Below are 111,044 nucleotides of genomic sequence, written 5' to 3'. Positions count from 1 at the left end.
TATACCTAAAATTACAGAGTACTAAAACCCGATGCAGCTGCTAATTGCATGACACCGTGTATCATTTATACCTAAAATTACAGAGTACTAAAACCTCTAGCTATAATTATAGCTTATTTTTATGATTATTATAACCAAATTTAATGTTAGACATTTTTAAAATCTCGCACAATTTCTACTAAAATAATTTAGCAGCGCTTGATAAATCGATTAATTTACAAGTCAATTGACCAAGCGCTAGAGCCTTTTCCTATAATAAGCTCTTAGATTTATTTATTAAACTTCAAATCATACATTTTTATATATTTCGCTACAGCAATCGGTAGATTGTCATAATGGATATCCAATACAAAATCTTGTTTTGCATGTTTAAGGTATTTTACGACAACATAGATATCTATTGGTTCGAAGACAATGATATCAGCTAAATTATAATTTGAAATCTTCGGTGTTAATTCAATGACCTCTTGATATAATTTAATAATTTTTTCTAAGCTACGTTTAATCTCAAGTTTTTCAAAATTAAGTGGCGCATCCCATACTAAATGATTAATAAAATCTACTGTCAATAATTGCTTTTCATTTCTAATATAATTCATATGCGCTAAATCATGAGCTATAAAATGTTTCGATCCTGTTAATACAATTATTGGAACCCCTAAGTCTTCTAAAATATTCCTAAATCGAATTTGTTCTTTCGGACTTAAATTAGATTCGGGATAGCAATAAATCAATAATGCTTTATTATTAGATTGATAACTTAACTCTTCAACAATTAAAGGTATGAGTGACTCTAATCTTACAATTAAGCGACTATATTCGTGATCTAAATCATACGCAAACTCTATATTTTTAATAAAGGATTTTGTATCAAATCTCTTTGTTTTTAAAGGTAAATCATTTTTAACAAGGTTTAACAAATCTTCTAATAAAACATTAATAGAGTTTAAATAGCTGTCTAATTCGTATTGTTCTGACAAAAGTCGATTGAGCTTTTTAGTTATTATTGCGTTAGCAGCCAAAGTATGTTCCTTATCTATTGCTTCGTGACTTAACATGTAGCATTGATAAAGATTAGATGGCAATTGTTCTTGATTAATTCTGTCATAAATGCTTGTTTCATCCTTATTTGAATGACGCTTTTGAAAATAGTCACATATGATATTTAATATATCTTCTTCCTTAGTCTCAAATTCATTATATATTGAAGTGTACATCCCAATGTTCATTTCAGTCTTTGGGATAAGCGTACTTTTTATCTCCCAAATCATATTGTTCATTATAATTATCCTTTAAAATATTATTGTTCGATTATCACCGAGTAAAGCTATATTTTGATCTTCCTTACCTAACAAAATTTGCATTTTTTCATATTGTTTCTCGGTTATAATTAAAGATCTTACATGACCGTCTTGAGGTAAGAATTGTTTTATTTGTAAAACTGAAAAATCTGCAGCATCTTTATTGGCAACACTTTTAATATAAATTGAATATTGCATCATCAAAAAACCATTTTCAAGTAACCTTTTTCTAAATTTACTATAAATTCGCCTCTGTTTTTTCGTCTCAACTGGTAAGTCAAACATAATCATTACTCTCATAAACCTATAGCTCATAGAAAGTAAATTGCTTAATATCTGGAAATTTAAGCAATTGTTTTTGACCTTCTCTAAAATAATCAATGATAGACTGAATCATGATTTCAATAGCGCGTATAACTGTTTGCATCTTACCGTCTATAAGCACCCTCGCATGTAACAAATTCACAAGCTTTAATCTATATGCTTTTGTCAAAAAATCTTCTGGCGGATGTTTGAGTAAAAATAAATCTACTAAAGGTCTAAAGGGTTCAATAAAGTCTGATGCGAGATTAAAATGATTTCTACCACCTATATGGTGAATACCTAACGCGGGAATGAGCCCTTTTGCTACGATAGTTCTTGCAATAGCTGCATTCAGAATCGTGTATCCATAATTAAGAACTGCATTCTCTAATGAATTGTCATCATCACGTTTAAAATCTTCAAAAAAGCTATTAAAATAATATTTTGCAGCTTGTCCTTCAATATTGTGTTCATCTTTTAATTGAACGACATCTCTCAATTCTTGCATTTTACGAATCCTAGCCTCATTTCCTACGATTAGTCAAGTCTTTATGTTTAAAATAAGCATTACTAAATTAGCCCGTTCAATTTAATTTTTTTGAATAAGGTGTTATGATGTATATGATTATATGGTTACATTAGTGTGGTGCTTTTTGATAATCATATAATTGATTGTTAGTAATAAGATAATGAATGGTTTTTAACAAACGATTCACACTAGCTATGACTGCAGTCTTATGAGGTTTCTCATTTGGCTGCTTTCTTAATTTGTAGTAATAGTCTGCAACATGATTTTTATAACGATTTCGTCCTCTAATGATATTCATGATGATTAGAAACAATAAACGTCTAGCTTTCTTATTACCTCTTTTATTAATTGTATCTCTGCTCATAGAATTACCTGATTGATAACGTTTTATATCAATTCCGACATACGCATTGAGTTGTTTGTTTGTTTCAAAATGTGTTATATCTCCAAGCTCTCCAATCAGTAAAGCAGTGGTTAATTCTCCTAACCCAGGAATAGAAACTATATTTTCAAACGCATCAGTTGTCTTAGCTAATTTAATCATCTCTTTATCAAACAAATCTTTTTCATGCATAGATTTAAGTAATTTATCACATAGATGTCTTAATTTCTCTACGAGAAATGAAGATTGTTTAACTGTAGGGAAGCTATTTTGTGCTATTGAAATCAAATCATTCGTATACTTTTGAGCTTTTTTAATGGACATGCCTTTAGCTGTTGAATTAAGTATGGTATGAGTTAATTCGTCATGTGTTAATGCGAAAACACAATTGGGATGAGGAAATACTTTAGCTATATTTAAAGCAATCTTAGAGTACCTATTTTTAAATAACTTTTCTAAGCCTGGAAATGTTTGATGAAGCACTTCAACTAATTCTACCTTTAGTTTATTTTGATCATTTTCCATTTCTAAATGAAATCTTGCACGTTCTCTAAGCTCAAAATATATTTCTTCAGTATGACGTTGAATTTTAGCGTCCTTCATATTGAATGCCAAAAGCGCAAGTTTATGTGCATCAGCTTGATCGGTTTTCCATGATCTTAAAGAACTTGTTCTGAATTTAGCTTCTAACGGGTTCATCTCAATATAATTAATTTGATTTACGCGACAAAATCGAGTCATACCTCTTGAATAAATACCAGTAGATTCAAAAATGATTTGTAGGTGGTCTAAATCATTCAAATACTTTAATAAATAATTATAACCATTTTTATTATTTTGAATGGTAAATTCTCTTTGAAATTGATCGTTATGATAATGAGCTACGACACTACTTCTTTTACTAATATCAACACCTAAGTAATTGATAAATATAGCCTCCTTTAAAGAATTGAGAAGCTTTGAACTTTACTTAGCCTTTTTCATCTCATTTTCCTATACACGGTTTCAAGAACCCAACATACTTCAAACGAATTTCAAAAGGAGAGTAAAGCTGATCAGTTTAAATTGCGGATTCAAAGATCCAAGAGTCTACTCGATCTACTTCTCTCTACAACTATAAAAAATAGCTGTGAAGAAATCTATCGTCATAAATTTCTTCACAGCTAATCTTAGTATGTTTATATTATTATGTTCCATGCACCTAATTTGATTCAATATTTTTTGCTTCAATATTTGTTTCCATAGTTCTTTTTTACTTAATTCATCCCATGACAATTGCGCTTTCATTTGTGCATACTGACTAAAATGACCAGAAATAGGTTGCAATACACATTCTGGCAAATGTTTTTGGTTACAAAAAATTACTAAAATATTATAATCAGATAATTCAACTAATAATCTAGCTGTTACCGTAACAGTCAAATCTTCAATAACAACCGCAAAAATATCACTCAAAGGTACTTTAATCTCCCGATCTCCCTTAGCAATTTTCAAACTACTCAATGACAAAGATAACTTAGTGACATCACTTGCATAGACGATGCGCCAAGACATTATAGGACACCTCTTTTAAAGATAAGTTGAGGACTTTTTGAAGGTTTAACTTTAAATTGATTACCTAAAACGTCAGTTGAATATTTTTCAATCTTTTCAGTTTTTTTACCTATTGTTTTAAAAATTCGTGGTGTTTTTTTAATTTCCATTAAGTCACAATAGTCTTTATAATTAATATCAATCATATTTAATTCCACCACATTTCTTGTAGAATTATTCACTCCAATTACTCTAAATAGTTCATCATCAATAGAAATCAAGTCATTATAATAAAAACTACCAATAAATTGAGCATCACTAGGTACTTTATATCTTTCTTTCAATGCTTGATATTCATTTTTTAATATTTGATAATGCTTCTCTTTTTTCTTTATATCCATGTAAGTTAAAGTAATCATATGATAGCCTGCTTTTGAGTGAAAAACATCGAAGCGAAAAGGCTTAATGGAGAGCTGTACAACCTTTCTTTCTGCACCCGGAAAATTTTTGCTTATATCTAGATGAGTCCCTACTTTTTTCCCAATATACTTTAATTTTTTGATAGTGGGGCCTTTTTCATTTTTAGCATATTTAGTAAGGTATTCACCATTTTCTTCGTAATACTTGGCAAACGGATTTTTCTCTTCTCCATATTGTTTTATCACTAGCATTAATTTTTCAAAAGTTTGAGGATCATGTTTATACATAAGTAACTTCTCAGGCGTTTTTAAAAATAAATCTTTAATTTTAGTATTATCTTTGGCATATATATCTTTAACGGTTTGAACAATATAATGGTCTTCATTTACTTCCCGTGTAGAATATAGACTATCATTAATCAATTGTCTATTTGGCTTCTTATCTACTCGATGTGAATATTTAAAGTCTTTATAATCTTTAATGTCTTGGACTTGCTTAGGAATTTCAAACATTTTGCGAAAGTCTTGTTCGGATAGTAAATTCTTGGACTCTTTATTTCTATTTAGACTTAAATTATTATTTTCTAAGATAGCATTTGCTTCTTTAAGTTCTTTAGACTGTTTGAATAAATAACTTACATTAGCAATAATTAACGCATCTTCTGCATGATGTTTAAATCCTTTATTTCGAGCTTTATCAAACTTCCAAGCTTTTCTCAAATAATTTGTAAAGCTTCCATTAATAGTTTTAATTTTAACGTCTAAATCATTAGCACTAAAGTAAGATTTCAATAATTGCACTAACTCTCTTGTTGCATAGCGTGTATCCACCAAATTGCGATTAATAAACTCTTTTTGAATTTCAAATTTATTAATGTCACGTTCTTCTAACAAATACTCTCTCTTTTTCTTGGATATTCTCTCCTTAGATTTACTTAGGTTGAGTATGTGTTGCTTAAATTGCGCATATGATAAAGCGCTTTCATTAGAGTTTAAGTACTGATATGGTGTACGGTTTCCTTTTTTACTATTTTCTTCTTGCTTTACCAGAACTTTATTATTAAAAGAGTTATCAAACGATACTGACCTCGGGATAATGTGATGGATTTCTAAGTAAATCATCTAATGGAATATTTTGTAGAGAATACAAGCATTTTCCTTCTTGCATGTGATGCAATTTAATTTTTTCAACTAAACCTTTTGCATTGTGATTTCCGTATTCTCGAATCGCTTCCTCTACTTGTTTTCTTGTATTCTCATTTTCTTTTTGTATACGGTTTAAAAACTTTCTTCGATCTTCACTATTTTTCTCTCGAGCTAATTCAATAACAATCTCTTCTGGCAGTCCGTACTTTTTTATTACGGTATTTACAATTTCAATTGATTGAATAAAAGAACGTTTTACGACAGGTGACAAAATGAACTCTTCAACCATGTTTTTAGGAATTTGCTTCTGTTTAGAAAGCTGAAACTTTTGAGGTTTAAGATTAAGAGCAGTAAATACCTCCATTTGGTTTCGAGATGTCTGCCACATCTCTTCGATTAATAGATGTAAACATTTTAACGATAAACGATGAGTCCCTGTATAACCATTCAAATGTGCAATTGCTTCTTTTTCAGACTCTGTTAATAAATCCTGTAGTTGATCCAAAGCTTCTTTAATACTTAATGGATCTTGATAAAGCGTTAAAATAAATGCAATTTCATCTAATAATTCAATATTTTCTAAGTTTTTCTTATCCAAAAATATTTTATTTAAATCATGATACAACTTAAATGATGTAAATTGTGGTTTCCCGTTTTTGGTAATTCTATATCCTTTAATATCAGATTCTTCAACATTTATTTCTTTGGCAATTTGTTTTAATGTTGGTGATTTCTTTTGTTTGAAGACATTTTCAATAATATGATACTTTTCATAATATTCTAACTTTTCATTTTCATCTCTTGCGATTACTAAATTATTCAAATCATTTAATGCATTAAATAAATCTGCTGAATATGCGTACTTAACACTTCTTAATTCCTCTGGAAAGTAGGTACATCTTCCAATTAACTTTTCATACCATTGTTTCAAATCGCCATCCCAACCGTATTGACTTCCTTTACCTGGGCCCTCATAGTATTCTCTTCTCGTTTCTAATAAATGTATGTACTGTTCTATAAAATGATCATCAATGTCATGATAATTTTGTTGCGTAGTTAATATTTGTCTTGCTTCTTTTACAAAATCCTCCGTTTTAAATCTGTTACTTTCCCCTCTTACTTTATAATGTTCATTTAACCTATCTAATTGAAGTTCACAAACATATCGATTTTCTAACTGCTTTGCATTTTCTTTTAATTGCTCTTTTGTCGATAGTTCATTAGTACTTTCATTTTCGTCCATCACAACATGTACATTATGTATTCCTCTTCTTTTAGCCAAATGTAATAGTGCAATGACAAGCTCACTTTTAGATAATGGTGATGATAATCCCTTAACCCTGATTAGATATGGGTTTGTACTCTTAGGAATTTTGTCGTCAATAATTAAATGGTATTGTGCTAATAAATTTTTAACTCGATCTAATCTATGAATTCTTCTTCGTTTTAAGCGTCTTGAACCCCTTTTAGCTCTTCTACCCTCGTTGTTTTCAACATTCGCTTCAGGAAACAATCTCACACCAGCATCTATTACTGATTTTGAATCACTATGAATTAAACCGTATCCAACTGATGCGATACCAACATCTAAACCGAGAATATAACTATTTTTCAAATTTTTATCCCCCTTTTATTTTATTTATTACATTATAATACGCTTTAAAACGAAAAAAAATCCCACTAATAAATTAGTGGGATAAACACGACATTTTGTCTTGTTTTAGTAGATTCTGTAATTTTAGGTATAAATACAATATATATTGTAACTTTATATTACACGATTACAGGAGCTTATGTCAACTCTTTTCGCCACTTAAAATCATATTGAATAAGTATACCTTCATATCTTTTGATGATACGGCTAGATGAAACAAAATAAGTAAACAAATAGAATTTACAAGTTAATCAAAATGCTTTATTTACTTTATTATCTATCAGTGATATTACTTTGGATATGTGCACTCTTAAAAATTTCTATTGGATCTTAATTAAGTCACCTATTTAAAGCAGCTTAATTAGATAAAAATTTATTCAAAATACGAATGTAAGTATAATGCTTTTTTTAGTTAGACTATATCATTCTGACTTTATAAAAAAACTTGCTCCCTCACGATTAGAGAGAACAAGTTTTTTAAATATTATGTGATTGATTTAAATCATTTCAAAAGATTTTTTATTCTTTTATGTCACTTTGCTGATGTCTCATTTTATTAAGTATAAATAAAACAGCAGGTAACACAATATAACCAATGACCATAGCTGTAATTGCAAAATAGTTCAAAGTGGTATGCTGACCTTCAATGATTGAAAACTGCCCTTTCCAATTGAATTTAACTAATAATATGATTGTAAATAAAAATGAAATGATAGGAAGTATTACATCTGTAAAAACATTTTTCTTAACGTTTTCTAATACTGTCCCTTTATTTTTATTGTAATAAAATACAATCACCCCTATTGGAACAACTAAAAATTGAATAAAACGTGAGATTGAACTTAACACAATAATACTTGTCATATTATATTGAAATGCCATAGGAATAATAATAGCAATTAAAAAAGTAACGATAAAGGCGTTAAACGGAAAATCATATTTTGTACGCTTTTTAAACCATGGGGAAATTTGTTGTTGATTCGCAATGGCTTCAATGATTCTTGGTGTAGAAAATGAAGCAGCTACGTTAATTCCAAACATGGATATAAGTGCACCATATAAAATGATATTTTGGATAATGGGTGAGTGAAAAACAGCTACTAAGGAAACAACTTGCTTTGTTTCAATTAAAGCTTGTGGATTCAACGCCATAGTAACTAAAATAATCCCTAAATAGACAGCGGCAATTGAAAGAATAGCTAATGGAATAGCACGAGGCAAATTTTTCTCTGGATTTTTCATATCTTCAGATCCACTCGCCACACTTTCGAAACCTGTAAAAGCATAAAACGCAGCAATGATCGCCAAAACAAAAGTTGTGGTATCGATTTTAGAAGTATCAACGATATGCGTGACCTCCGAAAATCGAACTTCACCCGTTGTTACAATTACAACAATACCAGCTACAATTGTTGTAACGAGTGCGAGTAATTTACCAATCGTTGATAAATTATTAATAATTTCAAATAGTTTATTCCCTGTAATATTAATTAAAAGTAGTGTTACCATTAATATTAAAAAACCAATTGTAATCAGTGTGGTATTTGTATTGTCACCTCCGAATATCGTGATGACTGTTTTCACAACTGCTGTAGACATAACTCCCCATGCGATACATGCCGCTATGAAGCGCGTAATACCTACATAGAAACCGATATTATCTCCAAAAGCCGCTGTTGCATACGCATATGCCGCACCACTTTTGTTTACATATTTTGAAGCAGCGGCAAATGTTACTGCCAATATAGAAGCAAATATTGCTGCTAATATGTAGACATAAGGCGTATATGACCCAGCAATGGATATGACTGCACCTGGAGATAAGAAAATCCCTGAGCCGATAATTGAGTTAATTGCTAATAAGACGATTGACCAAAATCCTAATTTCTTCATTTTTAACCACTTTCTTTCGCATTTTTAATAAAATCTATAAATAACTTATCCATTGCTTCTTCTCGCCATAACATTTCAGGATGCCACTGCACCCCCACTAAATAAGGATAGTTCTGAGCTTCGATACATTCAATCACACCGTCACTTGAACTAGCAGTGCCTTTGAAGTCCGGTGCAATATCTTTAATTAATTGATGGTGAAATGAATTCACAAAAATCTCTCGTTCTTCAAACACCCGAGCTAAATGACATTGTTCTAATATTTGGATACGATGTGTTTTTTCAGTTGGATTCACACCTTGCCAATGTCTTAAAGTTTCTTGTTCACGATAAGAAACATCTTGGTACAATGTACCGCCATGGTATACATTAATCAGTTGAGCCCCTCTACAAATACCTAAAATGGGAATGCCACGTTTTTTTGCTAGTTCTAATACCGTATATTCAAATAAATCACGCTTTAATAACGTTTCTCCTATTAAGTTTCTCGGATCTTCTCCATACAAATGAGGACTGACATCATAACCACCACTCAAAATAAGACCATCTAATTGTTCGACCTGTTTTTCGATTGCATTTTTATCTGAATGTATAGGAAGTACAACTGGCACACCTGCATGCTTAGTAACAGAATAAACATAATCTTGGTTGATATAGCAACGTTCGTACCCAGGAAACATACCATCTTTATCACGTAAAATATTAGCGGTAATTCCTATTATAGCTACCATATACATCCCTCCATTACAATTGAGTTATTTTAATTATAATGTGGGTGTTGATTTTGTCAATAACACTTTCTGATTTTTCTGACTTTTTAAGTCAGATTTTTCATTTTTATTAATAACAGTTAAATGTACAAGTGTTTATAAAACAAAAAGCTGAAGTTATCACAGTATAAATCCAATCTGTAGATAACTCAGCTTGTTTGTCAATTTGCACATGCTAAATTAAAGTTTTCTGCTCGTCTTGTGATTTAAAAAATGCCCTCGCGCGAGCAATTTATCCAATTATGCTTCACTCCAAATGTTGAGCTTTTTCTTTTGTGCTTCTTTTTGTGCTTGTTCGATTTGAGGGCGATATTTATAGTTTGGTGAATAGAATTTTGCTCGTGCTAATCCTTCTTTTGCAAGTCTGACATTAAACATTTTGTCGCCTACCCAAACATAAGCAAGTGTACGTCCGTATCTATCTTTCGGTGCGCGATCATATTCTAAAGTGACACGTTTACCTGTAAGATGTTTCTTCGTAAAATCAGATGCTTCTTTACCATAAGGTTGAACTGGCGTATTAGGTTTAACCGTTTCAGGTGTATCAACACCAATCATACGCACGCGTTCTTCCTTTCCATCTTTATTAACTATAATAGTATCACCATCGATGACACGTGTAACGATATATGAGTCGCCTTTTGTACTGCCTTCCGTCGTTTTAAACGGTCCTTGTCCATTTACATATTGTAATGTTAAGACAAAGATTGCTACTACAACAATTAATAAACCAGATGTAAATTTCTTCATCATTTCCTCCTTATTGTTTATAAATTAATACTTTTATATTATTATATTTATATATAATTTTCCATAAGTTTTCTTGCCCTAATTGTGACTTTTTATCTACAAATGCTATAATGTTGACATTAGGAGTGAAAAAACATGAAAACATTTAAAAATAATTATCTATCTTTAGTGGTTATCATTATAGCCATTTTGATTGGCTTCTTTTTACAACATAAATTCAACCTGCCACTATTTGCTGGTGCATTCATCGGTGTCTTCCTCGGCATGCTCGGCGGTTTTATCACACAAATTTTAATGCCTAAAGATCAAAATCATGATGCTAATCAAAAGAATCGGCAGTAAATACAATGATTATCCACAAAAAGTTCACTTAAACTATAACTGGACGTACCTATGTATAAAACTTTTATAAAGCATAAAAAAGACTATACTTTTTTACGCACAGATGATACAACTCGATCGTCAAAATATTCTCCACTCACAGCCAGTCTGTGCAGTGGTTTTTTTGAAATTGTACAATACTTTTAATAGTACGTTTTTAATTTTATACCCTTGATAGCAAATCATTATCTGTCACAAATCATTCTATATTACAATTGTAATATAAAATTCTTTTATTAATGAAATAGTGGTCTAGAAATACTTGTTGAAAAAGTGTTTCTTTATCGAATAATAGAGGTGTCATTGACCCATTCTCATAGTCTTGTTTATGTTCAGTTTTTTGGCCTCCAATGCGTTATTAATTTTATTTATTACCATATCCCTTAATAACCAAATTGACTTTCAATTTATGATTGATATTAATAAAATTAAGCATTTAGAAAAATATAACCGCCTATTTTTTATTATGGGAATTATTTTACTAATCTTTTCTATGTATATATTGTTACAATTTTTACAACGGTTATAGCAAAACCCAATTGCATCAGTAGCCTTTGTTGTCATAGAGAAATTCCAAATTTGAACCTTTACGTTCAATGTGAGTTTCTCTTTTTTGTTTATTTAACCCATTAGATTTTTTAGTGACAAGATAATAAATAAATGTAACGCAAAATTTAATCAACCTCTAAAATATCGTAAATACATCTTATCATTTTTATATTTAAAGTTAAAATTATATACAATGACTTCACTAAATTTACAAATATTTTTATATAAGTGGTTAGCAGATATTCTAAAAATAACGAAATGATTATGAAATTATAGTTAAGATGTCACTATTGAATTAAAGAACTCTATTACAGCTGATTGTAGTGATTAAATTGCTAAGTAATGATATATCAAATCAAGAAAATAAATACTGTTTTTGATATTTAATAAAGATTTGATAATGGATGTATTTTTTGGTATATTACGGCTTATAAACAAGTGGATAATTTTACACTCTAAAACTTGTTTACCTCATATTTTTGTTTCTAAAATAAACTAAAAGTTGAGCTTTGTTTTTGATAGATTCTTATTCTTAATTGACCTTTTGACATTTCGTTCGTAATAGCAATTCATTTTACGCTTCGTATCATTAAGAATTATTTCAACTAGGAGAGAAAAAATGGGAGAGTTAAACAAAAATGAATTAGAACAATTAGAAAAAAGAATTAATCATAGATTTGATGATTTAGAAAGACAATTACATGCCTTACCGATGCACTTAGAAGATAAAATGAAACTCATTTTTCAAATAGAGAAAGAAATTCTTAGAGGTGAAAGAATAAAAGATCGGGACAAAATTATTAACCGAATCGCCGTTACTTTAACAGTGATTGGTACGATTTTAACGACAATCATTGCTTTGTTCACTTTTTTCTGGCGATAAAGCAAAATAAACAGTATAAAGTCATGATACCACATACATGATCGTGGTATTTGATTCTTTTTGCTCACCTTTTGCATTAAAGGAAATACGATGAAATCGAATTAAGATTACTCGTATTTCCCTTTTTATATTTACGGCTTCCTTTTCAGGAGTGAACGTAAAATAAGTCATGTCGATAGTATATTCACTACGATATTAATGATTGTTAATGTATTTGATTTTTTCTTCATATTGTTATCCTATTTATACAAATTAACGACTCACTCCAATTTATTATAACTTTAAATTAACTTTATTTACAAATTTAATTTTCTAATACATAACAGTTTTGTAACTACGTAATGACTTAAACAGCTTTTGTACACTTGATATTATGTCATTCTTTGTAGGCTGTTGAATCAAATTCTCAATTTAGGTTTATTTTTATATTGAAACATTATACAAATTTTACACATCTATATGCACATCTTTATACTAAAACAGCTTAAAATTCCACTCATTTATTCCTAATTTGAACAAAATCTTTTAAATTACATAAATGTTTTCGACATATTTATATTTAAACCTTTAATTATATTTATCACTATTGATTTTAATGCTATAATTGTGCTGTTCATTAGTCTCTAAAAATAACAATTCGCGATGATTCCAGTTCATATTTATAAAATTTGCTTTGTAACTGTATGACATCGCACACCATTTATCATCTTTTGCGTATTTTCTAACCTTAAACCGATTGATAGATGGATTAAAGTGACGTTTACTCCTTTTTAATGACACATCATAAGAAGGTTTAACCCAGCATGAATTCAAAATTTAGATACTAGGATAAGATTATAGTAGAAGGAGTCAAGCAGATGAAACAACGGAAGTGGTATCAAACGCAATGGTTTACAATTTTAATGCTTATTTTTGTTTTTCCAGTAGGTCTATTTTTAATGTGGAAATATCAGCCTTGGGGTAAGTGGATTAAAATTATTGTTACAGTCGTGGTCTTAATCATGTTTATGATTAATTTTCCAAATAATAAACAACCACAAGATTCTCATTCAACAAAGCAAGAAACAACTCAAGAGCATACGAATAAGGAAGAACACAAAAAACAAACTTCTAAACATAAAGATGAAAAAAATGAAGCAAAAAAAGAAAAAGAAGATAAGGAATCATACGAACCAGGAACTACGGACCGCATACCAGTTAAGTTAAGTGCAGCGGTAGATGGTGATACCGCGAAATTCGTTTACAACAATAAAACTGAAACATTTAGATTCCTACTTATTGATACACCTGAAACGAAGCACCCTCGTTTAGGCAAACAGCCATTTGGTCAAGAAGCTTCTGATCGGACAGCTGAACTACTTAGAAATGCCAAAAAAATTGAAGTAGAATTTGATGTAGGTCAAAAACAAGATAAGTACCATAGATATTTGGCATATATTTATGTTGATGGAAAAATGTTAAACGATATTTTAGTCAAAGAAGGCTTAGCGAGAGTCGCTTATGTTTATCCGCCAAATACAAGATATTTATCTGAGTTAGAAGCTTCTCAAGAAAAAGCAAGAGAAGAAAAGTTAGGCATATGGAGTTTGACTTCTGCTTTCGAGGAAGAAAGTCATGAACAACCTGCTGCAACAACAGCACCTGCTCAAAATGACAACACAGCACAACCTGCACCTCAACAATCACATACAGAACCAGCTCAAAGCACTCAATCATTTGCCAATTGTACACAGTTACGTTCGGTTTATCCAAACGGCGTTCCACAAGGACATCCTGCATACCAACCAAAATTAGACAGAGATAACGATAATTTTGCATGTGAACGTTAACTCAGTATTCTAATATTTAGCTTACCAAAAAGTGAGATAAAATTATTAGTACTCATAAGATAACTAACTTTAGTTCATTGGATTATACATTAAAAGCAGTTGTGAAAGATTTAATATCTAACACAACTGCTTTTATTTTCAATCTATTATTTTAAATTCACGCCGTTTCTCTTCTGTCATCATCAAAATCTATGCACGAGATTTGCGGTTTAAAAAGAGTAACAGTAAAGTACATAAACTGCCTAAAAATGAGACGATAATGCCAATTTCAAATATCATACGATATGCTGTAACAACATTATCTTGATGCGCATCAAGGAGCTTACCATTCATCGTGTAAACCCAGAAAATAGGCGCATATGCTGCGAACGAACCTACACTCATTGCTGAACCAGCATATTTTTTAGGAATATCAAACTCAGCAATAGGCGCTAGTATTACACTTTTAGCTAAAAACGTTGACACTGAAAATACGATTAAAAGCGCCATACTGATAAAGAGATTTCCTTCGATAAATACAACACCTAGTAAAACGAGTGATGATAAAATAAGCGCTGAGAAAATCATTTTCGAAGATGACTTAAATACATAGTCTGAAATCAAACCCGCAGACACACCCATAATGACGCCCATAAGTCCTGTATTAAAGATTCCGAAAAGCGCAGTTTGTGTTGTTGAAAGTTCATAAGTTTTTTGTAAATACGGCACGCTATATATTAAAATGATATAGCCCCAATAAATCGACATCGCACTCAATGATGCCAACCATACTTTAGGCTGTAATAGCACATAGAATAAACCTTTAAGTGCTTCAGCTGATTTATTAAGATGCATCTCTTCTGTTTTTTCTTCATCGATTGCAGCAATACCATTTTTTGGCACATATTTGATAATTAATAGAATTAAAGGAATAATCAATAAATTATATGCAAGCATGCCCCCTTTAAATACAACAATCCCACTGATTAATGACATGATTCCTACAATAATTAAATTCATGATCATTTCTTCGGCACGTCGGATTGATTCTAATAATCCAAAACCCATACCTCGATTACTTTGGTTCGTGAATAACATAACACCGTTAAGTACAGCTGGCCAAAAGAATGAGTCCACAATACCCCAAATAATCGCAATTACTTTTAACATTTGAAAAGTTGGACTGAAGAAAATGATCACTGAAATAGTTATAAAGCGAATTACCAATCCTACAATTAAAATAGATTTCACCGAAAAACGGTTATTAATCCAACCCGCAGGAATGTAAAAGAATATAGAAATACCAATGAGCCCAAATATCGCTCCTAGCTCTGCATTACTTACTTGTAAGACATCGAGTAATAAATTATAAAATGTCCCTTTGAAGGCTTCGAAACTTGAGTAAATCAACTGCCCTGCTGTCACAACAGTTAAAAATCCAATAAGCGTCTGTCTATCTTTAAAGTTCAATTTGTCCATAATACGTTTCATATGACGTACCCCTTCCGCTTTGTTGTAAAATCTATTGTTGTTGCAAATGAATGAGATTATCAGCATAATCTGTAAATATGCCGTCTACACCCCAATTGATCAGTGTATTTGCACGATCTTTATCATTCACTGTCCATACGCTCAATGTATAACCAGAATTTTTAATTTCTGAAACGAGTTCTCGTGTTAAGTTAATATCTTCTAAATGGACAATAGATGAACCACAATAATCTACTACTGTACGCCAATCATTATAAAACGCACATTTTTCAAATAAAACCGCACGCTTATATTGTGGTATATATTGTTCTGCTAATTTGAGCAAACTAAAGTTAAAACTAGAAATTAATACTTCTACTGAGTCATCTAATTTCTCAATTTGTGTCTTCATTAATTGCAACATGCGTTCACTTAAATAGGTTCCATTTGGACCCGTAACACCTTTAAGCTCGATATTAAGATTCATTTTATAACGATTTGCAAACGCTATAAGCTGCTCAAATGTCAAAATACGTTCATCTGCAAACTCTGGATGAAACCAAGCCCCAGCTGATGCATTCTGAATTGCTTCATAACGCGTTTCACTCACTTCTCCATATGTATTCGTTGTTCGATCTAAGTCATCATCATGAAATATAATTAAAACTTCATCCTTGGTGATAGCGACATCGAGTTCAAGCCACTTCACCCCTTCAACTTTACGAGCTAAATCAAATGCTGCAAAAGTATTTTCAGGTGCTTTACTCGACAATCCTCTATGTGCGAAAATATTCGTCATAATAATCCCCTTTACTAAATTTGAAAATAAAATCTACAAAGCTTTGGTATAGCTTGCATTATTATTGTGCGAAATCATAACGTTAATAAACTGCGTATTAGACTCGATAACACACCTATCAATCATAATTAAACATTATCCACGCTTATATAAATTAAATTAAAAACAATGATTAATCGCTACCAATTATAATGAAACAATGGTTTTATACAATAACTTTTGTAGACCTACTCATTATTATAAAGCGTTTACATTATACTGACAATATGATATTAATATTTTTTTAATTCATTTTAATGTCTAATGCACTATATGAATGGAAACGCGCATTAATCACTTTGATGCTAGACTAAAAAACGGACACAGTAAATTGATAGGAATTTAATGTATAATAAAAGAAATCAATTTATAGGAGTGCCAGTGATGGCGAGAAGAAAATACAATCATAGCTTTAAAATGGAAGCAATTCAATGAGTAGAATCAGGGAGACGTGCCTCAGAAGTTTCGAGAGATTTAGATATTCCTATTCAAACCTTAACAAGATGGCTGAGTATATACCGTAAAGACGGTGAAAAAGGTTTTTTTGGTAGCGGTAAACGTACGTCAAATACACAAGTAGAAGCAGATTTAGAAAAGCGATTAAGAGACTTAGAGGAAGAAAATAAAATCTTAAAAAAGGCTATGCACATCTTTGCCAAAGACCAGAAGTAATATATAAGTTTATCTATGAACACCGACATGAATTTCGTGTCGTAAAGATGTGCCAAGTTCTAGGTGTTTCGATTGGTGGGGTTCCTAAAGAACTACTCACAGATAATATGAAAGAAGTGATGGATCAGCCCTGTACGAGATTCAGTAAAGGTCAAATCAATCGTCGATTCGAACAATTCGCGCATGATATGGGAACAAAAGTCCGACCATGTATAGCAGGGAGACCTATGACAAAGGGTAAGGTTGAAGCTTCTATGAAACTACTTGATGAAATCCATGCCTATCAAGGCGAATTTAATTTGTCTGAGCTTCATGAATATATCTCAAAACTGAATCAAAGATTAAATTATCAGCTACACCAGGGTACGGGAAAAATACCGATTATTGAATTAGAAAAAGAAAAGAGCCACTTACTCCCCTTCCAACGGAAAAAGTAAGAGACTCCTATAGAATCATTGGACAACATGTAAAAGTTAACGCTTCTAATATGATTACGTTTCAAGAAAATCAATATTCAGTACCATCTGAATATGCCGGAAAGCGCGTGCAATTACAAGTGTTCAACCATGAACTACATGTATATTATAACAAGAAGCTGATAGCGTGCCACTCTATAAGTAACGCCAAGTTGAATTATAAAGAAGAACATTATATTGAAGCGTTGCAATTATCATCCCCATATTATCCAGTCGTCAGTGCGAGTGTTTACGTCCGACTTCCTTCAGATTCCACTTCACAATGGACACCCTTGTCTTTCGCTAACAGTTCCTACTACCAAGCCTGTAACGGACTTTCACCGTCAAGATGTTACCCATGCCGGGCGCACTATAAACATCAAAATAGAGACCTGTTGTAGGCCTCTATTTGCTTTTCTTTTTATCAGAAACAAATACATTTAAGAATAATAGAAACAATGGTGGAAATATAAAAAACAATGAGAATATACCGATAACGAATGGTAATGTAATACAAGCTAAAATAATTCCCAAAATCATTATTAAAATCACATTATTTTTTTTTAATCGAAACAACTAGCTACAGCTCCTCCCATTCCTCCAGATACTCCACCTATCACTCCACCAATAACAGATCCAGCTCCAACTGAAACAGGAGTTGCTCCAATAGCTCCATATCCAGCTCCACTAGCAATACCTCCTCCAGTGCCACCAAGAAGTCCACTACCAGTACCTAAAGCACATTTTTTCCAATTAGTTTTATAAGTTACAATATCATCACTTTCTTTTAATGTAACATTACCAATAATATTACCATCTAAGACCTTATAAGTAACATAAGCTTTTCTTTTATCTTTTGTCGTTACTTCCGAAGGCAATTCTTCAGATTTTTTTGTTTTTTTATTTAAAATTGTTGCCTTGCCATTTTTCACTTTTCCTTCAGCGAATTTATTGGGAACAACTTTAAATTGAGCATCATTAACTTTGACAACTTTCACTTTAGCATCATCACTGTCCTTCGAAGTACCTGCAGTAACAGAATCAGTTTCAAATATTCCGTAGTTAAAAGAAATCAATAAACCAAAAACAATTAATAATGATGATATTTTTTTGTACATTTCAAAAACTCCTTATTCAGAAGTTAAACAATCCCTTAATAACATCCCAATTGAAGCATATCATAGTGATTTATTTATACCAATTATTTGATAAATTATGACCCTCGGAATTTTTAATTTGTGATGTATACACTTACCAATTATATTCTAGTTTATTAGCGCAAAAAGTATCACCATATAAGGTAACCCTAATATATTACTTAACCTATAATTTTCCCCACAGTGCTTTTTTTCAACAATTTTCCTTCTTTATCAGTTATTTTACCTATAGGCATGTATAAATTATCTTTCTTATTCGCACCATCCGCTTGATACTTAAATTGAACCTACCACATTTTATTTTTTACATCTTTAATAACTTGATCAAATAGCACCCACTCGTCAGGCTTAATCCATGAATCGTTGTCCACTTCTTCCTTATCCATACCAAAGGCGCGACGTACAACGATTGGGTCTGTGTTACTTTTAGATGCAGTAAATTCACCTTTCCATGGCCATACAGTTTTAGGTGGTTTACCTGATTTGGATTTGGCAACATTTGGAGCTACTTTTGGTATAGGTGAATCATCTTGCATATATTTAATCACAAGATTATCTATGATTGCGATGTCATGACGACCATAGCCACATGCAGATAATATATTACTAGGATCTTGTTTATCATATTGAATATCTTGATGGCCGGGCATTGGTGTACGTGGATTAATTTCCTATGAATTACATAATGCCCCTTAATGCGACAAGAATTACAGAGTGATTTCAGTGAACGTGATTAATCTGTAAAATAACAAGACTCTAATCCAAAATAATTTTTCACCATTTTTGGCTAACGAATCATCATCGTCTTTACATGTAAATATTAAATTACTTTCAGATTTAAACCGCATTTTTATCACCTAAATCGCAAACTGTTGAATTGCTTCTAATTCTTCTTCCACAGTCTTATTCTCAAATGTTTCAATATGCGTTAAATGCCGCATATCTTAATGCATCTAGTACATCATCATATTCTTTTATTGGTAAATCTTTTTTATCGTCCCAAGAATAGTTATAAATTTCAGATGCAAAACGTGGACACATATCATATAAAACCCATAGCTTATTATTTTTAAAATAATGTGCAATTAACTTAACGCCACGCATAACACGTTTATCAGCAAACACCGCATTAAGACCTTCCTCTTGGAACTTTGCAACGTGTTCCGGACGTGCTGAGTCACAATAAAAAGGAAGATTACCATAGATCGCTTAATTCACTTTAATCCTTGCGAAGGTATTGAACTTAAACACAAAGATTTAAGCGAGCCCCAAAAAGCGCAATACTTACCAAAAGAACAAATCAAACCATTTCTAGAAATGATTAAGAAAAGAGACATACACCAATACTATATGTTTAGAACAATGATTGAAACTGGCATACGTGTAGGTGAAGCTAATGCGCTGCAATGGTCTGATTACAATAGTAAAGATAAAACCAAAGTCTTATGATCAAAAGCATGACAGATGGAATACATCGAAAAATAAAGAACATAGAACTATTTATATTACTGATGATTTAGCGAAAGAATTAACTAAACTGAAATACCTTCAAAATGCAAATCGGATGGTAAATGAAGATGTTTATAATGAAACTCATGACTTTATATTCTGTAATGCATTTGGCGACCCGCTTCCACGCAGTACAACACATAATACTATGATGCATGTGACAGGTGAGCTACTAGGCAAAGAAAACAAGCTAAGCATCCACAAGTTAAGACATACGCATGCTACGCTTTTATTAGAAAGCGGTGTTCCGATGAAAGTTATTCAAGAACGTCTCGGACATAAAACAATGGCAGTTACCGAGCAAGTTTATAGTCATGTGACTGAAAAGATGAATCATAAGGCAAAAGAGAACTTTGAAAACTTTATTAAGGATTCGAATATTTTTTAGCAACTATTTTGAGACCATTTTGAGACCAAAACGCTATTTTTAGCACACTGGTCTCAAAATAGTTTTAAAACAAAAACCCTCAAAGCCAATAGCTTCAAGGGTTTCTTCTATTAATACTGCTTCATATATTGCTCGACTTCCCATTCAGACACTTGTGTGCGGTAGTAGTCCCATTCAATAGATTTAGAGTTAATAAATTGATTATAAATATGATCTCCTAATGCGTCTTTTACAATTGGGTTTTCACGCATTGCTTTTAATGCTGTGTATAATGTTGAAGGTAAGTCTTCGATACCAACAGCTTCGCGCTCTTCACGATTCATTTCATAAATATTTTGATTTACAGGCTCTGGAACTGTTAATTTGTTTTTAATACCGTCTAAGCCAGCTTGTAAAATTGTTGCTAATGCCATATATGGGTTTGCGGAAGGATCTACTGATCGAATTTCAATACGTGTAGATAATCCACGAGAGCTTGGGACACGAATTAATGGTGAACGGTTTTTACCACTCCATGCAATGTAACTTGGCGCTTCGTAACCCGGTACTAAACGTTTATAAGAGTTAACTAATGGGTTACACACTGCAGTAAATCCACGTGCGTTTTTCAAAACACCAGCAATAAAGTGACAAGCATCTTCAGTTAATTGCATATCTCTGCTTTCATCATAAAAAGCATTTTCTTTTCCTTTAAATAAAGAAACGTTAAAGTGCATACCGCTTCCGTTCACACCAAATAATGGTTTTGGCATGAATGTCGCATGTAAATTGTGTTTACGTGCAATTGTTTTAACAACTAATTTAAATGTTTGGATATTATCACAAGCTGTTACTGCATCTGCATATTTAAAGTCAATTTCATGTTGTCCTGGTGCAACTTCATGGTGTGAAGCTTCAATATCAAAGCCCATGTCTTCTAATTCAAGTACGATATCACGACGACAGTTTTCACCAAGGTCTGTTGGTGCTAAGTCAAAGTAGCCCCCATGGTCATTTAATTCCATTGTTGGTTCGCCTTTTTCATCTAACTTGAATAAGAAAAATTCTGGTTCAGGCCCTAAGTTGAAATCTGTAAATCCAAGTTCTTCCATTTCTTTTAATACACGTTTTAAATTGTTACGAGGATCCCCTGCAAATGGTTGATGATCAGTTGTATAAACATCACAGATTAAACGTGCAACTTTTCCTTGTCCTGCTGTCCATGGGAAAATCACCCAAGTGTTTAAATCAGGATATAAATACATATCTGACTCTTCAATTCGAACAAACCCCTCGATTGAAGATCCGTCAAACATCATTTCATTATCTAAAACTTTCTCTAATTGACTCACTGGTACTTCTACATTTTTAATTGTCCCTAAAATATCAGTAAATTGTAAACGTAAGTAACGTACGTTTTCTTCTTCTGCAAAGCGTCGGATGTCATCTTTAGTGAAATTTTGTTTCGGCATGGATAATTGTCCTCCAATTTTAATTATTTAAAAAATCGTGATAAGTCTCCACGGTTAAGCGGTATCGACTCGCGCTGTGGCTTTTGTGTCGTATCCACTAGCATTTGTTTTCTTAACCGTTCTTCCTCTTCGTTTAGCGCGTATGTACTTTCTGACAACATGATTTGTTTAATTCCTTTCATATTAAAGCCTTTCTCTAAAAGATGCTTAATTGAAAGTAAAGTTTCCAAATCATTTAATGAAAACAAACGCTTATTCCCTTCAGTTCGTGAAGGTTTTACAAGTTCATGTGTTTCATAATAACGAATTTGTCGTGCAGTTAATTCGGTTAGACGGCTGACAACACTCATCGGAAATACAGGCATGCTACGTCGAATTCTATCGTTGTCCATATCCAGCATCTCCTTAACTTTGAACTTGTATTAACCATAGCACATCATTTCAGGCATTTCAAAAATATGTAAGAAAACCTGACATGAAAGCGCCAAGCCTAGTCATATCAGGTAATCAGAAAAGTCAGACAATCAGTTATATTTTCATATTTCACTTAAATTGTAAAACTTTGTATTTTAAATGGAAATTAATCCTTTTTTCATTAGTGTTTTAACAGCACGAATGACTGCAATTTTGACATGCTCGTATGTGAGTCCACCTTGAACATAAGCTTCGTATGGTGGACGAATTGGGCCATCTGCTGATAATTCAATAGATGAGCCTTGTACAAAAGTGCCTGCAGCCATGATCACGTCATCTTCATACCCCGGCATATAACTAGGTTCCGGACTAAAATGGGCATTAATAGGTGACGCATGTTGAATGCTTTGACAAAATTGAATCATCTGTTCAGGTGTATCAAATGACACAGTTTGAATTAAATCCGTACGCTGCACATCATATCGAGGCGTCGTACGCATATTGAGACGTTCTAATAATAAACTTGTAAATAGCGCACCTTTAAGACTTTGACTGACCACATGGGGACTCATAAAAAAGCCTTGATACATTTCTTGTAATGCATATAATGAAGCACCCGCTTCCTTCCCGATTCCAGGGGCAGTTAATCTATAACCACAGCGTTCTACTAAGTCTCGTCGTCCAGCAATATAGCCGCCAATTTTCGCGAGACCTCCTCCTGGATTTTTAATTAAAGAGCCTGCGATTAAATCTGCACCCACTTCGATAGGCTCTTTGGTTTCTACAAATTCACCGTAACAATTATCGACAAAAACAATAATATGAGGGTATTCGTTTTTTATAGTTTGAATCGCACGACCTATTTCATCAACGCTTATAGATGGTCTTTGACTATACCCTTTAGAACGTTGAATCGCAATCACTTTTGTTGTTTCGTTAATTGCTTGTAAAACACGCTCAACATCAATTTGATCTTCCTTTAAATCAACCTCTTGGTAATGGATACCATATTCTTTTAAACTCTCAATACCATTTCCGTTTTCACCGATGACTTCGAGTAATGTGTCATACGGTTTGCCTGTAATATACATTAAACTGTCTCCAGGCTTTAACATACTTTGTAGAGCAACAGTAATCGCATGGGTGCCTGAAATTAACTGTGGACGTACGAGTGCATCTTCAGCCTTGAAAGTATGCGCATAAACCGCTTCTAAATGATCACGACCAAAATCATCATAGCCATATCCCGTGGACCCTAATAAATCTGATTCAGTGATTTTTACATGATGAAAGGCATCAAGGACGCGTGCTTGATTTTCAAGTGCACGTGCTTCGATTTCTTTAAAATAAGGGGTTAATGTTGTTTCTACTTCATTAATCAATTGTTCTAATCGCTTCATTTTTCTGCTTCTTTCTATTATTTTTTATAACCTTCTATTAGATATTCATTTGTTGTTTCGTCAAATTCTAATTTCGTAACTAATGTGTGTTGTTTCAAGTAATATAACGTGTCTGCTTCATGACTCTCTAGGCGTCTTTCATAAAAATGAAGTTGGCTTTGAATCGCTTCTATTAATAAATTTTTCACCACTTGAATATCATCGTGATTTTTAGCGGATACAAAAACAGAGGGCTGTTCCACAATAGGCTCTACGCCTTCATGTAAATCTTTTTTGTTAAAAATAACCACTTGCGGAATTTCAGCCATATCTAACTCTTTAATAATTTCATTAACAGTATCGTATTGAATTTTATATTCTTTATGACTCGCATCCACCACATGGATTAATAAATCTGCATTACTTGCTTCTTCTAGTGTTGATTTAAAAGCTTCAATTAATGTTGTGGGTAATTTTTGAATAAAACCAACTGTGTCTGAAATGACCAACTCGAAGCCATCATTAATTTTAAGACGTCGTGATTTCGGATCAAGCGTCGCAAACAGTAAATCGCGCTCATAAGTTTCTGCATGGGTCAACGTGTTGAACCACGAAGATTTCCCTGCATTCGTATAACCAATCAGTGCAACTTGGAAAGATTGGTTCTCTTCTCTTTGATGGCGATAACGTGCACGATGTGCTTCGACTTCTTTTAATTTACGTTTTATTTCATTCATACGCGTACGTATATGACGACGATCGGTTTCTAGTTTTGTCTCACCAGGTCCTCGTGTACCTATACCGCCACCTAAGCGAGATAAACTTTTTCCATGTCCCATTAAGCGAGGTAAGAGATAATTAAGTTGTGCATATTCTACTTGTAATTTACCTTCTTTACTTTTCGCTCTCAAAGCGAAAATTTCAAGAATCAATTGTGTACGGTCAATAATCTTAATGCCTAAATATTCATTTAAATGTTTAGATTGTGCTGTCGTTAATTCGTCATTAGCCACAAGAACATCTATTTCTTGTGATTCCACAAAAGCTTCTATCTCATCTAATTTTCCTTTACCAACATAATATTTATGATCCACTTGATTTTTATTTTGCGTGAATTCACCTTTCACCTCAAGATCACATGTATACGCCAGTGCATGTAATTCTCTCATCGTACTGTCAAAATCATAATCTGATTGATAAACATCTACACCAATTAAAAGTGCTTTTTCTTTAACTTTTTTGGTAGAATGGAGTTCATTTTTTTGCATTACATCACCATTTTCTTTAAACATATCATCACGTATTCTAACATAGTGTTTCAATTAAGACTATATTGAATAATTATGTTATATTTTTATTAGAGGTGAGGACAATGCATTTATATGATATAGAAGTCACAAAAATTGATGGAACAAATTACCCTTTATCTAAGTATAAAGGCGACGTTTTATTGATTGTAAATACTGCAAGTGAGTGTGGTCTAACACCACAATTTGAAGGTTTACAAAAGTTGTATGATACTTATCATGAAAAAGGATTTACGATTCTTGGTTTCCCATGTAATCAATTCGGAAAACAAGAACCGGGTAGCGGGGAAGAAGCAGCATCAAACTGCCAACTAAACTATGGCGTTACTTTTCCAATGCATGAAAAAATTGAAGTTAACGGCGAAAATGCACATCCACTTTTCAACTATCTCAAATCACAACAAAAAGGTGTATTTGGAGATAAAATTAAGTGGAATTTCACGAAGTTCTTAGTTGATCGAGAAGGAAATGTGGTTAAGCGCTTTTCACCACAAAAGACACCAGAAAGTATTACAAAAGAAATTGAAAATGTTTTATAAATTAAACATCACCCTTTCCTATTTCTAGTGAAAGCGGTGATGTTTTTATATTTAATGATTTAAAATTGGAGTACACCCTATAAATGAACAGATCAATCAAGGATGGTAGTGGAGATGAATGCTAAATACACCAACCTATTCAATATGAATGTATATTGAAAGATGGTCATCATATGGTCAACCTTTTAGATTGCACATTTAACATGCATCCCCACTCCGCCATTGTGGATTAATAAATTAGTTTGTGCCTTCTAAGAAAGTACTAATCGCATGTTTGTAAATTAAATGGTGACGTCCTTGAGAGAGTATATCAATTACATATTGGTCAAAATCAACAATTGTACCACGTAATTGGAAACCATTCGTTAAAAATACAGTGAGTTCCTTACCCTCGTTTTTAAAAGTTTCTAGGTACTCATCTTGAATGTTGCGTTTCTCAATCATGTTCATTTCTCCTTTTATTTATTAGGGTTTTGAGCTCAGATAACATTGAAGTAAGTGACATCTTCTCTCTATCTAACCAATGAACATTAAGTTTGTTTTTAAACCAAGTCATTTGCCTTTTTGCGTAATTACGTGAATGCTGTTTAAGTTGATCCACGGCTTCATTAAGTTCTATTTCATTATGAACTACCGGTATGATTTCTTTGTAGCCGATAGCTTGCATACTTTGACACGATTCATAACCTAATTCAATAAGTTCTTGCACTTCATCCAATAAACCATGAGACAACATTATGTCTACGCGTTTATTTATTCTTGCATATAATGTATCACGCGACATTTCTATCCCTATTAATAATGTATCATAATTTTCAGTCAATTGGGTACTTTTCTTTCGATTACTTAAAACTTTTTTTGTAGTTAAATAATAAGAGATCGCACGCTCTACTCTTTGGCGATTGTTCGGATGGATATCAGCATAAGATTGAGGATCAAATGTCCCTAAGTATTCATGGAGCGCTTCATTTGAATACGATTTGAGTTCTTCCATTTTTTGCTGAACTTTTTCTGCAACCTCTGGAGAAACTTCTTCTTTATCAAATTGATAATCGTATATTACAGATTGAATATATAGACCTGTCCCTCCAACAATGATAGGTATTTTCCCTCGATTTGTAATATCCGTTATGAGTGTACGTGCCTGTTGCTGAAAATCGTATGCGGAATATGTTTGGCCTGGATTTAAAATATCAATTAAGTGATGCGGGATGCCTTGCATTTCAGACTCTGTCACTTTTGCGGTACCAATGTTCATTCCGCGATAAACTTGCATAGAGTCACCACTAATGACTTCTCCATTAATTTCTTTCGCGAGTTCCACACCTAATTCAGTTTTACCACTCGCAGTGGGACCTACGATTACTACAATGAAAGGTTTCTTACCTATCACCGAGTTCACCTACTTTTCTTTTTTTAATAATTTGACGACTCATCCATTCTAACATATGCTTCCATACCGTCTCTTTATCATTTTCAAACAACACTTCATGGCGTTTGTTTTTATATAGTTGAACAGTGATATGTTCAATACCACCTTTTTTCAATAACTTTCCTAAGTTTCTAATCGCATTTCCAAAATCACCAAACGGATCATCTTTTCCTGAAACTAACAAAATTGGTAATTGTGGATTCATCTTTTCAATGTTTTTAATACGTGCTGTTTGCATCATCGTATTTACAACACTATAAATCAATTGATTAGATACAAGGAAGCCTGAATATGAGTCTGCGATATAAGCATCCACTTCACTTTCATTTGAACTAATCCAATCGCTTTCAGTACGTAGTGGCTTGAATTTTTTATTAAAGCTATTCGTCATCACATTATTGAGCCACTTCATACGGCGTTTTTTACCACAAATCAATGTAATACATTTTAATAATGGCACAATAGTGAATCTATAAAACGATGGAAACAAGCCTGTACCACTTAATATGAGTCCTTGACAGTCATTCGGGTAGGTTTGCACATACTGACGTGCAATAATTGAACCCATTGAATGTCCAAGTACAATTAGAGGTAACGTATCATCAAATTGTGCTTTCAATGTCGTTTGTACTTCATGTGCATCTTTAACCACTTGCATCATTGAATCATAATGGCCTCTTTCACTATCGATATCAATGCCATGACCTCTATGGTTGTGTCGAATCACATGGTAGCCTTGTTGATTTAATTTTTCAACAAGCGCATTGTACCTTTCTAAATGTTCTGCCATTCCGTGGAAAATATGCACAATCCCAACGGACTCACAATCCGTTCGATCTACTTTTGCTTCTAATATTGTGCCGTCTGTAACTGCTATTTTCATAGCTTCTGATTTAACCATTGTTATCCACCTTTCCGCATCTCTTCACTTAATTCAACTTTACCACAACATCGGAATAAAAACACAAGAATTAAAATTAAACTGCATACTATAAATTGAGAATACCTTTCACTTGTTATCAAGAAACTATCAAACAAAAATTTTAACAGTTGAAAAATCATCGTTTACGAAATGTATGAAAACAGTTGTATGTATGAATAAGCTGAAATACGAAAATAAAGTGGAAATCACTGATATATTTGATGATAAAAATAAAAAGTAACACAAGCTTAAAATCAACTTGCGTTACTTTTTATCTCATAAATTGCTAGCTAATATCTTATTTTTCAGCAGGTTGGTGTTGACCATGTCTTGCTTCTTGGATCGCTTTATCTAATTCAGCATGATAAGCTGCTTTAGTATTTGCATCGTAGCCTAATAAGTCAGCTAATACATCGACAACAATATCTTTATATTCTAATACACGATTAATATCAAAGTATAATGCACCCGTACGACGTACAAGGAAGTCAGTTGGTTTTACAACTAATTCGTTTTGAACGCTATATACAAGTTCAACATATAATTCTAATGGTAAACCAGTTGTTTGATGTTGTGCTGCTTGCGCAATCGCAAATAAATCATCAACGTTAGAACCATATTTTGAAGCTAAGTGACGAGCTAATTTTTCATCTAAATTGAATGCTTTCGCAGCTTGTACTTTTTCTTCAACGAATTTATCGAAGTTTGCACTACCACCAACATCCCCACCAGAAATTGGAATGTATTTTGTATCTACTTTATTGAATTTCAATTTATATTCTTGTTTTAATCGTTTTTCAACTAAGTTTACAATTTCTAATGCCATGTGACGGTAACCTGTTAATTTACCACCAGCAATTGTTAATAATCCTGATTTACCTTCCCAAACTTCGTCTTTACGTGAAATTTCAGAAGGGTCTTTACCTTCTTCTAAAATTAACGGACGAATACCTGCCCATGTAGACTCAATGTCTTCATCTTTAACTTGAACAGTTGGGAACATATAGTTAATGGCATCAATTAAATAATCTCTGTCTTCTTGGTTAACAAGTGGTGTTGATTTTTCATTATCATAGAATGTATCAGTTGTACCAACATAAGCTTTGCCTTCACGAGGAATAGCAAAAATCATACGACCGTCTTTTTCTGTATCAAAATAAACAGCTTGACGTAATGGGAATTTTGATTGATCGATAACAACGTGAACACCTTTTGTTAAACGCAATTGTTTGTTGTTTTTAGAGTAGTCTGCACTACGTACTTCGTCTACCCACGGACCTGTTGCGTTAACGACTTTTTTACCTTTAATTTTAAAAGTATCATTCGCTAAGCGGTCAATCACTGTCACACCGTTTACTTTTTCATTATTATCATATAAGAAGTTGTTTACTTTCGCATAGTTTAAAATATCAGCACCTTGCTCAGCTGCTTTTTTCATCACTTCAATTGTTAAACGAGCGTCATCTGTACGGTATTCAACGTAGTAACCGCCACCTTTAAGACCATCTTGTTTAACTAATGGTTCTTTGTCAGTAGTTTCTTGTACAGTTAACATTTTTTTACGTTCTGATTTTTTAACACCAGCAAGGCGATCATACATACCTAAACCGATTGAAGTTGAAAACTTACCAAATGTACCACCTTTATGCATTGGTAATAACATCCATTCAGGTGTCGTAACATGTGGACCATTTTCATAAACGATTGCACGTTCTTTACCAGTTTCAGCAACAACGCCAACTTGGAATTGTTTCAAGTAACGTAAGCCACCATGAACCAATTTAGTAGAACGAGAGCTTGTACCTTGTGCGAAGTCTTGCATTTCTACTAAAGCGACTTTCATACCTCTTGCACTTGCATCTAATGCGATACCTGCGCCAGTGATACCCCCACCGACAACAACTAAATCATATTCCTCATTTTTCATTTTGTTCTTTACTGAATCACGTTTAAAAGTTGATAAACTCATATATTCCGCCTCCTAATATCATAAAAAAAGAGAGACTTCTCCCACAGCTTAAATAAAGTTGTACGAACGACGTCTCTCACAATCTCGTATGATGCTATTAACTTAACTACAGTATATCACACCACTTATTCTTCGTCTAATTTGAAAACTTGAGTGGCTTCAACTGCTTTTTTCCAACCTTTGTACAAACGATTACTTTCTTTCTCATCCATCGTCGGATCAAATGATTTTTCAAGTTTCCATTGACGACTAATTTCTGATTTATCTTTCCAGAATCCTGTAGCAATACCAGCTAAATAAGCAGCACCTAATGCTGTTGTTTCATTAATTTCTGGTCGTTCAACATTGATGTTGACTAAGTCGGCTTGGAATTGCATTAAGAAATTATTTTTAACTGCGCCACCGTCAACACGTAAAGTGTTTACATCAATACCAGAGTCTTGTGCCATCGCTTCAATTACGTCACGAGTTTGGTAACATAAAGACTCTAAAGTAGCTCTAATGAAATGCTCTTTTTCTGTACCTCTCGTAATACCGAAAATCGCACCACGTGCTTCAGAATCCCAATAAGGTGTACCTAAACCAACAAATGCAGGTACAACATAGACACCTTCTGTAGAATCAACACGTTTAGCATAATCTTCTGATTGCGGAGCCGAGTTAATCATTCGGAGACCATCTCTTAACCATTGAATGGCTGAACCTGATACGAAGATTGAACCTTCTAATGCGTAATTGACTTTACCATCAATTCCATAAGCAATCGTTGTTAACAATCCATTATCAGATACAACTGCTTCCTCACCTGTATTCATAAGCATGAAACCACCTGTGCCGTATGTGTTTTTCACATCACCGCGTTCGAAACATGCTTGTCCGAATAGTGCAGCTTGTTGGTCACCCGCAATACCAGCAATTGGTACTTTTTGACCAAAGAAGTGATAATCGATTGTTTCGCAATACACTTCACTTGATGGTTTAACTTCAGGTAACATTGCTTTAGGTACATCTAAAATTTCAAGCAATTCGTCATCCCATTGTAAATCATGGATGTTATACATTAATGTACGACTTGCGTTGGAATAGTCTGTTACATGCGTTCTACCACCAGAAAGTTTCCAAACTAACCATGAATCAATTGTTCCGAACAAAACATCGCCTTTTTCAGCTTTTTCACGTGCACCTTCAACTTTATCAAGTATCCATTTAACTTTAGTTCCTGAAAAATAAGGGTCTAATAATAAACCAGTTTTGTTTCTAAACGTTTCTTCATGACCAGCGTTCTTTAATTCATCACAAATATGTTGTGTTTGACGTGACTGCCAAACAATCGCATTGTAGATTGGACGGCCTGTGTTTTTATCCCAAACGACAGTTGTTTCACGTTGGTTTGTGATACCAATCCCTTTAATTTGTGATGCCGATACGTTATTTTCGTTTAAAACAGATGCCATCACTGATAAAACTGATGTCCAAATTTCGTTGGCATCATGCTCTACCCATCCGCCTTTAGGAAAATGTTGTTTAAACTCACGCTGTGCTATGCCTGCGATTTCCCCATTTTCGTTAAATAAGATTGCTCTAGAACTTGTTGTCCCCTGATCAATCGATAAGATATAGTTTCCCATAACATAGTCTCCTCTCAACTCTTCACTGATATTAACTTGTAAAGTATTACGATAAGGTTATTATAACCCAAAGTGCTGGTGTAAGATGTCAAATCCAGCTCATAAACACTAAAAAACTACAATACGTCATCACCATGTTATTAATACCTCTATGATTACAACGTATTGTAAAGTTTTGTATGTCTTACTTTAACATTCATACTTATGACAAAAACAGTAATATGAATTAGATTTTAGCAATTTCATCTTGTGGCGATTTTTTATTTAATGCCGCACCAAGTAATAATGTTAAAACTAATACGATAATCGTTACAATTGTCCAAACATCAAATGCGCCTTTAAAAATTAAGCGATATACGACTGTACCTACCATACCACCAACCAATGGTCCTAACACAGGTACAATTGCGTAACCCCAACCGCTGTCACCTTTACCATGGATTGGTAAAGTAGCATGTGCGATACGTGGTCCTAAGTCACGAGCAGGATTAATTGCATAGCCTGTTGTACCACCTAAGCTGACACCAATTGCTACAATCAAAGCACCAACGATTAATGGGTTTAATCCTTCAGAGAACTTATTTGCCCCGATGTATAAAAGACCTGAAGTTAAAACTGCAGTACCAATAATCTCTGAAATAAAGTTTGCAGTATAGTTTTTAAGTGCAGGCGCAGTTGAAAAGACGCCTAATTTTGTTGCTTTATCTTCAGTTGCACGCCAATGTGGTAAATACATTAACCATGTCAACACGCCACCTAAAATACCACCAAGCATTTGCGCAATGATGTAACCAGGAACTTGTGACCATGGGAAATCACCATTCATTGCAAATGCAAGTGTCACTGCTGGGTTAAGATGTGCATTTGAAAATTGACCAACGGCATAGACACCTAGCGTCACACCAAGTCCCCATCCAATAGCAATGACAATCCAATCGGCACCATTACCGTTTGTTTTTTTCAAATTGACGTTGGCACATACACCGCCCCCCATGAGTAGAAGTAGTGCAGTACCGAAAAATTCAGCTAAATAAACATTCATGCTTTTTCCTCCCTTTAACGAAAAAGAGACTTCCTTCGCATAACAATTAATACGCCAACAGAAGTCTCTCAGTCTCTCACAATTTATCAACTTGATTTAATCTTACATTTTGATGTAAGCGTTGTCAACCATTATTTTAAACGCTTTCATAAATAAATGGAAATTTAATTTTACTGAAAATGAATTAACTATCTATTTAATTGGTTTTTAAAATCTAAATAATCTTCACTTTAAAGATAAAATGCTTTGAAAACGGATGTCAAACAAATATTGAACGCCTGATTATAATTGCTGATTTGACGCTTCTAACGCGCATCTTATTCACTTACAGCCGCTTCATCAATACTAAATGTTAAAGGAGATGTACTTATTGATGCTTTAACACCGTATGGAATCGTACATTTAGGTTCATTGTGACCAAAACTAGCGTTACCGATGACCGGTAAATCCTCTTGCTGAAATTCTTTTAAAATGCTTTGAATAATTTGGTGATATTCATTTTGATATATTCCATTTTGAGGACGCCCCAATATAATCCCTTCAATACGATCAAATATGCCCATGTATCCAAAAGAACGAAAAGTATCTTCAAAAGCCCACGGTTCAATATTAACTTCAGAGTTTTCTAAAAACAAAATCTTGCCGTCAAACTGTTCAAGTTTTGGAAAATACTGTGAACCTCTGAGGTGGTCTAATGATTCAAAACAACCGCCGATCAGGTCTCCAGAAACGTTACCCTCGCCGTTCACTAATATGTAACTTTCATTTTTCTTTGTTTCACGCGCGATATTTTTATTTTCTTCATCCCATCTCAAGCCAAAAATCCGCACATAATCCGACGTGGCCAAATTTCCAAATGGCTCCGCTTTAGAAATGACATCAAACATATGATCAAGCGTATAGTCATCAAGCGCTACATTTTCTGCAAAGTCCGTGAGCAACGCTGGACCATAAAAGCTAACGATTCCTAATTGGTTTAAATGCAAATGAAGTGGTGTGATATCTGAGTAACCTATAAAAATCTTAGGATGCGCTTGAATGATTTCATCATCTAAGTATGGGATAATTCTTGCTGATTCTTTACCCCCAATCGTACAAAGTATGGCTTTTACTTCTGGATCTTTAAACGCCGATGTCAGTGTCTCTGCACGTTCTTTTGGATGATTGTAGTTCCATTCAATCGTATTAAGCGCTTGTTCCATAACTTTAACGCGATAACCTAAAGTTTTGATATTCTCTATACCTTGTTGTGTACGCCATTGAATATTCGGCTCACCCGCAAGGCCAGAAGACGGGGAAACAATCGCAATTGTATCCCCTTTTTGTAGCTTCTCTGGTTTGTTCAGCATTTAAATCCCCCTCTATTTTTTACTTACCATAATGATGCGTCACTTGTTGTCACATAGGCAGCACCACTATTAATGGCGTTTTCAATTTCTTCCTCTGTGTTAATCAAGCCTCCCGCTATTACCGTAGTACCTGTTTTCTCATGTATTTCTTGTATCACTTTATCTGCGATACCGGGTAAGACTTCAACATAATCTGGCTCGATACGTTGAATGAGATCGATACTTCTCTGTAAAGCGTGACTATCAATAACAAACACTCTAAAAATCGTAACGACACCAAGCGCTTTTGCCTTTTTAATCACTTTAGTTTTAGTTGATACAATCCCTTTAGGTTTATAAGTTTGAATAATATATTCACATGCAAATTCATCATGACTCATCCCTTTAATGAGATCGATGTGCATAAAAGGTTGCAGTTCATGCTCTTTAATTAATTGCGTCATGCCTTTCAAATGACCAATATGTGTATCAAGAATGACACATTTTTTATAATCTGTTTTAAACAATCTTTCTAAATCTCTCATCGAACGAATTGCTGGTAAAATATGTTTTTTCATAACATTCTCCCTCTTCATCGTATTATTGAATTCTCTTAAACAGACGCTCTAATTCATAATTACTAAAGTTGATAATCACAGGTCTTCCATGCGGGCATGTAAATGGGTCTTCCATTTCCCCTAATTGTTGGATTAAATCTGCCATCTCATTTATTTTTAAATAATGATTGGCTTTAATCGACTTTTTACAACTCATCATTATCGCAGCTTCTTCTCTAAACTTTGCAATGTCAATCTTCTTGTGTTGAATCACATATTCGATAATATCTTTAATGATTTCTTCAACTTGCTCACTTGGGAACCAAACTGGATAACTATTCACAATATAATCATATCCACCAAAAGGTTCTAAAAAGATACCTGCCTCTTTTAATGTATCACGATATTGCTCAATAATTAACTGTTCATCTTTTGAAAAGTTAAATGTGATTGGAATGAGAAGATTTTGGTTTTCATTTTCCACTTCTCCAATTTTATCTCTAAAATACTCATACTTTATCCGTTCTTGTGCGGCATGTTGATCAATTAAATACATGCCTTGATCATTTTGAGCAATAATATATGTGCCATGTACTTGTCCTACAACTTCCATATAAGGCACGCGTCTTTTAGGTTTTTGAGGTACGTCATGAGGTAATGCATCATCTTGACTTTGAGTTGGTGACTCAGCGAACGATGGAGGCACTACAGCTTGATGACGATCAAGTTCATTTAAAATCGCTTTTTGTTCTGCTTCAAAATTGTCATCTGAATGTACTGAATGATTGGCTGATGACGGTTCATTTGAAGCTGTAAAGTGATTCGCTTCTTCTTTAACCTCGAAATGTGGTGGCGACGGTTGTACTTCATCTTTATCCGTTGTTTCATGCTTCTCATGTTGTTGCACTTGCTGATCAAAAGCCATTTTTTGTTGCTCAAATTGTTCAAGTACCTTTTTAGGGGCATATTTTTGTTTTAAATCATTTTGAGGTATGAGTACCTTATCTTTAAAAGCCTCACGTATTTTATTCACAATGAGATCAAACAACTGATCCTCTTTAGATAATCGCACTTCCAATTTCGTAGGGTGCACATTCACATCGACTAAAACGGGATCCATATCAATATTGATATAAACAATTGGATATCGACCGATCATCATTAATGTGTGGTAGCCTTCTTGAACAGCTTTATTTAATAAAAAGTTTTTAATATATCTACCGTTGATAAATATCGACATATAATGCCGATTGCTTCTTGAGTGTTCAGGTTTTGCAACGTAACCCGAAATACGATAGTCACTTGTTTCGCCTTCAATATGCACTAAATCACGCGCTACTTTCATTCCGTATATTTCTGCCATCACTTCATTTGTTCGTCCTGAGCCATTCGTTTGGAGAATGGTCTTACCATCATTTTTAAGCGAAAGACGAATATGTGGGTGGCTCATCGCCATTCGATTCACAATATCTGTTATTTTCCCTAATTCCGTGTAGAGACTTTTAATATATTTTAGTCTTGCTGGCGTGTTATAAAATAGTGAGTCTACACGAATGTCTGTACCTTTACGCGCTTTCGCTGGCTTTTCTTTCAGTATGGCACCTTCTTCAGCATACACTTCGTAACCATTAATACCATCCGTAGACGTTTGTAATGTGACTTTTGCAACTGAAGCAATACTTGCGAGTGCTTCGCCACGGAAACCTAACGTTCTAATATGGAATAAATCATCATCTTCTTGTAATTTACTTGTTGCATGGCGATGAAATACAAGTCCTAAATCATCCGCTAATATGCCGGAACCATTATCCACAACTCGAATAGAAGATACACCTGACTCTAAAACTTCAATATTAATTTCAGTTGCACCTGCATCAATACTGTTTTCTAATAATTCTTTCACAACAGAGCTCGGACGTTCCACTACTTCACCTGCAGCAATTTTATTTGCTAAAGACGTTTGTAGCGTTTTTATTTTTCCCATCAATTTCACCCTCTACTGTAATCTATTTTGAAGTTCACTGAGCTTAACTAATGCTTCAATTGGGGTCATTTGCGATAAATTCATTTGTTTAATTTCAAGTTCAACTTCGCTATTTTGTGCTTCTGATTCAAATAAATCGAAAACAGGTTGTTCGAATTGGGGCTTTGCATCTGAATGTTGCTGTGACGTTACTTGTTTAGGTGTTTCAAGACTTTGGTTTGTGAATTCAACCGTTTTTTCAGCATTTGCTTCTGATTTAATCGCGGCTTGTTCTTTCGCTTCAAATGCATCTAAAATAACTTGCGCACGGTCAATCACTTGTTTAGGTAGGTCGGCTAATTGTGCGACTTGAATCCCATAACTATTTGCAACAGCCCCATCTTTAACTTTGTGTAAGAAGATAAGCTCACCTTGATATTCATCTGCAGCGACATGCACATTCTTCAAGCTTGGAAGTGCTTGTTCCAATTCTGTCAGTTCATGATAGTGCGTTGAAAATAAAGTTTTCGCTTGAGATGTTTCCGCAACATATTCAATCATAGCTTGAGCCAACGCAAGACCGTCATAAGTTGAAGTACCTCTACCGATTTCATCAAATATAATTAAACTATCTGGTGTGGCATATTTGAGTGCTTTTTGTGCCTCTAACATTTCAACCATGAACGTACTTTTCCCAGATACAAGATCATCTGCAGCACCAATTCTTGTGAAAATCTGATCGAAAATAGGGAGTATCGCAGATTCACAAGGAACAAAAGCCCCCATTTGTGCCATAATACTTATAATCGCCACTTGACGCATATAGGTTGATTTACCTGACATATTAGGCCCTGTAATCAAATAGATAAATTGTGACTGATTTAATTCACAATCATTTGGTACATAATCATTATAATCCATCACACGCTCAACAACTGGATGACGTGAATCTTTTAAAACTAATGTTTTGTCTGTGCTGAATTGCGGTTGGACATAATTATATTGTTGCGCTATCTCTGCAAAACTTTGCAAGCAATCAATTTCAGATATAATTTTAGCTTGTTGTTGCAAACGTTCTGTATATGTTTTTACTTTTTCACGAAGCGCTACAAACAATTGATATTCGAGCTCGATTGCTTTATCTTGAGCACCCAAAATCACAGCTTCTTTTTCTTTTAATTCATCAGTGATAAATCTTTCAGCATTGGATAATGTTTGTTTTCGTTCATAGCCAAATTCAGCTGGATTAAATTGCGTCAAATTGGCACGTGTAATTTCAATATAGTAACCAAACACTTTATTAAAGCTTATTTTCAAAGATTTAATCCCTGTTCGCTCACGTTCTTTCGCTTGTAATTCAGCTAACCACTGTTTTCCATTTTTTGAAGCATCTAAATATTGATCTAATTCTTCGTTAAATCCTGATTTAAAAAGGCCACCTTCTTTGACAGATAACGGAGGTTCATTCACTAAACTATCTTCTAACAATTGTAAAAGGTCATCTAGCGGTTCTAACGCATTAAAATGTGCAATCGCTTCATGTTCAATAGTTTGTAAGAGTGCTTTTATAGAAGGAATTTGTGCAATCGAATGCTTGAGTTGTATTAAATCTTTTGCGTTCACATTACCAAAACTTACGCGACCGACTAATCGTTCGATATCGTAAACTTCTGTTAAATAGTTGCGTAAAGTGTCTCTCTCGATAAAATATTGTAAAAATTGATCGACGGCATCATGACGTTTTGTTATTTCATTTCGCTGAATAAGAGGTCGATCAATCCATTGTTTCAAACGTCTTGCGCCCATAGGGGTTTTGGTCTTATCCATTAACCAAAGCAATGTCCCTTTTTTTGATTTAAGTCGAATACTTTCAGTTAATTCGAGATTTCTCTTAGCATAAAAATCCATTTTCATATAATCTAACGCTTGGTATTCAATCACATTCTCAATATGCGACATATCTCTTTTTTGCGTATCGTATATATAATCTAATAACACTTGCACTGCCTGAAACTTACTTGGATCAGACAACTGATTAACAGCATATTGCACATCCGAAATACGTTCAACAACTGTAACTGTTTCTGTAATCATGCTGAATTGACGTTTAAGTGTTTCTGATAGAGGTTGAGTGACAACAATTTCGTTAGGTTGAATGGTCGTCACTTCGTTTACAAGCGTACTTTCATCTTCAAAGTGTGTCACTTTTAATTCACCAGTCGAAACATCACAATAACTGAGCCCATAGCCATCTTCATTATGGATAAAACTTAAAATATAGTTGTTACGTGTATCCTCTACGCCACCTTTTTCCATCACTGTACCTGGCGTAATCACACGTACAACTTCTCTTTTAACCATGCCTTTGACTTGTCTTGGATCTTCCATTTGTTCGCATATAGCCACTTTAAAACCATTTTGTATTAACGTTTCAATATAACTATCCGCAGAATGATATGGAACGCCTGCCATTGGAATAGGATTTTCTTTTTTAGCATCACGTTTCGTTAACGTGATTTCAAGGACGCGAGAGGCAGTAATTGCATCATCATAAAACATCTCATAAAAATCACCAAGTCGAAAAAAGAGCAACGCATCTTGATGTTGCGCTTTAATATTTAAATATTGTTTCATCATTGGTGTAACATTTGCCATATACTTTCACAATCCTTTTGTTCAAAATTTTCTATATTTCATTTACTTTTTGAAGGTATTTTATGTATGCGATTTAAATATGTATCAAGGCTGAGAGTATAAACTTCTGTTTAAACCCCCAGCCCCTCAATGATTTAATAATTATTTTAATCTTCTTTTATTTTTATCTAATTTTAAGTATGCTAATAAACCTCGCCGCTTAAGTACAAGTAAAAGAATGTAACTAATACTTGCACCAATCAAACTCGATGTAATAAATGCAGCCATTAACGGTTTAATGAGAAAATAATCTAAGTGGAGTATCCACGCAATTGGAATACAGAACAAACTCCCAATAATGCCTGTACCAATCACTTCTCCTATCGCCGCAACAAATAAGTGCCGATTTACATAATAAAACAAGCTCGCTAGCAAAACGCCAATCATACTCCCAGGAAACGCAAACGGCGTACCTGTTCCAAACAATACACGAATGCTTGAAGAAAGGAAGGCTTGGGCCAGCCCGTACCATGGTCCAACTAAAACAACGCTCAAAACATTGATAAAATGCTGAACTGGTGCTGCTTTAATCGGACCAATGGGGATGACAATTACTGAACTCAACACTACATTAACGGCCACAAATAATGCTGTCAGTGTCAATTTACGTGTATTCACACATATCACTCTTCACCACGGTTGAAACAATGATGTGCTCTACCATATTTTTAGAATAGAAACTCTATTTTACCTTAAAAACCTATGTCCTCATTCATAACTTCTCATTTAGCTACACAATGTTGAACGTCTAGACATCTCAGTCATCAGTTGAACTTTCAATTCGCGTTGATATTGTGTCTACAACGAGATGGAGCAACTCATTTGCCTCTTGCTGTGCTGTTCTAAACTCATTGACAATAGGGATATCATCTATTGTCGTTCTAATTTGATCTATCTTCGCTTCAGAACGTGCATAGGCATTCGGCTTATTATAGTTTTGTAGATTTACAGACTGCTTTTGATTCTGCTTCAACTCTGACATGTGCTGTGCAATCTGTTCATTTTGATGAATTTGTGTTTCAATGCGTCTATAATCTTGAATTGTATCTAAAGATTGAAATGCCTGACCCAATGCTTTAGCAGCTTCCAAAATCGACTCTTTTGAATACATCTTATGGTGTCACCACAGCTGCTTCACTGACACCAACAAATTCACCATTAAGTGAGAATTGTTTTGCTTCAACAATCTTAACATCTACAATTTTACCGATAACAGATTTAGGTGCTCGGAAGTTAACAAGTTTATTTTTTTCTGTATAACCTGCTAATACTTCATCATCTTTTTTACTTGCACCTTCACATAATACACGAACAGTTTGTCCCTCATAAGCCGCTAGCGTACGTGAAGAATATTCGCTTACTAAACGGTTCAAACGTTGTAAACGCGCTTTTTTCACTTCATTTGGTACATTATCCTTCATTTTAGCAGCAGGTGTACCGTCACGTTGAGAATAAATATATGTGTAGGCATGCTCGAATCCAACCGCTTCATATAAAGATAACGTTTCTTCAAATTGTGCTTCTGTTTCGTTTGGATACCCTACGATAATATCTGTTGTGAGCGCAACATCTGGAATGGCAGCCTTAATTCTATCTACTAAATCTAAATAGCTCTCTCTTGTATATTTACGCCCCATAATTTTCAACACGTCATTATTCCCAGATTGAACTGGTAAATGGATATGCGGCACGATATTTCCACCTTCAGCAATGACTTCAATCATACGATCTGTAAAGTCCCACGGGTGACTTGTTGTAAAACGGACACGCGGGATATCAATTTTTGAAATATCAGCCATTAAATCACCTAAACCATAAGTGATACCTTCTAAATCTTTACCATAAGCATTCACGTTTTGACCTAATAACGTAATTTCTTTATAACCTTGACGTGCTAAATCACGTACTTCTTCAATGATATCTTCAGGACGTCGACTACGTTCTTTTCCTCGTGTAAATGGCACGATACAGTATGTACAGAATTTGTCACATCCATACATGATATTGACCCATGCTTTAATTTTGCCGTCTCTTACTTTAGGAAGGTTTTCGATAACGTCGCCTTCTTTTGACCATACTTCCACAACCATTGCTTTAGAAAGATAGGCTTCTTCCAAAATTTGAGGTAAGCGATGAATGTTATGTGTTCCAAAAATCATATCCACATTTTGGTATGATTTCAAAATTTTATTTACCACAGACTCTTCTTGTGACATACAGCCACACACACCGATTAAACAATCTGGGCGTTCTTGTTTAATGTGTTTTAGATTCCCAATTTCTCCAAACACTTTATTTTCAGCATTTTCTCTAATCGCACATGTGTTCAATAGAATGACGTCTGCCAAATTGATGTCTTCAGTAGGTGTATAGCCTAAGGCAGTAAAAATTCCCGCCATAACCTCTGTATCATGTGCATTCATTTGACAACCATATGTTTTAATTAGGAAAGTGCGTCCTTTCCCCATACCGCGATACTTTTCATCGATTTGAAAATCACGATTATATTGAACTGATTCTTTTCCACGCTTTTTGGCTTCTTTTAAGCTTGGCGGTTGATAAACGTGCTCAAAATCAAAATATTTACTATAATCTTTCTCTTTATTATTACGTTGTGCTAAAACATCAATCGTCCCAGCTTTTCTTTGTTCTTCGTTCACATACAAAACCCTTTCTGCCCATATATCATTAGTTCATTATATTAAAATTCTAGCCAAAGTGCAAAATGATATTTTTCGAAGTCAATATAAAAATCGTTACACTATTTTTCAGTATCGTCATATTTACCAGTTAGTGTTTCAATACTGATGCCTTCAGGAACGTGATAAAACTTTATTTGATGAATGACGCTAGGTGCTTCTAATTCAACCATCCGATCATTCATTTTTTGGATTAAAATAAGCAACGCATTCATATCGCCTTCGACATTTGTTTCTAATGCACCAACACGATATTTTAGCCCGGATGCCTCAATCACTTTTATTGCTTCATCAACAAAAGGAATGACATCCTCTCCGTGAGGTGTCTGTGGAATGATTTGTATACTCATCAATGTATCAACCAATGACAAAACCTCCTCTTTCTTCTATATATTATACCTGATTACAATTAAAATAAAAAATATCCCTAAGTTTGTGGTAAAAATTAGTCTGCTATCAAAATACGTTTTATAGCCTAGCCTTGATTGGAGCCTTTTAATAAACATGCTCTTTCTTAACTATCAATTTTTCTGCAAACTTTTTGATGTATAAATATCAAAGCATTTTTAGTCATTTTGATAAGACTGTTCAACCTTAAATGATAAAAATGAATCTTTACACTTTTATTTTAATTGATAATAGCAACTAAAAAAGCAACGCCACTTCAATGTGCCGTTGCTTTTGCAGAATATATTTTATAATCAAATCAGCAAACTTTATAGATAAAGCTTTATACAAATTGTTTTGTAAAAGATTCAAACTGTGCTTCACTTAAACTTAAATCATGTTTTGCTAATGGTGTATCGCCTAACGCTTCAATTTGAGATTCATATGATGGCGTTTCAGTATCTTGATAAACAATACCTTTAATTAATGAATCATGTTGTAGCACGGTTTGAATAGCACCTTGTTTATCTGTCACATCATAGCCCTCTATATCCTCAATCGCTGTTAAATTCTCTTTGAACCAATCGTACGTATTCACTTTGTTGTATGTTACACATGGAGAAAAAACATTTACAAATGAGAAGCCATCATGATTAATCGCATCTTCAATCATTTTTGTTAAAGCTTTAATATCACTTGAAAAACCTTGTGCTACAAACGTTGCTCCTGATGATAAAGCTAATTCAAGAGGTGCAACATTTTGTTCGATATTCCCTTTTGGTGTCGTTTTTGTAACAAATCCCGGTGCTGAAGACGGAGAAGTTTGCCCTTTTGTTAAACCATAAATTTGATTATCCATAACAATGTAAGTAATGTTCATGTTTCGGCGTAACGCATGAATGGTATGTCCCATACCAATAGCATAACCATCTCCATCTCCACCTGATGCAATGACAGTTAAATCACGATTGGCCATTTTAACGCCTTGTGCGAGAGGTAATGCACGACCGTGAATCGAATGCACTCCGTATGAATTTACGTAACCAGAAAGTCGCCCTGAACAGCCAATCCCAGTGATTAGGGCAACCTCATCAGGTTCAAGCCCCACATTTGCAGCTGCTTTTTGAATCGCCGCTTGTACAGAGAAATCACCACAACCTGGACACCAATTCGGTTTCACATTATTTCTAAAATCTTTATAAGTAGCCAATTACACTCTCTCCTTTAACGCATTTACGATTTCTAAACCTTTTTCTTCAATCTCATAAGGTAAAAACGGTGTACCGTCATATTTCGTTTGCTTAACAAGTTTATCGCCTAAGTTAACATTCATTTTGATAATGCTTGCGAGCTGGCCTTGGTAGTTATGTTCAACAACAACAACTTTTTTCGCTTTATCAGCAGCTGCTTGGATTGTTTGAGTTGGGAATGGATGAAGTTGACGAATTTGGAGGTGGTTTACTTTAGCTCCTTGCGCTTCTAGTCTAGCAACACCTTCTTGAATTGCGCCCTTCGTTGAAATGAAACCAAGGAATAAAATATCCGCATCTTCATGTTCCAATTGACCTTCAACAGGTTTTTCAATCAATAAGTGTTCCGTCTTACGCATGCGTTTTTCCATTTGATCTCGGCGATTTTGAGCGGCTTCACTAGGTTTTCCTTCTTCGTTATGTTCAACACCTGTAACATGGTGAATACCACCTTTTACACCAGGAATAGGTCGTGGTGAGACACCTGATTCTGTTAAAGCATAGCGTTTGAAGTACCCTTTATCTTCTGGATCGCGTTCGATATCCTCTGCAATAGTTGAGCCGCGTTGAATCTCAATTTTTGAATGATCTAAGTTTTTCACTGTTTGCTTACCTAAGGAAAGTTGTAAGTCACTTAGTAAAATAACTGGACATTGATATTCTTCCGCTAAGTTAAATGCTTCTACTGTAAGGTAAAAAGCATCTTCAGCATCCGTTGGCGCAACGACAATTTTAGGAATATCTCCGTGTGTTCCATAAATCATCTGCATTAAGTCAGACTGTTCTTGCTTTGTTGGTAAACCTGTAGATGGACCACCACGTTGCGTATTCATTATGACTAACGGTGTTTCAGTCATCCCAGATAAACCTATCGCTTCCATCATTAACGAGAGACCTGGACCAGCAGAAGCAGTGAATGCACGAACACCACCATAGTTCGCACCAATCGCCATCGTCGCAGCTGCGATTTCATCTTCGGTTTGAATGACGGTTCCGCCCACTTTTGGTAAATTTTCAATCATATATTCCATTATTTCAGAAGCCGGCGTAATCGGATAAGCAGCCATAAATCTTGAGCCTCCTGAGATTGCTCCTAAGCCAATGGCATCATTCCCTATCATATAAAGATGAGGCGTACCTGCGCTTTCTTCAAGCATAAAGTCCCCTTGAATGCCAGCCAACTCATCTTGCATAATACGATAACCTTCATTCAATGCTTGAATATTAAGTTCAACGACTTTTTCTCCTTTTTTCTCAAACATATTTGTAATGAGCGCTTCAAATGTGTCAGTATTTAAATCCATTAACGCTGCTGTTGCACCAATGGCCACCATATTTTTCATTAATGTTGTCCCTAATGATTTGGCAGTTTCTGTAAAGGGTAAGACAACCAATTGCGCTTTACAGTCTTCTGGTTTCTCAGGCTTAGCCTTACTATCTGCTAGGATGACACTATCTTCTCGCATTTCATGATGATTTAACACAATTGTTTCTTGATCAAATGCGACAAGAATATCTAAATCATCACTAATTGCGTGAACAGGTGTTGTAGAGACACGGATTTTATTATTGGTATGGCCTCCTTTAATTCGGCTTGAAAAATGACGATAACCATACAAATAATAGCCTTTTCGATTCATTGCAGTGGCGAAAATTTCTCCCGTTGATTCAATCCCTTCGCCTTGCTGACCTCCCACTTTCCATGACAATTGAGCTTTCATAGATTTAGCCTCCTACACGATTAAATTCACTATTTATCATATCAAAATAACCCATTATTTGCTCTATTAAATAATGGGTTTTAAAAAAATTCATACTAATGGCGGATAATGCTTATATCCTTTATTAGATCTATTAACGTTAAATGAATATTATGCTTCGAACGGATGGTCATCATTGATTAAAATACGTTCAATATTTTTGGCTGTCCCGTCTTCTTTTAAATCAACAATAACGCCTGACAACACACTACGCCCTTCATCAGGAACAACGTGACGTTGAGGTAAACTTGTAAGGAATCGTTTAATGATTTCATCACGATTAATGCCAAGAATACCATCATAATAGCCCGTCATACCTACATCGGTAATAAAAGCAGTCCCTTGAGGTAAAATACGATTATCTGATGTTTGAATATGTGTATGCGTGCCAACTACAGCACTCGCACGTCCATCTAAAAACCAAGCCATTGCATTTTTCTCAGAAGTGGTTTCAGCATGAAAATCAACAAAAATATAATCCGTTTCTTTTTGCGCTTCTTCAATCAATTGATTGGCTTTTTTAAAAGGATCATCAATATCTGGCATAAAACTACGCCCCTGCAAATTAATAACTGCTAGCTTTTTATCATTTAAATTAATAATACGCATACCAATCCCTGGTGCTTCATCAGGAAAGTTTGCGGGTCTCACAAGGCGTGTTGCATCTTGTATAAAATCATAAATTTCTCGTTGACCATAAGTATGGTTTCCCATAGTCATAAAATCAACGCCATTACGCAATAGTTCTTTATATATTTTTTCAGTTAAACCTTTACCGTGCGCCGCATTTTCTGCATTCACTATCGTCACGGTCGGATGATAACGTTGTTTCAGTTTTGGCAACCATTCTGATATCGCTTGGCGTCCAACTTTTCCGACAATATCTCCTATAAATAAAATTCTCATTATGTTTCGTCCTCTCTAAATATGGGCATTTATGTATATTTCAACTGTATCATTATTTAAAAATTCTATATACAAAGCATACGCAACATATAAAAAGAGACGAGCTATGAAAAGAACAATCTTCCATACAAACTCTTGGCATTGTTCATTCTCATCTCGTCCCATAATGATATATTAAAAGTATGCATTTCATTCATCAATGCTAGACATAACTGTTGTGGTCATTCGCGAAAAGTTATTTCTATTTGAAAAGATTGTATAGTATTTAACGATGTTGATTTACCTCTTATTGTATCTTTCTCAATAGAGATGTCAACCGTTCTACTTGATTAAGCTTCATCTTTCACATAGAGCAAACGAATTGCATTTAAAGCCACAATCAAAGTTGCACCCATATCTGAAAAAATAGCAATCCATAACGTTAACCAGCCAGGTATAACTAAGAGTAAGGCAATTAATTTAATACCAATCGCAAAGACAATATTAGCTTTAATCACATTCATCGTTTTTCGACTTAACCGGTAAGTAAATGGCAATTTAGACATATCATCGCCGAGTAAAGCAATGTCAGCAGTTTCAAGTGCTGTATCGGTGCTCGCACCACCCATCGCAATACCGATAGAAGCACGCGCTAGAGCAGGTGCATCATTCACACCATCACCAACCATTCCTACTGGACCATTTAAAGCTTCTAATTTTTCTATATGCTTTAATTTATCTTCTGGCATTAAATCTGCTTCAACATTTGTCAATTTCAATTTTCGATTGATGGCTTGTGCACTATTTAAATTATCCCCTGTCAACATGACTGTATGTTGTATCCCTAAATTTTGAAGTGCTTCAATTGCTTTTTGAGACTGTTCACGTACTTGATCTCGAACAGTAATTAAAGTGGTTAAAGTATGGTTAATCGACATTAAAATAACGGTGTCGCCTTGCTTTTGCATATCATTGATTTGTTCAACAAGTTCTTCATTGGTATTGATATGAAATAATTGGGGTTGACCGATTAAAATGTCGTTTCCCTCAATAACGGCACGCACACCTTGCCCTGTTTTAGATAGAAAATCTTTAACCTGATATTGTTGATAGTCAATATGCTTTTCTGTTGCGTAGGCTACCACTGCTCTCGCGATAGGATGATTTGATAAGTTTTCAACAGCAGAAAGATAACCTAAAGTATCTATTCTTTCTTTTTGGTTTTGATTTAAATGGATGACCTCTGTAACGACCGGATGGCCCACTGTTAGCGTACCTGTTTTATCAAACGCGAGTGTTTGAACTTTACTCAATTGCTCAAGGTAAATCCCGCCTTTAATAAGCACGCCGTTTTTAGCAGCATTTCCTATACTTGAAACAATAGAAATCGGAGTCGCAATAACTAAAGCACAGGGACAGCCTACGACTAAAACAGAAAGTCCTTGATATATCCATGGTAAAAAAGCATCATTTAATAATAAAGGTGGAAGGATGGCTACTAAGAAAGCAATCACCATAATACATGGCGTATAATATTTTGCGAATTTTTCTACGAAAGCTTGGGCGGGCGCTTTTTCAACTTGGGCTGCTTCTACCAATTGAATCATTTTCGCTAATGCCGTATCTTTAGATGCTTTCGTTACTTTGACTTCAAGCACACCATCTTCGTTTAATGTACCTGCATAGACTTCATCGCTTTCTCGTTTATCAACTGGCATTGATTCGCCAGTGATAGCAGCTTGATTGACTGACGCATGACCTGAAACAACAATCCCATCTAAAGCAATTTTTTGCCCAGGCTTAACATACAAAATATCATTAACTTCAACCTCTTCTGTAGCTAAGCGCAATAATTGACCCCGTCTAAGTATTGTCGCCTCATCAGGCGCAATTTCCATTAAAGAAGCCATAGATTGACGGGCTTTATCCATAGAAAATTGTTCTAATGCTTCACTGATTGCAAATAATATGACTACAACAGCAACTTCTCCCCATTGGCCGATTAATACGCCCCCGATAATCGCAATCGTCATCAAAGTACGCATATCAAATTCAAAATGGAGGAGATTTTTGACCCCTTGAATAATCAACTGGCTCCCACTTAAGACGATAGATAACGTAAACAATATGAGCGTCATAGTATTGTTCGCGTTGTTTAGCCATTGTGAAATATAACCGAGAATAACAAGAATCGCAGCAAAGATAATGGTTTCATGTTGATGATAAAATGCTTTGAATTTATCTATAAAGTGCATCTCTTTGACAGGTGAATGCATCGTACGAGATTGCGCATTCACTTGTTGATCGTCAGGAATAATTTTTAGATTTTCAAATGAACCCGCATGTTCTAATTCATCTAAAGTAGGTTGACCGGTTACATAAATTTTCGAAGCGCCAAAATTAACTTGCGCCTTTTCCACTGAAGTCAGCTTGTTCACATTCTTTTCAAATTTACCCGCACAATTGGCACACGATAACCCTTCGATACGATATGTTTTATGATTTTGTACCATCTTCATCCACTTCTTTCTTATGCTCAATAGATATTGTCATAATTTGACGGATATGTTCGTCATACAAGCGATAAAAAGCACGTTTACCTTCTTTCCGATAAGTTACGATTCCGTTTTTGTACAAAGATCTTAAATGGTGCGACGCGTTTGCAACAGTAATATTGAGTATTTCTGCGATATCACAAACACACAGCTCTTCATGTTCGCACAAAGCAAATGTAATTTTTGCACGATTGACATCAGCAATACTTTTAAACATTTGACTTACATGTTCAATATTAGAATTTTCTATTTCTTGCTTAGCTTCGTGTACGATTTCAGCATCTATACTAAATGTGTCACATGTTGGAATTTGTTGTTTTGTCATTTATCTCACACTTTCATTCAAGTATTCGTTTGAATAAATTATAACTCGATTCATTTCTTTATTCAAGTGTATATTTGAATGTAAAAATATATGATTAAATATAATCAGTTGGGGTATTGAAAAGATTAGGAATGCTTATTGTTTAATAATCAATAAGTACGTATTTTCATAAAAACATTAGGAGTTGTTTATTAACTTATGTCAATTAGTATTGATCCTGAAAAATTTGCAGAACTTGTTTTGAGCGCGAATCCATCTAAAAAAGAAAATCCTGAAGATATCGCAAAAGAGAGTATCGAATTATACATCAATGCGTATCGAATGGCAGAACGTTATGCAAACATTTCCTCAAGTAGTTATGACACATCTAGTGCTTTAGAAGAATTGAAAGAAACTGAACTTCATCTCTGTAAATAACTTTGATGACGACTGAAATTTAAAATGGAAAAATTAATCATTTAGGATATGAATACAAATAAAAAAACAGGTTTCATCATAATGTACATGACATTATGATGAAACCTGTTTTTATTTCATACACTGTTACTTCGCATATTCAATTGCTCTCGTCTCACGAACAACTGTCACTTTGATATGACCCGGATATTGTAGTTCATCCTCAATCTGATTTTTAATATCTCTCGCTAAGCGATGAGATTTTAAATCATCTATTTCTTCTGGTGATACAATCACGCGTATTTCACGACCTGCTTGTATAGCAAAAGCTTTTTCCACGCCATCATAGCTTTCAGAAATGTCCTCTAATCGTTCTAAACGTTTGATATAATTCTCTAACGTTTCTTTTCTAGCGCCAGGTCTTGCAGCCGATAAAGCATCTGCAGCAGCAACTAAAATAGATATAATCGATGTCGGCTCAACCTCTCCATGGTGTGAATGAATTGCATTGATGACCGTCTCAGGTTCGCCATATTTTTTAGCTAATTCGACACCAATTTCAACATGGCTTCCTTCAACTTCGTGATCAATCGCTTTACCAATATCGTGTAATAAACCGGCTCTTTTAGCCAGTGTTACATCTTCGTTCAATTCTGCAGCAAGCATTCCAGATAAATATGCTACTTCAATAGAATGTTTAAGCACATTTTGTCCATAACTTGTTCGATAATGCATACGCCCTAAAATTTTAACGAGATCAGGATGCATATTATGAATATTTAATTCAAATGTTGCATGTTCACCTGCATCACGAATAATTTCATCGACTTCTCGTCTTGCTTTTTCTACCATATCTTCAATACGGCCTGGATGAATACGACCGTCAGAAACGAGGTTGATTAACGCTGTTTTGGCAATTTCTCTTCGAATAGGATCAAAACCTGATAAAATTACCGCTTCAGGTGTATCATCAATGATTAAATCAATACCTGTTAATGTTTCTAACGTACGAATATTTCTACCTTCACGACCGATGATACGTCCTTTCATCTCGTCATTAGGTAAGTTAACAACTGACACTGTTGACTCTGAAGTATGATCAGCAGCAAAACGTTGCACTGTCGTAGCGAGTAATTCTTTTGCTTTTTGGTTTACTTTTTCTTTAGCTTCACGCTCTTTTTCTTTAACAAGTACTGCAATATCTTGTGACAACTCTTCTTCTACACGTTCCAATTGCTCTTTACGTGCTTCTTCTTGTGTGAGACCGGAGATGCGTTCTAATTCTTGTTCGTGCTTCATTATTATTGATTGAACACTACTCTCTTTTGCGTCTACTTGTTGTTGTCTTTCTTCAAGTTTAGATTCTTTTTGCTCTAAAATCTCATCCTTTTTATCGAGTAGATCAGATTTTCGCTCCAAGTTCTCCTCTTTTTGAAGAAGTCGGGATTCTTGCCTTTGAAGCTCTCCACGTCGTTCCCTTAGTTCGCTTTCGATGCGTTCTCTTAGAACTTGGTTTTCTTCTTTAGCTTCGATTAATTTCTCTTTTTTAAGATTCTCTGCTTCTTTGTTTGCTTGTTCAATAATATCTTTAGCAGTACGTTTGGCTTGTGACTGCTTTTGATATATTAAATTCTGGGCGATTAAATACCCTACAACAACTCCTAGAATTATACCCAGCAAAATGAGTAAGAGGCTTAATAAATTCACACAAACACCTCCTTTTTCTAGGATTTCGTTCTGTATGTTAACCAATCTATATGATTATATGACTAAAAATAAGAATCATACAAGTTCAATTGTACGTTTTGAACAATGAAAAATCAAGGTATCCAACACTATTGAATAAAAAAGATGATACATTTCAAAACGAAAAATCATCACGCTATCATGTTCTATTTGAAATTTTGTTGCAATTAGCTTTTCCAAAACAAAAAGTGAAACCGAATCTAATTCTTATTTAGATTCATGTTTCACTTTTAATTTTATATCGAAATATGATTATTCATCAAATAATGTTTGTGGCTCTTCTTGCTCTTTTTCTTCTACATCACCGTCAAAAATACCTAATTTTTCACGGAGTTTTCGATCGATTTCATCTTCTAATTGTGGGTTTTCTTTTAAGAATTGTTTTACATTCTCTTTACCTTGACCCATACGTTCACCGTTATAAGAATACCATGCACCAGATTTGTCTACGATGTCATATTGTACACCTAAATCAATCAATTCACCTTCTCGAGAGATACCTTGACCATACATGATATCGACCTCAGCGACTTTAAATGGTGGTGCCACTTTATTTTTCACAACTTTGATTTTCGTACGGTTACCTACGATGTCTTGGCCTTGTTTCAATTGTTCTGCACGTCTGACTTCTAAGCGAACAGAACTGTAGAATTTCAACGCACGACCACCTGGTGTCGTTTCAGGGTTACCGAACATAACACCTACTTTTTCACGAATTTGGTTAATGAAAATTGCAGTCGTATTTGATTTTGAAATGGCTGCTGAAAGTTTACGTAATGCTTGAGACATAAGACGCGCTTGTAAACCAACATGTGTATCACCCATTTCACCTTCGATTTCTGCTTTAGGTGTTAAGGCTGCAACAGAGTCCACAATAACAATGTCCACGGCACCACTTCTAACGAACGCTTCAGCAATTTCTAAACCTTGTTCACCGTGGTCAGGTTGAGAAAGGTATAGATTATCGATATCCACACCGAGCGCTTCAGCATAGACAGGATCCAACGCATGTTCAGCATCGATAAACGCAGCAATACCGCCATTTTTTTGCACTTCAGCAATCGCGTGTAACGCTACAGTAGTTTTACCAGAACTTTCAGGGCCATAAACTTCAATAATACGACCTTTTGGATAGCCGCCAACCCCCAATGCATGATCCAATGTAACAGAACCTGTTGAAACACTTGAAACACGGCGATCTTTATTTTCACCTAGTTTCATAACGGCACCTTTACCGAATGACTTTTCCATATTTTTTATTACTGTGTCGAGTGCTTTTTGACGTTCATTATCCAATATAGGACCCCCTAATAAATAAAAATTTCCTTTTAATTTAATTCTACTATACATGCTTTCAATTAAAATTACAAGCATTTTGCGAATATTTGTTCGCTATTTTGTGATTTGAATACTAACAAAATAGAACGCATGTGCTTGTGTTTTGTTCAAAATCATATCATATTAGTGCTGTTTTAGTTCATTTAGCCATGCAATCAGCACATAATTTTGACTTCGATCACGTTGTAAATTTCTGTGATGACTCATTTTAAATGTTTCAATTCGGAAGTGATCACGATCTAGAAAACCAATATAGACTGTATTACCTTGTGAAAGAAGGCTCATCGCCTGTTCAGTGTCATATAAAGATTGCACAAATACTGCTGATGCATATAATTGGTTCTCAATTGTGGCTGTTTCATCTACAAATTGAGGATGATGCATCATATACCCTTTTAATAGATGTGTATGATCCTCTTTTTTTAATCTAGAGTAAAGTAAACCTTCTGTCACTTGATCATATATCGCAAATGATTTCTTTTGTAACGCCATAACAGCGCGCTCAGGTGTAGTGTCATTGGAGCCATAATAATAATGACCAATTCGACTTAATATTTCATCTTTTATCGGTGCTATTAACTGTTGACTCGCTTTTTCATCATCCGCGCTTGCCGTCAATCTGATTGTGACTTCGTGCGTACCTGCAAGTGGTGCAATTGTTGGGTTTGTTTGCGCATCGATTAAGTCAAGTAATTCTGTTTCAACTTGTGATTCACCTATCCCACAAAAACGTAACACTTCAGAGAAAATTGTTTTTCCACCTTGTGAAAAGTAAGGCATGAGTTCATTCACGACCATCGGCTGCATTTCTTTCGGTGGCCCAGGTAGCATAACAATGTGTTTATCATTTTCATTAAAATAGATACCCGGCGCCATTCCTACACGATTGGCTAATACTTTTGCACCTTCAATTACAAGTGCTTGTTGCTTATTATTCGGCGTCATTTCTTTTTCATGTTGTTTGAAATAATCTTTAATGTAATTGAGTGCTTCTTGATCTGTTACGAGTTTTTTATTTAAAACACGTGCAACCGTTTGTTTTGTTAAGTCATCTTTTGTGGGGCCTAAACCACCCGTGAAAATTAATGCATCATATTGCTCCAGCGCTCTTTTTATGACAGTTTCAAGTCTTTTTTCATTGTCACCCACAACGATATGCTCCAACACATGATGACCCGCTTCATTCAACTTTTGTGATAAAAATTGAGCATTCGTATTTGTAATTTGGCCTAAAAGTAACTCTGACCCTACTGCGATAATACAGACTTTCATAATATTGCCTTCTTTCTGCCTACAAAATCTTATTCACAACTTCATTATATCTTGATATCCCTTTGAAATGGAACTAAACCGTTTATTGTTTTTACAGAATCACCCTTTTCAACTAAGACTCCATTACAAAAGACTTGATTATTATGTGAGCCTGTTGTTACAAACAAAATAAAAGAAGAGTAAAACAAACAGCCCAATTCAACATTGTTCTCTTTGTTTCACTCTTAAAAGTTCATTCATCCTTGAATTAATCATAAAATTAAGCTTTTTTATCTTGTAAAAAAACATCTCTACCTTTATAGAAATATTCAATACCTGATAAAATTGTAAAAAATACACCAATATACAATAAAATTTGCCCTAAAGAAAAACCAATCCACTGGCTTAAAGGCTCACCTAATAAAATGAAAACTAAGGCAACCATCGTTACTGCCGTTTTAATTTTTCCAAGTTGACCTGCCGCACTCACAAAGCCTTGCTCAATTTGTAATAGTCTCAACCCTGTCACCGCAAATTCACGTGCAATAACGATGATGGCAACGACAGAATTCGTCAATCCAAGTTCTACTAAAACAACTAAAGCCGCAGAAACAAGAAGTTTATCAGCAAGCGGGTCTAAAAATTTCCCCATATTTGTTACAATTTGCCATTTACGTGCTAAATAGCCATCTAAAAAATCACTTAATGATGCGATGATAAAAATGATTCCACTAATTAAAAATTCAATACGAATCGAGTGTCCCCCTAAGAAAGAAACATTCCCCATTCCAAAATCAACAAGTGCAAACAACATAAATATTGGAATTAAGATGACTCGAAACAATGTGATCTGGTTAGGTATATTCATAATTATTCCTCTCTCCACTTATCTGTTTCTCTTATTGCTATTATAGCACAATGGTTAATAGCCCCCAAAGTACGGCTGTAATACCAATCAGCATACCAATAATGATCGCAACTTTTTTCGGTTGCACATCTGTATTAGAAAATACTAATGCATCTTGATTTTGTGAGATTTGTTGTAAAATATCATGGGCTTGGTATGTCATGGAAGGCAACTCTTCTTTATGCTTATCCATGAGTAATGGGCCATCAACATTCACGGATTGCGCATATTTTTGTATAAAACCTCGTATATGATTAGGATGTTCAAATTGCTCAAACTGATTGCGTTCAATGGCAACTAATGTTTCTCGCTGAATTTGTGTTCTTTTTTCTAATTCAGCTAAAGTCATTCCTAAACCTTCTCTTTTACTTTGCAGTACTTCACCGATTGTTTTCAACTTATGCTCTCCTCCAAACGTTAGAACGAACCAAAACCATCACCAAAGCCGTCTCCGAAACCACCAAATGTATCTCCAAAATCTAAGTTATTTTTACTTCTAACGGTTTGCTTTTTCATTTCTTCATATTCAATGGTCTGATTTTCTTCGGTTCTTAATTCAATAATATAGTCAAAATCATCCATAATATAATCGCTTGCTTCAACAAATAAATCAGGATGTTCAACGACCTTTACTGATGGCAACGTCATCACTTCTTTAACAAGCTCTTGGTGCCTCGGATTTGTTTCTCTTGCAGTGACCGCACCATCAATAATATACACATGATCTTTATCGTATTCACCTTTAATTAGTGAACTACGAACCGTTTGTTTAATTAAAGTTGAACTGATGAACAACCATCTCTTGTGCGCAGACACACTGCCAGCTACAATAGATTCCGTTTTACCCACACGTGGCATACCTCGAATCCCAATTAATTTATGACCTTCTTCTTTAAATAATTCAGCCATAAAATCAACAAGTAAACCTAAATCGTCTCGTTCAAAACGAAATATTTTTTTATTATGCTCATCTTGTTTTACAAAACGTCCATGTCTCACAGCAAGTCTGTCTTTTAACTCTGGCTCACGCAAGACTCTTAGAGAAATATCATCAATTTCTTTAAGTAAAGTTTCAAAGCGTTTTACTTTCTCTTCACTATCGGATCTAATAATAAAAGCACGAATGGATTTATCAATACCGTTTATCGCACCAATATTAATTCCCATCATCCCAAGTAAACTTGAAATATCACCTAACAAACCTGCTCTATTGATATTGATATTATACTCTAAGTACCATTCTCTTTTTTCACGTGTAATCATGAAAAACCCCCTTGCAACGCTTGCCTATACGTTATTTATTCATATTATAGCAAATTAACAATACCAGCCACCATTAATACGTTGAACTGTACCCGTGATACTTTTCGCCTCAGGAGATAGTAAGTATTGCGTTGCATGTGCAATTTCTGAAGGGTCTATCCATCGATGCTGTGGCAATGATTCGAGCAAATCCTCACGTGCTTCTTCTGATAACGCATCCGTCATACGTCCCGCAACAACGCCTGGCGCAATCGCATTCACTGTCACATTCGTTCGAGATAACTCCTGTCCGAGTGCTTTAACAAATCCGATTTGTGCCGCTTTCATGGAAGAATAAATGGTTTCAAAACTTGCTCCCGTTTCACCCCAAATAGATGAAATAACGATAATACGTCCATTCTCACTTTGTCGCAATTGGTCGACAAAAAATTGAGACATTTTAATAAAATGAAATACATGCACCATATAAGCATCGTGAATTTGCTGATCCGTCATATCTTGAAGCATGCCAAATAAACTTTGCCCACTCGTATAAATTAACACATCTAAATTTTGAATAAATTTTAATTTCTCTTCAAGTTGAATCGATTTTGTTAAGTCAATTTGCACAAATTGAACCGGCTGATTTTCATACATTTTGACCAGTTCGTCAATAGCTGTATGATGATAAGTCACTATAACTTCATAGCCACGTGAAAGAAGGTCATGCGTAATTGCACGACCTATATTGCCTGATCCACCAACAACTAAAGCTTTCACGATTTTTCCATCTCCAATCGACTATCGACTATCGCATCTAATTGAATCCGTTTTTTAATAGTCGCATTCATCGTTTCTAGCGTAATACCTTCAATGATTTCCAACAATTCAAATAAACTAACACCATCAAAATAAAACTTTGTAGATTGATTCGCAATATATTCAGGGGCATTTAAACTTGAAATATACTCCCCTATAAATTGACGTTTCAATAATTCAAATGCTTTTTGATCTTTGACTTGGCCCATATTTGTTGTTAACTCATCAATCAATAATTTTTTTAACTGATCAGGTTTTGATGTTGCAGAAGTAATTAATGAAAAACTATATGAGGGCTCTATCACCGTTTGATAACTAAATGTATCATCAATCAAGTCTTGATCAAGTAAAGCTTGATAGAAATTCGTCTCTTCGCCATAAATCATCTCAAAGAAAAATGACATTTCAATATCTTCTTTAACACGTTGGTGTTCTGTGAAGTCATCAACTGGATGTTTAAGCCCAATCATTAATCGAGGTGATTGAATATGCATGCGCTCACTGACATTAGACTGGACCACTTCATTGCTTTCATTGAGCGGGTCACGTTCAATTTCCGGCTGTGCCTCAATTGCACGTGCATCTTCATGTTGTTTCACCAATTGCTCTATATGTGCAGGTTCAACATCACCAACGACAAATAAAACCATATTTGATGGATGATAAAAAGTTTCATAACAGAGATATAAATCTTCTTTAGTAATTTGATAAATACTTTCGACTGAGCCTGCGATGTCCACTTTAACAGGATGATCATGATACATTGCGCGTAAAGTATTGAACATTAGTCGATAACCTGGCTGCTCTTGGTACATTTTTATTTCTTCAGCAATTATACCTTTTTCTTTTTCCACTGATTCTTCAGTAAAATAAGGGGTTTCAACCATTTTCAACAATCTCAAAATATTGTCGTCAACGTGATTTGTCGCACTAAATAAGTAACTTGTACGATCAAAGCTCGTAAATGCATTGACTTGTGCATCGTGCTCAGCAAATTCCGTAAACAAGTCGCCTTCTTCTTTTTCAAATAATTTATGTTCTAAAAAATGCGCAACCCCATCGGGTACACTGACAAATTGGTCTGATTGATGTGGTTTGAATCGGTGATCAAGCGAACCAAATTGCGTTGTATACGTCACAAATGTTTTTTGAAAATCTTTTTTAGGAATGACAAAAAGGTTGAGTCCGTTTTCTAATGTTGTATGATAAACTGTTTCATCAATTTGTTGATAGTACGTATGGTTCATATTAAGCTTCCCCCTTTGTCAAAATATAAATGGTATCTAAATGCGCATTTTGACATAGACGTTGAACATCTTGACGTGTCACCGCTTGAATGCGAGATTCAAACTGGGACTCACTTTCAGGTTCTTTAAGTAACAATTGGTTATGCATCGTTTCAATCATATGCTTAGGTCGGTCTTTTGCTTCTTTACGATTCGATAAAATAATTTTTTTAGCCAAAGCCATTTTATCTTCTGTAAAATCTCCTGACTTAAATCTATTGAATGCTTCGATAATTGTTTCTTTTGCGAGTTCATAATCATTAACTGAAACGCCACTTAATACAAATAAGAAGCCATTTTTGCCGTCTATTTGCGAATGAATGGAATAGGCTAAACTTTTTTGTTCACGCACTTCATTGAATAATACAGACGAAGGGTCTCCACCAAACATCATATTAAAAACAACAAGCGTGTAATAATCAGGCTCACCGTATTGGGTTGGAAATCTAAATCCTATATTTAACTTGGCTTGATCGACTTGATCCGTTTCAACGATTTCCTTTACAGGTTGATCTTGGTTTATATCTTGACCAAATGAAGTTGACGCATATGTAAAAGGTTGAATATTGAACTCAGATTGAATATGTTGTACTGTAGCTTCTTCATCTACGTTACCTACGACGTATACTGAGCAGTAATCATTTTCTAGCATAGATTGATATGTATGGTAAATATCTGTTGCTGATATGTCATCAATATGTGCAAGCTCTCCTGCCGCCATAAAACGATAAGGATGATCGCCAAACATATGTTTAAGTAACTGCAAGTATGCAAGTTGTGATTTATTATCCTCAATGGCTTTAAGTTTTTTCTTTAACAAACGCTTTTCTTGTGCTAGAAAGTTTTCATTAAAAGCTTTATGAGAAACAAGCGGATTTAAAATGACCTCTTTTAATAATGCGACACCTTTTTCAAATAAAGGCTCATCATCTAATAGGTAACGTTCATTCACGATTTCTAAACTGATGGTGATCACATGTCGATCTTTATATTTAGATACATAGCTATTCACATAAGCACCGTATAATTCTGACAAATATTGGTTAAATGCTTTATCAGTAGGATAGTTTTGTGTTCCGCGAACTAATAATTTACTCAATAGTGCACGTTGTGTCATCGTCTCAACATCTAATGGCGCCATAAATTTAAAAGTCACTGTCGTCGTTTTAAATTTATGCGTTGACATGACAGAAATTGAATTTGATGGTTCTTGTTGAAGCTGTTTCAAAGCAACTCCTCCTTTTAAAAAACTATAATTATTATGTTATAGACGTTTTCTTATCGTCCGAAACTTCACAAGGCTACTCTTGAAATAGTTTAAAGAATATAAAATCGGTGTGCCATCTTCAGTGAAATGAACTTGACGTAAAAGCATTAACCCGTCGCGCGGATCTGAATCTAAAGCATCAGAGATATAAGGTTCATAGCTAATCGCTTCCATTTCTGTTTCAGCATAAGCGATTTTTTTCTGACTTGCTGCTTCTACAGCTTTCAATATAGAAGATTGTGGATGATGCGTACCAAAATGTTCAAATACATCGGTCGCTACTTTATCTAAACAATAGACAACTGGGTGACCATTAGCCGTTCGAATACGTTCAACAACAGTAATTTGTGATTTAGGTTCGAGGTTCATCACTTTACAATCATCAAGCGATGCTTCTTCTTCATCAAGGCTTAAAAATACGGTGCCATTTTCATAACCTTTATCAGATATCATGCGTCCAATACTCATTAATTCATCTAAAGGATAAAAGAACGGCTGTGGTACTTTAACTCGTGCGCCTTCTTCAAAATTTTGTGTGACTATTTGTTCAGTAACGAGTTCGTGAATCGCAACCTGAACGTCATCTGTCTTTACATTACATGTACGTGCAAGTGCCAATAAACCCGGTAAAGATTCACCAGGTTTAATGCGCTCTTCTTCAATTTCTTTAAGTATCCATTCTTTCACAATATTAACGTCAGGATTTACCGACATGTCTTACACCTCTCCATCATTTAAATCAACTAAAATTTGTCTTGGCTTGCTCCCCTTTTGTGGTCCAATGACCTGATTTCGTTCTAAATCATCCATGATTCTCGATGCTCGATTATAACCAATTCGAAACTGGCGTTGTAATAGCGATGTACTTGCTTTTTGTTGCTCAATAACAAATAAATAAGCATCTTTGTATAATGGATCATCACTTTCCATATCCGCTTCATCCACTTGTGCATCTGGCTCCATCTCTTTAACGTAATTCGCTTTTTGTTGGGCGACGACATATGAGACGATTTTTTGCACTTCATTATCACTTAAAAATGCACCTTGCACACGCGTACGCGTAGAGCCACCATTTTTAATAAATAACATGTCCCCTTTACCAAGAAGTTTTTCCGCACCACCACTATCGATAATTGTACGTGAGTCCGTTTGAGAGCTCACCGCAAAGGCGATACGTGATGGAATGTTATTTTTGATTAAACCTGTAATGACATCTACTGAAGGACGTTGTGTTGCTATAATGAGATGAATACCCGCTGCACGCGCCATTTGTGTGATGCGTGTAATCGCTGTTTCAACATCTTTACCTGCTACCATCATTAAATCTGCAAGTTCATCTACAATTACGACAATATAGGGTAATAATGGTTCTTTTTCATCCAACTCATTATTTTTTTGATTCATTAATGCGTTGTAACCTTCAATATTACGTGTTCCTGAATGTTGGAATAAATCATATCTTCTTTCCATTTCTCCAACTACTTTTTCTAATGCTTGCGCCGCTTTATGTGGATTGGTTACAACAGGTGTTAATAAATGTGGAATTCCATTGTACACATTTAATTCTACCATTTTTGGATCAATCATCATAAGTTTTACTTCATGTGGCTTTGCATTCAATAAAATACTTGTGATAATGCCGTTGATACAAACCGATTTCCCACTTCCGGTTGAACCTGCGACTAATAAGTGAGGCATTTTATTAAGCTCTGCAGTAATTGGTTCTCCAGATATATCACGACCTAATGCTACTTCTAATTTATTTTGCGTTGGGAATTTTTCATCTAATACTTCTTTTAAAGTCACTAACGCAATTTTATTATTAGGTACTTCAATACCGACAGCCGATTTTCCTGGGATAGGCGCTTCAATTCGAATATCTTTTGCCGCTAATGCTAGCGCGATATCGTTATGTAAATTAACGATTCGACTTACTTTCACCCCTTGTGCAGGCTGTACCTCATATTGTGTCACAGCTGGACCGATTTTAATTTGCGTCACTTTCGCATTGACACCAAAATTTTTCAAAGTTGTTTCTAATAATCTTCCTTTTCGTTGGACTTCTGCTTTTGAAGTTGTTTGTTGTTGTTTTGGAGCATCTAATAAAGAAAGCGGTGGAAGTTCGTACGCATGATTGGCCACCTCGCCCGCTTCAGATATACTGCCTTCAGCATCTGATTGGTCTGAAGGGATGCCAACATTTTCATCTGCATGATTAATCCGTTGAATTGGATTTGCTTTTGTATTGTTTTCTTGTTCATTTTTAGCTGTTTGATGCCCGTCATTTGAAGCCATTTTATGCCCTAAAATTGGAATTGAAGGATAGTCTGTCTGTGTTTCATCTTCTGTTGACGATACCTCTGGAAAATCAGATACGTCTTTCATTTGTTCACTTTTAGATTGTTCTTGAGCAAGTCGCTTTTGCTCTTTTTTCTCTTGCTTTTGTAAACGTCGTTGCTCTCGATGATGACCATAACGATTATATGCATGTGATGTCGCCTGTTTAACGTTTTCTAAGCCAACCTTTGCAACATCTCTATGACGTTTTTTCAATAACAAAATACCACTCGAAATCAATAAAATTAATGTGAGTATGACGATACCTACGATAGAAATCAATGGCGTTAAAATATGAATAAACATATAGCCAAGCAAACCGCCACCAAAATAGTTAAAACCTTCCGTCTCATATGCGTGGTATACATAAGATAAAACAGGCTCACGTCTCGCTGCTGCATCCCCAATCATCATATAATGCATTTGAGCTACCAATAATAGTGCAATCTGTAAAATGATTGACCCCGTTAGCCTTCTTGTTTTTGGTAACTTTCCATTATAAGCAAAAAAACCTGTCCCTAGTAATAACAATAGATAGGTCAGATAACGTGTTACGCCAAACAGATAATTAAAAAAGCTATCAATTGCAATACCCACTAATCCTAATTGAAAAATACCTAAAGTTAAAATAACTACAAAAACAATAGACAAAATAAATCTTAGTGGTGTATCGTTTTGCTTTTTTTTAGAAGTTCGTTTCTTGCTGCGAGACGTTTGTGATTTTCGTTTTTTCGTTTGCGGCATTCATCGTCACCTTCTACTTTCTGTTAAATATGTAAAATACCTGTATGATGAAAAAAGCGAATCTACTCTTTAAAATGCGAGTATTTCAAAGAGTAAGATTCGTTTTCTTGTTTGAACATCACACTGGTTTAAACGTTTATATTTCTGAAATCACAGGAATAATCATTGGACGTCTTCGTGTGCTTTCAAAGAGCAGTTTACTCACCTGATCTCTCATGTTTTGTTTCATTTCAGACCACTCAATACGTTTCTCTTGTAATCCCGCTTCCACAATTTCACGCACTTTATCTTCTGCTTCTTTCAATAAAGCTTCACTTTCACGAACATAAACGAAACCTCTTGATTGAATTTCTGGACCGGCTGCAATGCGTCGTTTTTTCGGATCAAGTGTGACGACAGCAATGAAAATACCATCTTCTGCTAACAAGTGTCTATCGCGTAAAACGATATTTCCGACATCACCAACACCGATACCGTCAATTAAAACATTGCCTGCATTAACTTTTTCATTTAAAGCCATGTCTTCCCCATCAAAATAAATAACATCTCCAGCTTCAGCTAAAAATATTTTTTCTGGGTTCACACCTGATTCACTCGCGAGTTTAGCGTGACTAATTTGCATTTTAAACTCACCTTGAATCGGTATAAAATATTCCGGTTTCATCATGTTTAACATTAATTTTAATTCTTCCATGCAACCATGACTTGAAGCGTGAATCTTTTTATTATTTGGAATCACATATGCACCTGCACGTGCTAACTCATTGAGCGTATTTGCGATAATCACTTCCATATTGGCAGAAGCTGTAATAGCTAAAAAGACTGAATCGCCTTTTTCAATATTCATGATTTTATGTTTTTGACGTGCCATCTGGCTCAACGCTTCAACTGGCTCACCTTGCATACCTGTTGCAATAATGATGACTTCGTTTTTTGGATAGTTTTCGACTTCACTCATTGGTATTAACAAGTCTTTTGGAATATTAAAATATCCCATTTTACGAGCAATGCTAAATGAACTTTCTAATGAACGGCCTAAAAATGATACTTTTCTATTTAATTTGCTCGCAATATTTAAAACTTGTTGTATACGAATGAAGTTAGAAGCATAACATGAGACAATTAAACGCCCTTTTACTTTTGCAAATGCATCAAACATATGGCTTTCAATGACGTTTTCTGGCGTATTATAACCTGGTTTTTCCGCTTCAGTAGAGTCACTTAAAAGTGCAAAGACGCCATTTTCGCCGATTTCTGCCATTTTTTTCATGTCCGGGGCATATTGGCCATGTAAACTCTGATCAAACTTAAATTCACCTGTATAAACAATTGCACCGTAAGATGTATGAATACATACACCTAAGCTATCCGGGATGCTATGTGTTGTGTTAAAAAATGTCACATTTACACCTTTAAAACGCATCACCGATTCATTGTTGACTACATAATATCTAATTTTTTTATTAATTTGACGTGCTTTTAAGTTTTCTTTTACAAGTCCTATTGTTAATTTCGAACCATATACCGGTGCGTCTACTTGTTCTAATACGTATGAAACCGCGCCAATCGCATGTTCATGTCCATGTGTTAGAAAAATACCTTTTAATTTATGTTTATTTTCTAGTACGTATTGAATATCAGGAATCACTATATCGATACCTAACATTTCATCTTCAGGAAACTTTAATCCTGCATCTAACATAAACATTTCATCATCGACTTCAATGATATACATGTTTTTGGCAATTTCTCCTACACCACCTAGTGGTATAATTCGTATATCTTTATTTTTCTTTTTTACTAAATTCAAAATTTTACCTCCTACTCAATATATAGCCCGTCCATTTTACATTCATATTTTATTATAGTTGATTATACAAACTCTGTACACTATTAAAGTGCTACGAGTGGAACAGAAAACAATTTGCTTTCTTTCGCTAAACACACCAAGCATAGCGTATTTTAAAATCGAAATGTTTAAAATCATTACAGCGTTCGCGTTTGTATTTTCTTTTTGAACATGTTAGCACTATGAATGATTTCATTCATAGTCACTTTAAGTTGTTTTTGTCGATATGATATAAATACCCCTAAAGCTGAAATTGTGCACTTCAACTTTAGGGGTACGCTAAACAGAAACGACATTGGTGGCTTAACACACCAATGTATTTCTAAAAAACTTATTGTGAAATTAACACTTTATGAGATGCATTCACACGGCCTTGCTTGTCAATTTCAGTCACTTTTACATTCAATGTATCGCCGATTTTTAATACATCTTCCACTTTATTAATACGCTCGTTTGAAATTTGAGAAATATGAACTAAAGCATCTTTACCTGGGAACAATTCAACAAAAGCACCAAACTTCTCAATACGTTTAACTTTTGCATCGTAAATTTGTCCGACTTCTGCTTCTCTGACAATATTTTCAATCCAACTACGCGCTTGATTGATCATATCTTGTTCCGTTGAGCCAATAAATACTGTACCATCTTGTTCAATGTCTAATTTAACACCTGTCGCATCAATAATTTCATTGATTTGTTTACCGCCTGGTCCAATGACGTCTCGAATTTTTTCAGGCTTGATTTGCATTGTTTCAACTTTAGGTGCATAAGCACTGAGTTCTGTTCTAGGTTGATTAATCGTTTGCATCATATGATCTAAAATCGCTAAACGCCCTTTACGTGCTTGTTCAAGCGCTTCTTCAATCACTTCTTTAGTTAAACCATCTATTTTAATATCCATTTGAATCGCTGTGATACCTTCAGTCGTTCCCGCTACTTTGAAGTCCATATCACCTAAAGCGTCTTCCATGCCTTGGATATCCGTTAAAATCGTATATTGATCATCACGTGTGACAAGACCCATCGCAATACCTGCCACTGGCGCTTTAATCGGCACACCTGCGTCCATTAAAGCTAAAGTAGAGCCACAAATAGAAGCTTGTGAAGAGGAACCGTTAGATTCTAATACTTCACTTACAATACGCACAGTGTATGGAAAATCTTTCTCATCTGGAATGATATATCTCAATGCACGTTCACCTAAAGCACCATGACCAATTTCGCGTCTACCCGGTGCTCGAACAGGACCTGTTTCACCTACAGAGAAATTCGGGAAGTTATAATGATGCATAAAACGTTTATGCTCTTCTTCACCCAAACCATCAATGATTTGATATTCTGAAATTGAGCCTAGTGTTAAAACTGATAACGCTTGTGTTTGACCTCGTGTAAACAAGCCAGACCCATGGGCACGTGGTAATAAACCAACTTCTGATGATAAAGGTCGAATTTCATCCGGCTTACGACCATCTGGACGAATTTTTTCATCCGCAATTAATCTTCTTACCTCTTCTTTGATTAACGTATTAATAATCGCATTAACTTCTTTTAATAAAGCCTCATTTTCAGGATCTTCTTCGTCTTCAAAGTTTGCAAGGACACGTTCTTTAATCGCATCAAGGTTTTCTTCGCGCTCTTGTTTTTCAACCGTTTGAATCGCTTGATTTAGTCCTTCATTTTGAGTCATTTCAGTTACGGAATCAATAAGCGTTTGATTTTTTTCTTCTGGAATAAATTCTTGTTTTTCTGGTTGTAAATGTGCAATGATTTCTTCTTGAAATGCACATAAGCGTTTAATCTCTTCATGACCAAATAATATCGCTTCTAGCATCTCAGCCTCAGTAATCTCACTTGCACCTGCTTCAACCATGTTAACAGCATCTTTATGACCAGCAACTTCTAAGTCTAGGCGTGATACTGCTTTTTGCTCTAAGTTTGGATTGATGACATATTGGCCATCAACTAATCCGACATTTACCCCTGCGATAGGACCTTGAAATGGGATGTCAGAAACACTCAATGCCATTGAAGAACCAATCATTGCTGCCATTTCAGGAGAGCAATTTGGATCTGCACTTAGAACTGTGTTAATAATTTGAACATCATGACGGTAGCCATCAGGGAATAATGGTCGAATCGGACGGTCAATTAAACGTGCAGTTAATGTCGCTTCATCACCTGGACGTCCTTCTCTTTTTTTAAATCCGCCCGGAATTTTCCCAGCCGCATACATTTTTTCTTCATAATTGACAGTCAACGGGAAAAAGTCACCATCACGTGGCTCTTTTGAAGCTGTTGCTGTAGATAGTACAACGGTGTCACCGTATCTAACGAGTACAGCACCATTTGCTTGTTTCGCCAATTGTCCAGTTTCTATTGTTAACGGTTGGTTTGCCCATTCCGTCTTGAAAACCTTTTTTTCTTGAGACATGATAAATCTCCTCTCCTACCTCTTTACATTTCGTACCCTTTTACTATCAATATTATAGCTTACATTTTTGCCATTTAATAGTAAAAAAAAAGAGCCGGGTACGATAATTGTCCCAGCCCCATTGATTCGTCTTATTTTAACTCTCTAAAATTAGCGACGGATACCTAATGATTTAATTAATTCACGGTAACGTTGGATGTCTTTGTCACGTAAGTAGTTTAATAAGTGACGACGACGACCAACCATTTTTAATAAACCACGACGTGAGTGGTGGTCTTTTTTGTGAATACGTAAGTGATCGTTTAATGCACTGATTTCTGCAGTTAATACAGCGATTTGTACTTCAGGTGAACCTGTATCTGTTTCGTGTGTACGATATTCTTTAATTAATTCATTTTTACGTTCTTGTGAAATTGCCATTTGTCAATTTCCTCCTTTAATTTTTAATTGTGCCTCTATCTGAGTCAGGCGTCGGAGTCTCAACCTACCAAGATAAAGGTCTCTGTCCTAATATCAATAGACTTAACTATTATAAGATACTTCATCGTCAAAATCAACAGCCAATAAATATTTGGCACGTTCTTTATCTTGATTCATTTGGGCCACAAGCGGGTCAATGCCATCAAATTTCAGCTCTGGTCGAATAAAATGATGCCAATAAATAGTAACACGTTCACCGTAAATATTTTCTTCAAAATCAAAAATATTCACTTCAATAACAACTTGAGGCAAATCTTCATGAAATGTCGGTTTCACACCAATGTTGCATACGCCTCTATACACTTTTTCTTTCGAACCAATGACTAAACTCACTGCATAAACGCCCTTTGTAGGAAGTACGTAATCATCACTCGGTTCAATATTAGCAGTTGGGAAACCAATTGTTCTGCCTCGTTTTTCTCCTTGAACAACTGTTCCTTTAATACGATAACGATACCCAAGTTGTTCATTTGCCTTCGCTAAATCACCTGATTTTAACGCGTTTCGTATTGCAGTCGTTGATATTTTCTCATCATTCAGTTCTTTTTTTCCTACTGTAATGCATTCGAATTGCGATTGATATTCTTGCATCATCGCCATGTTCCCTTTGCCGTATTTACCAAATGTAAAGTCAAATCCAGCAATAATTGCGCGTGCATGATTTTTCACTAAATAAGACTGCACAAATTCATCAGGCGATACTTCTGCAAAACGAGATGAAAAGTTAACCACGAGACAATAATCAATATCATATTCGCCTAATAAAGCAACTTTGTCATCTAAAGGGGTTAAATAAGTGGTTCTTTTTTGCTTTGGATTCAATACAACTGATGGATGTGGATCAAATGTCATAACCGCTTTTTTGAGTCCCTTTTCTTTTGCAGTCGCTTCTAATTGTTCTAAAAGTGCTTGATGACCACGGTGTAGTCCATCAAAAAATCCCAAAGCCAACGCAATATCTTCTTGTATATATTGGTTAGGTTGGATGGGATGTGTAATTTCAATAACTTCCATAATCGATAATCTCCTTTAATTAAAAACCTTTTTAGGCTTTATTTCCTCTTGACGAGATGGATGTCTTTCATAAATGGCCATAACACGACCTGTTTCACCATCTATCATAACAATTTGGGAGTCAAAAGAAACATCAAATGCATTTTTTAAAAACTTTTGTCCATTTTTAATTTTTAATTTTAAGGCTTCATCCGTGACTTGATACATAGGTAAAGCTTTCAGACCATAGATAATCGGCAACAGTTTTTCTTGTAAACGTTCTTCTTCATGTAGCGTTTCAATTTCGGTCAAACTTAAGGCTTGCTCTAAAGATAAACCGCCACTCATTGTTCGTGTCAGACGTGACATATGTGCCGGGAGATTCAATGTTTTTCCTATATCTGTAGCTAGTGTACGGATATACGTTCCCTTCCCGCATGTCACTTCAATTTCAAAGCGCATCATTCCATCTTCAAAATGTAACTCTGATATCCGTGCAATATGTTCAATATATATTTCTCTTTCCGGTCGCGCTACGGTTTCACCTTTTCTTGCATACTCATAGAGCTTTTTTCCGTTTACTTTTACTGAAGAATACATTGGAGGAATTTGTGTCGTCCAACCTTCAAATTTTTCTAGAACTTCATCAATTTGCTTAGCATTGATATCGGATGGTTGTAATCTAACTTGCTCTAATACATCACCGGTTTGATCTTCAGTCGTAGTGGATAAACCGAGTGTGACCTCAGCATGATACGTTTTCCCCATTTCCATGACATAGTCACTGACCTTAGTGGCTTGTCCAATACAAATGGGCAAAACACCATCTACTTCAGGATCTAACGTGCCAGTATGGCCGATTTTCTTTGTATTTAGAATCTTGCGCAATTTAAAAACAACATCGTGACTGGTTAATCCGCGTGGCTTATTTACTGGTAAAATGCCATGGTACATTTCATCTACTCCTTTTCACAAAAAAACTAGAATACGCTGATTCCATCGAAAAATCAGGCTACGTATTCTAGCGCATGCTGTTAATCTCTCTTGTTTAAATCTTGAATCAACTGCTCAATACGATTACCGTATTCAATTGATGCGTCATATTCAAATTGCAAATCGGGTACAATTCTAAGTCGCATACGTTGACCAATTTCTGATTTAATAAATCCTTTTGCTTTTTCAAGACCTTTAAAAGTATCTTCACGTTCTTTATCACTGCCTAAAACAGTCAAATAAACTTTTGCTAATGATAAGTCATTTGTAGGTTGCACATCAGTAATTGTTAAAAATCCAACTCTTGGATCTTTCAATTTGTTATTGATAATGTCCATTAACTCTTTTTTCATCTGTTCACCGACACGTTCTGCTCTCATATTCATAGTTATGCCTCCTTTCACTTTATTCGTAGCGTTTTCCTCATTTACACATTATAAAGGACATCCTAAATACGCGTCAATCCAGTTCACCGTCACCCTAGTCTGACTTGACATAGATAGGAGGCCATCTTTTTTATTCTGCACTAAAAATAGACTTGAACTTCCACATTAAAAAATACACTTTCCTGTATTGTAAACATATTAAACAAACAGAAAAGTGTATTGTTATAACTCATTTATACATTATCATGCTAAAGTGATGATTCAACAATAGTTTATCTTTCGACTTCTACCATTACGAAAGCTTCAATAATGTCGCCCTCTTTAATATCATTGAATTTTGCAATTGTGATACCACATTCATAACCTTGGGCCACTTCTTTTGCATCATCTTTAAAACGTTTTAAAGTATCTAATTCACCTTCAAATAGGACAACACCGTCACGAATAATGCGGACACTTGAATCACGTGTGATTTTACCTTCTGTCACATAACTTCCGGCAATTGTACCGACTTTAGAAACTTTAAATGTTTGACGTACTTCTGCTTGACCAATGACTTTTTCTTCGAATTCTGGATCAAGCATCCCTTTCATTGCTGCTTCAATTTCTTCAATAACATTATAAATAACGCGGTGTAGACGCATATCTACATTTTCAGCATCAGCCGCACGTTTTGCACCTGCATCAGGACGTACGTTGAAACCGATGATAATACCGTTTGAAGCGTTAGCCAATGTTACGTCGGATTCGTTAATAGCGCCCGTAGCAGTGTGGATAATACGTACATTTACGCCTTCCACATCAATTTTCATTAATGAAGCAGCTAAAGCTTCAACAGATCCTTGTACGTCACCTTTAATGATTACGTTTAAGTCTTTCATTTCACCTTGTTTCATTTGTTCAAATAAATTATCAAGGGAAACATTTTTACTTTCTTGACGTTGTTGTAAAATACTTTCTTGTTCACGTGCTTCACCAATACGACGTGCTTTCTTCTCGTCTTTAAAGACTACAAAGCGGTCGCCTGCTTGTGGTACATCGTTTAAACCTGTAATTTCAACGGGTGTAGAAGGACCTGCAGATTTGATTCGTTTACCTAAATCGTTAACCATCGCTCTCACTTTACCGTGTGTGTTCCCAACGACTAATGCATCACCTACATGCAATGTTCCGTTTTGAACGAGTAATGACGCTGCTGGACCACGAGATTTGTCTAACTCCGCTTCAATCACTGTTCCAACTGCTGGTTTGTTAGCGTTCGCCTTTAATTCTTGGACTTCTGATACTAAAATTAACATTTCAAGTAAATCATCAATACCTTCACCACTTAATGCTGATAGCGGCACAAAAATCGTATCGCCACCCCAGTCCTCAGGAATTAAATTATATTCTGTTAACTCTTGCATAACGCGATCAGGGTTTGCAGTTGGTTTATCAATTTTGTTTACTGCAACAATAATTGGCACATCTGCTTCTTTAGCGTGATTTATCGCTTCAATTGTTTGTGGCATAACACCGTCATCTGCAGCAACAACTAAAATAGTAATATCTGTCACTTGTGCGCCACGTGCACGCATTGTCGTAAATGCGGCGTGTCCAGGTGTATCAAGGAAAGTAATCTTTTTACCATTGTTTTCTATTTGGTAAGCACCAATGTGTTGTGTAATACCACCCGCTTCACCTTCAGTGACACGTGTGTGACGAATCGAGTCTAACAAAGTTGTTTTACCATGATCAACGTGGCCCATGATTGTAACAACTGCAGGTCTTACTGTAGCATTTTCATCTTCTTCAATGTCATCAAAGTAAATAGAAAGATCATTATCATCTACAACGACTTCTTCTTCGATTTCCACACCATAATCTGATGCAACAAGCTCTAAAGCTTCAACATCTAAAGATTGGTTAATGTTGGCCATAATACCTAACAAGAATAATTTTTTGATGATTTCAGATGAATCTACACCTAATTTGTCAGCTAATTCTCCAACTGTAATGCCTTCTGTATACGTAATTTTAGATGGCATTTCTTTAGGTTCAGTTGGTTGTTGTGCTTTTTGGTTCTTTTTGTTTTGTTTATTATTTTTAGAACCTTTATTATTCTTTTTATTTTGTTTTTGTTGCTGGTTTGGTTTACCTTTTTGGTTTTTCCCTTGTTTTTGGTTTTTGTGATTTGATTGAGTATTTTTTTGCGGTTTTGTATCTTTTTGTGCTTGATCTTTTTTGAAAACTTTATCTAATGATTTAACTTGATCATCTTCTAAAGTTTGCATATGATTCGATACTTCTACGCCCTCTTTTTTCAACTCATCAATCACATCTTTACTTTTTATATTTAAATCTTTTGCATACTCATAAATTCTTTGTTTACCCATTAAACCACTCCTAACATTATTCATCTATCATTGACATCAACTTCTTTGCAAATCCTTGATCAGTGATACCAATATTAACACGTGCACTTTTGCCCAATGCGTCGCCTAAATCATCACGATGGCTGATGATTCGATATGGTGTTTGATAACTATGACACTTATTAATCAGATTGTTTTTAGTGTTATCTGATGCATCACTCGCAATTAAAACAAGCTTTAATCGATGCTTTTTTAGTTCAGCAAGAATAACAGACTCACCCGTTTTTACTTTACCTGCACGCATCGCTAAGCCTAAGAAATTCAAAATTTGTTGTTGATTCATTTGGTAGGTATCTCTTCTCTATAAATTAGACGAATAATTTCTTTATATACTGGCTCTAACGTTTCTTGAGACGCTTTAAAAAATTGTTCTAACTTTTGTGCTTGTTGTGCCTGTTCTATTAGCGCAATATCTTTTGAAACATAAGCACCACGGCCTGGTAATTTTCCAGTTGCATCTGCAGATATTTCGCCTTCTTTATTTTGCACGACGCGGATCATATCTTTTTTAGGTTTCATTTCATTTGATAAGATACACTTTCTCATAGGAATTTTTCTCTTTTTCATTCAAAATCCCTCCTATTTTTCGTTGCTTTCATCCTCTAAATCAACCAAAACATCGTCATGCTGTTCATCTTCAACATGATTTGATTCTGAAACAGTATTGTTTGCTTCACCAATACCAAGTTCTTTCGCATCTGATTCAGATTTGATATCAATTTTCCAGCCAGTCAATTTCGCGGCAAGACGTGCGTTTTGTCCACGTTTCCCAATAGCAAGAGATAATTGATAATCTGGAACAATGACCGTTGTAGATTGGTTTTCTTCATCAACAATAACATCGATCACTTGAGATGGACTTAAAGCGTTTCTAACAAACACTTTAGGATCGTCACTCCATTGTACGATATCAATTTTTTCACCACCGAGTTCTTCTACAACCGCTTCCACACGCGCACCTTTTGCACCGACACAAGCACCTACTGCATCAATGTCAGGATTTTCAGAGTAAACACTAATTTTAGATCGATCTCCCGCTTCACGTGCAACAGATTTAACCTCAACCGTACCTTCGAAAATTTCAGGCACTTCTTGCTCGAATAAGCGTTTTAACAAGCCAGGATGACTTCTAGAAACAAAAATTTGTGGTCCTTTTGTCGTTTGCTCAACTTTGTTTACATAAACTTTAATGCGCGCATTCGGTACATAAGATTCATTAGGGCTTCGTTCTGCTTCGGATAACACTGCTTCAGTACGTCCTAAATTAACGTAAACATAGCGATGGTCGACACGGTCAATAATACCTGTCATAATGTCTTCTTCTTTATCAATAAATTCTTCATATAAAATTTCGCGTTCTGCATCACGTAAACGTTGCATCACAGCTTGTTTCGCTGCTTGTGCACCTACACGCCCAAAATCTTTCGGTGTCACATCTTCTTCATAAATGTCCCCAACTTCGTATGCTGGATTTTTAACTAATGCAGTCGACAAGTCTATTTCTTCACGGTCATCAAATACTTCTTCAACAACTTCTTTACGTGAAATGACACGGAAAGTCCCACTGTCCAAATTAAGTTCGACACGTACGTTACGCGCACTATCATAATTCTTTTTATAAGCTGTAATTAAAGCAGCTTCAATTGCATCTACTAATACCGCTCTTGGAATCTTCTTTTCTTTCTCTAAATATTCCGTTGCTAACAATAATTCATTACTTTTCACTCATTTTCCTCCTCACATTTAAAGCATGACTGCATGACGTGCTTTTGCAACTTTATCACGTGGAATTGTGACCGTTTTTGTTTTAGATTTAATTTTTACTTCGACTTCAATCGCTTCGTCAGAAACGGATTCCAATCGTCCTAACCATTCTTTTTCACCTTCAATTGGTGCATAAAGCGACACAAATACAGGTTGATTTATCGCATTTTGAAAGTCTTTTTCATTTTTAATCGGTCTTTCAGCACCTGGTGACGCAACGTCTAAATAATAAGCCTGTGGGATCGGATCATTTGCATCCATGACCTCACTAATACGTTCAGAAGCTAATGTACAATCATTTAAATCCACACCGCCTGGTTTATCAATCGCAATGTGCAAATAATGATCTCTACCCTCTTTTGTAAACTCAACATCGACTAATTCAAAATTTAATTCGTCAAGGACAGGTTGTATTAATGTTTCAACTTGCTCTGTAACTTTACTCATACGAGCCCCCTTATCACTGACAAACAAATAGAAAAGAGCGGGTGATACCCACTCTTTCTACTTGAGTCTAATTTTATAAGCATGCTTATTATATCACAGTTTTGATAAGGCGACAAATGAATGTTACATATCAAAAATAGAGAGTTGTGCTTTGTCTGGCATATCATGTAAAGTTCCTAAATCATCGAGGTACTCAATAATTTTTTGAGAAACGCCCGCTTTTTTATTTAAATCCTCTTTTGAAAGAAACGGCCCATCTTCTCTTGCTTCTACGATCCGTTTTGCAACGTTTTCACCAAGTCCAGGAACAGCAACGAAAGGCGGAATTAATGTATCCCCTTCGATTGTAAATTCATAAGCCTGACTTTTCTCAAGATTGACTGGTTGCATACGATAACCTCGATGTGCCATTTCATTCATAATTTCAAGCACGGTTAAAATGTCTTTTTCTTTTTTACCAAGATCCATATAACGTGAATACATGTCTTTCACTGTATTTCGAATACTTTCTTTGTCTTTCACCATTGTCAATAAATCAAAATCGGATGCTCTTACTGTAAAATAACTTGCATAATAGTATAGAGGATGATGCACTTTAAAATAAGCAATTCTCACGGCCATAAGAACGTACGCTGCTGCGTGGGCTTTCGGGAACATGTATTTTATTTTTTTACAAGAATCGAGGTACCAATCAGGCACGTTATTCTCTTTCATGACTTGTTCAAATTCTTCTGTTAACCCTTTACCTTTACGTACCGCTTCCATAATTTTAAATGCAAGTGAAGGTTCAAGACCTGCATACATTAAATAAACCATGATGTCGTCACGACAACCAATACAGCTCGAAAGTGTACAAGTTCCACTTCGAACAAGTTCTTGCGCATTTCCTAACCATACATCCGTTCCATGTGATAAACCTGAGATTTGGACGAGCTCTGAAAAAGTAGTTGGCTTCGTATCTTCTAACATTTGTCTTACAAAGCCTGTCCCAAACTCAGGGACACCAAACGTTCCTGTTTTCGCTAATATTTCTTCTTCAGTCACACCTAATGGCTCAGGAGAACTAAAGATGCCCATCGTTTCTTTATCATCTACAGGTATTGTTTTAGGATCAATACCTGATAAATCTTGTAACATTCGAATCATTGTCGGATCATCGTGTCCTAGAATATCGAGTTTCAATACGTTATCGTGTATTGAGTGGAAGTCGAAATGGGTCGTCATCCAAGGCGAATTTTGATCATCTGCAGGATATTGAATCGGTGTAAAGTCATAGATATCCATATAATCCGGTACAACGATAATACCACCTGGATGTTGACCTGTTGTCCGTTTAACACCGGTACAACCTTTAACTAAACGATCAACTTCTGCGCCTCGTTTATGGATACCTTGGTCATTTAAATAACCTTTCACAAAACCGAATGCTGTTTTTTCAGCAACCGTACCAATTGTCCCTGCACGATAAACGTAATCCTCTCCAAACAATACTTTAGTGTAATTATGTGCTTGTGGCTGATATTCGCCACTAAAGTTCAAGTCAATATCGGGGACTTTATCCCCTTTGAACCCTAGAAATGTTTCAAATGGGATGTCTTGGCCTTCTTTAATCATTTGCGTCCCACATTCACAAGTTTTGTCAGGTAAATCAAATCCAGAACCGACTGAACCATCATTAAAAAATTCACTTTTTTTACACTTAGGACAAATATAATGTGGTGGCAATGGATTTACTTCTGTAATTTCAGTCATTGTCGCAACAAAGCTTGAACCCACTGATCCACGCGAACCAACTAAATAACCATCTTCGAGCGACTTTTTCACGAGTCTTTGTGAAATCAAATAGATAACGGCGAATCCGTTTCCAATAATACTTTCTAACTCTTTTTCTAATCGATCAATAACGATTTGCGGTAAATCTTCACCGTATAGTTTTTTGGCGTTATTATAACTCATTTCACGGATTTCTTCATTGGCACCATCCATATTAGGTGTATAAAGTTTATCTTTAATGGGTACAACTTTTTCAACGCGCTCTGCTAAAGCTCTTGTATTCTCGACTACGACTTGATAAGCCCGAGATTCACCTAAAAAGTGAAAATCATTAAGCATCTCATCAGTTGTTCTGAAATGTGCTTCAGGTAAAGTAGATCGGTTCAATGGATTACCAGGTTGAGAAGCAATTAAAATTTTCCGTGCGATACTATCGTGTTCGTGTAAATAGTGTACATTACCTGTTGCGATGACTGGAATATTATTCGTTTCGCCCACTTTCAAAATTCGTTCGTAAATTTCTACAAGCGTTTCATTGTCGCGAATTAATTCACGATCAAGCAAATCTTGATAAAGTGCAGGTGGTTGTATCTCAATATAGTCGTAATACTTGGCAATCCGTTCGACTTCAGATTGATCTTTTTGCATCACTGCAGTGAAAACTTCACCTTCATCACATGCTGTTCCAACTAAAATACCTTCACGATATTGATCTAATAGTGAACGTGGAATTCTAGGTGTACGGTAATAATATTTAACAAGTGAAGCGCTGACGATTTTAAATAAGTTCTTTAAGCCTGTCTGGTTTTGAACAATCAGCGTAACGTGTTGTGGGCGTGCTCGCTTATAAGCATCCTCATTTGATAATTTTTTATTAATATCTTGATGGTTGTGTACATCTAATGCTTTAAGTTGCGCTAACATTTTAATGAAAATATAAGCAGTTGCTTCGGTATCATAAATTGCGCGGTGATGTTGTGTCAGTTCAACGCCATACTTTTTAGCTAAAAAGTTCAATCCGTGCTTACCATAACTTGTATTGATTGTACGTGAGAGTTCAAGTGTATCAATAACCCCATTAGTTGAAGGACCGAAGCCAAGTCGCTCATAGTTTGTGTCTATAAAGCCCATATCAAAAGAGGCGTTATGTGCAACAAAAATGGCATCTCCTACCCATGCTTTAAAATCTGTGAGCACCTCTTTTATCTCTGGCGCATCTCGTAACATGTCATCGGTAATGTGAGTTAAATTCTTAATCGTTTCAGACAGCTTTTCGTGTGGATTACTAAAACGTTCAAACTTGTCTATAATTTCGCCGTTTTTCACTTTTACTGCAGCTAATTCTATAATTTTGTCATATTGGTTGGATAAACCTGTTGTCTCGACGTCAAATACGACATATGTAGCATCGCTTAATCGTATATCGGTCGGTTTATATGCAATAGGCACACCATCATCAACGAGCATCCCTTCCATACCATAAATCATTTTTATGCCATGTTTTTCTGCTGCAGCATGCGCATCTGGATATGCTTGTACAACATTATGATCTGTCACTGCAATCGCTTCATGACCCCATTTAGCCGCTTGTGCAACATATTCACCGATATGTGTCACACCGTCCATTTGGCTCATAGAAGTATGCAGATGAAATTCGACGCGTTTTTCTTCAGCCTTATCCACTTTTGGTGTACGCTTGATCTCTTCAATATCTGACATCATCATCACAAGATCTCGAATAAACATATCTTCTTCGATACGTCCTTGTGCTCTTATCCATTTACCTTCAGATAATGCTTTGAAGTGTTCTAAGTCGTCTTTATTTTTACGCGTAAACATTTTAAGTACTAATGAGTCTGTATAGTCCGTCACCTTAAGTTCCACAATATGGCGTCCACTTTTGAGTTCTTTAAGGTTAATATCAAAAATGACACCTTCAATAGCGACTTTAAACTCTTCCTCAATAATACTTTCAATCGGTCTCACATTTTCAACTTGAATTGGTTTACCGATTTGACAACGCGTTACGGACACTTCGTTATCATCTTTTGCACGTTGTTCTTTCATCTTTTCTATTTTTGCTGTTGCTTCTCTCGCACTTTGCTCATCCTCTTGTTGAATGTGTGCTTCAAGAGAAGCTAAATCATCGTCATGACCATGCTCATCAGTTTCAAACACCACTTTATCAACATCAAAACCACATCGTTGCATTGCTTTGACTAGGCTGCCATTGCAAACCTTATTAAAGTGCTGACCTTCAACATCATTTTGAACAAGTACTTTAACAACATTGCCTGACATCACAATACGTTTCTGTTTAAGTTGACCTTTGACCTTAGGAGATAGTTGCGTTTGGTCGATACAATCTCCAAAATATTTTAATAAATACTCATCTTGACCTTGATGCGTTGCAACTGTAATTTTCCAATCAACATTTGCGATATCTTGAAAGCTCTCTTTCATTGCATGAGTCAATACAGCATAATCATCATATTTTAATAATCGTGGTAATTGGATATGAAAAATCCATTCACGAGATTTTTCAGAAACATCGATGCGTGTCAATAGACCTTGTTCGATAATATCTTGATCAAAATAATCTTGCATATGAATTTGTTTTAAGAGAATCTTAAACTTTTCTTGATCCTTTAATGCCACACTCATAACCACCTTATTTTAATTGCCGTACATCCATTTGTATTTAAAAATGACTTTCAAGCCATTTTATATTTCATACGGGATAAGGCTGAGAAATCAATAGATTCCTCAGCCTTCTTATTGTTGTTGCATCATCAATAGAACCCAATCGGTTAACCTATCGTGAAGCAATATGCTTATTTTTATTATAACAAATGATTGGCATCTTCTTACTGAATTTGTTCACTACATTTTTCTAAATGCGCTAACAAAGCATCAACATGGACTTCTTCACTTTCGCCATTGTCTCTTCTTTTAACTTCTACAATACCTTCAGATGCATTTTTTCCGACTACCACACGAAGCGGTAAACCAATCAAATCTGCATCATTGAATTTCACGCCTGCACGCTCGTTTCTATCATCATACAACACATCATACTGTGTTTGTAATAAATCATATAAACGGTCTGCACATTCACGTTGATCTTCTTTTTTAGGATTCACTGTAATTAAATGAATGTCATAAGGTGATACTGCTTTTGGCCAAATGATACCGTGCTCATCATGATGTTGTTCAATAATTGCACTTAATGTTCGAGATACACCAATACCGTAACAACCCATTGTAAGGTTTTGTTCGCGTCCTTGTTGATTTAAAACGGTCGCATGCATTGGCTCTGAATATTTTTCGCCTAAAACAAAGACTTGTCCCACTTCAATACCTTCTGCAAAACGTGCCGGACCGGATCCATCTGCTAGAGGCTCACCTTCCAGGATAAAACGGAAATCGCCATAAGCTTCAACTTTAAAATCACGATCTACGTTGGCATTGACATAGTGATAGTCATCTTCGTTAGCACCTACAATTAAATTGTTTATAGATTGAACGAATTGATCTGCATATACTTTGATATCTCTATCAGTAATCGGACCTAAAGAGCCAGACGTTGCATTTAGCAAATTACGTATCTCGTCTTCTGAAGCGAGAACAACATCGTCTGTTTTAAAGTAATCTTTAATTTTAACTTCATTGAGTTCATGATGTCCTCTAACTAAAATTAAAACGAATTCACCGTTCACTTTAAAGACCATTGTTTTAGTGATGTTTTCTAATGGCACATCTAAGAAATCAGCAACTTGTTTCGCTGTTTTCATATTCGGCATCTCTACCTTTTCTAAGTCTTTTTGTGCATCTAAAGTCGTATTAGACGCATAGTAAGGGACTTCTGCTTTTTCGATGTTTGCTGCATAGTCACTTTGTTCACTATAAACGATTGTATCTTCACCAATTGCACTTAAAGCGTGGAATTCGTGTGTATGATTACCACCAATTGCACCTGAATCAGCAACAACCGGTCTGACATTTAAGCCCACCCGGTTAAATATCGTTTGATAAGCATGAAACATGTTCTGATATGTTTCCATTAAAGAAGCTTCATCTGTGTGGAATGAATAAGCATCTTTCATAATAAATTCTCTACCACGTAATAAGCCAAATCTCGGTCTTTTCTCGTCACGGAATTTTGTTTGGATTTGAAACAATGTTAAAGGCAATTGTTTATAAGAACGCAACTCATCACGAACAAGTGATGTTACGACTTCTTCATGCGTCGGTCCAAGCGCAAACTCACGTTGATTACGATCACGAAGACGCATCAATTCCATGCCATATGCATCCCATCGTCCTGACTCTTTCCATAATTCAGATTGCTGTAATATAGGCATGACAACTTCTACAGCATCAATGCGCTCCATTTCTTCACGAATAATTTCAGAAATTTTATGGATTACGCGTGTCGCAATCGGCAAGTAACTATATACGCCTGCTGCATTTTGTTTAATTAAACCTGCTTTTAATAATAGTTGATGGCTTTTTGCCTCTGCTTCAGCAGGTACTTCTCTTAGTGTTTGAATAAAAACTTTTGATTGCTTCATCCTTCATTGTTCCTCCCTAATCGTTTTATAAGAAATAACGTTGTATATCATTCCAAGTGACGAGCACCATAACAACAAGTACAAACACTGCACCCGCTGCTATGATCACTGTCTCAGCTTTTTTATTGGCTGGTTTTCTAAAGATGGCTTCATAAAATACAAATAAAATACGTCCACCATCAAGTGCTGGAATAGGTAAAAGGTTCATAATACCTAAGTTCACACTTAATGCTGCAGTCCAAGTAATTAAATTAATGATCCCAGTTTTAACGACGGTGTCGACATTTTTATAGATACCGACTGGTCCATTTAACATATCAAAACTAAATGTTCCCGTGAAAATACTTGAAATCATGCCAACAACTGCAACAAAGATGAGTTTCCCAAAGCGTAACGTTTCTTCAATACCAAAAATTAAAGGTTCGAATAGAGATCTTTCTTTTGTTGGTGTAAAACCAAGTTGATAAGCCGTTTGTTTGGAAGTTTTAGAAGTTTGAATTTCTACTTTTTTCGGTTCAAACTTTTTATCAATTGTTTTACCGTTACGTTCGACTACGATCGTCGTTTCATTTCCTTTAGTTTGACTTAATGCTTTACTCACATCTTCAAAGCGATTAATTTCTTGGTTTCCAATTTTTTTGATTGTATCACCTTTGTGAAGACCAATTTGTTCTGCAGGTGAATCTTTTGCAATCTGATCAATTGTCGTACTTGGCGCACCTTGATAATAGGCTAAACCAATTAATAGTACGAAAGCTAAAATGAAATTAAATAACGGTCCCGCAAATAAAGTTAAAAACTTTTGATACGGTTTTTTGTGTGCAAATTGTCGATCTCTCGGTGCAATTTGTATTAAGCTTCCATTTTGTACAAAATAAGCTTTCTTCGCAATTGGATAATGATGGCGCGCTTGATCGTCTGCAGCAACACCTTCAATATACAATTGTTCTTGTAAATCAATTTTCTTTACTTCTATAGCTTCTATTTTTTGAAATTTGTGTTGATCGTCTAAAATGATGTGCGTCACTTCATCTTGATCGTTCACTTTAATTTTAACATGCATCCCCGGCTGTACAGGCGCTTCTTCTAGTCCATCTCCAGCCATACGGACATACCCACCTACAGGTAATAAACGAATAGTATAAAGTGTTTCATCTTTACGAAAACTGAAGATTTTAGGTCCCATACCAATTGCAAATTCTGGACACATGATACCTGCCCGTTTCGCAAAAAACATGTGACCGAACTCGTGCACGAATACAAGCACACCGAATACGATAATAAAAGCGATAAGTGTTATTAACATAGGCACTACACCTCATATGGTTTTGTTTTATAGTAATGGTCGATTTCTAAAATTTCTTCTAATGATGGGTCCGGAATCACTTCATGTGCTGCCATTTCACGCTCAATCATATGCTCAATTTCAAGAAATGTGATCTCATGGTTTAAAAACTTAGCCACTGCCACTTCATTAACAGCATTAAGTACAACTGGCATGGATCCACCGATACGCAATGCATCATAAGCAAACTTCAAACATCGATATCGATCCAGATCCATTTCTTGGAAGTGCAATTGCGACACTTGCGCTAAATCTAATGATGGCGCTCGATGTTCAATTCTCTCTGGATAAGTAAATGCATATTGAATCGGCATACGCATGTCAGGGGTACCAAGTTGTGCCATCACACTCGTATCAACGAATTCGACCATTGAATGAATAATGCTCTCTTTATGCAAGATTGTTTTAATTTGGTCTATTTCCAAATCAAACAACCATTTTGCTTCAATCACTTCAAAGCCTTTGTTCATCATCGTTGCAGAGTCAATCGTTATTTTATTCCCCATTGACCAATTGGGGTGGTTCAATGCATCTTCGACAGTAACATGTTCTAGTTGTTCACGTGTTAACTCTCGGAAAGAACCACCACTCGCAGTAATTGTAACATTTTTAATTTGATGCATATCTTCGCCATTTAAACATTGGAAAATTGCAGCATGCTCTGAATCTACAGGAAGGATATCAACACCATAACGCTTTGCATGTGCCATGACAAGTTTTCCGGCCACAACTAAAGTCTCTTTATTCGCAAGTGCTATATTTTTCCCTGCTTCAATCGCTTTCATTGTAGGCTCTAACCCGACACTTCCCAGTAGCGCATTTAAAACTAAATCGTTTTTCTCATATGTTGAAACATCGATTAATCCTTGACGCCCACTCACTATATGAGAATGATAAGGTTTTAAGCGTTCAACATCCGCTTCATCTTGAACAGCAACAATTTCTGGTTTAAACTTTTCAATCACTTCAATTGCAAATTCAATATTTTTCCCAACTGTAAAACTAATCAAGTTAAATGATTCTGGATGACGCGCAATCACATCAATCGCTTGCTGACCTATTGAACCTGACGCGCCTAATATTGCTATATTTTTCATTAATGTTCCTCATTTCACTTTACATTTGAATTAAGAAAATATTCATTAAAGGTAAAACAAACATGAAACTATCAAAACGGTCTAAAATACCACCATGTCCAGGTAGGAGACGTCCAGAATCTTTCACACCGAAATGGCGTTTAAATCCTGATTCTACTAAGTCACCTAACTGTCCGAAGACACTGAGCACAACAGTTAATAATAGAATTAAACTGATGTGATACTCAAATGACACAAAAAACATAAATGTAAGGGGTACGAGGAGGCTACAAATCAATCCGCCGATGAAGCCTTCAACCGTTTTATTCGGACTAATAATCGGCCATAGTTTATGTTTTCCAAAAAGTCGGCCAAAAATATACGCCCCTGTATCTGTTAACCAAACGATCAACAAACCAAATAGGATATATTGTAAGCCGGCTTCTCTCGTTTCATAGAAGTACATGAATCCAATCCCCACGTAAGCAACAGACATTAAACAAAATGCGGAATCCATGAAACTGAAGCGGTTTTTGGACATAACCGTATAACTTAAAATAACAAAGCTCATCGCTATCAACGATTTCTGTTGTAACACGGGCACCCATGCACCAAAATCTTGTGGAATCATAATAATAATTAAAGCCAAGGCACTGATAATACCTGGTATTGACAGCAATTGAATCCGATTCATGTTTAAAAGTTCTTTTAAAGCAATTAAAGCTAATAAGAATGTAAAATACATCCATACTGATCCGCCAATCAGTAAAATAGGTAAGAAAACGATTAATGCGACAATCGTTGTGATTGTTCTTACTTTCATCCCACTACTCCTATCTACAATCCTCCAAATCGTCTTTGGCGTGATTGATATGTTTTTATACATGCTCTTAATTCTGCCTCATCAAAGTCAGGCCACAATTTAGAATTAAATATAAACTCACTATAAGATAATTGCCAAATCAAAAAGTTGCTTATACGTTGTTCGCCTGAAGTCCGTATTAATAATTCTGGATCTGGGTAATCGTGTGTCATTAAATATTTTTGGAAATGCTGCTCAGTAAGTGTATCAATATCATCATCTGAAGCGTGTCGCATCTCTTTCATCATATTCTGAATACCATTGATAATTTCAGCTCGTCCCCCATAATTGATTGCAAATATTAATGTCAATCCAGTGTTGTCAGCTGTTTTATTTTTAGCCTCATCTATGGCTTGAATTGTTTTTTCAGGTAAATCATTTATAAAACCAATCGTTTCAACACGTACGTTTTTTTCAATCAATTCGGGTAAAAATGTATTTAAAAAGTTAACAGGTAATCCCATGATATAGTTAACCTCTTCATCAGGACGTGACCAATTCTCAGTTGAAAATGCATAAAGTGTTAAATATTTAACATTCAAATCGCTAGCTGCTCGCGTAATGGTTTTAATCGTCTGCATTCCCTGATAGTGACCTTTAATTCGTGGCATTTTTCGTTGTTTTGCCCAACGACCATTGCCATCCATAATAATCGCTATATGTTCAGGTATATTATGTAAATCGATTTGATCGACATGTTTTTGACTGTCGATTTTCTTCTTAAATTTCTTAAACATGCGCGTTCCTCCGAGCCTATTCCGTCTCTTAAAATATTATAATCTCTTTAGCGTACAATTATCTACCATTTTATCACACTCAATCAGCGCATTGAATAAACAAAGAAAAAAACTGTACCAAAGTCGTATTCGGTACAGCTCAGTGAGAAGGCAAACCATTTCTACAATTTTACTATGAAATGAGGGTGACGTATCACGATATGATAAGAAATAATACATATAACATTGATTTTATTTTATCTATATTAGGCTTCTTTTAATTGAGGAGAAGCGTCAATTTCACCCTATTCATTTTGATTGATTCTTGTCTACTCGTCGGTAAGTCTAAAACTTAAACTGACATAATATCTTTTTCTTTATCAGCAACTAACTGATCGATATCTTTAATTGATGAATCAGTGATTTTTTGAACTTCATCAGAACCATTTCGTAATTCATCTTCAGAAATTTCGCCATCTTTTTGTTGTCTTTTTAGATGATCATTTGCATCACGTCGAATATTACGAACAGATACTTTTGCGTTTTCACCTGTTTTCTTGACGTCTTTAACAAGTTCTTTACGACGTTCTTCAGTGAGTGCTGGCACCATAATACGAATCACTTCTCCGTCACTCGTAGGATTAACACCTAAGTTTGCAGCAATAATCGCTTTTTCAATATCACCAATAGATGTTTTATCGTATGGTGAAACGACAAGAAGACGTGCTTCAGGTACGTTAATACTTGCTAATTGTTGGACAGGTGTTGGTGCACCATAGTAGTCCGCTTCAACACCAGCTAATAAGTTAGAGTTTGCGCGTCCTGCATTAATTTGTGCCAATTCACGAGATAAATTCTCAATTGATTTTTTCATACGACTTTTAGCATCTTGAATAGTTTCTTTCATTTTTTTGCACCTCTATATTATTTTGTAATAATTGTCCCTATATCTTCACCTTGGACAGCACGTTTAATATTACCTTCTTCCATGATAGAGAACACTTTTAAAGGTATATTGTTGTCCATACAGAATGAAGAGGCTGTCGAATCCATGACTTGTAAACCTTCCTGTAACAATTGAATGTATGTTAAACGTTCATATTTTTTAGCATTCGGGTCTACTTTTGGATCTGCTGAGTAAACACCATCAACATTATTTTTCCCCATTAAGATGACGTCTGCTTCAACTTCAGCAGCACGTAATGCAGCTGTTGTATCTGTTGAGAAGTATGGGTTACCGATACCCGCTGCAAAAATAACAACGCGTTTTTTCTCTAAGTGACGAATCGCACGACGACGAATATAAGGTTCTGCAACTTGCTTCATTTCTATAGATGTAAGGACACGTGTATCACAATCAAGTTGTTCTAAGCTATCTTGTAATGCAAGTGCATTCATCACTGTCGCGAGCATACCCATATAATCAGCAGTTCCTCGATCCATGCCTAAGTCACTACCTGTTTTTCCACGCCAAATGTTACCGCCACCCACGATGACAGCAACTTCTGTATCCATTTTTGCGACTTCTGCTACTTGTTGTGCAATGCTTTTAATAATCATTGGATTAATTCCAAATCCTTTGTCCCCTGCTAATGCTTCTCCACTCAGTTTCAAAACTACTCGCTTATATTTTGAAGTTTCAGTCATTATTTTAACCTCTCTATTCGTAATATGTAAAACAATACAAGTAAAGAAGACACAATAAGCATCACCCTTCTACACGGCTTCAATCTTGCATTGAAGTCCTGCAGAGGAGGACACGAAAGGTGTCTTCTTTCTTATACAAAACCGTGTCGATTATTTCATTTGTCCTTTTACTTCATCAGCAAAGTTTTCTTCACGTTTTTCTAAACCTTCACCCACTTCGTAACGAACGAAGTCTACTAATTGACCACCTTTTGATTTAAGGAATTGTTCAACTGTTTGGTCAGGGTCTTTAACGAAGTTTTGGTTAACAGCACAAATCTCTTGAAGATATTTGCGTAAACGACCTTCAACCATTTTTTCAACGATGTTTTCTGGTTTACCTTCATTTAATGCTTGTTGTTTTAATACTTCTCTTTCATGGTTGATTTCTTCTTCACTTACTTGGTCAGATGAAACGTATTTAGGGTTGATTGCAGCGATGTGCATCGCAACATCTTTTGCAGCTTCTTCGTCAGTTGAACCTTCAACAACTGCAAGAACACCAATACGTCCGCCCATGTGTAAGTAAGCACCGAATGCGTCACTATCTGATTTTGATTTGATTTCGAAACGACGTAAGCTTAATTTTTCACCAATTGTTGAAATCGCTTCAGTCATATGTTCAGAAACTGTTTTACCGTTTGGTAATGTTGTTTCATTTAAAGCTTCAACTGAATCCACTTTTGTTTCAAGAATTTGGTTAGCAATTTCTTTTACAAGTTGTTGGAAACCTTCGTTACGTGCAACAAAGTCTGTTTCTGAGTTGATTTCAACGATAACAGCATCGTTACCTTTAACTTCAACATGTGTAATACCTTCTGCTGCAATACGGTCTGCTTTTTTAGCTGCTTTAGCAATACCTTTTTCACGTAAGTAGTCAATGGCTTTATCAATGTCACCATCAGTTGCTTCTAATGCTTTTTTACAATCCATCATACCTGCGCCAGTTCTTTCACGTAATTCTTTAACAAGTTTAGCTGAAATTGCCATTCATGATTCCTCCAATATTCAATCAATATTTATTTTAAAAAAAGGGGCTGGGACATATTCACGTCTCAACCCAATGAAAATACTCAAAATGATAAAGTGGCAGTAGATGACGCGTTTGATCCTACACTTTAAATCAAGCTTTTCTCAATCCAAGTCATCTTTGCCATTAGTGGGTCGATGAAAACAAATAAGTTTCTATCCCACACCCATTTCAAGATGCGACTTAGTTAGATTCAACAGATGTTTCAGTTGTTTCTACTGCTTCAGCTGATTCGTTATCTGCTTTTTCATCTTCAGTTAAGTCGATGTTTTGTTCAGCAGCTACTTCATCGTTTGATACACCTTGTTGACCTTCTAAAATTGCGTCTGCCATTTTACCAGTTAATAATTTAACCGCACGAATTGCGTCGTCATTCGCTGGGATTACGTAATCAATTTCATCCGGATCACAGTTTGTATCAACGATACCAACGATAGGGATGTTTAATTTACGTGCTTCTGCAATCGCGTTGCGCTCTTTGCGTGGGTCAACGACAAATAATGCTTGTGGCATTGATTTCATATCACGAATACCGCCTAAGAATTTAATTAAACGGTCATATTCTTTTTTAAGTTCTACAACTTCTTTTTTAGGAAGAACATCAAATGTTCCATCTTCTTCCATTTTTTCAATTTCAGAAATACGTTGTACACGTTTAGAGATTGTTTTATAGTTTGTTAAAATACCACCTAACCATCTTTGGTTAACATAGAAGTGGCCAGCGCGTTCTGCTTCAGCTTTCACTGATTCTTGCGCTTGTTTTTTAGTACCTACGAATAAGACTTTACCGCCTTCTTCAGATACTTGTTTAATAAAGTTGTATGCTTCTTCAACTTTTTTCACTGTTTTTTGTAAGTCGATAATGTAGATACCGTTTCTTTCAGTGAAGATGTACTTTTTCATTTTTGGGTTCCAACGGCGTGTTTGATGACCGAAGTGAACACCAGCTTCTAGTAATTGTTTCATAGAAATTACTGCCATAATATAAATTCCTCCTATTGGTTTACATCCGCCACGAACACTCATATAAAAACGATGAAATTCATCGCACCCTTTTATACTTCGGTGTTGCGTGTGTGTTTTGACTTTTATAGCCGCTAATTAATATATCATAACATGCGCGAGTTTGCAACAACGCAATCCAATTATTCTGCACGCGTTAACTCGTCTAAGAATGCTTCTTTCTTAACTTTAATAAAAGTCCCTTTCATACCTAAAGAACGTGATTCAATAACGCCGGCACTTTCAAGTTTTCTTAAAGCGTTAACGATAACTGAACGTGTGATACCTACGCGGTCTGCAACTTTTGAGGCAATTAAGAGACCTTCTTTACCACCAAGTTCTTCAAATATATGGTCAATCGCTTCTTTTTCTGAGTAAGATAAAGAGTTGATCGCCATTGAGATTGCTGCTTTATCACGAGCTACAGATTCAATCTCTGAATGTTTTTCACGTAATATTTCCATACCGATTACTGTTGCAGCATATTCACCAAGCACAAGATCATTTTCGTTGAAGTCATCGGCAACACGGCCTAGAACAAGTGTTGCTAAGCGTTCGCCTCCACCAATAATTGGGAAAATTGTTGTTCTTGAGTCTTTGAATAAATCTTCATTTTCTGGTGGGAATACTGATAAATCACTATCAATTGTAATATTTGATGACGTTTCATATACGTGCATTAATTTATCCGTGTAAGCCTCTGGAATATGACGGTCCTCTAGCATTTGAATAATACGTTCATTTTTAAGTAATTCATTCAAGCAAGATCCCAAAATTTTACCGCGACGAGAAACGATGAATACATTTGTAACTGTAACTTTACTCACCGTTTGGGCAACATCTTTGAAGTCGACAGAGATACCTTTATGTTTTTGTAACAAACTACTTAATTCTCTCGTTTTCGATAATAAGCTCATGTCATTTCTCCTTTTTTTCTTATAAAATAAATTCGCTTAAATCTTTGTTCGTTGAAATTGTTTTTAATTTATCGTCTACATATTGTGGCGTAATATCCACTTGAGCGTGTGGCATATGCGGCGCTTCGAATGACAAGTCTTCTAACATTTTTTCTAAGATTGTATGCAGTCTGCGGGCACCGATATTATCCGTTTCTTGATTGACATGATATGCCATCTCTGCAAGTCTGTAAATCGCTTCGTCTGTGAAATTTACTGTGACTTCTTCCGTTTGCAATAGCAACTCATACTGTTTAATCAGAGATAATTTTGGTTCTTTTAAAATTCTTACAAAATCATCTACAGTGAGATCTTTTAATTCTACACGAATTGGGAATCGACCTTGAAGTTCTGGAATCAAATCGCTTGGTTTAGAAACATGAAACGCACCCGCGCCGATAAAGAGCATATGTTCCGTACTCACAGTACCATATTTTGTTCTTACAACGCTACCCTCAAGGATAGGTAAAATATCACGTTGCACACCTTGTCGAGAAACATCTTGGCCACTGTTTTGGCTTGTCGTAGCAACTTTATCAATTTCATCTATAAAGATAATTCCCATTTGCTCAGCAAGTTCAAGCGCTTCTTGGTTTGCAGTCTCGTGATCAATCATTTCGTCAGCAAATTGATCAACAAGAATTTTACGTGCTGTTTTAACAGGTACTTCTTTTTCAACTTTTTTCTTAGGCATTAATTGGCTCATCATTTCTTGCATTTGTTCGTTTTGCTGTGTACCTAACATGCCTAAAGCACCCGGATCTTGCTCTACTTTAACACGCACTTTTTCTTCCTCTAGCTTTCCGTTAAGGAGTTGCAATTTAATTTCAGAACGTTTTGTTTTGATTTCTTCTGTTGGCGGCTCTTCTTCCTCTTCTTCATTTTGCTGACCAAAGTTTGGAATTGCACCACCAAATAAAGATTCTAAAGGATTATTAGTATTTTTGTTAGCTTTTTTCTTAAGACTAGGAACAAGGAGTTTAACGAGTTTTTCGTTAGCTTTTGCCGTTGCTGCTTCAACCACATTTGCTTTTTTCTCATCTTTAACTAATCTTACCGAAACATCGACTAAGTCACGCACCATACTCTCAACATCTCTACCGACATAACCTACTTCAGTAAACTTTGTCGCTTCAACTTTTAAAAATGGTGCACCAACTATTTTAGCCATACGACGGGCAATTTCAGTTTTACCCACACCTGTTGGTCCCATCATTAATATATTTTTAGGGGCAATTTCTTGTTTAACTTCATCCTCAAGCAAACTACGACGGTAACGATTTCTAAGGGCAATGGCTACCTTTTTCTTCGCTTCATCTTGCCCAACGATATATTCATTGAGTTTATCTACGATGTCTTTAGGTGTATATTTAATCGCATTGTTCTCCATGCTTTAAACCCTCCATTATAATTCTTCTACAGTGATGTGATCATTAGTGAACACGCAAATTTCAGAAGCCACTTTAAGGCTTTCATAGGCCATTTCTTGTGCACTCATATGTGGTGCGTGTCTTTTTAGTGCGCGTCCGGCGCTCAAGGCAAAATTACCACCCGAACCAATTGCAATTAAATCATCATCCGGTGCAATCACTTCACCTGTACCACTAACGACTAAAATATTATCTTTGTTCATGACAATTAACATCGCTTCAAGTTGGCGGAGTTGTTTATCGCCTCGCCACTCTTTTGCGAGTTCTACAGCAGCTCTTTCCAAATTACCACTATATTGTTGTAATTTTCCTTCAAACTTTTCAAACAATGTGAATGCGTCTGAAACACTGCCAGCAAAACCAGCAACGACGCGGTTATTATACAATTTACGAACTTTTTTAGCAGTTTGTTTCATAATGACTTGTTCACCTAAAGTGACTTGACCATCTCCGGCCATCGCTGCTTCACCATTATGTCTTACTGCGTATATCGTTGTCGCATGAATTGATGAACTCATGTTAAATTACTCTCCTTTTCTCGCACGTGGATGTGCCTTTAAATAAACATTTCTCAACTGTCGATTTGTTACATGTGTATATCGGCCTGTCGTAGATAAATTAACATGTCCAAGTAAGCTTTGAACAGTTCTAAGGTCTGCACCTTCATTTAACATATGTGTTGCAAATGTATGTCTCAACTTATGCGGATGAATCGCAGTCACACCAGCTGTCCGTTTGACGATATCATTTAAAACATAGCGCACACCTCTTTCGGTAATCGGTTGACCTTTTAAGTTTGTAATCAAATAGTCGTGCTGTACATTTTGAATAGGCTTAAACTGTTCTAAATATACTTCAAGACTCTGTCGACAAAATTCGCCGAAAGGTACAATTCGTTCTTTTCCACCTTTACCCAATACTTTTACCCAACACATTTCTAAATCAACATCTGAAACTTTTAAAGACACCAATTCCGAAACCCGAATTCCTGTCGCATAAAGCAACTCAAGAATTACTCGGTCTCTGAGATCTTTTTGGTTCCCCTTACTTACCGTTTGAAATAACGCTTCCATTTCTTCTGTATAAAAAAACGTAGGTAAATAACGCTCTTTTTTGGGATGAACTAATTGGACAAATGGATTCACTACATCTTGCTCTTGTGTCATCCAAAAAGCATAAAAACTACGCAATGTAGAAATTTTTCTTGATACTGTTGTACGTTGTAAACCTAAATCATAAAGTGTTTGTAAATAGTTTCTTGCGTCACTGTATTTGAAATCTCTCAATCCTAGTTGTTCTCGATCAAGAAAATGATTAAATTGGTCTAAATCGTCGTGATAAGCTTTTAACGTATGCGATGAGAAAAAACGCTCTCTTTTTAATGTATCTAAAAATTGTTCTTGGATTTGTTTCAAAGCAAAAACCCCTCCATCATTAGCATTGTAGCATAATGATAAGGGGAACTGCATTGATTATACATTGAATTTTTGTATTTATCAAAATTTTACTTATTTTGCCATTTTTTAGACCATTTATAATGTCTCTTTAAAATGATTCAGTTGTGTTAATGCACGTTGCGCGAGTGTTTCATAGCGCTCTTTTTTATCTTTTATACGTTCTTCCAAAGCAGGTACTAATCCGAAGTTCGCATTCATCGGTTGGAAGTTCTTATTGTTCGTTGCATGTGAAATATAATAAGCCATACTTCCTATCATCGTTTCACGAGGGAAAATGACATCTGCTTTATTAAGCATACGGTGTGCTAAATTGATGCCTGCAACCAATCCACTAGCAGCACTTTCTACGTACCCTTCAACACCTGTCATCTGTCCAGCAAAAAATAAGTTCTCACGGTCTTTAAAAGCATATGTTTCATTTAAAACTTCAGGTGAATTAATAAACGTATTGCGGTGCATGACGCCATATCTCACAATATCTACATTTTCCAATCCAGGAATAAGACGAATCACTTCTTTTTGAGCGCCCCATTTTAATCTCGTTTGAAAACCTACAATATTATAAAGCGTACCTGCCGCATCATCTTGACGTAGTTGAACAACGGCGTAAGGACGTTTCCCTGTTTTCGGATCTTCCAATCCAACTGGCTTCATTGGTCCAAATAACAACGTTTTCGGACCTCTACCCGCCATGACTTCAAAAGGCATACATCCTTCAAAGTACTTTTCTTTTTCAAAATCGTTCATCGGGGCTACTTCTGCTTCAAGTGCTGCCTCATAAAAGCGGTTAAACTCCTCTTCCGTCATCGGACAATTCAAGTAAGCTGCTTCGCCTTTATCATAACGTGATTTAAGATACACTTTATCCATATCAATTGAATCTTTTTCAATAATCGGTGCTGCAGCATCATAAAAGTATAACTGATCTTCACCAGTTAATGCGACAATTTCTTTTGCCAAAGGTTCAGTTGTCAATGGTCCTGTCGCAATAATTGTAGGGCCTTCAGGGATAGAAGTGATTTCTTCATTTTTAACCGTAACATTGGGATGATTTTTTAATGTCTCAGTTATATAACCTGCAAAGTCATGTCTATCAACAGCTAAAGCGCCACCCGCAGGCACACGTGCTTTATCTGCCGCTTCAATAATTAATGAGTTTAATTGTCTCATTTCTTCCTTTAATACACCGACCGCATTCGTTAATGCATTACCACGTAACGAATTAGAACATACCAATTCAGCAAATTTGTCTGTATGATGCGCTGGTGTTTGTTTTACAGGACGCATTTCATATAAATTCACTTTGATTCCGCGTTCTGCAAGTTGAAATGCTGCTTCAGACCCTGCTAAACCAGCGCCAATAATATTAACAGATGTCATTATTATTTTCCTCTCTTTAAAACATTATTTTTGAACTTCTTCTTTATAATCACAGTTCGAACAAACGACTTGCGTTGTACGTCCTTTTTTGTGTTCAGCAAGATAATGGTTACATTTTGGACAATCTCTGCCGATAGGTTTATCCCACGAGATAAAATCACATTCTGGATAATTTGAACAACCATAAAAGACACGGTTTTTCTTAGATTTACGTTCGACGACATCACCTGTTTTACACTTAGGACATTTAACACCAATCGGTTTCGTAATTGCTTTTGTATTGCGACAATCTGGAAAATTTGAACATGCCATAAACTTACCATAACGCCCCATTTTAATTACCATCGGGCTACCGCAGACTTCACAATCTTCACCGGCAGGCTCGTCTTTGATTTCAATTTTTTCCATTTCTTCTTCTGCGCGTGCAACATCTTGTTTAAAGCTGTTGTAAAAGTCTCCAACAACCTTTTTCCAAGCAATATCACCGTCAGCAATTTTATCGAGTAACGTTTCCATATTGACTGTGAATTCCACATCAATGATTTCAGGAAAGTACTCTTTCACTTGTTCGTGTACAATCTCACCGAGTTCAGTTGGCACGAAACGTTTACTTTCATTTTTAACATAATTCCTTTTTTGAATGGTGTCAATTGTAGGGGCATAAGTTGATGGTCGCCCAATTTTTAATTCTTCTAACGTTTTAACTAGACGTGCTTCAGTATATCGTGGTGGGGGTTGTGTAAAATGCTGAGCTGGGTCTATTTTAGTAGCAATCACTTCATTACCTACTTCTAATTTCGGTAAGCGGTTTTCTTTTTCTTTCCCTTTATCATCATTCGTTTCCACATATAACGTCATAAAGCCTTTAAATTTAATCGTTTGGCCATTCGCTCTAAACTTAATATCGTTTTGTGTCAAATCAACAGAAACAGTATCTAAAATCGCAGGTGCCATTTGACTTGCTACAAATCTTTCCCAAATTAATTTGTATAAGCGATATTGATCCCGAGTTAAGAAATCTTTCATCTCAGCAGGTGTACGAAGTGTGCTCGTTGGACGAATCGCTTCATGGGCATCCTGGTCCCCTTGCTTTCCTTTTTGTGTTGATTTTGATAAATAATCAGCGCCATATTGAGACTCGATATATTGTTTAGCTTCATTTTGTGCATCTTTAGAAATACGTGTAGAGTCTGTTCTCATATAAGTAATCAGACCTATTGTCCCTTTTCTTTTTAAGTCGATTCCTTCATATAATTGTTGTGCAATCATCATGGTTTTACGCGCTTTGAAGTTCAACTTACGTGCAGCTTCTTGTTGCAATGTTGACGTCGTAAAAGGAAACGCAGGTCGACGCGTTTTTTCTTTTGTCGAAACATTTGAAACGGTAAAACGATCCCCATCCAATGCTTTAGTGATTACAGCGACATCATCTTTATTCGTTAACTTGTAAGGTTTACCTTTATAATGTAGAAACTTGGCATTAAATTTTGATTTTCCATAACGAAACTCGCCTTCAATTGACCAATATTCTTCGGGCTTAAAATTACGAATCTCGTTTTCACGATCAATGATGAGGCGTAATGCGACAGATTGCACACGTCCAGCTGATAACCCTTTTTTTACCTTTTTCCATAAAACTGGAGAAATATTATAACCCACTAAACGGTCTAAAATACGGCGCGCTTGTTGCGCATCCACAAGATCCATTTCAATGCCGCGTGGATGTTTGAAACTTTCTTTCACAGCATCTTTAGTGATCTCATTAAATACAACTCGATTCTCTTTACTATCTTCTAACTCAAGTATATTTGCTAAGTGCCATGCAATTGCTTCACCTTCGCGGTCGGGGTCACTTGCAAGAAAAACTTTTTTAGCCTTTTTCGCATGTCGCTTCAAATCTTTTACGACAGGTCCCTTTCCTCTTATAGTGATATACTTAGGCTCATAATTGTCTTCAACATCTACACCCATTTGGCTACGTGGTAAGTCTCTCACGTGACCCATAGATGCAATGACTTTATACTTCTTGCCTAAATATTTCTCTATCGTTTTCGCTTTTGCAGGCGATTCAACTATGACAAGATTATCTGCCAAAGTAGTTACCCCCTTGCTTTTTCTATTTACAAAGATAAATGATAAACGGTTAATTTTATATTTGTCAATCTTTTATAATTATTTCACAAAGCATTAACATTTAATTTTTATAATCTTTAAGAATATCTTGTGCAGATAAAACCACTTCTGCCCCCTCTTTGACGCGCAATAGATTACCTCTTGTATGCTAATTAAACATATCACCTGGTAAGACATAAACATTACGATTTTGTTCCAATGCTTGATCCAAGGTAATGAGTGCCCCGCTCCGTGCCTGAGCTTCTGTAATTAATACCCCCTGAGATAATCCACTAATCAATCTATTTCTTTCAGGAAATCTAAATTTTGCGATAGGTATGTGAGGGGGATATTCACTTATTGTAAGATACTGGTTTTCGATCTTTTGTCGCAACTGAAATGTACAGGATAATGACGATGATGACCAAATCCAAGAACACCTACAGTATGCATATGATAGTCAAGTGCAAATTGATGTGCAAGTGCATCGGTTCCATATGCTAAGCCAGAAATAATAGTGAGTGGATATTCGCGTAAGTCTTTAAATAAATAAGAAAGGGCTTGTGGGGTGTAGTCTGTACAACGCCTTGCGCCAACAATTGCTAGAGTATGTTTCATCGCTTTGAATGTTTGGAGATTACCTTTACAAAAAAGAACAAAAGGAGGGTCATGAATTTCTTTTAATTGGGAAGGATAAAGAGGGTCATGAATCGCTAGAGGAGTAATACAATGTCGTTTTAAATCAGACTCTATAGTATCGATTTTTAATGAACGAAAACACCTTATTTTTTGCACAATAGTTTGAGAAGGCGTTATTTTCAACATTTCATTGAGATAGTTGCTAACGTCGTCGATATTACCTTTTAAAGTGAGTAAGATGGGATACATCTTTTGAATCTGTTGTGTTGTAAAGCCGGCATATAATAGTAAAAGGAACAGTTGTTTCATCTTCTTTTAGTCACCTCATTAAGATTATAAGGTATTTTTGCCCTATCATGTATGTCTAAAAAGAATTTAATAGTTATTCTTTCAATTAAACAGCGTTCTATATATCTGTTCATTGAGCAGTTCAACACAAAGAATGGGCTCATTTATAAATCAAGCACAAAAAGGGCTGACTTAAGCCAACCCTTTTTAATATTTAACTTTTATCTATGCTGTTATGCCTTCACAGTTAATAATGATTCATAAATGCCAGCTTCTTTAGCTGCTTCAATTAACGTTGCACCAATTTCAGAAGGTGTTGCAGCTGTTTTTACGCCACAATCGTTAAGCGTTTTAATTTTTTCTTCTGCAGTTCCTTTACCACCAGAGATAATAGCACCTGCGTGTCCCATACGTTTCCCTGGAGGGGCTGTTTGACCCCCGATAAAGCCGATAACCGGTTTAGTCATATTGGCTTTAATCCATTCTGCCGCTTCTTCTTCAGCAGTACCACCAATTTCACCAATCATCACTACAGCTTTTGTTTCATCATCGTTATTAAAAGCTTCTAAAACATCAATGAAGTTTGTACCATTAACTGGGTCTCCACCAATACCTACCGCTGTAGATTGACCGATGCCTTCTTCAGTCAATTGATGAACAGCTTCATAAGTTAATGTACCTGAACGTGAAACAACACCGACATGTCCTTTTTTATGAATATAACCTGGCATAATACCAATTTTTGTTTCATCCGATGTAATGACACCTGGGCAGTTTGGTCCAATTAAACGTGTTTTTCTACCTTCAAGATAACGTTTCACTTTAACCATATCAATAACAGGAATATGCTCAGTAATACAGATAGCTAAATCTAATTCTGCATCTGCACACTCTAAAATAGCATCTGCAGCAAATGGTGCAGGTACATAAATGACAGAAACGTTTGCGCCTGTTTCTTTTTTAGCTTCCTCCACCGTATTATAAACCGGTACACCTTCGACCACTTGTCCACCTTTACCTGGTGTTACACCTGCGACGATTTGTGTCCCATATTCTAACATTTGTTTAGTATGGAAAAGGGCAGTTGACCCTGTAATACCTTGTACGATAACTTTTGAATTCTTATCTACAAATACGCTCATTTTAGTTGTCCCATCCTTTCCTTACGCTTCGCTTACAAGTTTAACGATTTTTTGAGCGCCTTCAGCCATAGTGCTAGCGGGTTCAATTGCTAAACCTGATTCTTTTAAGATTTTTTTACCTTGGTCTACATTTGTTCCTTCAAGACGAACGACTAATGGTAATGTAAGTTCGACTTCTTTAACAGCAGCTACAATACCTTCAGCAATGACATCACAGCGCATAATTCCCCCGAAGATATTTACAAAAATACCTTTTACGTTGTCATCACCTAAAATAATTTTAAAAGCTTCAGTCACTTTTTCTTTTGTAGCGCCGCCACCTACGTCTAAGAAATTGGCAGGTGTACCGTTAAAATGGTTAATTGTATCCATTGTTGCCATTGCTAAGCCGGCACCGTTAACCATACAACCAATATTTCCGTCTAAAGCGATATAGGACAATTCATATTTAGAAGCTTCGATTTCTTTTGGATCTTCTTCATCCAAGTCACGTAGTTCCACCACATCTTTATGACGGAATAACGCATTGTCATCGAAGTTAATTTTAGAGTCTAACGCTAAAACTTCCCCTTCACCTGTTAAAACAAGTGGATTAATTTCAACAATAGAACAATCTTTTTCAATGAACACATTGTATAAAGAAATCAAAAATTTTACTGCTTTATTAATTGATGCTTTAGGAATGTTAATGTTAAACGCAATTCGACGCGCTTGATAAGGCGATAAACCTACGACAGGGTCGATTGTTTCTTTAAAAATCTTTTCTGGACTTTTAGCCGCAACTTCTTCAATTTCAGTTCCGCCTTCTTCAGATGCCATTAAAGTTACGCGATCTGTTGCGCGATCAATCACAAAGCCAACGTAATATTCTTTTTGAATATCTGCACCTTCTTCGATGTATAAGCGTTTTACTTCTTTACCTTCTGGACCCGTTTGATGTGTAACGAGCACTTTACCTAACAATTCATTCGCGTATGTTTCAACTTCTGATAAAGACTTAGCAATTTTTACACCGCCTGCTTTACCACGTCCCCCAGCGTGAATTTGTGCTTTTACAACATAAACATCTGTATCTAACTCTTTTGCTTTTTCTACAGCTTCTTCAGCTGAAAAAGCTACGCGCCCTTCTGGTACTGCTACGCCCATTGAGCGAAAAATTTCTTTTCCTTGATACTCATGGATATTCATACTCCATCCTCCTGTTTCTTAAGGTTAAGTTCAATTTCAATTATAGGAAATGTAAGCGCTATTGTAAACAGATAGACATAGAGTTCTCTCTATTTATCAGACTTTTAACACTGATTTAATCCATTTAATTTGAGCGCCTCACCTTTTAGTGCGCATGAGTGATAAAAGGATGGCACAGAGAGAACCTTATGGTGGACGCATCTTTTCCGTATTGCATTAAATTTCACTTTTATCGCAGTTGACTATGATAATATGGACTTAGCTTTCCTTAAACATTGAAAGACTGAAAAATAGGAGGTATCTTTAATGGATTTTAATACATATCAACAAAAAGCAATGCGAACTTTAAAAGATCATCCCGACTTTCATAAACATATACAAATGGCCGTATTGGGACTTAATGGAGAATCTGGCGAAGTCGCGGATATTATCAAAAAGCATTTGTATCATGGTCACGACTTTGATAAGGAGGCTTTTAAAAAGGAACTTGGAGATGTATTGTGGTATCTTTCTACATGTGCATCTGCCATTGATACCGATTTGAATGAAATTGCACAGTTAAACATCGAAAAACTTGAGCGTCGTTATCCAAATGGCTTTAACCATCAAGATTCAATTCACCGCAAAGATTATTGATATAAGATGCATTGTTTTGAAGCATAGAAAAATGCATAAAACAAAGGCCGGAAATGAGTTTGCCATACATGTGATATGGCGACCTCACTTCCGGTTATTTTTAAAGTTTATTATTCAGAGAAGCGGATGAATGATTTATCAAATTACTTGTCTGCTTGGAAAGTGACTTGCGTGTCATCATCCATTGGGACATTAATCGTTTTTTGTTCATCTTCTGTTGATTCCACAGCAAAATTATGGTCTTTTAATAGACGAATCAGGTCAGCTTGTTGTTCTTCTTCAATAGAGATATTTAAATTTTGTTCAATTTCTTGCTTTATTTTTTCTAATTTCTTTTCATCATGTGTAATCTCCACTTCTGTTTCTTCAAAGTGAACGAGTACTTTATACAATTTCTGTAATGTTTCATCCATAAATTTCAAATTCCTTTCTTTAATTGGAAATTAATTATAGTAAAACATAGTTTCACAAATTTGCAAACGAATACGATTAATTAACCTTCAAAATAGAATCAAATCAGTAACTCATTCTTATAGCTGCTTTGCGACGATTGACTTAATCGGTTCAAAACTTTTTCGGTGAATATCTGTCACACCGTACGCTTCCAAACCGTCTAAATGTTTTTTCGTTCCGTAACCGGCGTTATTTGAAAAATCATAGCCAGGGTATTGTTGATCATAAGACGCCATCAAATCATCCCGATATTCTTTCGCAATAATACTCGCTGCTGCTATTGAAACACTTCGAGCATCCCCTTTTATAATGGACTGCTGTGGTGCAGTGATTTTATCTAATGTCATCGCATCAATTAAATAATGCGTAGGCACTACAGTTAAATTTTCAATTGCGCGATACATGGCTAATTTGGTTGCTTCATATATATTGAATTGGTCGATTTCTTGTGGTGTGGCCACTCCAATTTGCCATGCACGTACGTTTGCTTGCAACTGTGTATTCAAGTTTTTGCGTTTAGCTGGGGAAAGTTGTTTAGAGTCATTGATACCGATATAGTGATGCTCAGGTTGTAAAACGACCGCACTCGCAACAACAGGCCCTGCTAAAGGTCCTCTACCCACCTCATCTATTCCACAAATCAATGCTTCCGGATGATGTGCTAAAATTTCATTTTCAAATTGGCACATTTCATCATATTTTAATAGCTGTGCCTGTATTTTTTCGATTTGCTTTTCACGACTTAAAAAAATACGTTGTACGCCCTTTCGAGCATCATGATAATCCGGATGTGCTTTTAAACTTTGGATAGTTTGAATGGTTTGTATTTCTTCTTTGATTTGAGCAATGGTTTTTGAGGGTCTCATTTATTGCGCACTCAATTCATCATAAATATCGAAACAATATGTCCCTATTTTCGCATTTCTAATTTCATGAATAATCAATTCAATCACAGCTTCATAGTCTACTTCATTTCCACGCTGTAAGAGGCCTCTTTTACGCCCAATTGCGTCAAACCATTCAATATTATCTGCATCACGCGGCACATCAATTTTATAATGTGCCAATAAACCTTCATAATCATGTTCGATTAAAAACTCTAACCCATAAATGGCAACTTCATCCAAATGCACAATGCTATCTTTAATGGCACCTGTTAAACTTAGCTTTTTACCAATTAACTGATCTTCAAATTTAGGCCATAAAATCCCTGGTGTGTCTAATAATTGTAATGATTGGCCCACTTTAATCCATTGTTGCTGCTTCGTTACACCTGGTTTATTTCCTGTTTGTGCGATTGTGCGTTTTGCCAATTTGTTTATTAGCGTTGATTTACCTACATTTGGGATACCCACTATCATCGCGCGAATCGCTCTCGGTTTTAAGCCTTTAGCTTTTTCACGTTCGAATTTTTCTTTCGTTACTTCTATAGCTGCGACTTCGACCTGCTTTAAACCTTTACCGTGCTTAGCATCGACCGCAACAGGATAGGCCCCTTTTTCTTTAAAAAATGTATACCACTTTTCCATTTCATTTAACTGAGACATATCTTTTTTATTAAAAATGACTACGCGTGGCTTTTGTTGAATCACTTCATCAATCATCGGATTTCTTGAACTTAATGGAATTCGTGCATCTACTAACTCAAATACAACATCCACTTTTTTTAATTGCTCTGTTACTTCTCTTTTCGCTTTGGCCATGTGACCGGGAAACCACTGAATCACCATAATTTTAAACTCCTTTAAATAATGCGCTAGACATCGTCTTTTCAATTTATCTATGTTATATTAATTATTGATTTTGATAGAAATATATCACTTTAAGTTGTTCTATTCATACGCATTCATCACGATAGGCTTTAACGTCTGCATACATGAATCGCATGTATGGTCTTAGAATGCGATGAGGTACCTACACTACTTTAAGTATAATTAACTTGAACGTCAATAGCTATTAATCACACAACGTTTGATTCCATGAAAGCAGGTATTTTTTGATGTATAATATAGAAAGAATTACTGAAATTTTTAGGTTTATTCTCGTAGGTGGTATTAACACGATGAACTATTACGTCGTATACCTTATCCTTTTAAACTTACTTCATATTCATTATCTTATTAGCCATATCGTTGGTTTTATTGTCGCTTTTGTTATTTCTTACTATTTAAATTGTTACTTTGTTTATAAAGTCAAACCAACCTTAAAAAAGTTTTTAGCATTTCCGCTAACACAAGTTGTGAATATGGGCACTCAAACGTTACTTATTTTTATTTTTGTACAATATTTAAATTTTAACGAATCGATTGCACCTTTTATCGGTTTAATTGTAACGATTCCAATCACTTATGTCTTATCTAAATATATCCTTAAAGATCGATAATATATAAAGTGGGGTTCAATGATGAAGCGCTTTTTTCAATCTGTAAACATGATTATCACAGCATTGATTTTATCTTTAATAGGTCACGCGTATATCACTTATCGCTTTTGCGTTGATGGTTTATTGTTCACTGGGCCTAACGATGGTCTAGAACAAATGGTACCGATTCAGATGTTTTTATATCAAAAATGGTCTGAGGGTACCTTTTTTTATGCGACCGATTTCGGATTGGGTGGAGATTTTTTTACAGATCTATCTTACTACTTTTCAACGAATATCATTTTCATAATTACTGCACTTATAACTTGGTTATTACATCATTGGGGACTTGTCGATCCAACTCAAATGATGTATTGGTTGAAACTCGCACTGATTGTTTCAATTATAAAATGTGCTTGTATTATCCTTGCGACATACGCATATGCAAGATACATAAACTTAAAACGTCACACTGCAATTTTATTTGCGTTTTTATTTGCAACTTCGCCGATATATTTTCGATTTACAGTCTATTGGCCATTTTTCAGTGATGTATTCATTTGGATGCCTCTCCTTTTTTTAAGTATCGAGCGCTTTTTTAGAACTGGAAAAATAGGACTATTTGTGACTGTTGTCGCCATATCATTCATCAACAATTTTTATTTTGCTTATTATCAAGTGTTAATGGGTATCATTTATTATCTTTTGCGTTTAATTTACCAGCATGATGAAGATTTAATACGTCGAAAGCAATCTTTTGTTCCCCTTTTTATTGGGTCCATTTTAGGCGTAGGTGCAAGTCTTTGCTTTTTCTTTCATGGTGTTCACAGCTTTTTAAATAATAGCAGGATTCCTTATAGTGGCCGTATCCCATTCGTTGAGCCATTTAATTCTAGCTCAAATTTATTTTACGATAATTATTTAATCGTTATATTATTCCTTACGATTCAAGCTTTGCTGACGTTTAAATTATACCGTCATTTTTATTTTAGACTATTTGCTATTCTAAGTTTCATCACGATTGTATGCGCATTTATTCCGTATGTTGACAGCCTCTTTAACGGCTTTTCTGCGCCACAAAAGCGCTGGCACTATTTAATCGCATTTGCTTCGAGTGGTTTAATCGCATGCTATCTCCATCACTTCAAATCTGTAGACTACAGAACGTATATCTTCACTTCTATTCCGGCAATTTTAGTTGTATGGATAAGCGCTTATTTTTATGAGCGCTATGTCGTTTGGATATATACGTTACCCGTGGTCTTTTTCATCGGGCTATTAGCCTTATTATTAAAAAATAAACCGAGAAAGTATATTTTCTCATTTCTATTCAGTATTTATTTGATATCGTTATTCATATTGACTTTACTTGTCTCTCTTGTTTTTACAAAGTATCAAATCTTTCATCAAGACCATGAAAAAAGGGCAAATCGGTTTTATGTACAAGCAAGTCTTTACAATACACCGCTTCAACAAGAACTTGTTAACAACATGAAGTCCCAGTTACGGGGCGGAGAACGTATCGATTGGCGAGTAAATGCGCAAGATAACACACCAATGTATCAGAATTTTAGAGGCTTAAGTCTATATTCGAGTATATTTGATCACCATCTTGTAGCACTTTATTATCGCGAATTGATGATTAATTTGAAAGATGAATCTGTAAGCCGTTACCAATCGACAGGAAGCCGCTCCAATATCGCGAGTTTATTTTCTGTTCGTTATCAAATGTTGAAAGATTATCAACATGAATTACCCGCAAACTTTAAATGGGTGAAACAACAAGGTCAATATCAAATATATGAAAATCAGGATATCCTTCCGCCAGTTCGTGTCATGAATCGTTACTATCGATCAAGTGATTTAAAACAGCCTTTAGATCGTGAACATGCCATGATTGAAGGTGTCGTCTTAGATAATAAAGGACACCCTTATCCGACAAAAGCCAGTAATCTTATTAAAAAGGTCTATCCTTCATATATTCATGCACATAAAATGGATGAGAATAACATTAAAGTCTCACAATCAAATGGTGGCTTGCGAATTCATGTTCCGTATGCGATTCGAAAAAATAATAAAGATTTTTATCTTATTGTTTATGTAAAAAAAGGATTGCCTGATAGTAACAGCACGATTACAGTAAATGGCTATCAAAACAATCGTTTGTTTAATGATTCCATTTATCGTACGGGTCAAAATGAATTATTATATCGGACTCAGCCAGATGAAAATGGCAATATTCGTCTTCAATTTTCTCCTCAAGGTCTTTATCATTTCCAATTATGTGGTTTATACGGAGAAAATTATCAAATTCTCAAAAATGCCAACCATCACATGAAGCATCATTTGGTGGAAAAACAAGGTAAATTTTTGATTCGTTTGAGATCACATCAGGGGGGTATGGCAGTTATAAACATCCCTTATCGTCAAGGTATGGTCGCTAAAGTTGATGGTAAAAAGGTAAAGGTTGAAAAAGTGAACTATATGATGACAGGCATCCCAGTTTCAGCGCATGCAAAGGAAATCCAATTGACTTACCGTCCACCGTATTTTATAACACTGATTATCATTTCGATATTCAGCGTCGGACTTAGTTTCATGTTTAGCCGTTGGTGTCGACAACATTATCAAAAAAGAAAGAGTGAAAAAGTTGAAAAAGCAAACTAAAACGTTGTCCTTTAAAAAAGGGCTTAAACTGATGGTCGTTGCAAGTTTAGTGGGATTGATTGTTTATTTACCAGTCCTCTATCGCTTTATCGTTCATGGAATCATTTATAGTGGTAACGGAGACGGATTTAAGCAAATGATGCCATTCCAAATGTTTTTATACGATCGTTTTACTCATTTTAAGTCCTTCTATGATTTATCTTTAGGGCTTGGCGGTGATTACTTTACTGATTTAGCCTATTATTATGCTACTTCTCCCATGATGTATCTTAATTTCTTATTTGTTGCTTTAGGACAATGGCTATTTCATATGCATCCTCAAGGGATTGCTTTTTGGCCTGGTAACCAAATATTTACGGCTTATTTACGGTGTATCATGACTTTTATCGCTGCATACGGCATGTTTAGAGCATTTGAGTTTAAACGTTATGAACGTTATTTAGGAGCATTTCTCTACGCAAGCTCTTCCGTCGTTTACTATTTTAATTTTACTTGGTCATTCTTTGGAGATATTTTAATTTATTTACCTTTATCTATTTGGGGCATGGAACGTTTTTTCAGAAACCGTAAAATCGGTTTGTTTATTATTGCGATTGCTTTAACTTTATATTCGAACTTTTATTTCAGTTATTACGAATTAATTGGCCTGACAGTCTACTTAATTTATCGTATGATACATACACATCCTAAAGATTGTGTCACAAGATGGCAAAAACTCTACCTGTTGATACCCGCTGCCATCATCAGCTTTTGTATCGCTTCGTTTGGATTTATAACAGGCGTACGTTCGTTTTTAAATAATGATCGAGAATCGAATGAGGTCATGATTTCGCCCATCATAGATTTTTCTCAGAAATATCATATCTTTACAAATGGATTTTATATTACAGTTACATTTATTGCATTAGTTGCGTTATGTTCATTTAAACTCTATCGTCATTACGAATATAAAATGTTTGCTGTTTTAACATGGCTTCTTTTAATTGGTTCTTTATCACCTTATTTTGATAGTGCATTTAACGGGTTTTCATTTCCACAACGACGCTGGGTATATTTCCTTGCACTGACAACAAGTGCACTCATTACGCTATGGATTAAATATTTCAATGAATTGACACGCAGAGCGTTTTTACAGTCACTCATCCCGATAATTCTTTTAGCTGTCGCAACCCTGCTCTTTTCGAGAGGTGCCATGTGGTGGATGATTGTCAGTATCATCATCCTAATCATTTTGAGTCATTATGCACTTAGACAAAAGAAATTAACTCAAAACATGCGATGGATAATTCTAATCTTCTTTGTAGTACAACAATTTGTCCTACTTATCGATTATCATCATAATAATATCGCACCTTATCAGTCAACAATGAAAGATTTGCAAGCTGCGAAATATCATAGTCCTACATTACAACGAGAAATTAACCGAATTAAACAACATCAGACATCTGTTGCGCGTATAGACTATATGGATCCTTATGCAGTGAATTCAAGTCTCATTTATGGGTTTAATGGTGTGGCGCTCTACTCTAGCATTTTTGATGGTCGTATTCTTCATTATTATGATAAAGAAATGCAGATTAATATGGAATATGATAGTAATAGTACTTATCGATTATTAGGCGATCGTGCAAACTTATATGCTTTATGGGGCGTTTCAGATCGTATCAAAAAAGCGCCAGATACACTTTTACCTTATGGTATGCAACCTGAAAACGAGATTAAAGATGGCAAAACAACATGGGCACATGCTAAAAATCTTATCCAATATCCGAGTGCGCACTTAACAAACAAAGTATACAATCCTGACGACTTAAAATCGCCTCTAGATCGCGAGCAAGCCATGTTACAAGGGGTCGTGATGCCAGATGCAAAAGCGAATCAATCTTTTGAACCGAATACTAATTTCGTTTCTAAAGCAACCATTCAACCTCGCGATGCAACATTAAAACAAGATCGCTTATCAGTTCATAAAAAAGATGGCGGCGTAGATATTCAAATCCCGCACCAACAACATTCAGCTTTTAAAGATTATTACATTGAGATGGATGTTGAATTACTGAGCCCTAGTCTGCCACATTACTTAAAAGTGGATGATTTCTATCAAAGACGTACATCATTAAATTATGCCTATCGTCGTTTTGTCACACCGGTTACAGTACGGGTTCCCGCCAAAGATACTGTTCAAGTCAAACTTAAGCAAGGGAACTATCGTTTCCGTGTTAAAGGTATATATGGCGAAAACTATCAAACACTTAAAAAAGCTCAAAAAAGGGTACAGCCCGTTCGAATTGAACGCGGTGCACAACAATTGAAAGCACATTTTCATTCAAATCAAGCACAGTACCTTGTATTACCTTTTCCTTATCGAGAAGGATTGTCAGCAGAAGCGCATGGAGAACCAAGAGCAGTTAAACAAGGCAATGGGCTAATGACGCTTATTCCTGTACAAAAAGGAGATACTGAGATAACACTACACTATGCTCTACCTTATTGGAAAACGTTAACAGGACTTACGTTGATCGGTCTCATCAGCGCATTATTGTATCGAAAATGGTTAAGAAAAACGCATTAAGAATTCAATAATCGCAAATATAACTATAAATAGAAAGTATTACTTGAAATTCACGATATTAGACACATTTTTAATAATCATATTGATGGAATGTAAAAGTGATTTACGAGATAGACCTCATTTCTAGATTATTATAAATCTACATTACTATTGTTCCAATATCCCAAACGAGCTTTCGTCATTTCATCAAGATGAGGTCACGAATTCACAGATGATTGCTCTCATATCAAGATGTCTATAAAATTTGAAATATAAAACATACTAAGATTAGCTGTGAAGAAATTTATGACGATAGATTTCTTCACAGCTATTTTTTATAGTTGTAGAGAGAAGTAGATCGAGTAGACTCTTGGATCTTTGAATCCGCAATTTAAACTGATCAGCTTTACTCTCCTTTTGAAATTCGTTTGAAGTATGTTGGGTTCTTGAAACCGTGTATAGGAAAATGAGATGAAAAAGGCTAAGTAAAGTTCAAAGCTTCTCAATTCTTTAAAGGAGGCTATATTTATCAATTACTTAGGTGTTGATATTAGTAAAAGAAGTAGTGTCGTAGCTCATTATCATAACGATCAATTTCAAAGAGAATTTACCATTCAAAATAATAAAAATGGTTATAATTATTTATTAAAGTATTTGAATGATTTAGACCACCTACAAATCATTTTTGAATCTACTGGTATTTATTCAAGAGGTATGACTCGATTTTGTCGCGTAAATCAAATTAATTATATTGAGATGAACCCGTTAGAAGCTAAATTCAGAACAAGTTCTTTAAGATCATGGAAAACCGATCAAGCTGATGCACATAAACTTGCGCTTTTGGCATTCAATATGAAGGACGCTAAAATTCAACGTCATACTGAAGAAATATATTTTGAGCTTAGAGAACGTGCAAGATTTCATTTAGAAATGGAAAATGATCAAAATAAACTAAAGGTAGAATTAGTTGAAGTGCTTCATCAAACATTTCCAGGCTTAGAAAAGTTATTTAAAAATAGGTACTCTAAGATTGCTTTAAATATAGCTAAAGTATTTCCTCATCCCAATTGTGTTTTCGCATTAACACATGACGAATTAACTCAAAGAGTCTGGGACATAAATACCAAAATAAATAGCTCGAAGAAGATTTTGATAAAAATCGTCTTCGAGCTTCCTTTTTATTATCATGCTTCGTATTATATATGCTCGCTTTCCGAGGGGACAGCCTCAGCCTGTAGTCTTCGGCTCGCCCTGTTCCCTCAGGAGTCTCGCTATAAATACTTCGCTTATATATGTAATCATTCACCATTATACTTTAAAAAATAAGGCACTTTCGTATAATTTAATTAATGCCAATAAAAACTAACGCGGTGCCTAAGGAAATTAGTCGCATCTAGTGCGGCTAAACTGATGATAAAAGGAAAAAATCCGAGATTTTTCGTTTTTTACGAAAACCTCGGATTTCATCGATTATTGAGACAATTTTGTCTCAGTCTCTTTGTTTTATGTTTATTTTGTTACTTTGCGCTTCGAAATTAACGAATTTCTTGGATACGCGCTGCTTTACCACGTAAGCTACGTAAGTAGTAAAGTTTCGCACGACGTACTTTACCGCGACGTTTCACTTCGATTTTTTCAATTTTTGGTGTGTGTAATGGGAATGTACGTTCAACACCTACACCAGATGAAATTTTACGAACTGTGAAAGTTTCAGAAATACCGCCACCACGACGTTTGATAACAACACCTTCGAATACTTGGATACGCTCACGGCTACCTTCAATAATACGAACGTGTACACGTAAAGTGTCACCTGCACGGAATGCTGGGATATCATCGCGTAATTGTGACTTAGTCACTGCTTCAATTAATTTGTGATTTGTCATTTTTTATTCTCTCCTTCAACCTATGTTCTTGCCTCGACAAAATATAGCAGCGGATCATAGTGATTTTTGTGTTTCCACACTCAAAATATACTAGCATAAATCAATTTGTTTTTCAATGTTCTTTTAAAGATTCAATATACTTTTGATCTTTTTCACTTAAATCATAGGCTGCTAATAAATCTGGGCGTTTTTCAAAAGTTCTTTTTAATGATTGTTCGTGACGCCATTGTTCAATATGGGCATGATTTCCCGAAAGTAATACATCTGGAACAGACATATCTTTAAACGTTCTTGGGCGCGTGTACTGAGGAAATTCCAACAAACCGCTTGAAAATGAATCATCTTCATGTGATGCCTGCTTACTTAATACACCAGGTATCAATCTTACAATGGCATCTGTCATTACCATCGCAGGCAATTCGCCTCCAGTTAACACGAAATCACCGACTGAAATTTCATCCGTGACCAATTTTTCTCTTATTCTTTCATCATAACCTTCATAATGACCGCAAATAAAAACGAGATGCTTTTCTTTCGATAAAGACTCTGCCAATTTTTGATCAAACGGTTTACCTTGTGGCGTCATCAATATCACTCGTGTTTCATCCGTGACATCAATCGCATCCATTGCATTGAAGATAGGTTCAGGTTTTAACACCATACCTTGCCCGCCACCAAATGGATAATCATCGACTTGATGATGCTTATTATCTGCGTAATCTCGAAAATTAATCGTCTGTGTCTGTAAAATTTCTTTTTCACGCGCACGTTTTAAAATAGATTGATTCAACACACCGTCAAACATTTCTGGAAACAATGTTAAATAATCGATCTTCATTCGTTTAACAACCCTTCAAGTGGTGTAATCATAATTTTACGATTCTCAATATCAACCTCTTTTACGACATCCGCTATGTAAGGAATGAGATGTTCTTTCTCTCCTTTAACAACCCAAACATCATTTGCGCCTGTCTCAAAGATTTCTGTGACACGTCCGATTGGTCTATCTTCGTCAAAAACCGTACAACCAATGATGTCAGAATAGTAGTATTCATGCGTACCGAGTTCAATATCTTTATGATCTCTTTCTTGAAATAAATGAGAACCTTTTAAATGTTCAACTTCATTAATATTGGTATAGCCTTCAAATGTGAGCATATGCAAACCTTTATGCATACGATGTGATTTAACAACGACATTCATTGTTTCCGTTGGTGTATCAATTTGTAATGTTTCACCTGGTTGAAAGCGAATATCTGTGAAATCAGAATGTGATTGAACTTTTAACTCGCCTTTAATGCCGTGCGTATTTACAATTTTACCCACTTCTACTTTCATGATGTGCACCTCCCATTTCTTATTGTTATGTATAAAAAGGGTGAGACTCGGTTACATTTCAGTAACATTTCGTCTCACCCTTAACACCGATGATTCAATTTGTCATAGGGTTTGAATCCTATTTATGTC

92 protein-coding genes and 6 pseudogenes are annotated in these 111,044 nt (G+C 35.3%); 14 read left to right on the top strand and 84 right to left on the bottom strand.

Annotated features, from left to right (window positions below; genetic code table 11):
- Positions 1-269 precede the first annotated feature (269 nt).
- The 9 genes and pseudogenes from HMPREF1208_RS03575 to nucI all read right to left on the bottom strand — a co-directional run bounded on the left by HMPREF1208_RS03575 (position 270) and on the right by nucI (position 10,680).
- Positions 270-1,280, bottom strand: a complete 1,011-nt coding sequence (locus HMPREF1208_RS03575; RefSeq protein ID WP_016424986.1) for a hypothetical protein — start codon at positions 1,278-1,280, stop codon at positions 270-272.
- 12 nt (positions 1,281-1,292) lie between these two features.
- Entirely contained in the window at positions 1,293-1,601 is a 309-nt protein-coding gene (gene cas2, locus HMPREF1208_RS03570) for a CRISPR-associated endonuclease Cas2 (RefSeq protein WP_037559114.1), read from the bottom strand.
- A gap of 4 nt (positions 1,602-1,605) precedes the next feature.
- Positions 1,606-2,112 carry a type II CRISPR-associated endonuclease Cas1 gene (gene cas1 / locus HMPREF1208_RS03565; protein WP_016424984.1) on the bottom strand — a complete coding sequence of 169 codons (507 nt, stop codon included), beginning with the start codon at positions 2,110-2,112 and terminating at the stop codon, positions 1,606-1,608.
- Between the two features lie 130 nt (positions 2,113-2,242).
- Positions 2,243-3,442, bottom strand: a complete 1,200-nt coding sequence (locus tag HMPREF1208_RS03560) for an IS110 family transposase (RefSeq protein WP_281182775.1) — start codon at positions 3,440-3,442, stop codon at positions 2,243-2,245.
- A gap of 171 nt (positions 3,443-3,613) precedes the next feature.
- On the bottom strand, positions 3,614-4,069 hold the full coding sequence (locus HMPREF1208_RS03555; RefSeq protein WP_016424982.1) for a CRISPR-associated endonuclease Cas1: 456 nt from the start codon (positions 4,067-4,069) through the stop codon (positions 3,614-3,616).
- Positions 4,069-7,228: pseudogene (gene cas9 / locus HMPREF1208_RS12570) on the bottom strand (type II CRISPR RNA-guided endonuclease Cas9). The gene HMPREF1208_RS03555 and the pseudogene cas9 overlap by 1 nt, the downstream one beginning before the upstream one ends.
- Before the next feature lie 558 nt (positions 7,229-7,786).
- Complete coding sequence (locus HMPREF1208_RS03540) at positions 7,787-9,160, bottom strand: APC family permease (protein WP_016424979.1); 1,374 nt, start codon at positions 9,158-9,160, stop codon at positions 7,787-7,789.
- Positions 9,161-9,162: 2 nt separating this feature from the next.
- The gene (locus tag HMPREF1208_RS03535; RefSeq protein ID WP_016424978.1) at positions 9,163-9,891 is read right to left on the bottom strand and encodes a gamma-glutamyl-gamma-aminobutyrate hydrolase family protein; all 729 of its coding nucleotides are present in this window, start codon (positions 9,889-9,891) and stop codon (positions 9,163-9,165) included.
- Between the two features lie 279 nt (positions 9,892-10,170).
- Positions 10,171-10,680: a thermonuclease NucI gene (gene nucI, locus HMPREF1208_RS03530; RefSeq protein WP_016424977.1), complete on the bottom strand. Its 510-nt coding sequence runs from the start codon at positions 10,678-10,680 to the stop codon at positions 10,171-10,173.
- Positions 10,681-10,815: 135 nt separating this feature from the next.
- Between nucI and HMPREF1208_RS03525 the strand changes: the two genes are divergently transcribed.
- From HMPREF1208_RS03525 to HMPREF1208_RS03515, 3 genes are all read left to right on the top strand, one after another.
- Positions 10,816-11,022 carry a hypothetical protein gene (locus HMPREF1208_RS03525; protein ID WP_016424976.1) on the top strand — a complete coding sequence of 69 codons (207 nt, stop codon included), beginning with the start codon at positions 10,816-10,818 and terminating at the stop codon, positions 11,020-11,022.
- A 1,207-nt stretch (positions 11,023-12,229) separates the two neighbouring features.
- The gene (locus HMPREF1208_RS03520; protein WP_016424975.1) at positions 12,230-12,493 is read left to right on the top strand and encodes a hypothetical protein; all 264 of its coding nucleotides are present in this window, start codon (positions 12,230-12,232) and stop codon (positions 12,491-12,493) included.
- 857 nt (positions 12,494-13,350) lie between these two features.
- A complete protein-coding gene (locus tag HMPREF1208_RS03515) occupies positions 13,351-14,322 on the top strand; it encodes a thermonuclease family protein (RefSeq protein ID WP_016424974.1) in 972 nt (323 codons plus the stop codon).
- 189 nt (positions 14,323-14,511) lie between these two features.
- On the opposite strand, the gene HMPREF1208_RS03510 is transcribed toward HMPREF1208_RS03515, so the two are convergent.
- Positions 14,512-15,792 carry an MFS transporter gene (locus tag HMPREF1208_RS03510; RefSeq protein ID WP_016424973.1) on the bottom strand — a complete coding sequence of 427 codons (1,281 nt, stop codon included), beginning with the start codon at positions 15,790-15,792 and terminating at the stop codon, positions 14,512-14,514.
- A 31-nt stretch (positions 15,793-15,823) separates the two neighbouring features.
- Entirely contained in the window at positions 15,824-16,570 is a 747-nt protein-coding gene (locus HMPREF1208_RS03505; RefSeq protein ID WP_016424972.1) for a glycerophosphodiester phosphodiesterase family protein, read from the bottom strand.
- Between the two features lie 489 nt (positions 16,571-17,059).
- Here HMPREF1208_RS03505 and HMPREF1208_RS12640 point away from each other — a divergent pair.
- Both HMPREF1208_RS12640 and HMPREF1208_RS12330 read left to right on the top strand, forming a co-directional pair.
- A pseudogene (locus HMPREF1208_RS12640) lies at positions 17,060-17,281 on the top strand (transposase); the annotation flags it as partial.
- Between the two features lie 74 nt (positions 17,282-17,355).
- Positions 17,356-17,969: pseudogene (locus HMPREF1208_RS12330) on the top strand (Mu transposase domain-containing protein); the annotation flags it as partial.
- Positions 17,970-18,299: 330 nt separating this feature from the next.
- On the opposite strand, the gene HMPREF1208_RS11505 reads toward HMPREF1208_RS12330, so the two are convergent.
- The 3 genes and pseudogenes from HMPREF1208_RS11505 to HMPREF1208_RS03485 form a co-directional block, all read right to left on the bottom strand.
- Positions 18,300-18,854 carry a hypothetical protein gene (locus tag HMPREF1208_RS11505; RefSeq protein ID WP_016424970.1) on the bottom strand — a complete coding sequence of 185 codons (555 nt, stop codon included), beginning with the start codon at positions 18,852-18,854 and terminating at the stop codon, positions 18,300-18,302.
- Positions 18,855-19,054: 200 nt separating this feature from the next.
- A pseudogene (locus HMPREF1208_RS12325) lies at positions 19,055-19,429 on the bottom strand (hypothetical protein).
- Positions 19,430-19,811: 382 nt separating this feature from the next.
- Positions 19,812-20,099, bottom strand: coding sequence for a phage terminase large subunit family protein (locus HMPREF1208_RS03485; RefSeq protein WP_167512913.1), 288 nt, complete (start codon positions 20,097-20,099; stop codon positions 19,812-19,814).
- Between the two features lie 111 nt (positions 20,100-20,210).
- Between HMPREF1208_RS03485 and HMPREF1208_RS12320 the strand changes: the two genes are divergently transcribed.
- The gene (locus tag HMPREF1208_RS12320) at positions 20,211-20,342 is read left to right on the top strand and encodes a hypothetical protein (RefSeq protein WP_231371808.1); all 132 of its coding nucleotides are present in this window, start codon (positions 20,211-20,213) and stop codon (positions 20,340-20,342) included.
- Positions 20,290-20,790 (top strand): tyrosine-type recombinase/integrase, encoded by a 501-nt coding sequence (locus HMPREF1208_RS12170; RefSeq protein ID WP_016424967.1) that lies wholly within the window; start codon positions 20,290-20,292, stop codon positions 20,788-20,790. Before HMPREF1208_RS12320 ends, HMPREF1208_RS12170 begins: the two co-directional genes overlap by 53 nt.
- A 110-nt stretch (positions 20,791-20,900) precedes the next feature.
- Here the strand turns inward: HMPREF1208_RS12170 and glnA are convergent, their stop codons facing one another.
- The 4 genes from glnA to hflX form a co-directional block, all read right to left on the bottom strand.
- Positions 20,901-22,241, bottom strand: coding sequence for a type I glutamate--ammonia ligase (gene glnA / locus HMPREF1208_RS03475; RefSeq protein ID WP_016424966.1), 1,341 nt, complete (start codon positions 22,239-22,241; stop codon positions 20,901-20,903).
- A gap of 23 nt (positions 22,242-22,264) precedes the next feature.
- Positions 22,265-22,633: a MerR family transcriptional regulator gene (locus HMPREF1208_RS03470; RefSeq protein ID WP_016424965.1), complete on the bottom strand. Its 369-nt coding sequence runs from the start codon at positions 22,631-22,633 to the stop codon at positions 22,265-22,267.
- A 177-nt stretch (positions 22,634-22,810) separates the two neighbouring features.
- The gene (locus HMPREF1208_RS03465; RefSeq protein ID WP_016424964.1) at positions 22,811-24,055 is read right to left on the bottom strand and encodes a methionine gamma-lyase family protein; all 1,245 of its coding nucleotides are present in this window, start codon (positions 24,053-24,055) and stop codon (positions 22,811-22,813) included.
- A 17-nt stretch (positions 24,056-24,072) separates the two neighbouring features.
- Positions 24,073-25,302 carry a GTPase HflX gene (gene hflX, locus HMPREF1208_RS03460; protein ID WP_037559245.1) on the bottom strand — a complete coding sequence of 410 codons (1,230 nt, stop codon included), beginning with the start codon at positions 25,300-25,302 and terminating at the stop codon, positions 24,073-24,075.
- Positions 25,303-25,406: 104 nt separating this feature from the next.
- Here hflX and HMPREF1208_RS03455 point away from each other — a divergent pair, with 104 nt between their 5' ends.
- Positions 25,407-25,880: a glutathione peroxidase gene (locus tag HMPREF1208_RS03455; RefSeq protein WP_016424962.1), complete on the top strand. Its 474-nt coding sequence runs from the start codon at positions 25,407-25,409 to the stop codon at positions 25,878-25,880.
- 237 nt (positions 25,881-26,117) lie between these two features.
- Here HMPREF1208_RS03455 and hfq read toward each other — a convergent pair whose 3' ends face one another.
- From hfq to HMPREF1208_RS03360, 19 genes are all read right to left on the bottom strand, one after another.
- Positions 26,118-26,324: an RNA chaperone Hfq gene (gene hfq, locus HMPREF1208_RS03450; RefSeq protein ID WP_016424961.1), complete on the bottom strand. Its 207-nt coding sequence runs from the start codon at positions 26,322-26,324 to the stop codon at positions 26,118-26,120.
- Entirely contained in the window at positions 26,317-27,273 is a 957-nt protein-coding gene (gene miaA / locus HMPREF1208_RS03445; protein ID WP_016424960.1) for a tRNA (adenosine(37)-N6)-dimethylallyltransferase MiaA, read from the bottom strand. Before miaA ends, hfq begins: the two co-directional genes overlap by 8 nt.
- Positions 27,263-28,213 carry an alpha/beta hydrolase gene (locus tag HMPREF1208_RS03440; protein WP_016424959.1) on the bottom strand — a complete coding sequence of 317 codons (951 nt, stop codon included), beginning with the start codon at positions 28,211-28,213 and terminating at the stop codon, positions 27,263-27,265. Before HMPREF1208_RS03440 ends, miaA begins: the two co-directional genes overlap by 11 nt.
- A gap of 319 nt (positions 28,214-28,532) precedes the next feature.
- Positions 28,533-30,203, bottom strand: a complete 1,671-nt coding sequence (locus tag HMPREF1208_RS03435) for a glycerol-3-phosphate dehydrogenase/oxidase (protein WP_016424958.1) — start codon at positions 30,201-30,203, stop codon at positions 28,533-28,535.
- Positions 30,204-30,328: 125 nt separating this feature from the next.
- A complete protein-coding gene (glpK, locus tag HMPREF1208_RS03430) occupies positions 30,329-31,831 on the bottom strand; it encodes a glycerol kinase GlpK (protein ID WP_016424957.1) in 1,503 nt (500 codons plus the stop codon).
- A 226-nt stretch (positions 31,832-32,057) separates the two neighbouring features.
- Complete coding sequence (locus tag HMPREF1208_RS03425; protein WP_016424956.1) at positions 32,058-32,873, bottom strand: MIP/aquaporin family protein; 816 nt, start codon at positions 32,871-32,873, stop codon at positions 32,058-32,060.
- A gap of 317 nt (positions 32,874-33,190) precedes the next feature.
- Positions 33,191-34,222 (bottom strand): S66 family peptidase, encoded by a 1,032-nt coding sequence (locus HMPREF1208_RS03420; protein WP_016424955.1) that lies wholly within the window; start codon positions 34,220-34,222, stop codon positions 33,191-33,193.
- 23 nt (positions 34,223-34,245) lie between these two features.
- Complete coding sequence (locus HMPREF1208_RS03415; RefSeq protein ID WP_016424954.1) at positions 34,246-34,779, bottom strand: glycerol-3-phosphate responsive antiterminator; 534 nt, start codon at positions 34,777-34,779, stop codon at positions 34,246-34,248.
- Between the two features lie 22 nt (positions 34,780-34,801).
- Positions 34,802-36,742: a DNA mismatch repair endonuclease MutL gene (gene mutL, locus HMPREF1208_RS03410; RefSeq protein ID WP_016424953.1), complete on the bottom strand. Its 1,941-nt coding sequence runs from the start codon at positions 36,740-36,742 to the stop codon at positions 34,802-34,804.
- Positions 36,743-36,754: 12 nt separating this feature from the next.
- Positions 36,755-39,355: a DNA mismatch repair protein MutS gene (mutS, locus tag HMPREF1208_RS03405; protein ID WP_420878466.1), complete on the bottom strand. Its 2,601-nt coding sequence runs from the start codon at positions 39,353-39,355 to the stop codon at positions 36,755-36,757.
- Positions 39,356-39,517: 162 nt separating this feature from the next.
- Complete coding sequence (gene thiW / locus HMPREF1208_RS03400; protein WP_016424951.1) at positions 39,518-40,033, bottom strand: energy coupling factor transporter S component ThiW; 516 nt, start codon at positions 40,031-40,033, stop codon at positions 39,518-39,520.
- Positions 40,034-40,172: 139 nt separating this feature from the next.
- Positions 40,173-40,526, bottom strand: coding sequence for a RicAFT regulatory complex protein RicA family protein (locus tag HMPREF1208_RS03395; RefSeq protein WP_037559109.1), 354 nt, complete (start codon positions 40,524-40,526; stop codon positions 40,173-40,175).
- Position 40,527: 1 nt separating this feature from the next.
- On the bottom strand, positions 40,528-42,075 hold the full coding sequence (gene miaB, locus HMPREF1208_RS03390) for a tRNA (N6-isopentenyl adenosine(37)-C2)-methylthiotransferase MiaB (RefSeq protein ID WP_016424949.1): 1,548 nt from the start codon (positions 42,073-42,075) through the stop codon (positions 40,528-40,530).
- 101 nt (positions 42,076-42,176) lie between these two features.
- Positions 42,177-42,479: a thiamine-binding protein gene (locus HMPREF1208_RS03385; RefSeq protein ID WP_016424948.1), complete on the bottom strand. Its 303-nt coding sequence runs from the start codon at positions 42,477-42,479 to the stop codon at positions 42,177-42,179.
- Positions 42,480-42,844: 365 nt separating this feature from the next.
- Positions 42,845-43,711: a 2-oxoacid:ferredoxin oxidoreductase subunit beta gene (locus HMPREF1208_RS03380; protein ID WP_016424947.1), complete on the bottom strand. Its 867-nt coding sequence runs from the start codon at positions 43,709-43,711 to the stop codon at positions 42,845-42,847.
- Positions 43,712-45,472 carry a 2-oxoacid:acceptor oxidoreductase subunit alpha gene (locus HMPREF1208_RS03375; protein ID WP_016424946.1) on the bottom strand — a complete coding sequence of 587 codons (1,761 nt, stop codon included), beginning with the start codon at positions 45,470-45,472 and terminating at the stop codon, positions 43,712-43,714.
- A gap of 150 nt (positions 45,473-45,622) precedes the next feature.
- On the bottom strand, positions 45,623-46,417 hold the full coding sequence (locus tag HMPREF1208_RS03370) for a TIGR00282 family metallophosphoesterase (RefSeq protein ID WP_016424945.1): 795 nt from the start codon (positions 46,415-46,417) through the stop codon (positions 45,623-45,625).
- 329 nt (positions 46,418-46,746) lie between these two features.
- On the bottom strand, positions 46,747-48,909 hold the full coding sequence (locus tag HMPREF1208_RS03365; RefSeq protein WP_016424944.1) for a heavy metal translocating P-type ATPase: 2,163 nt from the start codon (positions 48,907-48,909) through the stop codon (positions 46,747-46,749).
- The gene (locus HMPREF1208_RS03360) at positions 48,893-49,276 is read right to left on the bottom strand and encodes an ArsR/SmtB family transcription factor (RefSeq protein ID WP_016424943.1); all 384 of its coding nucleotides are present in this window, start codon (positions 49,274-49,276) and stop codon (positions 48,893-48,895) included. Before HMPREF1208_RS03360 ends, HMPREF1208_RS03365 begins: the two co-directional genes overlap by 17 nt.
- A 198-nt stretch (positions 49,277-49,474) precedes the next feature.
- On the opposite strand from HMPREF1208_RS03360, the gene HMPREF1208_RS03355 reads away from it, so the two are divergent.
- Positions 49,475-49,693: a hypothetical protein gene (locus HMPREF1208_RS03355; protein WP_016424942.1), complete on the top strand. Its 219-nt coding sequence runs from the start codon at positions 49,475-49,477 to the stop codon at positions 49,691-49,693.
- A 126-nt stretch (positions 49,694-49,819) separates the two neighbouring features.
- Here HMPREF1208_RS03355 and rny read toward each other — a convergent pair whose 3' ends face one another.
- From rny to sucC, 41 genes and pseudogenes are all read right to left on the bottom strand, one after another.
- A complete protein-coding gene (gene rny, locus HMPREF1208_RS03350; RefSeq protein WP_016424941.1) occupies positions 49,820-51,379 on the bottom strand; it encodes a ribonuclease Y in 1,560 nt (519 codons plus the stop codon).
- A 291-nt stretch (positions 51,380-51,670) separates the two neighbouring features.
- Positions 51,671-52,714 (bottom strand): recombinase RecA, encoded by a 1,044-nt coding sequence (gene recA / locus HMPREF1208_RS03345; RefSeq protein WP_037559108.1) that lies wholly within the window; start codon positions 52,712-52,714, stop codon positions 51,671-51,673.
- Between the two features lie 165 nt (positions 52,715-52,879).
- Positions 52,880-54,028, bottom strand: coding sequence for a CinA family nicotinamide mononucleotide deamidase-related protein (locus HMPREF1208_RS03340; RefSeq protein ID WP_016424939.1), 1,149 nt, complete (start codon positions 54,026-54,028; stop codon positions 52,880-52,882).
- Positions 54,029-54,287: 259 nt separating this feature from the next.
- Positions 54,288-54,875, bottom strand: a complete 588-nt coding sequence (gene pgsA, locus HMPREF1208_RS03335; RefSeq protein ID WP_016424938.1) for a CDP-diacylglycerol--glycerol-3-phosphate 3-phosphatidyltransferase — start codon at positions 54,873-54,875, stop codon at positions 54,288-54,290.
- A 40-nt stretch (positions 54,876-54,915) separates the two neighbouring features.
- Positions 54,916-55,311 (bottom strand): helix-turn-helix domain-containing protein, encoded by a 396-nt coding sequence (locus HMPREF1208_RS03330; protein WP_016424937.1) that lies wholly within the window; start codon positions 55,309-55,311, stop codon positions 54,916-54,918.
- 20 nt (positions 55,312-55,331) lie between these two features.
- On the bottom strand, positions 55,332-56,177 hold the full coding sequence (locus HMPREF1208_RS03325) for a DUF3388 domain-containing protein (RefSeq protein ID WP_016424936.1): 846 nt from the start codon (positions 56,175-56,177) through the stop codon (positions 55,332-55,334).
- A gap of 54 nt (positions 56,178-56,231) precedes the next feature.
- The gene (gene ymfI, locus HMPREF1208_RS03320) at positions 56,232-56,936 is read right to left on the bottom strand and encodes an elongation factor P 5-aminopentanone reductase (protein WP_016424935.1); all 705 of its coding nucleotides are present in this window, start codon (positions 56,934-56,936) and stop codon (positions 56,232-56,234) included.
- Positions 56,933-58,222, bottom strand: coding sequence for an EF-P 5-aminopentanol modification-associated protein YfmH (gene yfmH / locus HMPREF1208_RS03315; RefSeq protein ID WP_016424934.1), 1,290 nt, complete (start codon positions 58,220-58,222; stop codon positions 56,933-56,935). Before yfmH ends, ymfI begins: the two co-directional genes overlap by 4 nt.
- Before the next feature lies 1 nt (position 58,223).
- Positions 58,224-59,489, bottom strand: coding sequence for an EF-P 5-aminopentanol modification-associated protein YfmF (gene yfmF / locus HMPREF1208_RS03310; RefSeq protein WP_016424933.1), 1,266 nt, complete (start codon positions 59,487-59,489; stop codon positions 58,224-58,226).
- A 36-nt stretch (positions 59,490-59,525) separates the two neighbouring features.
- Positions 59,526-60,242 carry a GntR family transcriptional regulator gene (locus tag HMPREF1208_RS03305; RefSeq protein WP_016424932.1) on the bottom strand — a complete coding sequence of 239 codons (717 nt, stop codon included), beginning with the start codon at positions 60,240-60,242 and terminating at the stop codon, positions 59,526-59,528.
- 3 nt (positions 60,243-60,245) lie between these two features.
- Positions 60,246-62,609, bottom strand: coding sequence for a DNA translocase FtsK (locus tag HMPREF1208_RS03300; protein ID WP_016424931.1), 2,364 nt, complete (start codon positions 62,607-62,609; stop codon positions 60,246-60,248).
- 136 nt (positions 62,610-62,745) lie between these two features.
- Positions 62,746-64,419 carry a ribonuclease J2 gene (rnjB, locus tag HMPREF1208_RS03295; protein ID WP_016424930.1) on the bottom strand — a complete coding sequence of 558 codons (1,674 nt, stop codon included), beginning with the start codon at positions 64,417-64,419 and terminating at the stop codon, positions 62,746-62,748.
- Positions 64,420-64,789: 370 nt separating this feature from the next.
- Positions 64,790-66,889 (bottom strand): polyribonucleotide nucleotidyltransferase, encoded by a 2,100-nt coding sequence (pnp, locus tag HMPREF1208_RS03290; RefSeq protein WP_016424929.1) that lies wholly within the window; start codon positions 66,887-66,889, stop codon positions 64,790-64,792.
- Positions 66,890-67,039: 150 nt separating this feature from the next.
- Positions 67,040-67,309 (bottom strand): 30S ribosomal protein S15, encoded by a 270-nt coding sequence (gene rpsO, locus HMPREF1208_RS03285; RefSeq protein ID WP_016424928.1) that lies wholly within the window; start codon positions 67,307-67,309, stop codon positions 67,040-67,042.
- Between the two features lie 102 nt (positions 67,310-67,411).
- Positions 67,412-68,383: a riboflavin biosynthesis protein RibF gene (gene ribF, locus HMPREF1208_RS03280; RefSeq protein ID WP_016424927.1), complete on the bottom strand. Its 972-nt coding sequence runs from the start codon at positions 68,381-68,383 to the stop codon at positions 67,412-67,414.
- Between the two features lie 15 nt (positions 68,384-68,398).
- On the bottom strand, positions 68,399-69,316 hold the full coding sequence (gene truB, locus HMPREF1208_RS03275; RefSeq protein ID WP_016424926.1) for a tRNA pseudouridine(55) synthase TruB: 918 nt from the start codon (positions 69,314-69,316) through the stop codon (positions 68,399-68,401).
- A gap of 80 nt (positions 69,317-69,396) precedes the next feature.
- Positions 69,397-69,741, bottom strand: a complete 345-nt coding sequence (gene rbfA / locus HMPREF1208_RS03270; protein WP_016424925.1) for a 30S ribosome-binding factor RbfA — start codon at positions 69,739-69,741, stop codon at positions 69,397-69,399.
- A 272-nt stretch (positions 69,742-70,013) separates the two neighbouring features.
- Positions 70,014-72,116: a translation initiation factor IF-2 gene (infB, locus tag HMPREF1208_RS03265; RefSeq protein ID WP_016424924.1), complete on the bottom strand. Its 2,103-nt coding sequence runs from the start codon at positions 72,114-72,116 to the stop codon at positions 70,014-70,016.
- Between the two features lie 16 nt (positions 72,117-72,132).
- Complete coding sequence (locus HMPREF1208_RS03260; protein WP_016424923.1) at positions 72,133-72,438, bottom strand: L7Ae/L30e/S12e/Gadd45 family ribosomal protein; 306 nt, start codon at positions 72,436-72,438, stop codon at positions 72,133-72,135.
- Entirely contained in the window at positions 72,435-72,722 is a 288-nt protein-coding gene (gene rnpM, locus HMPREF1208_RS03255) for an RNase P modulator RnpM (RefSeq protein ID WP_016424922.1), read from the bottom strand. Before rnpM ends, HMPREF1208_RS03260 begins: the two co-directional genes overlap by 4 nt.
- 12 nt (positions 72,723-72,734) lie before the next feature.
- A complete protein-coding gene (nusA, locus tag HMPREF1208_RS03250; RefSeq protein ID WP_016424921.1) occupies positions 72,735-73,880 on the bottom strand; it encodes a transcription termination factor NusA in 1,146 nt (381 codons plus the stop codon).
- Positions 73,881-73,898: 18 nt separating this feature from the next.
- On the bottom strand, positions 73,899-74,366 hold the full coding sequence (gene rimP, locus HMPREF1208_RS03245) for a ribosome maturation factor RimP (protein WP_016424920.1): 468 nt from the start codon (positions 74,364-74,366) through the stop codon (positions 73,899-73,901).
- 123 nt (positions 74,367-74,489) lie between these two features.
- Positions 74,490-78,803: a PolC-type DNA polymerase III gene (locus tag HMPREF1208_RS03240; protein ID WP_207554545.1), complete on the bottom strand. Its 4,314-nt coding sequence runs from the start codon at positions 78,801-78,803 to the stop codon at positions 74,490-74,492.
- Between the two features lie 203 nt (positions 78,804-79,006).
- Positions 79,007-80,713, bottom strand: a complete 1,707-nt coding sequence (locus HMPREF1208_RS03235; RefSeq protein WP_016424918.1) for a proline--tRNA ligase — start codon at positions 80,711-80,713, stop codon at positions 79,007-79,009.
- A gap of 25 nt (positions 80,714-80,738) precedes the next feature.
- Complete coding sequence (rseP, locus tag HMPREF1208_RS03230; RefSeq protein ID WP_167512898.1) at positions 80,739-82,025, bottom strand: RIP metalloprotease RseP; 1,287 nt, start codon at positions 82,023-82,025, stop codon at positions 80,739-80,741.
- Positions 82,025-83,155 carry a 1-deoxy-D-xylulose-5-phosphate reductoisomerase gene (gene dxr / locus HMPREF1208_RS03225; protein WP_016424916.1) on the bottom strand — a complete coding sequence of 377 codons (1,131 nt, stop codon included), beginning with the start codon at positions 83,153-83,155 and terminating at the stop codon, positions 82,025-82,027. Before dxr ends, rseP begins: the two co-directional genes overlap by 1 nt.
- Positions 83,156-83,174: 19 nt before the next feature.
- Positions 83,175-83,957: a phosphatidate cytidylyltransferase gene (locus tag HMPREF1208_RS03220; RefSeq protein WP_016424915.1), complete on the bottom strand. Its 783-nt coding sequence runs from the start codon at positions 83,955-83,957 to the stop codon at positions 83,175-83,177.
- A gap of 14 nt (positions 83,958-83,971) precedes the next feature.
- The gene (locus HMPREF1208_RS03215) at positions 83,972-84,733 is read right to left on the bottom strand and encodes an isoprenyl transferase (RefSeq protein ID WP_016424914.1); all 762 of its coding nucleotides are present in this window, start codon (positions 84,731-84,733) and stop codon (positions 83,972-83,974) included.
- A gap of 331 nt (positions 84,734-85,064) precedes the next feature.
- Positions 85,065-85,619 carry a ribosome recycling factor gene (gene frr / locus HMPREF1208_RS03210; RefSeq protein ID WP_016424913.1) on the bottom strand — a complete coding sequence of 185 codons (555 nt, stop codon included), beginning with the start codon at positions 85,617-85,619 and terminating at the stop codon, positions 85,065-85,067.
- Between the two features lie 17 nt (positions 85,620-85,636).
- Entirely contained in the window at positions 85,637-86,359 is a 723-nt protein-coding gene (pyrH, locus tag HMPREF1208_RS03205) for a UMP kinase (protein WP_016424912.1), read from the bottom strand.
- Positions 86,360-86,509: 150 nt separating this feature from the next.
- Entirely contained in the window at positions 86,510-87,388 is an 879-nt protein-coding gene (gene tsf, locus HMPREF1208_RS03200) for a translation elongation factor Ts (RefSeq protein ID WP_016424911.1), read from the bottom strand.
- A gap of 223 nt (positions 87,389-87,611) precedes the next feature.
- The gene (gene rpsB, locus HMPREF1208_RS03195; RefSeq protein ID WP_016424910.1) at positions 87,612-88,409 is read right to left on the bottom strand and encodes a 30S ribosomal protein S2; all 798 of its coding nucleotides are present in this window, start codon (positions 88,407-88,409) and stop codon (positions 87,612-87,614) included.
- Between the two features lie 164 nt (positions 88,410-88,573).
- A complete protein-coding gene (gene codY, locus HMPREF1208_RS03190; protein WP_016424909.1) occupies positions 88,574-89,347 on the bottom strand; it encodes a GTP-sensing pleiotropic transcriptional regulator CodY in 774 nt (257 codons plus the stop codon).
- Positions 89,348-89,366: 19 nt separating this feature from the next.
- Entirely contained in the window at positions 89,367-90,776 is a 1,410-nt protein-coding gene (hslU, locus tag HMPREF1208_RS03185; RefSeq protein ID WP_016424908.1) for an ATP-dependent protease ATPase subunit HslU, read from the bottom strand.
- 15 nt (positions 90,777-90,791) lie between these two features.
- Entirely contained in the window at positions 90,792-91,334 is a 543-nt protein-coding gene (gene hslV / locus HMPREF1208_RS03180) for an ATP-dependent protease subunit HslV (protein WP_016424907.1), read from the bottom strand.
- A 6-nt stretch (positions 91,335-91,340) separates the two neighbouring features.
- Positions 91,341-92,231: a tyrosine recombinase XerC gene (xerC, locus tag HMPREF1208_RS03175; protein WP_016424906.1), complete on the bottom strand. Its 891-nt coding sequence runs from the start codon at positions 92,229-92,231 to the stop codon at positions 91,341-91,343.
- Between the two features lie 117 nt (positions 92,232-92,348).
- Positions 92,349-93,653, bottom strand: a complete 1,305-nt coding sequence (gene trmFO, locus HMPREF1208_RS03170) for an FADH(2)-oxidizing methylenetetrahydrofolate--tRNA-(uracil(54)-C(5))-methyltransferase TrmFO (protein WP_016424905.1) — start codon at positions 93,651-93,653, stop codon at positions 92,349-92,351.
- 24 nt (positions 93,654-93,677) lie between these two features.
- Entirely contained in the window at positions 93,678-95,747 is a 2,070-nt protein-coding gene (gene topA / locus HMPREF1208_RS03165) for a type I DNA topoisomerase (protein WP_016424904.1), read from the bottom strand.
- A 100-nt stretch (positions 95,748-95,847) separates the two neighbouring features.
- Positions 95,848-96,713: pseudogene (gene dprA / locus HMPREF1208_RS03160) on the bottom strand (DNA-processing protein DprA).
- 212 nt (positions 96,714-96,925) lie between these two features.
- Positions 96,926-97,834 (bottom strand): succinate--CoA ligase subunit alpha, encoded by a 909-nt coding sequence (gene sucD, locus HMPREF1208_RS03155; protein WP_016424902.1) that lies wholly within the window; start codon positions 97,832-97,834, stop codon positions 96,926-96,928.
- A 21-nt stretch (positions 97,835-97,855) separates the two neighbouring features.
- A complete protein-coding gene (gene sucC / locus HMPREF1208_RS03150; RefSeq protein ID WP_016424901.1) occupies positions 97,856-99,022 on the bottom strand; it encodes an ADP-forming succinate--CoA ligase subunit beta in 1,167 nt (388 codons plus the stop codon).
- A 306-nt stretch (positions 99,023-99,328) separates the two neighbouring features.
- Here sucC and HMPREF1208_RS03145 point away from each other — a divergent pair, with 306 nt between their 5' ends.
- Complete coding sequence (locus HMPREF1208_RS03145; RefSeq protein WP_016424900.1) at positions 99,329-99,658, top strand: nucleoside triphosphate pyrophosphohydrolase family protein; 330 nt, start codon at positions 99,329-99,331, stop codon at positions 99,656-99,658.
- 143 nt (positions 99,659-99,801) lie between these two features.
- On the opposite strand, the gene HMPREF1208_RS03140 is transcribed toward HMPREF1208_RS03145, so the two are convergent.
- The 3 genes from HMPREF1208_RS03140 to ylqF form a co-directional block, all read right to left on the bottom strand.
- Positions 99,802-100,071, bottom strand: a complete 270-nt coding sequence (locus tag HMPREF1208_RS03140) for a hypothetical protein (RefSeq protein WP_016424899.1) — start codon at positions 100,069-100,071, stop codon at positions 99,802-99,804.
- Positions 100,072-100,188: 117 nt separating this feature from the next.
- Entirely contained in the window at positions 100,189-100,977 is a 789-nt protein-coding gene (locus HMPREF1208_RS03135; protein ID WP_016424898.1) for a ribonuclease HII, read from the bottom strand.
- The gene (gene ylqF, locus HMPREF1208_RS03130; RefSeq protein ID WP_016424897.1) at positions 100,978-101,841 is read right to left on the bottom strand and encodes a ribosome biogenesis GTPase YlqF; all 864 of its coding nucleotides are present in this window, start codon (positions 101,839-101,841) and stop codon (positions 100,978-100,980) included.
- 269 nt (positions 101,842-102,110) lie between these two features.
- On the opposite strand from ylqF, the gene HMPREF1208_RS03125 reads away from it, so the two are divergent.
- The 4 genes and pseudogenes from HMPREF1208_RS03125 to HMPREF1208_RS11495 all read left to right on the top strand — a co-directional run.
- The gene (locus tag HMPREF1208_RS03125; RefSeq protein WP_016424896.1) at positions 102,111-102,494 is read left to right on the top strand and encodes a GtrA family protein; all 384 of its coding nucleotides are present in this window, start codon (positions 102,111-102,113) and stop codon (positions 102,492-102,494) included.
- Positions 102,495-102,515: 21 nt separating this feature from the next.
- Complete coding sequence (locus HMPREF1208_RS03120; RefSeq protein ID WP_037559242.1) at positions 102,516-105,140, top strand: YfhO family protein; 2,625 nt, start codon at positions 102,516-102,518, stop codon at positions 105,138-105,140.
- Positions 105,115-107,712 (top strand): YfhO family protein, encoded by a 2,598-nt coding sequence (locus HMPREF1208_RS03115; protein WP_392390494.1) that lies wholly within the window; start codon positions 105,115-105,117, stop codon positions 107,710-107,712. The genes HMPREF1208_RS03120 and HMPREF1208_RS03115 overlap by 26 nt, the downstream gene beginning before the upstream one ends.
- A gap of 507 nt (positions 107,713-108,219) precedes the next feature.
- Positions 108,220-108,766: pseudogene (locus HMPREF1208_RS11495) on the top strand (IS110 family transposase); the annotation flags it as partial.
- Positions 108,767-109,226: 460 nt separating this feature from the next.
- Here HMPREF1208_RS11495 and rplS read toward each other — a convergent pair.
- The 3 genes from rplS to rimM all read right to left on the bottom strand — a co-directional run bounded on the left by rplS (position 109,227) and on the right by rimM (position 110,915).
- Positions 109,227-109,577 (bottom strand): 50S ribosomal protein L19, encoded by a 351-nt coding sequence (rplS, locus tag HMPREF1208_RS03105; RefSeq protein ID WP_016424892.1) that lies wholly within the window; start codon positions 109,575-109,577, stop codon positions 109,227-109,229.
- 112 nt (positions 109,578-109,689) lie between these two features.
- The gene (gene trmD / locus HMPREF1208_RS03100) at positions 109,690-110,415 is read right to left on the bottom strand and encodes a tRNA (guanosine(37)-N1)-methyltransferase TrmD (protein ID WP_016424891.1); all 726 of its coding nucleotides are present in this window, start codon (positions 110,413-110,415) and stop codon (positions 109,690-109,692) included.
- Positions 110,412-110,915 (bottom strand): ribosome maturation factor RimM, encoded by a 504-nt coding sequence (gene rimM / locus HMPREF1208_RS03095; protein ID WP_016424890.1) that lies wholly within the window; start codon positions 110,913-110,915, stop codon positions 110,412-110,414. Before rimM ends, trmD begins: the two co-directional genes overlap by 4 nt.
- Positions 110,916-111,044: the final 129 nt, after the last annotated feature.

The organism is Staphylococcus sp. HGB0015 (assembly GCF_000411275.1).
In the GTDB taxonomy this organism is placed as follows: Bacteria; Bacillota; Bacilli; order Staphylococcales; family Staphylococcaceae; genus Staphylococcus; species Staphylococcus schleiferi.
The sequence above is the reverse complement of the archived record's forward strand: the minus strand, read 5'-3'. Positions and strand labels throughout refer to the sequence as shown.

What these genes read in the sequence shown, in the direction of transcription:
- HMPREF1208_RS03365 (WP_016424944.1), bottom strand. Translation starts at nt 48,909, where the DNA reads ATGGTACAAAATCATAAAACATATCGTATCGAAGGGTTATCGTGTGCC.
- rimM (WP_016424890.1), bottom strand. Translation starts at nt 110,915, where the DNA reads ATGAAAGTAGAAGTGGGTAAAATTGTAAATACGCACGGCATTAAAGGC.
- HMPREF1208_RS03420 (WP_016424955.1), bottom strand. Translation starts at nt 34,222, where the DNA reads ATGCTGAACAAACCAGAGAAGCTACAAAAAGGGGATACAATTGCGATT.
- glpK (WP_016424957.1), bottom strand. Translation starts at nt 31,831, where the DNA reads ATGGGAAACTATATCTTATCGATTGATCAGGGGACAACAAGTTCTAGA.
- tsf (WP_016424911.1), bottom strand. Translation starts at nt 87,388, where the DNA reads ATGGCAATTTCAGCTAAACTTGTTAAAGAATTACGTGAAAGAACTGGC.
- truB (WP_016424926.1), bottom strand. Translation starts at nt 69,316, where the DNA reads ATGTACCATGGCATTTTACCAGTAAATAAGCCACGCGGATTAACCAGT.
- hfq (WP_016424961.1), bottom strand. Translation starts at nt 26,324, where the DNA reads ATGATTGAGAAACGCAACATTCAAGATGAGTACCTAGAAACTTTTAAA.
- sucC (WP_016424901.1), bottom strand. Translation starts at nt 99,022, where the DNA reads ATGAATATCCATGAGTATCAAGGAAAAGAAATTTTTCGCTCAATGGGC.
- rpsB (WP_016424910.1), bottom strand. Translation starts at nt 88,409, where the DNA reads ATGGCAGTAATTTCTATGAAACAATTACTAGAAGCTGGTGTTCACTTC.
- pgsA (WP_016424938.1), bottom strand. Translation starts at nt 54,875, where the DNA reads ATGAATATACCTAACCAGATCACATTGTTTCGAGTCATCTTAATTCCA.
- nucI (WP_016424977.1), bottom strand. Translation starts at nt 10,680, where the DNA reads ATGAAGAAATTTACATCTGGTTTATTAATTGTTGTAGTAGCAATCTTT.
- trmD (WP_016424891.1), bottom strand. Translation starts at nt 110,415, where the DNA reads ATGAAGATCGATTATTTAACATTGTTTCCAGAAATGTTTGACGGTGTG.
- HMPREF1208_RS03215 (WP_016424914.1), bottom strand. Translation starts at nt 84,733, where the DNA reads ATGTTTAAGAAATTTAAGAAGAAAATCGACAGTCAAAAACATGTCGAT.
- HMPREF1208_RS03525 (WP_016424976.1), top strand. Translation starts at nt 10,816, where the DNA reads ATGAAAACATTTAAAAATAATTATCTATCTTTAGTGGTTATCATTATA.
- ribF (WP_016424927.1), bottom strand. Translation starts at nt 68,383, where the DNA reads ATGGAAGTTATTGAAATTACACATCCCATCCAACCTAACCAATATATA.
- HMPREF1208_RS03540 (WP_016424979.1), bottom strand. Translation starts at nt 9,160, where the DNA reads ATGAAGAAATTAGGATTTTGGTCAATCGTCTTATTAGCAATTAACTCA.
- HMPREF1208_RS03395 (WP_037559109.1), bottom strand. Translation starts at nt 40,526, where the DNA reads ATGTATTCAAAAGAGTCGATTTTGGAAGCTGCTAAAGCATTGGGTCAG.
- rnpM (WP_016424922.1), bottom strand. Translation starts at nt 72,722, where the DNA reads ATGAAAAAGAGAAAAATTCCTATGAGAAAGTGTATCTTATCAAATGAA.
- HMPREF1208_RS03515 (WP_016424974.1), top strand. Translation starts at nt 13,351, where the DNA reads ATGAAACAACGGAAGTGGTATCAAACGCAATGGTTTACAATTTTAATG.
- HMPREF1208_RS03135 (WP_016424898.1), bottom strand. Translation starts at nt 100,977, where the DNA reads ATGAGACCCTCAAAAACCATTGCTCAAATCAAAGAAGAAATACAAACC.
- yfmH (WP_016424934.1), bottom strand. Translation starts at nt 58,222, where the DNA reads ATGAACCATACGTACTATCAACAAATTGATGAAACAGTTTATCATACA.
- rpsO (WP_016424928.1), bottom strand. Translation starts at nt 67,309, where the DNA reads ATGGCAATTTCACAAGAACGTAAAAATGAATTAATTAAAGAATATCGT.
- hslU (WP_016424908.1), bottom strand. Translation starts at nt 90,776, where the DNA reads ATGGAGAACAATGCGATTAAATATACACCTAAAGACATCGTAGATAAA.
- HMPREF1208_RS03440 (WP_016424959.1), bottom strand. Translation starts at nt 28,213, where the DNA reads ATGGTTAAATCAGAAGCTATGAAAATAGCAGTTACAGACGGCACAATA.
- HMPREF1208_RS03125 (WP_016424896.1), top strand. Translation starts at nt 102,111, where the DNA reads ATGTATAATATAGAAAGAATTACTGAAATTTTTAGGTTTATTCTCGTA.
- pyrH (WP_016424912.1), bottom strand. Translation starts at nt 86,359, where the DNA reads ATGACTGAAACTTCAAAATATAAGCGAGTAGTTTTGAAACTGAGTGGA.
- HMPREF1208_RS03370 (WP_016424945.1), bottom strand. Translation starts at nt 46,417, where the DNA reads ATGAGAATTTTATTTATAGGAGATATTGTCGGAAAAGTTGGACGCCAA.
- HMPREF1208_RS03235 (WP_016424918.1), bottom strand. Translation starts at nt 80,713, where the DNA reads ATGAAGCAATCAAAAGTTTTTATTCAAACACTAAGAGAAGTACCTGCT.
- mutS (WP_420878466.1), bottom strand. Translation starts at nt 39,355, where the DNA reads ATGAAACAATATTTAAATATTAAAGCGCAACATCAAGATGCGTTGCTC.
- glnA (WP_016424966.1), bottom strand. Translation starts at nt 22,241, where the DNA reads ATGCCGAAACAAAATTTCACTAAAGATGACATCCGACGCTTTGCAGAA.
- HMPREF1208_RS03435 (WP_016424958.1), bottom strand. Translation starts at nt 30,203, where the DNA reads ATGAGTTTATCAACTTTTAAACGTGATTCAGTAAAGAACAAAATGAAA.
- hslV (WP_016424907.1), bottom strand. Translation starts at nt 91,334, where the DNA reads ATGAGTTCATCAATTCATGCGACAACGATATACGCAGTAAGACATAAT.
- HMPREF1208_RS03425 (WP_016424956.1), bottom strand. Translation starts at nt 32,873, where the DNA reads ATGAATGTTTATTTAGCTGAATTTTTCGGTACTGCACTACTTCTACTC.
- HMPREF1208_RS03300 (WP_016424931.1), bottom strand. Translation starts at nt 62,609, where the DNA reads ATGCCGCAAACGAAAAAACGAAAATCACAAACGTCTCGCAGCAAGAAA.
- HMPREF1208_RS03375 (WP_016424946.1), bottom strand. Translation starts at nt 45,472, where the DNA reads ATGAAAGCTCAATTGTCATGGAAAGTGGGAGGTCAGCAAGGCGAAGGG.
- HMPREF1208_RS03555 (WP_016424982.1), bottom strand. Translation starts at nt 4,069, where the DNA reads ATGTCTTGGCGCATCGTCTATGCAAGTGATGTCACTAAGTTATCTTTG.
- HMPREF1208_RS03520 (WP_016424975.1), top strand. Translation starts at nt 12,230, where the DNA reads ATGGGAGAGTTAAACAAAAATGAATTAGAACAATTAGAAAAAAGAATT.
- trmFO (WP_016424905.1), bottom strand. Translation starts at nt 93,653, where the DNA reads ATGACATCTGTTAATATTATTGGCGCTGGTTTAGCAGGGTCTGAAGCA.
- cas1 (WP_016424984.1), bottom strand. Translation starts at nt 2,112, where the DNA reads ATGCAAGAATTGAGAGATGTCGTTCAATTAAAAGATGAACACAATATT.
- HMPREF1208_RS12170 (WP_016424967.1), top strand. Translation starts at nt 20,290, where the DNA reads ATGCGCTGCAATGGTCTGATTACAATAGTAAAGATAAAACCAAAGTCT.
- rimP (WP_016424920.1), bottom strand. Translation starts at nt 74,366, where the DNA reads ATGAGTAAAGTTACAGAGCAAGTTGAAACATTAATACAACCTGTCCTT.
- ylqF (WP_016424897.1), bottom strand. Translation starts at nt 101,841, where the DNA reads ATGGTGATTCAGTGGTTTCCCGGTCACATGGCCAAAGCGAAAAGAGAA.
- HMPREF1208_RS03575 (WP_016424986.1), bottom strand. Translation starts at nt 1,280, where the DNA reads ATGAACAATATGATTTGGGAGATAAAAAGTACGCTTATCCCAAAGACT.
- sucD (WP_016424902.1), bottom strand. Translation starts at nt 97,834, where the DNA reads ATGAGCGTATTTGTAGATAAGAATTCAAAAGTTATCGTACAAGGTATT.
- HMPREF1208_RS03120 (WP_037559242.1), top strand. Translation starts at nt 102,516, where the DNA reads ATGAAGCGCTTTTTTCAATCTGTAAACATGATTATCACAGCATTGATT.
- frr (WP_016424913.1), bottom strand. Translation starts at nt 85,619, where the DNA reads ATGAAAGAAACTATTCAAGATGCTAAAAGTCGTATGAAAAAATCAATT.
- hflX (WP_037559245.1), bottom strand. Translation starts at nt 25,302, where the DNA reads ATGCAAAAAAATGAACTCCATTCTACCAAAAAAGTTAAAGAAAAAGCA.
- dxr (WP_016424916.1), bottom strand. Translation starts at nt 83,155, where the DNA reads ATGAAAAATATAGCAATATTAGGCGCGTCAGGTTCAATAGGTCAGCAA.
- HMPREF1208_RS03360 (WP_016424943.1), bottom strand. Translation starts at nt 49,276, where the DNA reads ATGACAAAACAACAAATTCCAACATGTGACACATTTAGTATAGATGCT.
- cas2 (WP_037559114.1), bottom strand. Translation starts at nt 1,601, where the DNA reads ATGAGAGTAATGATTATGTTTGACTTACCAGTTGAGACGAAAAAACAG.
- HMPREF1208_RS03510 (WP_016424973.1), bottom strand. Translation starts at nt 15,792, where the DNA reads ATGAAACGTATTATGGACAAATTGAACTTTAAAGATAGACAGACGCTT.
- HMPREF1208_RS11505 (WP_016424970.1), bottom strand. Translation starts at nt 18,854, where the DNA reads ATGTACAAAAAAATATCATCATTATTAATTGTTTTTGGTTTATTGATT.
- HMPREF1208_RS03260 (WP_016424923.1), bottom strand. Translation starts at nt 72,438, where the DNA reads ATGAATCAACAACAAATTTTGAATTTCTTAGGCTTAGCGATGCGTGCA.
- HMPREF1208_RS03240 (WP_207554545.1), bottom strand. Translation starts at nt 78,803, where the DNA reads ATGAGTGTGGCATTAAAGGATCAAGAAAAGTTTAAGATTCTCTTAAAA.
- HMPREF1208_RS03220 (WP_016424915.1), bottom strand. Translation starts at nt 83,957, where the DNA reads ATGAAAGTAAGAACAATCACAACGATTGTCGCATTAATCGTTTTCTTA.
- HMPREF1208_RS03325 (WP_016424936.1), bottom strand. Translation starts at nt 56,177, where the DNA reads ATGATTACACGTGAAAAAAGAGAATGGTACTTAGAGTATAATATCAAT.
- codY (WP_016424909.1), bottom strand. Translation starts at nt 89,347, where the DNA reads ATGAGCTTATTATCGAAAACGAGAGAATTAAGTAGTTTGTTACAAAAA.
- HMPREF1208_RS03305 (WP_016424932.1), bottom strand. Translation starts at nt 60,242, where the DNA reads ATGTCGGTAAATCCTGACGTTAATATTGTGAAAGAATGGATACTTAAA.
- infB (WP_016424924.1), bottom strand. Translation starts at nt 72,116, where the DNA reads ATGGGTAAACAAAGAATTTATGAGTATGCAAAAGATTTAAATATAAAA.
- pnp (WP_016424929.1), bottom strand. Translation starts at nt 66,889, where the DNA reads ATGTCTCAAGAAAAAAAGGTTTTCAAGACGGAATGGGCAAACCAACCG.
- HMPREF1208_RS03465 (WP_016424964.1), bottom strand. Translation starts at nt 24,055, where the DNA reads ATGAAGCGATTAGAACAATTGATTAATGAAGTAGAAACAACATTAACC.
- HMPREF1208_RS03535 (WP_016424978.1), bottom strand. Translation starts at nt 9,891, where the DNA reads ATGGTAGCTATAATAGGAATTACCGCTAATATTTTACGTGATAAAGAT.
- mutL (WP_016424953.1), bottom strand. Translation starts at nt 36,742, where the DNA reads ATGGGAAAAATAAAAACGCTACAAACGTCTTTAGCAAATAAAATTGCT.
- HMPREF1208_RS03455 (WP_016424962.1), top strand. Translation starts at nt 25,407, where the DNA reads ATGCATTTATATGATATAGAAGTCACAAAAATTGATGGAACAAATTAC.
- rbfA (WP_016424925.1), bottom strand. Translation starts at nt 69,741, where the DNA reads ATGAATATGAGAGCAGAACGTGTCGGTGAACAGATGAAAAAAGAGTTA.
- HMPREF1208_RS03340 (WP_016424939.1), bottom strand. Translation starts at nt 54,028, where the DNA reads ATGAAAGTCTGTATTATCGCAGTAGGGTCAGAGTTACTTTTAGGCCAA.
- HMPREF1208_RS03355 (WP_016424942.1), top strand. Translation starts at nt 49,475, where the DNA reads ATGTCAATTAGTATTGATCCTGAAAAATTTGCAGAACTTGTTTTGAGC.
- HMPREF1208_RS03470 (WP_016424965.1), bottom strand. Translation starts at nt 22,633, where the DNA reads ATGGACAACGATAGAATTCGACGTAGCATGCCTGTATTTCCGATGAGT.
- HMPREF1208_RS03145 (WP_016424900.1), top strand. Translation starts at nt 99,329, where the DNA reads ATGGATTTTAATACATATCAACAAAAAGCAATGCGAACTTTAAAAGAT.
- HMPREF1208_RS12320 (WP_231371808.1), top strand. Translation starts at nt 20,211, where the DNA reads ATGATTAAGAAAAGAGACATACACCAATACTATATGTTTAGAACAATG.
- HMPREF1208_RS03505 (WP_016424972.1), bottom strand. Translation starts at nt 16,570, where the DNA reads ATGACGAATATTTTCGCACATAGAGGATTGTCGAGTAAAGCACCTGAA.
- rplS (WP_016424892.1), bottom strand. Translation starts at nt 109,577, where the DNA reads ATGACAAATCACAAATTAATTGAAGCAGTGACTAAGTCACAATTACGC.
- HMPREF1208_RS03415 (WP_016424954.1), bottom strand. Translation starts at nt 34,779, where the DNA reads ATGAAAAAACATATTTTACCAGCAATTCGTTCGATGAGAGATTTAGAA.
- HMPREF1208_RS03140 (WP_016424899.1), bottom strand. Translation starts at nt 100,071, where the DNA reads ATGGATGAAACATTACAGAAATTGTATAAAGTACTCGTTCACTTTGAA.